Here is a 115343-nt window from a genome sequence, read left to right as displayed (position 1 = left end):
TGTCTTGATGATACAATTCACCACTAGCAACATGATTAGCTGCTTGAACAACAGCTTTTAAAGGACGAGAAATCGTTCGTTGTATATAGATCATGAGGAAAATGCCTAGAATAACACCGATAATAATAGCGATAACTGAAATAATTTGAGAATTGAATACTGCTTGCTTAGATTCTTTTGTGACGGCTTCCAGTTGATCTTTTTGGTAACTAACGATTTTATCGGAAACATCTTGTATTCCTTTGTTAGCTTGTTGCACATCACCATTCACTTTTTGCAAAGCGCCTTCAAGATTGCCTGCTTCAAAAAGTGCTAGTGCTTCTGTTGCTGACTCATTAAAACGATCATTATATGTATTTAAGTCTTTTGCATAAGCTTCCATTTCAGCTGAAGTAGATTTTCCGGTCATTTCCTCCACATGCTTGTCTAGCATATTTGCGTATTGTGTAAAGCTTTCTTTATTTGCAGGTTTGTCTTCGATGATAATGGCACGAATGAAGAGCCCTTGCATAGCCATTTCAAATTGAATATTATCTGCTAGTTCTACTAGGGCAACGTGACCTTCCAATGCATTTTCAATCTTCTTTTCTATGTTTGAAAATAACAGAAACATTATCACCAATGAAATAATTAGTGTCAAAATAATTGTAAAGAAACCAAAGCTTAATTTTTTTCCTACAGACATATAGATACGCCCTTTCCGAAATGCTATACAAGTTTTTATACTTTAATTTAGCTTTTAAGAAAGATAGAAGTCAATAAGCATTGAAGGAAACAGTTCAGATTATTCATATGTTTATTTTAAGTCATTATAATAAGGAAGATTGTCTGTGGAAATTTATCAAAATCTGTTCCTGTTTCTCGTTTTATAGTACGGATTACGTGTGTGTATTATAAAAAAAGAAACCGATACAAATGGTATCGGTTTCTATCTCTTTATGACTGTTTTTTTAATTGTAAAATGACAGCTTCGTCTGGGTCAATATACAGTGTTTTTTGTTCAAAGTAAATCACAAAACCGGGTTTGGCACCATTTGGTTTTTTAACTTGTCGGATTTCTGTGTAATCTACTGGCACTGAGGAGGATTCTCTAGCCTTAGAAAAATAGGCTGCTAGCGTAGCTGCTTCACGCAATGTTGTTTCATCAGGTTCGTTTGAATGGATAACAACATGGGATCCAGGAATATCCTTTGTGTGTAGCCAAATATCTGTACGTTTTGCTATTTTAAATGTTAGCATGTCATTTTGTTTATTGTTTTTTCCAACAGAAATCGTTATACCTGTCGATGATACATAACGCTCTGGCTCAGGTTTCACTTGTTTTTTCTTTTTTTCGCATGACGTAATTTTAAGTAACCTTGTTCTGCCAATTCTTCACGAATTTCCTCAATATCTCCAGGAGAAGCTTGCTGTACTTGCTGAGCAAGCATTTCAAAATAGGCAATTTCTTCTGTCGTTTTTTCAAGCTGCTCTTGAACCATAATCAAAGCATTTTTTGCCTTTGTATATTTCGTATAATAACTTTGAGCATTTTCAATCGGTGTTTTACGTTCACTTACTGGAATCGTAATCTCTTCGCCCGTTTCACTATAGTAATTTGTAACCGTAACTTCTTTAACACCTTTTTCAAAGGCATAAATATTGGCCATTAAAAGTTCACCATATAGTTGGAATTGATCAAGCTTTGATGCACGCTCATAGTCCTTTGTAAGCTTTTTCGTTTTTAAGGATAGTTTATCAATTTCATTTTGTAGCCAGCGCTCTAAGTCTCCTGCTTGTTGTTTGACACGATCTCGCTCTGCACGTGCAAAGAAAACGCGGTCAAGTAGTTCATGAACATTAGGATAAACGGTTACTTCACCTTGCAAATGAGTCAGATCAATAGGTGAGAAGTATGTTTTATTATTGTAGATGGCATACATTGGCTTCGTGCCACCATTCGCAAAGGAACCCATAAAATCTTTGAAGCATGTTAGTGTATCCGATGCTGTAGTCAAATGGAACAATAATTCTTCAGCGTGAAGAGGTGAAAAACCAGCGAACTGTGTTACAACCTCTTGCGTTGTCCTTGCTTCAGCAAAAAACGATGTTAGCTCATCATCTGTAACCGTTAGAGGATTCCATTTATTTTGTGTAGGCGGTGCAATATAAGGTTGACCAGGTAACACAGTACGGAAACTATTTACGGATGGAGGTAAATGTTTTAAGCTATCAATAATTTTTCCTTGCTCTTGATCGATTAACAATAGATTACTATGTCTACCCATAATTTCAGCATGTATTTCCCTTACAATCGGGTCGCCAATTTCATTTTTGCTTTCAATTTCTACTATTATAATACGATCAAAATCACGCTGTTTAATGGAAGAAATAAAACCGCCCTCTAAATGTTTACGCAAAAGCATACAAAACATAGGGGGCTCTGCTGGGTTATCAATCGTATGCTCAGTTAAATGAACACGTGCATAAGAAGAATGGATTGAAAACAATAATTTATGATTCTTTCCATTTGCACGCACATGTAATACAACCTCTTGCGCATTAGGTTGATGTATTTTCGTAATTCGACCAGTGACAAGCTGTTGTAGGTCGGCGGTCATTGAATAAGTAAATAAACCATCAAATGCCATATGAATTCCTCTTTCCAATGATATCAAGCATCTTGGTACTTTCGTATTTTTTCATCATGCATTTGCTTTTGCAGTCTTTAAGCTCCTACAAATACACTGTTTGTATGTTTATCATAGCATTTTTTAGGTGAATATTAAAATATAGCTTCAATTGTGGTAGAATTAGCTTTTACTCTATCCAATTTTTTTTGGAGAGTCGTCATAATCGACAGAGCTTATGTTATAATAATCCCAGTATGCAAAGAAAGGTGTGACGAACCTTGGTGCGTAGTATGACTGGTTTTGGCAGAGGTGTCACAACAACTAGAGACTTTCAATTAACCGTGGAAATGCGCTCGGTCAACCATCGCTTTTTAGAAATCAATGCAAAATTTCCGAAAGAATGGCTTGAAGCAGAAATTTTTGCTAAAAAACTTATTTCTCAAGCTTTGTCACGCGGCAAAATTGATGTGATGGTATATGTGAAGGACTTAGATAACGTAGAGCAATCTATTGAGATTAATTGGTCATTAATTGAAGCGTATCGTAAGGCAAAGGAGCAATTAGCTAGTAAAGTACCACTTGAAGAAAAATGGACGATGCAAGAGCTTTTATCATTGGAACAGGCACTTGTACAACAAAAGCCACAACTTACACCTGAGGATTTACTTAGTGCTGTTGAACAAGCGATTTTACAAGCGATTGAACAGCTCGTACAAATGCGTGAGCGTGAAGGGCAAGAACTGCAAGAAGTTGTTGTACAATATAAAGAACAGTTAATGGAACAGGTGAATCAGATTCGTTTATGTTCTTCACTTGCTGTTGAAAAATATCGTACACGATTAGTAGAACGAATTTCTGAAATTGCAGATGGCACATTGTTAGAAGATCGTTTACTAGCAGAAGTAGCAATTTTTGCAGAACGTGTAGATATCTCCGAAGAATTAGACAGATTAGATAGTCACTTCAACCAGCTTGAAGAAACATTACTCGAAACGATTTCAGTGGGACGAAAATTAGACTTTTTAATGCAAGAAATACATCGTGAGATCAATACGATCGGTTCAAAGAATCAATCGACAGAAGCAGCTGTTGCTGTTGTTCAGGCGAAAACAATTTTAGAAAAGATGCGTGAGCAGGTTCAAAATATCGAATAACTTGCACGTGTCTGTTATAAATTAAGGGAGATATAGAGAATAAATGATAAAAGAACGTGGATTATTAATTGTTCTGTCTGGCCCATCTGGTGTAGGTAAAGGGACAGTGCGAAAAGAATTATTTTCTCAGCCGAATACGAATTATGAGTATTCCATCTCGATGACAACACGAAATCCTCGCGAAGGTGAAGTAGATGGTGTAGACTATTTTTTCAAGACGCGTGTAGAATTTGAAGCGCTAATTGAACAAGGTGGCTTATTAGAGCACGCTGAATTTGTCGGTAACTATTATGGTACACCACTAGCGTATGTGAATGAAACGCTGGATGCAGGTCGTGATGTATTTTTAGAAATCGAAGTGCAGGGTGCAGCACAAATTCGTAAAAAAGCACCAGATGCCTTGTTTATTTTCTTAGCCCCTCCAAGTTTAACGGAATTAAAAGATCGTTTAGTTGGACGTGGGACAGAAACAGAGGATATCATTGCAAAACGCATTGCTACTGCAAGTGAAGAACTTGAAATGATGAGCTTGTATGACTATGTTGTGGAGAATGATGAAGTGACGAATGCCTGTGATCGTATTAATGCGATTATCAAAGCTGAGCATTGTCGTAGAGAACGTGTTGAAAAAAGATATTTGTCAATGTTGAGAGGAGAATAAACCAATGCTATACCCATCAGTAGATGCTTTAAAAAAAGAAATCGATTCAAAATATTCATTAGTGAGCCTTGCTTCTAAACGCGCTCGCCAAATGCAAGAAGAACAAGACACAGAACGCTTACACAAGTATGTTTCTCATAAATACGTGGGTAAAGCACTTGAAGAAGTAGCGGCAGGTGTACTTACGAAAGTATCACAGGATGAGTCTGCTGTGTACGAAGACGAAATCTAACATCCATGTAAAACACTATGTTTACGTGTATGCTAGTTTGCAGTAGATTTTGATTATACAGAATGCCGTGAGCTCCCAGGGAATCCTTCTTTGGGAGCTTATCATTTGAAAGGAAGACACCTAGCATGAATAAAAATATTTTACTATGTGTTTCAGGCGGGATCGCGGTTTATAAGGCTGTGGCGCTCGTTAGTAAGCTGTCACAGGCGGGGGCAAATGTAAAGGTCGTCATGACTGCTTCTGCTAGACAGTTTGTGAATCCGTTAAGTTTTCAAGTGATGTCCAAAAATGATGTTTATTTTGACACCTTTGATGAAAAAGATTCAAGGGTGATTGCGCATATTGATTTAGCGGATTGGGCTGATTTGATTTTAGTAGCACCAGCGACAGCCAATATAATTGGAAAATTAGCCAATGGTATCGCAGATGATATGATCACAACAACTCTTCTTGCTACTACTGCACCTGTCTGGATTGCGCCAGCAATGAATGTGCACATGTACGACCATCCAGCTGTAAAACGTAATTTGGATAGACTATCTGCTGATGGTTATCAATTTATTGAGCCTTCGGAGGGGTTTTTAGCATGTGGTTATGTCGGAAAAGGACGTCTAGAGGAACCAGAAAAAATTACTGCACTTGTGCAAGATTTCTTTTCAGGGAAAACTAAACCATTAGCAGGTCAAACAGTCCTAGTAATAGCAGGTGCCTTACAAGTGCCAGTGGATGAACAGCATATGATTAGCCCACAGGCAAACGGTCAAATCGGACATGCTTTAGCAGATGAGGCAAAAAGGCTAGGCGCCCATGTAATTGGAATAGAAAATAGCAATTTATATGATGTGATTCAACAACTGGAAGCCTATAAAATTCAATATCCACAAGCATTTTTTATTTATGCAGCGAATGTACCAACCATCGAGAAAACGCCTATAGTTTCTGTAGAAGGAATGAAAGCAGTCACTTTTGGACAGCAAGTTCAAGGCAAACCGATGTTTAACATACTTTCTGATAGCTGGATTGATTTTAGTGACCAAGCGCAGCTTAATGGCCAGTTCTTAGCTACTTCGAATCCTCAGTTTTTTGCACAGACACTTTGGTCTCATATTATAAAGGACGAGGCACAATGAGTATTTTAATCGCGGAGGTCATTGTAGATGTCTCTACCTATCATGTAGACCGTCCATTTGATTATCAAGTACCTCCAGAATGGGAAAGTGTCATTGAATTAGGATGCCGTGTTAAAGTGCCATTTGGTCCAAGGAATGTATTAGGATTTATCGTAGGTTTGAAACATGAAACCGATGTTCCATTGAATAAATTAAAGGGAATCACTCAAATTTTAGATATGGAGCCAGCGCTGACAGAAGAAATGCTTCAAATGGCGAAGTGGTTAAAAAATAACACCATTTGTTATGAAATTGATGCATTACAAGTGATGTTACCATCTGCACTGCGAGCTAAATATGAAAAAATAATTAAATTACAAAAAAATCAAACTTTGCCAGAAGAAGTGCAGCCTATATTCGGTAAGCGGCAACAAGTTAATTTTAAAGAATTTGAGCGAGAAGGTTTACTTCCTCTATTGAAGCAACTGGTTGCAGAGAACATTGTTACAATCGAAAATGTTGTGAAGCAACAGGGGAATGTGAAAGAGATACGTATGGTTCAAATTACAGCAGACCAACAACTTGTTGAACGTGCTTTGGGACAATCCTCTAGAGCAGTTAAACAACGGTTATTACTGCAATGGATGTGTCAACACCTAGGCGAAATATTGTCGCCCCAGCAGATTTGTGACGAAGCAGGGGTTTCTTTATCAGTATTAGAGGCAGTAATTGATAAAGGAGCTGCTCAATTTATTCAAGAGGAAGTATTTCGTGATCCATTTACGAAAGAAGTTTCACGTACTCAAGCCTTACAATTAACAGATGAGCAGCAGGTTGCTCTACAAGCTATTAATACAGCTATGGAGCAGCAAACAGCTGAAACATTTTTATTACATGGTATAACAGGGAGCGGCAAAACAGAGGTTTATTTACAGGCTATACAGAAGGTATTAAATGATGGAAAAGAAGCTATTATGCTTGTACCTGAAATTTCTTTAACTCCACAAATGACTGAACGATTCCGTAGTCGCTTTGGTGAGATGGTTGCTGTTATGCATAGTGGGTTATCTGTTGGTGAGAAGTATGATGAATGGCGTAAAATTCAACAAGGCAAAGTGAAAGTTGTGGTTGGTGCTCGTTCAGCTATTTTTGCACCCTTTACCAATATAGGTCTTATTATTTTGGATGAGGAACATGAATCAACTTATAAGCAAGAAGATTCGCCTCGTTATCATGCAAGAGATGTAGCCATCTGGCGAAGCGAATTTTATAAATGTCCTATTATTTTAGGTAGTGCGACACCAGCGTTAGAGTCATTCGCCAGAGCTAAGAAGGGTGTTTATACGCTGCTTTCATTAAAACAACGAGCCCTACATCAAGCCCTGCCCACTGTTTATATTGCAGATATGCGTGAAGAGCTTCGACAAGGGAATCGTTCTATGTTTTCACAATCACTTATTGAAGCAATCCGCGTAAGACTTGAGAAAAAAGAGCAGATGGTGCTGTTTTTAAATCGTCGTGGCTATTCGTCATTTGTACTTTGTCGGGATTGTGGCACGGTTGTACAATGTCCAAATTGCGATATCTCTTTAACCTATCATCGGACAACTGAAAAATTAAAATGTCATTATTGTGGTTATGAGGAGCATGTTCCTCAAATATGTCCGCAATGTCAAAGTGATCATATTCGTTATTTTGGTACAGGTACACAAAAAGTAGAGGAAGAAATTTATAAGTTGTTCCCTGAAGCAAGAGTATTACGAATGGATGTTGATACAACAAAGCATAAAGGGGCACATGAAGAAATATTGGAGACATTTGGAGCAGGACAAGCAGATATTTTATTAGGTACTCAAATGATTGCAAAGGGCTTGGACTTTCCGAATATTACACTAGTAGGTGTACTTAGTGCCGATACATCTCTACATTTACCTGATTACCGGGCAGCAGAACGCACATTTCAGCTACTAACACAGGTAAGCGGTAGGGCTGGACGACATGATAAGCCAGGGGAGGTTATTATTCAGACGTATACACCTGAGCATTATGCCATTGAATTAGCTAAAACTCAGGATTATGAACCTTTTTATGAACGGGAGATGTTTTTAAGAAGACGTTCAAGCTATCCACCCTATTATTTTGTAGCTCTTATACAATTATCTCATGAAGATGTCATGATGGCCGCCGAATATGCAGGCCGAGTGGCAGATTGGCTACGTGAAAATTTATCGAATCAAGTAGCAATTATTGGACCAACAACGGCGAGTATTGCTCGCCTCCAAAATAGATATCGTTATCAATGTTTGATAAAATATAAAATTGAACCAAATCTAATTCCAGTGTTACAGCGCCTGCTTGCCATGTATCGAGCAGAATGGATTAAACAGGGAATATTAATGACGGTAGATTTAGATCCGTCTACTATATAGTGAAAACAGCGGCAATATCCGTTTACAAAAAATACCTTTCAAGGTTTTTGTAAAGGAAGGCTTTAAAGCAGAAATGAGGAAATAAAGATGGCTATTAAAAAAGTAATTGAAAACCCAGCAAAAGTACTATCAACACCATGTGCTGAAGTGACAGAAATTAATGATGAAATTATTACATTACTGGATGATTTATATGACACAATGGTGGAATATGATGGTGTAGGTATCGCAGCACCACAAATAAATGTTGGCTTGCGAGTTGCCATTGTGGAGCTAGGTGAGGAACGTGATATTTTAGAAATGATTAATCCAACTGTCATTGAAACAGATGGAGCAGAAGTAGATATCGAAGGTTGTTTGAGTTTTCCGGGATTATATGGTGAGGTTGAACGACCTACTTATGTAAAAATTGAAGCATGTGACCGTGAAGGGCGTGTTTATGAATTAGAGGCGGGAGACTTTGATGCCCGCGCGATCTTACATGAAATCGATCATTTAGACGGGGTACTTTTCGATTCAAAAATTAAACGTATTGTAACAGCAGAAGAACTTGAAGAAATGTACGCAGAAGAGGAGGAATAAAATGACGTCTATTATTTTTATGGGGACACCTGACTTCTCTGCGCCTATTTTGCGTATGCTACATGATGAAGGGTACGATATTAAAGCAGTTGTGACACAACCAGATCGTCCAGTTGGACGTAAGCGTATATTAACACCACCACCTGTGAAAGCTGCAGCTTTGGAGCTTGGCTTACCAGTTATTCAACCAGAAAAATTACGCGGCTCCGAGGAGTTACAGCAAATTCTTGCCTTACAGCCTGATTTAGTCATAACAGCAGCATTTGGACAAATACTACCAAAGGAATTATTAGATGCTCCAGCTCTTGGCTGTATTAATGTCCATGCTTCTCTACTACCAAAGTATCGTGGAGGTGCTCCTATTCACCAAGCCATTATAGATGGTGAAAAGGAGACAGGAGTCACAATCATGTATATGGCAGAAAAACTGGATGCTGGAGATATTATTTCCCAAAAAGCTATTCCGATTGAAGAAGATGATCATACCGGTAGACTTTTTGAAAAGTTAAGTATGGTTGGCCGTGAATTATTAAAGGATACACTTCCTTCTATTATTAATGGTACAAATAGTCGTACAGTTCAAGATGAAGCACAGGTTACTTTTGCAAGCAATATTTCCAGAGAGCAGGAGCGCATTGATTGGACAAAGGATGCTGCTACTTTATACAATCAAGTACGTGGTCTTCATCCATGGCCAGTAGCGTATACAACTTTTGAGGATGGTAACTTTAAAATTTGGTGGGCGACTATTGGTAATAGTAAGCATGAGGTGAACCCAGGTTCGGTAGTTGCGATTGCAAAAGATCATTTTGAAGTTGCAGCTGGCAATGGAACAACGTTAGCCTTATATGATATCCAACCTGCTGGTAAAAAGCGCATGACGGCAGAGGAATATTTACGTGGCACAGGTTCTAAATTACAGATTGGGGACCAATTTAAATGAGTAAAAAAAGTGTAGTTATTTGGGATGGAAATGTGCGAGATGCTGCATTATCTATTCTGTTAGCAGTTGATAAAAATCAAGCCTATAGCAATTTATTGCTAAATGAAACCATTAAAAGACATAAAATAGAAGCAAAAGATCGCGCATTATTAACTGAAATTACGTATGGAACATTACAGCATAAAATGACGCTCGATTTTTATTTAGAGCCTTTTATTCGCGGATCAGTCGATCATTGGGTTCGTTGGTTATTAAGAATATCCTTATATCAAATTCATTATTTAACGCGCATACCACCGCATGCCGCTGTAAACGAGGCAGTAGAAATTGCCAAGCGTCGAGGACATCGTGGAATTGCTTCGATGGTCAATGGAATTTTAAGATCAATATTACGAAGTGGTGTTCCTTCTACAGATAGTATAGAGGATCCGATCGAGCGTCTTGCTATTGAAACTAGTCATCCAGAATGGTTAGTGCAACGATTTGTAGCAAACTACGGTCTAGAAGTAGCAACAGCCATGTTACAGGAAAATAATGTTCCACCTGTGCAAACAGTGCGTGTAAATACTACAAAAGCATCAGTTGAACAAGCTATTGAGGAACTAGAGAATGAAGGATTAACAGCACAGCAAAGTGATATAATGCCTGAATGTTTACATGTAACCAATGGACAACCAGCACGTACAAAAGCATTCAAAGAAGGTCTTATTACTATACAGGATGAAAGTTCAATGATCCCTGCTAAAGTGTTAAATCCATCTCCAGGTATGCGTGTCTTGGATATGTGTGCAGCTCCGGGTGGAAAGACAACACATTTAGCTGAAATAATGAACAATGAAGGCTCCATTTTAGCAACAGATCTTCATCCACATAAATTAGATTTAATTGACCATAATACAGAACGTCTTGGGCTGGATATTGTAGAAACAGCTCCAATAGATGGACGTAAAGCAGCAGAATTTTTACAAGCAGCGTCTTTTGATGCCATTTTAGTTGATGCACCGTGTAGCGGACTAGGAGTTATGCGACGTAAGCCAGATATTAAATATACAAAACGAGAAGAAGATTTAGAAAATCTTCAAAAGATCCAATTGGCCTTACTTGATGCAGCAACAAAAGTATTGAAAATAGATGGGAAGCTTGTGTACAGTACTTGTACAGTAGATACTCAAGAGAATGAAGGCACAGTTAAAGCCTTTTTAACAGCACATCCAGAAATGGAAGCTATACAACTAGAATCTTTACCAACAAAATTAGCGGAAAAGCAAGCTAATGGCATGCTTCAAGTCTTTCCACAAGACTTTGGTAGTGACGGTTTCTTCGTTGCTGCCTTTCGTAAAAAAGGAGAATCCAACTAATGGTGGATCAAGAAAAATTTAATGAACGTATTAACGATTTAGTTGATGAAGCGGAAGACAAGCCCGTACGTCGAGTGAAAAAGGAAAAACCAAATTTAAAAGAGTCTATTTACTCTTTACAGCCACACCAGTTAGAAGAGTGGTTAAAGGAAAATGGCGAAAAGCCTTTCCGTGCTGCTCAAATTTTTGACTGGCTATATAATAAACGAGTGAAAACTTTTGAAGAGATGTCTAATCTTTCAAAGGGATTGCGTGAAAAGTTAACTGCCAATTTTGCTTTATCCACATTATCAACCATTATTAAGCAAGAGTCTAAAGATGGTACAATTAAATTTTTATTTCAATTGCAGGATGGCTATTCAATAGAAACGGTGTTAATGCGCCATGATTATGGAAACTCTGTTTGTGTAACAACACAGGTGGGCTGTCGAATTGGCTGTACTTTTTGTGCTTCTACTTTAGGCGGCTTGAAGCGCCATTTATTAGCAGGGGAAATCGTGGAGCAAGTTGTCAAAGTCCAGCAGACTTTAGACGAAGTAGGTGAGCGAGTATCACACATTGTTATTATGGGTATCGGCGAACCTTTCGATAACTATGATGCAATGATGAACTTCTTAAAAGTAATTAACCATGAAAAAGGATTAAATATTGGCGCACGTCATATAACCGTTTCAACTTCAGGTATAGTTCCTAAAATTTATCAATTTGCGGATGAACAATTACAAATTAATTTTGCCGTATCTCTACACGCACCAAACCAAGAAGCACGTCAAAAGTTAATGCCTATTGCACGTGCATATAAATTAGATGAATTAATGGAAGCAGTTCGTTATTATACTAAAAAAACAGGTCGACGTGTGAGCTTTGAATACGGATTGATGTCTGGTGAAAATGATTCAGTAGAAATTGCAGAAGAGTTATCTGCATTAATTAAAGGAATTAAATGTCACGTTAACTTAATTCCTGTTAACTACGTGCCAGAACGTGATTATGTACGTACGTCTCGTAGTCAAATTTTTGCTTTTGAAAAAACTTTAAAGAAAAATGGTATTAACGTAACAATCCGCCGAGAGCAAGGTTCAGATATAGCAGCTGCGTGTGGGCAATTACGTGCACAAGAGAGATCTGAAGAAACGAGGTGACCAGTGTTGGAATACACAGTCGAAAGTGATATTGGTTTAAAACGATCAATTAATGAAGACCGTGCTGCATTCTTTAAACGTCCTGACGGGCTTGCATTAGCACTTGTAGCGGACGGCATGGGTGGTCATAATGCTGGTGATGTGGCAAGTGATATGGCAATTAAACAGATGGAATCCTTTTTTTTACAGGCAGACGCGCATCATTTTGTATCAACAACATCAAAAAAAGAATGGTTATTACAAACAGTTAAGCAAATAAATAAAACAATATATGACTATTCTTTATCACATGAAGACTGTAAAGGAATGGGCACGACGTTTATTGCGGTGTTAATAGAAGAGCATCATTGCTTCATTGCACATGTTGGAGATAGTCGTGTGTATTATTTCTTTGAAGATGGTGCACAACAAATAACAAGAGATCATTCATATGTAAATGTACTGGTTGAAAATGGCGAAATAAGTGAAGAAGAGGCTTTGACACATCCGAAGAAAAATTTCATTTTAAAGGCTGTTGGAACAGAAGAAACAATAGAACCAGACTTTTATGAAGTTGATTTAGCATCAGAATCGTATTTACTCATTTGTTCAGATGGATTAAGTAATAAACTTACTGTATATGAAATGGCATCTATTATTACGTATCCAGATTCCATTGGGGAGAAAGGGCGTAAGCTTGTAGAATTAGCAAATGCCAGCGGGGGAGAAGATAATATCTCCCTCGTGCTACTAACAAAAAAGGATGAGGAGGTGTAAGAATGCTTGTAGGTAAAAGAATTAGTGACCGTTATAAAATTTTAGAACTCATTGGCGGCGGTGGTATGTCGAATGTTTATTTAGCACATGACATGATATTAAACCGTGATGTAGCCATTAAAATATTACGTTACGATTTTTCCAATGAGGATGAATTACATCGACGTTTTCAACGTGAGGCACTGTCTGCTACAAGTCTTACACATCCGAATATTGTTAATATTTATGATGTAGGTGATGATGGAGATCTACATTATATTGTGATGGAATATGTTCAAGGAAAAACGTTAAAGCAGTACATACAAGAATTTGCACCTATTTCACCTGCCAGAAGCGTGCACATTATGAAGCAATTAACATCTGCAATTGCCAATGCACATGAAAATCATATCATTCACCGTGATATTAAACCGCAAAATATTTTAATGGATGCAGAGGGCAATGTTAAAATAACTGATTTTGGTATCGCCATGACGTTAAGTGCTACATCGTTTACACAAACAAATTCAGTGTTGGGTACGGTGCATTATTTATCACCAGAGCAAGCCCGTGGTGGTACGGCAACAAACAAATCCGACATTTATGCACTCGGTATTGTTTTATATGAATTATTAACAGGTGAATTACCATTTTCTGGTGAATCAGCGGTTTCAATTGCACTCAAACATTTGCAGAAAGAAACGCCTTCTGTCCGTGCTTTCGATGCAACTATTCCACAAAGTTTGGAAAATGTGGTGCTTAAGGCTACTGCGAAAGAGGCTTCTCATCGTTATAATACAGTCGAAGAAATGTATGATGATTTGGAAACAGTATTATCACCAAATCGAATAAATGAGCCGAAATTTGTCGTGCCAGTTGATAATGATGTGACAAAAGCCATTCCAATTATTAAAGAGCAGGTTCTGAAAAAGGACGAAGATTTAACCAAAACAAGAGTTATTGAACCGATTGTGGAAGTTAAAGCTCCATCTCAACCAAAACCTAAAAAAAATAGTGAAAAACCAACTCCAGTGAAGGCAAAAAAGAAAAATTGGCCAAAGTATATTGCTGGATTACTTTTAGTAGCTATTGTCATCTTCTTATTCTTTTTATTTGCAACAGATGCATTTAGCCCGAAAAAAGTGGCAGTACCTGATGTAACAAATTTAACCGTAGAGGACGCTACAAAGAAATTAGAAGCTGAGGGATTTGTCGTTGGTGATGAGCCTCAGGAGCGGAATCACGAGGAAATTGAAAAGGGTAAGGTTATCGAAACAGATCCAGCTAAAAATTCAATGCGAGCAAAAGGCTCAGAGATTGACTTAATTGTTAGCTTAGGTGTAGAGATGACGACCGTTGATAATTATGTAGGACAAAATTATAGTCAAGTCGAAGCTTTAATAAAAGGAAAATATAAAGAGGTTATAAAAGAGGATGTTCCTTCTCGTGAACCTGAAGGCAGGATTATTGAGCAAAGTATTCCCGCGGATACAGAAGTGGTAGCAAAAGAGGAGACAATCACGTTTAAAGTAAGCCAAGGTGTTAGGATGGTAAGGGTTGAAAACGTTGTAAATTATACGAAAGCTGATATGGATGATTATGTGAATAGAGTGGGTCTTAACTGGCGTATATCTCGTGAAGAATATCATGAGTCGATCCCAGCTGGTAGTGTGATTTCACAATTAACAAATGCAGGTACTATGGTGGAGGAAGGTTCTGTTATATCGGTTGTAATGAGTAAAGGACCAGCTAAAAAGCCAGAGAAAACATTAATTATCCCTGTAAATATTGAGTATAAACCTACAGAAGAGGGAATAGAGCAAAAAATTCGTATTGAAATTCAGGATAAAAATCATACATTTTCAGAACCAGTTAAAGAATTTTCGATTGTAGAGGATACGACTTACAATATACAGCTTGTTATTGAAGAGGGCAAAGATGCAAGTTATAGAATTATTCGTGACTCAGAAATAATTTTAGAAGACAAAGTTAATTATAAAGATGTCAATTAAGGAGGAATTGGATGGCGCAAGGCCAAATAAGAAAAGCATTAAGCGGTTATTACTATGTTTATGATGGTCAGCAACTTATACAATGTCGAGGGCGTGGGGTTTTTCGAAATCGTGGAGAATCTCCGCTTGTCGGCGATATGGTAGAATATACAATGGAAACAGAAGGTTCGGATGGCACGATTCAAAAGATATTAGCGCGTCAAAATGAATTGGTTCGTCCGCCAATTGCCAATATTGATCAAGGTATTTTAGTATTTTCCGTAAAAGAGCCAAATTTCAATACCATTTTACTAGATCGCTTTTTAGTGGTGTTAGAATCATTCCATGTACATCCTATTATTTGTTTAACAAAAATGGATTTACTAAATCCTGAAGAGCGTAAGGAATTACAGCAGTATATTGAAGATTATCAAAGCATGGGCTATACGGTTTTACAAACTTATAAAGATGAAGAAGAGTTAATTGGACGTTTACAGCCTATTTTAAAGGGTAAAACGACTGTATTAGCAGGCCAATCTGGCGTTGGTAAATCAACATTGCTTAATACATTAATTCCTGATCTCAATTTAAAAACAGGCATAATCTCGCAAAGTTTAGGACGAGGAAAACATACCACTCGTCATGTTGAGCTTATTGAGGTATGTGATGGTTTACTGGCAGATACTCCTGGATTTAGTTCTTTTGATTTTGATGAAATTGAAAAAGAAGAACTAGGTGCATGTTTTCCGGAAATGGCTAAAATTGCGGATGATTGTAAATTCAGAGGTTGTTTACACTTGAAAGAGCCAAAATGTGCAGTAAAGGCGGCAGTAGAAACCGGGGATATTCGTGACTACCGCTACAAGCATTACGAACAGTTTATGCAAGAAATTATGGACCGAAAGCCGAGGTATTAATAATGATACAAATAGCACCATCAATTTTAGCAGCGAATTTTGCAAAATTAGGAGAAGAAGTAAAGGAAGTAGAGCAAGCGGGTGCAACACTAATTCATATTGACGTAATGGATGGTCACTTTGTGCCAAATATTTCATTTGGTTCTATCGTATTAGATGCAATCCGTCCTTTAACTGAACTACCTTTAGATGTGCATTTAATGATCGAAAATCCAGATCAATATATTGAACAGTTTGCTAAAGCTGGAGCAGACTATATTACAGTACATGTGGAGGCATGCCGTCATTTACATCGTACTATACAATTAATTCGTTCGTACGGCGTAAAGGCTGGTGTTGTATTAAATCCACATACACCAATAGAATCCATTCAACACATTTTGGAAGATATTGATATGGTATTATTGATGACTGTCAATCCAGGCTTTGGTGGACAAAAATTTATTCATTCTGTTGTGCCTAAAATTGAAGCATTATCGACAATGATTAAAGAGCGAGGTCTTGATATCGCCATTGAAATTGATGGAGGTATTACTGCTGAAACGATTGTTCCATGTGCACAGGCTGGAGCGACTATTTTTGTGGCAGGATCAGCAATTTATAGTAAAGAAGATCGAACAGCTGCACTTCAAGAGATTTTAGCGGCTGGTGAGGCTGCGATTAAAGGATGACGACAGTCGTTGTTTGTGCAGGTGGACCAAAACAAGAACTTTGTTCATTCTCTTCATTTCAACAACAACAGGATGTCGTGTTTATTGGAGCGGATCGTGGAGCTTTATATTTAATTGAGCATGGGATTACCCCTCATGCCATTGTTGGTGACTTTGATTCCTTAACCGACGAGGAGTATCAATTGGTAATGGCACAAACAGATGATCAGCAGCGTTTTCAGGAAGAAAAAAATGAAACAGATACGGATCTAGCTTTGCTGAAAGCCTATACGTATGTGCCTCAAGAAATTATTTTGACGGGTGTTACGGGTGGACGTTTAGATCATTATGAGGCAGCTGTTCGTTCCATTTATAGATTACAAAAAGAGCACCCTCATGTTGAGCTGAAGATTATCAATCATTCAAATATGTTGCAATTTTTACTACCAGGAAACCATACGATTTATGCAGATAGTCGATACCGATACTTGTCCTTTTTTGCTCATGAAGAGCCTATTCAGGATGTGACATTGCGACAAGTAAAATATGAAACAACGAATGAGGAAATTTCTTTAGGAACAACTCGATTCACAAGTAATGAAATAATAGGAACTTCAGGGTCTATATCTTTCTCACGAGGCATATGTTTAATGATAAGAAGCATAGATTAGCGTAAGGGGGAGAGAGTCCTGAAAGTATATACGTTCCAGTTGCCGAAATTTGTGAGTAGTATCACGCGTACTTGTATTAACCTATTTAAAAAAGATAAGAAAGTAAAAAAATCCGACTGATGTTAGTCGGATTTTTTACTTTACTTCTATTTATATACTAATGAAAGAAAAAAATCGATTTACGCTCAATGCGAAATCGATTTTTTAGAAGCTGCGATTAAACGCGCTCAATTTTACCTGATTTTAATGCACGAGCAGAAACCCATACACGTTTTGGTTTACCGTCAACTAAGATACGAACTTTTTGAAGGTTAGCACCCCAAGTACGTTTGTTAGCGTTCATAGCGTGGGAACGGTTGTTACCAGTACGAGTTTTACGTCCAGTGATTACACATTGTTTTGGCATGTTGTATTCCCTCCTTACTGTTGATGCTGAAAGATTATTATTTCAGTTCGGTATTTCACATACCATAATAATTTAACATACGATGGCGTTCAGTGCAACAGTTTTCACATAACCTTTCAAGAAAAAAACCTTTACAGGCAAAAAAACGTAAAAAAAGTGGTCCTCTATCATTTCCCTCGATAACCAAGTTTCATTGACACACGTTTGCCAGTATCAACTAAACGCTCAATTAATGTATTAATATGGTCTTGAGAGACATTAAAATTCACAAAGCCGATGCTAACTGCCCCAATCACTTCCCCAAAACCATCTATAACAGAAACTGCAATGGAGGACGTACCTGCAGATCGTTCCCCATGACTAATCGCATATCCTTGTTGCTTAATTTGGCGAAGCTGTTCCTCTATTTCAGCTATTTCATCTTGCATTACAAGCTGCTCTAAAATTTCTTTGGATTGTGTGTCGGGCAGAGAGGCAAGAATGGCTTTATTTGCCGCACCGATATGCATAGGTATCCGTATACCTAGCTGGTCATAAATTCGAATAGGATTTGCTGCACTGTCTATTCTTTCAATAATAATCGTATCTAAACCGGCAGGCTTACTTAAATAGACGCTTTCTTCAACCTCTCTTGCCAAGCGCTCTAACTCAGGTCTAATTTTACTAATATAGTCCATTGTGTCATACACTTGTAGTCCAAGCTCCATCCATATTGTCCCAAGACGATAGTGCTTCGATTGTTCATCTTGCTCAATCATACCTTGTTTAATCATGGCCTTTAAAATTCTATGTAAAGTACTTAAGGGTAAATCGCATTTTGTAGAAAGCTCTGAAATGGACAAGCTACTGTCATTTGCTTCAGAAGCTAAAACCTTCGCAATCGTCATAGCTCGCTCTAATAATTGCATTTGTCCCACCTCCCTTCATCCTATTTTATTTTTATTCTTCATCTACGTCTAGTTCCAAAATTTCTAAGTGGTTAAAGTTTTTCAGGTCAGGTTCAAATTGATATCTTTCATGATCAGTATAGGTTTTTCTACGAGAATGTAACTACATAACAATAAAAGAAAAATAAAAAGTTTTCTAAATATATTGACAGTATAGCATAAAACGAATATATTCTTCATATAAACTTTCCTCTTAACGGAAACGTTTTCCACTACACGGAAATGAGGTGAAAGGAATGCATTATTGTTCATCAATGTATGCACCTTTGAAACGCGTTATAGTAAAACATCCTAAAGACGCTTTCCGAAGCCAAGCACATCTTGCGGATGAATGGAAAACATTTAACTACTTATCAGAGCCTAACTATGAGGAAGCTCTAAGTGAATATGCTGAATTTGTTGGAATTCTTGAAAAGTATGTTGATACGATTGATTATTTGCCGGAAGCAGATGAAGTAGGATTGGATTCCCTTTATGCGCATGACCCGGTCAAATTCACGCCTAGCGGGGCCATTATACTAAAATCAGGTAAAACATTAAGACAGCCAGAAGCAGCGGTGTATAAAAATTTTTTACAAGATAGAGGTATCCCGATCATTGGAGAACTCTCTGGGGAGGCTGTTTCTGACGGAGGAGATATTGTTTGGCTTGATGATCGAACGCTTGTGGTAGGTAGAGGGTATAGAACAAATGATGAAGCCATTCGTCAGCTAAAAGAAATGACAGCTGACATTGTAGATGAGTTTATTGTGGTACAGCTACCACATGATTTAGGTGAAGCTGAATGTCTACACTTAATGTCTTTCATTAGTATGGTAGATCATGATCTAGCAGTAGTGCATTCACGTTTAATGCCAGTCTTTTTCCGTCAGCTGCTAATTGAACGTGGTATTCAATTAATAGAAGTACCGAAAGAAGAGTATGACGCACTGGGCTGTAATGTCTTAGCGCTTGCACCTAGAGTTTGTGTTATTCCAGAAGGAAATCCGGCAACAAAGCAACAGCTAATTGATGCCGGTGCGACAGTTTATGAATATAAAGGCAATGAAATTACAGTTAAAGGAACAGGTGGACCAACATGTCTAACTTGTCCAGTTATAAGAGGATAAAGGAGAAGAAGAATATGTTTAAAAATGTTATTGTTAAAAATCCAGGAAATAGCTTTATCAACGGTTTAACGACTAGTGATTTAGGAAAACCCATTTTAGAAAAATTGTTTGAGCAGCATGAAAAATATGTAGAAGCTTTAAAAAAATGTGGTGTTGAGGTAACACAATTACCAGCAAATGAAGCTTTTCCAGATTCTACATTTGTAGAAGATACTGCTGTTTTAACACCTGAATTTGCTATTATTTCAAACCCAGGAGCAGAGGCTCGAAACCGGGAAATTGAAGAAATTGAGCCTGCTGTTAAGCAATTCTATGAAAAAATTTACTATATTAAAGGCTCTGGAACACTCGATGGTGGAGATGTATTGCAAGCAGAGAAGAAGTTTTATGTAGGAATCTCCGACCGCACAAATGAAGAAGGTGCACAGCAATTTAAAGAAATAGTTGAGCAAGAGGGTTACGAAGCAACTATCATCCCATTAAAGGAATTCTTCCATTTAAAAACAGGTATTGCCTATGTAGGGGAAAATCGTATGGTGGTAGCTGGAGAATTTGTGGATCATCCTGCATTTGAATCTTACGAAAAAGTTGTCATTCCTAAAGAAGATGAATATTCAGCAAACTGTATTCAAGTAAATGATTATATCATTATCCCAGCTGGTTACCCGGAAACAAATCGAAAATTACTAGACCTAGGTTATCAAACAATTGAACTTGAGATGTCTGAATTCAGAAAACATGATGGTGGCTTGAGCTGTTTATCATTACGTTTTTAAGTAATTATCATATGGCCCAATCAATTTAAAAGGGATAAATTGATTGGGTACTTTCATTCTTTAAATATCAGAATATTTAATATTTTTACATTATATGGGAAGTAGGGATGGATGTTGAATAAAGGGGATCAGCTTCATACTAATCAATTAAATCGTTCGATGAAAAGTCGTCACTTGTTGATGCTTTCACTTGGGGGAGTTATTGGAACGGGTTTATTTTTAAATGTTGGCTATACCATTAATCAAGCTGGGCCGGGTGGCGCTTTAATCGGCTATTTGTTTGGTGGTTTAATTTTGTTTATGGTTATGAATTGTCTTGGGGAATTAGCTGTTTATATGCCTGTTACGGGCTCTTTCCAAACTTATGCAACACGCTTTATTAGTCCCTCAGCAGGTTTTTCATTAGGTTGGATGTATTTTGTCGGTTCTGCTGCCACAGCGGGCGTTGAATTTACAGCAGCAGGCATTTTAATGCAGCATTGGTTTCCGACAGTGCCAATTTGGATATGGTGTGCTGTATTTATGGTTCTTTTATTTGTCTTAAATGCCTTAACAACAAAGGGCTTTGCTGAAGCGGAATTTTGGTTTGCCAGTATAAAAGTAATTGCAGTCATTGCCTTTATTATTATAGGAGGAGCGGCAATATTTGGTGTAATTCCTCTGGCAGATCGTCCAACTCCACATTTGACAAATTTAGCACCGTCTGGTTTATTCCCAGCAGGTATTTCCATTATTTTTGTCACAATGATGAATGTTATTTTCTCTTATCAGGGATCAGAGCTTGTTGGAATTGCGGCAGGTGAAACGGAAAGTCCTGAAAAAAATATCCCAAGAGCAATTCGTACAATCCTGTTTAGAATTATTGTCTTTTATATTGCCTCTATTATTGTATTATCAGCGATATTCCCAGCATCTGAGCTTGGTCTAATGGAAAGTCCATTTGTAACGTTGATGAATTTAGCTGGTGTTCCTTATGCAGCAGGTATTATGAATTTCGTTATATTAACGGCGATTTTATCTGTCGGGAATTCATGTCTGTATGCCTCTACACGTTTATTATTCTCGATGTCACAAGAGGGGATGGCGCCTAAATTATTTGGCAGACTTACTAAAAATAAAGTGCCTTTAAATGCCCTTATTTTTACTATGGTTTTCTCTCTATTATCGTTATTAACAAGTGTAATGGAAGCCGACGCAGTATTTGTTTTACTCATGTCCGTGGCAGGGATATCGGTTACAATTTCTTGGATGGGAATATGTGCTTCACAATTAATGTTCCGTCATCGTTATATAAAGTCTGGTGGAAAGTTGGATGATTTAAAATTTAAAACGCCACTATATCCGTTAATTCCCGTATTTTGCATTGTCTTTTGTTTTTTAATTTTAGTATTTTTAGCGTTTGATCCTACCCAAAGAATTGGTTTGTTGTATGGGATTGGCTTCTTTATTGCCTGTATGATTTTTTATCAATTGAAACTAAAAAAAGCAAAGACTGCAACGACAGAGAGCAAAACGGAAGAGCCAGTAGAAATTCGTTAAAGTATAAATGAACAAATTTGATTTAAAGGAGAAATTTTATGAATACTTTTATGTGGAATACACCTGAAAAACTACGTGCCCTACTTTGTGAAATTGTTAGCTGGGAAAGTCGAACACTAACAAAGGGCGAAAATGAATTTGCCTATAAATTAAAAGATAAATTGTTAACGCTTCCATATTATAAAAATCATCCTGATTATATTGAATTACATGATGCCGGTTTAGGAAGAAATGCTGTAACAGCCTTATATAAGCATCCAGCGGCAACGGAAACAGTCGTGTTAATTAGCCACTTTGATACTGTGCATACGGAGGAATATGGAGAGCTAGAGCCATTAGCTTTTTATCCAGAGGAATTAACTAAAAAGTTAATGGAACCGAAATATAAAAAAGATTTGCCAGAGGCGGCTCGAATTGATTTGGAGTCAGGTAATTATTTATTTGGTCGCGGCACAATGGATATGAAAATGGGTCTCGCGTTACACATGCAGTTGATTGAAAAAGCTAGCTTTGAACAATGGCCGATCAATCTACTATTGACAGCTGTGCCGGATGAGGAAGTGAACTCTGCTGGAATGCGAGCAGCGGTAGTTGAGCTTGTGAGACTACGAGAACAACATGGTTTAACGTATAAATTATTTTTAAATAGTGAACCGTCCTTCTCACAAGGACCATCTGATACGAATGAATATATTTATTCAGGGACCATTGGTAAGATCATGCCTGCTGCCCTGTTTTACGGGAAGGAAACTCATGTTGGTGAGCCATTAAAAGGCATGACTGCTAACTTTATTGCTTCCTATATGACACAGCATATGGAGTGGAATCCACTTTTCCGCGAAAGTGATTTAGGTGAAAGTACACCACTACCCGTCTCGTTACAATTAAAAGATTTAAAAATGGAATATTCTACACAAACGCCCTACCGTGCGGCAGCCCTTTACAATGTCTTTTTGCTAAAACGTACAGCTGCAGAAGTGATGGCTATTTTTGAACAGGTTGCATTAGAAGCTATGGCTGCTTGTAATGACCACTATGAGCAAATTTGTACACGAGAAAATGTACAGGGCGTAGGCAAGGTAAAGGTTTTACGTTACGAAGCTCTATTGGAACATGCCATCGAAAAATTAGGTGCTGAAGAAGTACAAGCAATTAAACAGCAAGTTCTACAGCATAGTGAATGGGATGATCGTGAAAAATCCATTCGCATCGTAGACCAGCTCATGATTCGTTGTCAGGAATTAGCACCAGCGACGGTTCTGTTATATGCACCACCATACTACCCTGCCATTAATTCATCCAATCATCCACTAGTAAAACAGTCGATTGAATTGATGAAAAAGACAGCCCAAACATTTGGTGTTGAAGTAGAACAAATTCATTATTTTAACGGGATTTGTGATTTAAGCTATGTAAACTATTCAGATGCATCCAATGAGTGGCTAGCCTTTGAAAGAAATACACCTGTCTGGGGCGAAACGTATAGCATTCCATTTAAAGAAATGACAGCCCTCCAAGGCCCTGTCTTAAATGTCGGTCCATTTGGCAAAGATGCACACCAAAAAACAGAACGATTACATGTAGATAGTGCTTTTAAAGAAATGCCCGTTATGATCGACACACTTATAAAAAGCCTTTTTAGATAGATAAATTTTTTCACATGAATATGAATACAATGGTAAAAGTTGATGCTGTAACAGTATCAACTTTTTTATTGTATAAAAGCTTCTGTAATTGAATGATGCGTATTAATCTCGCATTTACTAAGGTTCATTCCTTTTGATTAGCTCGTAGCCTCACAACAATATTAGTGTTTAGGGGTGCAAGTAAAGTACTATTCTTTAAATAAACAAAATAATTTCATTTTACTTGTATTTTTCATTATTTAGACGATACATATAGGAAAATATAAATATCTGGACACTAGGAGCGAGCATTATGGGAAATCAAGAAAAGATAGCTTTTTCTATTCGCAAAGAAATGGTTCAGTCAAATTTAAAAGGGATGAGGGCAGTAGCGTGGATTCTTATGTATGTATCATTCATTATCACCCTTATTCATTACGGAGAAATCTTTTTTGATAAAACTGAAAGAGCTATGGTCCCTATTTATATTGCCATTCATACCCTCATGTTTTATATAGATGTAGCAGTATTGCTGTTTGTCAGGGAGAAACGAATGACTATAAATTCTTTCAACATTCAAAAGTATGAACATCTAGTTGTTGTTTATATTTACACGATTATCCTATTGATTACTGTTATTTCAGTGATGGATGTTTACTTTTTCCATCACGCAGCTTTATATGAGGTGATTTTAATCATCGTTTGTACTGTTTTTGCATTACCTTTACGAAAAATTATCTGGATTATCTTGCTGACAGCACCAGCAATTATAGCCAGTACGTATATGAGCGTTGGGGTATCCAGTGAAAATATTAAAATCATATTACCTATGTCACTTTTAATACCTGTTGGTATCATGATTCAATATCAGACTTATAAGGTTCGAAAGCAATTTAATACACAGCATATTTTATTGGATGAAGAAATGACTAAAACAAAACAATTATCAGAGTTGCTAGCTGCCAAAAATAATGAGTTAAAGGAGCAAGCCTTAAGAGATACCTTAACGAATCTACCAAATCGACGTGCATTTAATATTAAATTGACTAAAATAGGCCATCAGCTGCATAAAACTCAATCCTTAACAGTTATGATGATAGATATTGATTGCTTTAAAAAATTTAACGATTATTATGGGCATTTGAAGGGTGACGAAGCCATCGCCAAAGTAGCATCTATTTTAGAAGAAGTTGCAGAGAAGTATAATGCCTTTGTTGCGCGCTGGGGAGGCGAAGAGTTTGTCATGATTAGTCAGCATACGGAAAAGTTTGCTGAGCCTTTATGTGAAGAAATTTTAGAGGAAGTACGTTACTTAAAAATTCCCCACGAACAATCGGATGTTGATGAATATGTAACGGTTAGTATCGGGATGTGTCATGCTAAAATTACAACAAATGAGCATCTACAGACATGTTGTGAATTAGCTGACCAAGCTTTATATAGAGCGAAGAAAAACGGAAGAAATAACTTTTATCGGAAAAAGGCAATTTTTGATGAAAAAGCAAATGCGTCTATTTGAAGTCAGAAAACGTTGCTACCAAGCCATTCAATACCCCCTTAGGTTGCTTAAATTATAACGAAAGTGTTACAATATAGTTTAGTCAAAAAGAGCCAAGGGGGCATTTCTATGTCAATTGAATTAAACAATGAATTCGGCCAAATTGATATTTCAACAGATGTACTTGCACAAATTGCTGGTGGCGCTGCTGTAGAATGCTACGGTATTGTTGGCATGGCATCTAAACATCAAATTCGTGATGGTCTAACTGATATTTTACGTAAAGAAAACTTCGCAAAAGGTGTTGTTATTCGACAACAGGACGACGATTTACATATAGATATGTACATTATTGTTAGTTACGGGACAAAAATTTCGGAAGTGGCTTACCAAGTACAATCGAAAGTGAAATATACAGTAGATAAAACATTAGGTATGAGCGTAAAATCTGTCAATATCTTTGTACAGGGCGTTCGTGTAGCGAATTAAGAGGAGGAACTAAATCGAATGCAGTCTTTAGACGGTATAAAGTTTGCTGAAATGGTACAAATGGGTGCGCATCACCTTTACCAAAATGCAAATTATGTAGATTCATTAAATGTTTTCCCAGTACCAGATGGTGACACAGGGACAAATATGAACTTATCGATGACATCTGGCGCAAAAGAAACAGAACATGCAGCTTCAGAGCATATTGGTAAAACAGCACAGGCGCTATCAAAAGGGTTATTAATGGGTGCCCGTGGAAATTCAGGTGTTATTCTATCTCAATTATTCCGTGGATTTGGGAAATTTATTGAAAAAGAAGCAACTATAGACGCAAAGGGTTTTGCTGGAGCTTTTCAAGCAGGAGTAGACACAGCATATAAAGCTGTTATGAAACCTGTAGAAGGAACTATTTTAACTGTTGCACGTGAAGCGGCAAAAAAAGGTGTTGAAGTGGCAGAAACTGAAACCGATATCATTGCCGTAATGGAAGCTTTTACAGCAGAAGCAAAGGCATCATTAGATCGCACACCTGAATTACTACCTGTTTTAAAAGAGGTCGGTGTAGTGGATAGCGGTGGCCAAGGCTTGCTATTTGTCTATGAAGGGTTTTTAGCTTCCTTGAAGGGTGAGCCTCTTCCGGAGAAGAACGATGCAACGCTAGATGATTTAATCAACGCCGAGCATCATAGAGCTCAAGATTTCATGAACACCGAAGATATTGAATTTGGCTATTGTACAGAAATCATGGTGCGTTTAGAAGATGGGAAAGAACCTTTTAATGAAGAGCAATTCCGTAATGAATTAAATCCTTTAGGTGACTCATTACTCGTTATTTCTGATGAAGAAATTGCGAAGGTCCATATCCATTCTGAGCAACCGGGTTCAGTTCTATCAATTGGACAAAAATACGGTAGTCTTATAAAAATAAAAGTTGATAATATGCGCGAGCAGCATTCAGCTATTGTTGGTGAGGAGCATAAAGCACCAACGACTGCAAAAAAAGTAGATAAACATCCATATGCCATTGTAACGATTGCTATGGGTGAGGGTGTTGCGGATTTATTGCGCTCTATCGGTGCTTCCTATGTCATCGAAGGTGGTCAAACAATGAATCCTTCAACTGAAGATATCGTCAAAGCTGTACAAGAAATCGGTGCAGAAAAAGTATTAATCTTACCTAATAATAAAAATATAGTGATGGCAGCAGAGCAAGCAGTTGAGCTATTAGATATAGATGCTGCAGTTGTTCCTACGAAGACAATTCCTCAAGGGATGGCGGCTATTTTAGCATTTAACCCAGAAGCGGCTGTTGATGCAAATAAAAAGACAATGACGGAAGCTTTTGCGAACGTTAAGACTGGCCAAGTAACTTATGCAGTTCGTGATACGTCTATCGATGGTGTTGAAATCCACAAAGATGATTTCATGGCATTAGCAGAAGGGAAAATTGTCCTTTCTACACCAGCATTAAAGGATGCGGCTGAAAAAGTAATCACTGATTTAGTCGATGAGGATGCTGAAATTGTCACGGTAATCTATGGTGAGGATACAACCGAAGAAGCTGCTTCTGAGCTAGTATCTTTCATCGAAGAGAACTATCCAGATGTAGAAGTTGAATTATTTGATGGAAAACAAGGATTATATCCATATATTATTTCAGTAGAATAATTACACGCTACTTTGCTAAATCGTAAAGAAAGCAGTGCACAAAACGTGTACTGCTTTTGTTTATGCTACAAAGAGAATGGTGTATAAAATTAATTAAAAACGTACTAACTATGGATAGTTCACTGTACGTATCCACAGGATATAAAATATGGAAATGTTGGGATACCAACTGTTTGATTGATGTGTATCTATGGTACGGACAAAAAAGTGGCCTAATAATTGGCTATAAATTATAGTAGTGGTAATTTTCTGATAGTTGATAAATTAAATGCTTTACTTTTATAGTAATTATCAAGCATGATATAAGTAAAAATAAATATTATTATATAAATAGAATAGAGGGGTGTTTGTATGAAGTTTACTTCAGTATTTGATATTATTGGACCAGTAATGATTGGGCCTTCCTCCTCTCATACGGCAGGTGCAGCTCGCATCGGGCGTGTTGCAAGAGATTTATTTGGTAGACAACCGAAATGGGCGAAAATTCATTTATATGGATCATTTGCAGAAACGTATAGAGGGCACGGTACAGATGTTGCAATAGTGGGAGGCTTGTTAAATTACGATACATTTGATGATCGTATTAAAACGGCGTTTGCAGATGCGAAAAAAGCAGGTTTAGAATATGAATTTATTCCAGAAACGGCTAATACAGAACATCCGAATACGGCACGACTTGTCATTGGAGACGATGATGGAGAAATGTCTGTTGTCGGAATTTCTATTGGTGGCGGTAAAATAGAAGTTAGTGAAGTTAATGGCTTTAAGCTTCGTTTGACAGGTGGTATGCCTGCTATTCTTGTTGTACATGATGACCGTGCTGGCTGTATCGCCAATGTAGCAAATTGTTTAGCTATGCATGAAGTCAATATTGGGCATATGGAGGTTTCACGAATAGAGCGTGGTTTAACGGCTCTAATGGTGATAGAAGTTGACCAAAACATTGAGGATAAAGTGCTACAGCAAATATCCCTAATTCCATATATTACAAAAGTATCTAAGATTAATAACTAAGGAGGTGTCCCATAATGGACGTTTTATTTCATAATGTTCGTGAGCTTGTGGAACGAGCAGAGCAAGAAGGAAAATTAATATCAGAAATTATGATTGAACAGGAAATTTTAATAACTGGTAGAACTCGAGAAGAAATCATCCAACAGATGGATCGAAATCTAACAGTTATGGAAGAAGCAATTGAACGCGGATTACAAGGTGTGCAATCAGTAACAGGTTTAACTGGTGGGGACGCCGTATTGCTGCAAAATTATATTGCGGAAGGGAAATCACTATCAGGTGATTTATTATTAGACGCAGTAAGTAAAGCGGTTGCAACAAATGAAGTGAATGCCGCAATGGGAACAATATGTGCTACACCGACTGCAGGATCTGCTGGTGTGGTGCCAGGGACACTTTTTGCAGTAAAAAATAAACTCAATCCTACTCGTGAGCAAATGATTCGTTATTTATTTACGTCTGGAGCTTTTGGTTTTGTTGTGGCGAACAATGCTTCCATTTCAGGTGCTGCTGGAGGCTGCCAAGCTGAGGTGGGTTCAGCTGCTGGTATGGCTGCTGCTGCCATTGTTGAAATGGCTGGAGGTACACCGCAACAATGTGCGGAAGCGTTTGCTATTACGTTAAAAAATATGTTGGGACTTGTTTGTGATCCAGTAGCAGGTCTAGTTGAAGTACCGTGTGTAAAACGAAATGCTATGGGTGCCTCTAATTCACTTGTAGCAGCAGATATGGCGCTTGCAGGAGTAACAAGCCGCATCCCATGTGATGAAGTAATTGGTGCTATGTATCGTATTGGACAATCGATGAGTCCAAACCTTAAAGAGACGGCACGAGGCGGTCTTGCAGCAACACCAACAGGTAAGGCGATAAGTAAAGCTATTCTTGAAAATGGTGGTTTACAAAGTATTAAAGCTCTTCAATAAACTAGAGAAACATGCTATCTAAAAAGATAGCATGTTTTTATGTTGCCTTTATTATGAATGATTTTAGTATAATTAAATAACGTAATTTGGATGTGTCATAGGGTACACATGATGTTAAATATTTTCCTACCAGCTGAATTCCTTAGTAGGGACTCTTAAGGTAATTTAAAGGAGTTTTTTTAGTGGAAATAACTAATTTACAATCTTTAACAGAGCAAGCAATTGAAGATCGACGTTATCTTCATCAAAATCCAGAGCTTTCTGGTCAGGAATTTGAAACAAGTCAATTTATACGTAAAAGATTAGAGCATCTTCAAATAGAAATAGTAGAATTTGCTCCTCCTAGTGTAGTGGCTATGATTAAAGGGACAAAAGGTACGAAGACAATTGCCTTGCGAGCAGATATCGATGCATTGCCAATAGTTGAAGAGGGTGAAAAGCCATATATCTCTCAAAAGCCGGGTGTGGCACATATGTGTGGACATGATGGCCATACCGCTATTTTATTAGCAGTTGCAGAATGGATCGCCATGAATAAGGAAAAATGTGAGCCGAACATTATGCTTATTTTTCAATCGGCAGAGGAAATTACACCAAGTGGAGCAGATCAGTTAATTCAAAATGGTGTTCTTGATGGTGTCGATGCTATTTATGGTCTACATTTATGGCAAGGCCTAGAGAAGGGGAAAATAGGACTAACACATGGACCTATGATGGCCTCCGTCGATGATTTTGAAATTGAAATTCAAGGTCGTGGTGGACATGGATCAATGCCACATGAAACGATTGATCCGATATACATTGCAAGCCATTTAATGCAATCCTTTCAAAGTATTATTAGTCGAAATTTAAATCCTGTTGAGGCAGGCGTTATTACTGTAGGTAGTATTCAAGCGGGAACAACGTATAATATTATTCCAGATACTGCGAAATTAATAGGGACGATTAGGGCATTAACACCGGAAACAGTAAATACTATTCAATTGAAGATGGCAAGTGTAACAAAAGGTATTTGCCAGGCATTTGGAGCGGAAGGACACATTAATTTTATTATAGGTACCCCACCACTTATTAATGATCAACACCATTCTCAAATTGTAGAATCTGTCGTTCGTGAACAATTTGGTGAGGATGTATTTGAGCTAGTAGAACCTGTAATGGGTGGAGAAGATTTTTCTTATTATTTAAAACATAAGCCTGGTGCATTCGTTTTTGTAGGGATGGGTGGTGAAAAAAGCCAATATCCACATCATCATCCAAGATTCGACTTAGATGAAGATGTATTCCCTGACGCCATTAAACTTTTTATTGGTATCATTATGCAATACAAATGTTTATGAACATATCCATGCATAACCCTATCATCCTTTGGTAGGGTTTTTGCTTCTCATGTTTACGATAAGGAGTAAACAATGAAATTATGGTAAATTAGATATAGACATGTTTGGTTACATACACAAAAGGATGAAGAATCAAAGAAGGGAGTTGTGGGATAGGATGACTGAATTATCTAGTTCCGTCACAGAATTAAAAGGCATCGGGAAAGAAACGGCAGCACATCTTGAATCATTAGGCATTGATACAATTGCTGATTTATTATGGACGTTCCCACATCGACATGAGGATTTTCGTCTAAAAGATTTAGCGCAAACACCACATAACGAACGTGTTACAGTGGAATGTAAGGTAGAACGAGAGCCTACGATTCTATTTTTAGGTCGCAATAAATCAAGACTTCAGGTCACGGTTTTAGCAGGCCGTCACTTAGTGAAAGTCGTATTTTTTAATCAGGGCTATTTAAAGCAAAAACTAGTACCGGGCTCCATTATTACAGTGACTGGCAAATGGGATCGTGGTAGACAAGTAATCAATGGGACATCTGTCACATTTGGCCCTAAAACAGATCAAGTTGACTTTGAACCTGTCTATAGTCTTAAAGGTTTAATACCACAAAAAAGATTTAGAAAATATATGAGACAAGTGTTAGATGACTTTGGTGCAGAGCTACCAGATGCAATTCCGCATTATTTACAAGAATCCTATAAGCTTGTTCCAATACGCGAGGGCTTAGAAGGTATTCATTTTCCACTTGATGCTGATCATGCCAAGCAAGCAAGAAGACGCTTTGCCTATGAAGAACTATTAAACTTCCAATTGCGTATTCAAGCATTACGTAAAATACGGAAAGAAAGCGAACATGGTACAGTCATTCAATTCGATGTACACAGGCTACGCGAATTTATTGCCTCTTTACCATATGAATTAACAAATGCTCAAAAACGTGTTGTCAATGAAATTTGTAAAGATTTGAAAGAACCGCATCGAATGAATCGCTTGCTGCAAGGGGACGTAGGTTCAGGAAAAACAGTTGTTGCAGCAATAGGATTGTATGCAGCCGTAACAGCAGGCTTTCAAGGAGCATTAATGGCACCGACAGAAATTTTAGCAGAACAACACTTGGAGAACCTGAAAGTATGGTTTGAACCTTTTGGGGTTCGTGTTGCCTTATTATCTGGATCGACTAAAGCAAAGGAGCGACGTAGCATTTTAGAGGATTTGGCAAATGGCAATCTTGACATTGTCATTGGTACACATGCATTGATCCAACCGGATGTTGTTTTTCAAAAGTTAGGCTTTGTTATCACGGATGAACAGCATCGCTTTGGTGTAGAGCAACGTCGTATTTTACGTGATAAGGGGGAAAATCCAGATGTCCTTTTTATGACAGCGACACCGATACCAAGAACGCTTGCCATTACCGCATTTGGGGAAATGGATGTATCTATGATCGATGAAATGCCAGCAGGACGAAAGCAAATTGAAACCCATTGGATGAAGAAAGAGCAATTTGGCTCTGTTATGTCAAAGCTAGAACTGGAGCTAGCGGCTGGAAGACAAGCCTATGCTATTTGTCCACTTATTGAAGAATCCGATAAACTCGATGTTCAAAATGCTGTGGAAATTTACGAGCAGCTGGCGACATATTTTAAAGATCGTTTCCAGGTTGGTTTAATGCACGGACGCTTATCAGCAGATGAGAAAGATGCTGTTATGCGTGCTTTTAGTGAAGGGTCTATTCAGGTTTTAGTTTCGACAACAGTTGTTGAAGTAGGGGTTAATGTACCAAATGCTACCTTTATGATTGTCTATGATGCTGAACGCTTTGGATTGGCACAGCTGCATCAGCTCCGCGGCCGTGTCGGACGAGGAGAGCATCAATCATACTGTATTTTACTGGCTGATCCAAAGTCTGATGAGGGGAAAGAGAGAATGCAATCAATGACGGAAACGAATGATGGTTTCCGATTAGCAGAAAAAGATTTAGAATTGAGGGGACCAGGAGATTTCTTTGGACGTAAGCAAAGTGGTTTACCAGATTTTAAAGTAGCGGATTTAGTACATGATTATCGTATTCTTGAGACGGCTAGAAAGGATGCAACAGAGATGCTTGACACAGAAGCGTTTTGGCATGATGACATTTATCAAAATTTACGTAAAATGTTAGAAGAATCTGGTGTTCTACAAGGTGAGCGCTTCGATTAAGTTAAAAGCTTGTTTGAGCGGGGAGAATGCAAGACTTGAATGCAAAACAAGTCTTGCATTCTTTTTTTATACTCTATATACTGATATTAGTACCAAGTGCTAATAACAACTCAAAAGGTGGCGAATGATGTTGAGACGAACGAAAAAAGAGCGACAGCGACTACTATCTGAAACGATAGCTGAAAATCCATTCGTCACAGATGAACAGCTAGCAACACAGTTTCAGGTAAGTGTCCAAACAATTCGTTTAGATCGTATGGAATTATCCATACCAGAATTACGAGAACGAATTAAAGACGTTGCTGCAAAAAACTATGAAAACGAAGTAAAATCTCTACCGATTGATGAGGTCATCGGAGAAATTGTAGATATTGAATTGGATAATCGAGCACTATCGATTTTTGATGTGCAAGAAGAGCATGTTTTTCAGCGTAATGGCATCGCGCGTGGCCATCATTTGTTTGCACAAGCAAACTCATTAGCGGTTGCAGTAATTGATGACGAACTAGCATTAACCGTACATTCCAATATTACGTTTGTGAAACCTGTACGAGCTGGAAATCGTGTTATTACAAAGGCGATTGTTATCGGTCGAGATAATCAAAATAATCGGACAAAAGTCGAGGTAACATCTACCGTTAATGGTGAAACCGTTTTTGTTGGTGAATTTGATATGTACCGCACGAAAGGTAAAGGTGAGTAACAATGAAATTAGCGCTTGATGGAATGGGTGGAGACAACGCACCAAAATCAGTTGTGGAAGGTGCACTCTTAGCTTTAGAACAAATTCCGAACTTAGAAATTCAATTGTATGGTCAACAAGATAAGCTGGAACCATTTTTAAAGCAACATGATCGCTTGACGATTGTGCATTGTGAGGAAGTAGTGGAAGGAACTGACGATCCTGCACGCGCTGTTCGTAGAAAAAAGGATTCTTCAATGGCTCGTATGATGGACGCAGTAGAAGAAGGTAGGGCAGATGCTTGCCTTTCTGCAGGGAATACAGGTGCCCTTATGGCAGGAGGCCTATTTAAAGTAGGTCGTATTGAAGGGATTGCCCGACCAGCCTTAGCTACAACACTACCAACATTGGATGGCAAAGGCTTTTTAATGCTTGACTTAGGGGCAAATGCCGATGCGCGCCCAGAGCATTTAGTGCAATATGCTATTATGGGTGATATTTATGCTAAAAAGGTTGGAGGCTTACAAAAACCACGAATTGGCTTATTAAATATCGGTACCGAGGATAAAAAAGGAAATGAGCTAACAAAAGCAGCCTTCGAATTATTGAAGGAAGCTGATTTGAATTTTATTGGTAATGTTGAAGCACGTGATTTACTTGAAGGAGTAGCAGATGTTGTTGTAACAGATGGCTTTACAGGCAATATGGTGCTGAAGTCGATTGAAGGGACAGCAGGCGCTTTATTTTCTATGTTAAAAGAAGCTTTTATGTCTTCAACAAAAACGAAAATTTCAGCAGCACTCATGAAAAATAATTTACGTGACTTGAAAAATAAAATGGACTATACAGAATATGGTGGTGCAGGATTGTTTGGTTTACAAGCGCCTGTTATCAAAGCACATGGTTCATCTAACGCAAAAGCGATTTTCAGTGCAATCCGTCAAGCTAATACGATGGTAGAGCATACTGTTATTTCGACGATTACTGAGACAGTACGTCACTTAGAAATTGATTAAATAAAGGGGATCATTCAAATGACGAAAATAGCATTTATTTTTCCAGGACAAGGTTCACAAGTAGTAGGAATGGGTCAAGAGTTTGTTGAAAACGCAGCAGAGAGTAAAGCGTTTTACGATCGTGCCGATCAAGCTCTTGAATTTGAATTATCTAAGTTAATGTTAGAAGGTCCAGCAGAAGAATTAACACTAACATATCATGCGCAGCCAGCTCTTCTTACTACAGGTGTAATGGTAGCTGAAAAATTGCGTACAGCAGGCATTCATCCTCACTACGCTGCGGGTCATTCATTAGGTGAATATGGTGCATTGGTTTTAGCAGGCGTTATGTCATTTGATGATGCCGTGTCAATCGTGCACAAACGAGGTCTGTATATGAATGAAGCGGTCCCTGCAGGGCAGGGTGCAATGGCGGCGATTCTAGGGATGGAACTAGAGGCATTAAACGCAGTAACAGAACAGGTTTCAGCTTCAGGTGATGCTGTTCAGGTTGCCAATGTGAATTGTCCAGGACAAATTGTTATTTCGGGTACAAAAGAGGGTGTCGATAAAGCGATTATTGCTGCGAAAGAAGCAGGGGCAAAGAGAGCGATACCATTAGTTGTAAGTGGTCCTTTCCATTCAGAATTAATGCGACCATCCTCAGAGAAACTAAAAGCTGCATTGGCTGAGATTACTTTATCAGCGCCTGAAATTCCTGTCATTGGCAACGTTATGGCGAAGGAATTAAAGGATGTATCAGCTATCCAACAAGAGTTGGTTGAGCAGGTCTATAGTGCTGTTCAATGGGAAGCATCTATGCGTGAGATGATTGCACAAGGAGTGGATGTCTTTATCGAATGCGGACCTGGTAAGGTGTTAAGCGGTCTCTTGAAAAAAATCGACCGCTCTGTTGCAGCATATTGTGTTTATGATGAGGCATCATTAGAAGCAGTTATTGAAGCGTCGAAGGAGTGGTCAATCAATGCGTAAATTAGAAGGAAAAGTAGCTGTTGTAACAGGAGCTTCAAGAGGAATTGGGCGTGCTATTGCTTTAAAGCTTGCTGACGAAGGAGCTAAGGTTGTTGTAAACTATAGTGGCTCACAGGCAAAAGCGGAAGAAGTCGTTGGGATAATCCAAGAAAACGGTGGAGAAGCAATTGCTGTACAAGCAAGCGTTTCAAAGACAGAAGAAGTAACAGCTTTAATGGATGCAGCAGTGAAAACTTTCGGTTCTCTCGATATCTTAGTGAATAATGCTGGTATTACAAGAGATAATTTATTAATGCGTATGAAAGAAGACGAATGGGACGATGTATTAGATACGAACCTTAAAGGTGTTTTCCTTTGTACGAAAGCTGTAACACGTCAAATGATGAAGCAACGTGCAGGTCGCATTATTAATATTTCTTCGATCGTTGGTGTAGCGGGTAATGCTGGTCAAGCGAACTATGTTGCGGCTAAAGCGGGTGTTATTGGATTAACAAAAACGACTGCTAAGGAATTAGCTTCTCGTAATATTTTAGTGAATGCCATTGCACCAGGCTTTATCGAAACAGAAATGACGGAACAACTACCAGAGGATATTAAACAAGGTATGCTGACACAGATTCCACTTGCAAAACTTGGTCAGCCAGAGGATATTGCTAAGGCAGTAGCTTTCCTTGCTTCAGAGGATGCAAACTATATGACAGGGCAAACACTTCACATCGATGGTGGAATGGTCATGTAATTTCAATTAGGCATAAACGCTGATTTTTTGTATAATCATTTGAGGGGAGGTGAATCATTTGTCTACAGTATTAGAACGTGTAACAAAAGTAATCGTGGACCGTTTAGGTGTTGAAGAAAGCGAAGTAACACTTGAAGCTTCTTTCCGTGATGATTTAGGTGCTGACTCATTAGACGTAGTTGAGCTTGTAATGGAGCTTGAAGACGAATTCGATATGGAAATTTCTGATGAAGATGCTGAAAAAATCTCAACAGTAGGTTCTGCAATTTCATACATCGAAAGTAAAATTGGCTAATTTCGTTAGTACTTTATTTAGCGGTGATGTATCCCCTCCAATGGTGTGATGATTATCGAATGATATAAAGTAGAAATTGTTTTTCTGCTATTACTTGATAAGAAGCAGATTCAATTAACGAAGATGTATTTAAAGGGGACAAGATAGATCATTTTTCGATCTATTGATGTCCCTTTTTGCATTTAGAAAATGAATTCCGCCAAAGGTTTGCATCAATTTTCGGAAAAATTTCCAAAACATTGTGTTTAAGCCGAAATACTTTTGCATAAATGCCTTGAAAAAGGTACACTAAAACGGTAGAAACTATTAGGAAGGCAGATTTGTTCAATGGCTATGAAAAGAAAAGGAACTATGCAGAAATCTGGCGTACTTCCTGAAAAAGTACGCAACCAATTCGAGCTGTTACAGCATGAATTAAATATCACATTTATTAATAAAAATTTATTGTATCAAGCATTCACGCATTCATCTTATGTGAATGAGCATCGCCGTAAACTATTTACGGATAATGAGCGTCTTGAATTTTTAGGAGACGCAGTACTTGAACTGTCTGTTTCTAAATATCTTTTTGAGAAATACCCAAATATGAGCGAGGGTGAGTTAACAAAGTTAAGAGCATCCATTGTTTGTGAGCCATCACTAGTTATTTTTGCTAATGAGTTAGGCTTTGGACGCTTTGTTTTACTAGGAAAAGGTGAGGAATTAACAGGTGGTCGGGAACGCCCAGCGCTACTTGCAGATGTGTTTGAGTCATTTGTAGGTGCCTTATATTTAGATCAAGATTTACAAACGGTCGTATCATTTTTAGAACGTATCGTGTTCCCAAAAGTAGAAGTCGGTGCTTTTTCGCATGTGATGGATTTTAAAAGTCAATTGCAAGAAATGGTACAGCAAACCAATAATGGACTTCTTCATTATGAGATTATAGATGAAAAAGGGCCGGCACATAATCGTACCTTTGTATCAAGCGTATTATTGAACGGACAAGAGCTTGGTATTGGTCGTGGAAAATCAAAAAAAGAAGCCGAGCAGCAAGCTGCACAATGTGCAATGCGAGTGATGCGTGAAGAAGCTGCAAATGAGGAGGCTTAATAGATGTTCCTTAAACGACTAGAAGTGATTGGCTTTAAATCTTTTGCGGAACGCATTGGAATTGATTTTGTTCCCGGTGTTACAGCGGTTGTTGGACCAAATGGCAGCGGAAAAAGTAATGTCACGGATGCGATTCGTTGGGTTCTTGGGGAGCAATCTGCAAAGTCGTTACGTGGGGCAAAGATGGAAGATGTTATTTTTGCGGGAAGTGACTCTCGTAAGCCACTCAATTTTGCAGAGGTAACTCTTATATTAGATAATACTGACGAGCAACTTGCTTTTTCCTATACAGAAGTCAGTGTAACAAGACGCGTATACCGTTCAGGTGATAGTGAATATTTATTAAATAACCAACAGTGTCGCCTGAAGGATATTACGGACTTGTTTATGGATTCAGGTCTTGGAAAAGAAGCATTTTCAATCATTTCTCAAGGCCGTGTTGATGAAATTTTAAATAGCCGACCCGATGACCGACGTTCCATTTTTGAAGAGGCAGCTGGCGTATTAAAGTATAAAATAAGAAAGAAAAAAGCGGAGCATAAGCTTGTTGAGACAGATGAAAATTTGTATCGGGTATTAGATATTCTCCATGAATTAGACAACCGATTAGAGCCGTTAGAAATGCAGGCATCTAGTGCAAGAGACTATGTACAAATGTCTACTGAGCTAAAAGATTTTGATATTGCCATTCTTGTGCATGATTTTAAAAATTGTGCACAATCTTTGCATGCGCTAAAAGCTGAATTTACCGATTTGACTGCAACAGAGCAAAAACAAGCTCAAGATATTGCTACTATTGATAAACAGACAACCAATATTCGTAAGTTATTAAAAGAACTCGATGATTATTTGGATGCTTCACAGGCTGATCTTGTCAATGCCACAATGGAAGTAGAACGTTGGGATGGTCGTAAAGCACTGATGGCTGAAAAGCGACAAAATGCTTCTAATCAACTGCAGCAGCTGAATACGACATTACAAGAGGCTAAAGAAGAAGTAGAGATATTGCTTGTTCAAGAACAGGAGAAAAAAGAAGTTTTCTCCGACAAACAGCGAGCAGTCACAGTGCTGAAACAAAGCATCAAGCAGTTAGAACAATCTTTAAATCGATCAGTTACGGAAATAGAGCAAGAAATTGAAGAGCAAAAAAATAGATATATTGATTCATTGAATGAAGAAGCAACGATTAAGAACGAATTAAAAAATATCGATCAACAATTAGCTCAGCAAAAGGCAATGGCAGCAAGAATGTCCGATCAAACGGATGAATTTGGACAGGAACTTATGCAAATTGTTGCTGAAAAAAATAAGCTAGTAGCGGAACATACTGCTACAACGAATGACTTGCAAGATAAGCTTGAACAATACGAAACATTACAAATACAGTTAAAAAACGTAAACACAACCTTTACTGAAAAGCAGGACATGCTATATAAAGCTTACCAGCACCAACAGCAATTAAAGGCTAGAAAAGATACTTTAGCAGAGCTTGAAGCGGATTTTTCTGGATTCTTCCAAGGTGTTAAAGAAGTTTTACTTGCTCGAGATAAAGGTGAATTACAAGGTATTGAGGGAGCTGTAGCTGAGTTAATTCAAGTTGATGGTAAATATTCACAAGCTATAGAAACAGCTTTAGGTGCTGCTTCCCAACATATTGTTACGGTCAATGAACGCCATGCACAACAAGCTATCCACTGGCTAAAGCAAAAGAGAGCTGGACGTGCTACCTTCTTACCGAAAACTGTCATGAAATCACGCAAAATTAATCTAGCAACGATCCAACTTGCTATAGAGCACCCAGCATTTATTCAAATGGCGGATGCGCTCGTTACTTTTAGTGATGATAATCGAACAATTGTTGAAAACCTTTTAGGGAATGTTATTGTAGCGGCCAATCTTGAAGGTGCGAGTCAAATAGCTCGATTATGTGGTTTCCGCTATCGCGTTGTTACACTTGATGGAGATATTGTCAATGCAGGGGGATCGTTAACGGGTGGTGCTCTAAAACAACAATCTTCATTGTTTTCAAGAAAAGCCGAGTTAGAGGGCTTAATCCTCAAGTTAGAGTCTTTACAAGCTTCTATTTACAGTGCCGAACAGGCAGTTTCAGAAGAAAAAGAGAAGCTTGCCACTCTTCGCGAGCAAGTGGAACAGTTAAAGCTTGACGGAGAGCAGCTACGAAACGATGAAATGCAATTGGCTAGCCGTATTCGTGAGCTAGAGGTTGTTGAAAAAAGCTTATCGGCTAGAGTATCTTTTGCATCAACCGAGACACAGGATGTAAAAACACGAGAAGAAGCTTTATTAACTCAAAAACAAGTAGCTGTGGAGAGGTTAAATGCGTTAGCTCTAGAGCTTGTTGAAATCAATGAAACTGTAGAACAATTGAGTAAAGTTAAATTACAAAGTGAGACAGAGAAAGATGTATTACGAGAGCAACTAGCAGAAAAACGCTCCGAATTAGCGGTAATGCAGGAACAAATGTCTCAAGTGCAAATTACAACTGCTGAACTCGCCCTACAATTAAACAAAGCTCAACAAAAAGTCATAAATATTTCTCAGGAAATAATGTGGCTTCAATCTGATGAATCGACAAATCATTTAAGTGATGAAGAGGTTGAAGAACAGGTTGCTACATGGAAAGCAAGAAGAGATGCCTTACAAGAGACTATTTCTCAAAAGAAAGAAGAGAAAGTAGGGCAACAACAAGAACTCTCTGCTTTAGAAGAACAACTGAAGGAAATGCAACGTATACATAAAGGATACCTTGAGGCGATACGTGCAAACGAGTTGAAACGAAATCGTTTAGAATATGAGATGGACAATTTTACAGAACAACTTGAAGAAAACTATCAGTTGACATTCGAAGAGGCAGAAGATGAAGCTCTTGCAATTGAAGATGAAGAGTTTGTGCGACGACGTGTGAAACTGTTAAAAAAATCAATAGAAGAGCTTGGACCTGTTAATATAGGTGCGATTGAGGAATATGAGCGAGTGCTTGAGCGTCATACTTTCTTAACTGAACAAAGAGAAGATTTGCTTGCTGCACAGGAAACATTGCATGAAGCTATCAAAGAAATGGATGAAGAAATGACATTGCGTTTTAGCGAAACGTTCTATGCAATCCGAGAGCAATTCAAACGTGTTTTCCGTGAATTATTTGGTGGCGGGCAAGCAGATTTAGTATTAATTGACCCACAAAATTTATTGGAAACAGGTATTGATATTGTGGCACAGCCTCCAGGTAAAAAACTTCAAAATCTAAGCTTGCTATCTGGTGGTGAACGAGCACTAACAGCAATCGCTCTATTATTCTCTATCTTGAATATACGACCTGTACCGTTTTGTATTCTCGATGAAGTAGAGGCTGCTTTAGACGAGGCAAATGTTGTGCGCTATAGCCAATATTTGAAGAAATTTAGTAACGATACGCAATTCATTGTCATTACCCATCGTAAAGGTACGATGGAGGGAGCCGATGTCCTGTATGGTATTACGATGCAAGAATCGGGTGTGTCGAAACTTGTTTCAGTAAAATTAGAAGATGAACCCGTACTTGCGGAGCAAAGGAGCGAACAAGCATGAGTTTTTTTAAACGATTAAAAGATAAATTAATGGGCAATCCAGCAGAGGAAGAAAAATTAGAAGCAGTTGACAAAGAGCAAGAATCTGTTGAATCAGAGCTAGAGGAGTCAAATGAACCTGCTGCCATTGAGACTGTTGATGTAGAAGTGCCTGAACAAGTAGAAGAGTCTCCAGCAATGGAAATGGTGAAAGAAGCAGAAGTAGAGCCCTCATTCGAAATAGAGGAAGAACAGGCAGAAATACGGGAGCTAGCGGTAATTGAGGACACACCGGTAGAGGAAAAAAAGCCATCTGCTTGGTCTATTACACAAAAATTCAAGGCTGGTCTTGAAAAAACGCGTAATTCCTTTACTTCCAAAGTGAATGACCTTGTTGCTCGTTACCGTAAAGTAGATGAGGATTTCTTTGAAGAATTAGAGGATTTACTTTTACAAGCTGATGTCGGTTTTGAAACGGTTATGGAACTTATGGATAAACTACGTTTCGAAGTTCAACGTAAAAATATTAAAGATACGAATGGCATCCAGTCAGTTATTTCAGAGAAGCTTGTAGAAATTTATGAGCAAGGCGAACAAGATTTAATTGAGCTTAATTTGCAGCCAGAGGGTGAATTGACAGTTATCCTATTTGTTGGGGTAAATGGTGTGGGGAAAACGACTACGATTGGTAAACTAGCGCACCGTTTAAAATCTCAAGGGAAAACGGTTGTTTTAGCTGCAGGTGATACGTTCCGTGCTGGTGCTATTGATCAATTACAAGTGTGGGGCGATCGTGTTGGTTGTGAAGTTATTAAACAATCTGAGGGCTCTGACCCAGCGGCAGTGATGTATGACGCCATTCGTGCAGCAAAGAATAGAAAAGCCGATGTGTTAATTTGTGATACGGCAGGACGTTTGCAAAATAAAGTGAACTTAATGAATGAGCTAGAAAAGGTACATCGTGTTATTTCACGTGAAATTCCAAACGCTCCACATGAAGTATTATTAGCATTAGATGCTACAACAGGTCAAAATGCGCTTGTTCAAGCACAGACTTTTAAAGAAGCAACAAATGTAACCGGTATTGTCTTAACAAAGCTTGATGGAACTGCAAAGGGCGGTATTGTCCTTGCTATTCGTAACAAGTTACACATTCCTGTGAAATTTGTTGGCCTTGGTGAGAAAATGGATGATCTACAGCCATTCGATGCAGAACGCTATGTTTATGGTTTATTTGCAGATGGTTTAGATAAAGAATTACAAAATAGTGATGATGAATAGCGATATGGCTGAGTAATTTTTATAAAACGCTCGACTGTGTATAGGTAAGTTAACTTGTTTAAAAGAGAAATACTAGCTAAAGGCGAAGAAGCCTGAACGCGGCAATTTAGGCTTTTAGACAAGGAGATTACCTTGACACAGACGGGCGCTTTTCGTTATGATACAAATGACTAATAGCGGGAGGAGAAACATTCGATGCTACTTGAAAAAACAACACGCATGAACTTTCTCTTCGACTTTTATCAAGCATTATTAACAGATAAGCAAAGAAGTTATATGGAACTATACTATTTGGATGATAACTCTCTAGGAGAAATCGCTGAATCGTATGGTGTTTCACGCCAAGCTGTTTACGATAATATTCGTCGAACAGAAGCGATGCTTGAGGAATATGAAGAAAAATTATGTTTACTTGAAAAATTTCAACAACGTACCCAAATGCTGTCGCAATTAACAGCAGGAATAACAGAAAAAACCATGACAGTTGAAGAACAGTTAGCGCTTATAGAACAGCTGAAAGAATGGGATTAGGAGGCGAAAGCAATGGCTTTTGAAGGATTAGCGGAACGACTCCAAGGAACGATCCAAAAGATTAAAGGCAAAGGGAAAGTATCAGAGCAAGATGTCAAAGAAATGATGCGAGAAGTCCGATTTGCTTTAATTGAGGCGGATGTTAACTTAAAAGTAGTCAAAGAATTCGTAAAAAAGGTAAGTGAACGTGCTGTTGGTGTTGATGTTATGCAAAGCTTAACACCAGGTCAGCAAGTTATTAAAATTGTACAAGATGAATTAACAGAATTAATGGGTGGCGAACAAAGCCCCATTAAGTTTAATACAAAGCCACCAACTGTCATTATGATGGTCGGTCTACAAGGTGCAGGGAAAACGACAACTACAGGTAAATTGGCAAATGTATTACGTAAAAAATATAATCGTAAGCCATTGCTAGTTGCCGCTGACGTGTATCGTCCGGCAGCCGTTCAACAATTAGAGACATTAGGTAAACAGTTATCGATACCTGTTTTTGCATTAGGTACTGACATTTCTCCAGTAGAAATTGCACGTCAGGCTATTGAAAAGGCGAAAGAAGAGCATCATGATGTCGTGATCATCGATACGGCAGGTCGTTTGCATATAGATGAGGACTTAATGCAGGAATTAAAGGATATTCGTGCGTTAAAAGAGCCAGATGAAGTATTTCTTGTTGTTGATGCCATGACAGGTCAGGATGCAGTCAATGTAGCAGAAAGCTTTAATGAAGCAATCGGCATTACTGGGGTAGTTTTAACAAAGCTTGATGGTGATACACGTGGTGGTGCGGCACTATCTATCCGTTCTGTGACTCAAAAGCCAATTAAATTTGTTGGGATGGGCGAAAAGATGGATGCGCTGGAGCCATTCCACCCAGAACGTATGGCATCACGTATTTTAGGTATGGGTGATGTGCTGTCATTAATCGAGAAAGCCCAAGCAACGGTTGATGAGGCAAAGGCAAAAGAACTTGAAGAAAAGTTCAAGTCTCAAACCTTTACATTTGATGATTTTGTTGAACAATTACAGCAAGTCAAGAAAATGGGACCTCTTGATGAAATATTAAAAATGCTTCCTGGTGCAAATAAAATTAAAGGCTTAGACAATGTAAAAGTCGATGATAAGCAAATGGGACGGGTGGAGGCTATTATTTATTCCATGACGCCTGCTGAAAAGACCAACCCCGAGATTATTAATGGTAGCCGTAAAAAACGTATTGCTAAAGGCTCAGGGACGTCTATTCAAGAGGTTAATCGTCTGATCAAGCAATTTGATGAAATGAAAAAAATGATGAAGCAAATGACTGGAATGGCAAGTGGTAAAGGGAAGAAAAAAATGAAATTACCAGGCTTTGATTCATTGTTTAAATAATAATTTTTAGGTGTTAAGAAAAAACACTTTACAAACAACCTAAACATTGATAATATACTATCTTGTGTGAAACTTATTCGGAGGTGCTATTAAAATGGCAGTTAAAATTCGCTTAAAACGTATGGGAGCTAAAAAATCTCCTTTCTATCGTATCGTAGTTGCAGACGCTCGTTCACCACGTGACGGTCGTTCAATTGAAACAGTTGGTACTTACAACCCACTAACTCAACCAGCTACTGTAAACATTGATGAAGAGAAAGCTCTTAAATGGTTAGCTGACGGTGCAAAACCATCAGATACAGTACGTAACCTGTTCTCAGAACAAGGAATCATGGAAAAATTCCATAACCAAAAATTCAGTAAATAATCGGGGGCGACGTCTTTGAAGCAGCTGATTGAAGCAATCGTTTTACCGTTAGTCGATTATCCAGAAGAAGTTCGTATTGAGACGGATGAAAATGCAAATCGAATTGTTTATAAACTTTTTGTTCATCCAGAGGATCGAGGGAAAGTCATAGGCAAGCAAGGGCGAGTAGCGAAAGCGATTCGTACAATTGTTTATTCAGCGGCAGGTAGTCACCATCAAAAGAAGACCTACGTCGATATATTGGATTAATAGAAAAGATGTTTACGCTCTTGCACTAAGTACTTTTGGATCCTGATAGATGTGGTTACATGTCGCTTAGGAGTTCGAAGTGGCCTTTTAGCATGAAGCGTAAAATCTGGACGAAGAAGGAGGGAGCTTGTAGGTTCCTTCCTTTTTTTATCTTTTTTCGCAATAGAAGCGCTTTATTCCGCATGAACAAGCTGTAATGCCAACTGTATACTGAAACCAAAGTTAGGTGGTAGATGAGCTACTGTAAATGTTTGATTAGTGAAAGCTAACAACCTGTAGCTCTAAGGACAAGCACAAAATAAAGCATAATTAAAGATTATAGCTAATGGTAATTGCTTATATTGATAATACAAGACAAATTAGTCTTAGCTAAAACTACGTTCTTCCAAAGCAATTCTGCTAACAGTGATAGAAGTGAAAATGCTACGCAAGATGCTTTGTGAAGACAAGTATGTTTTTTACGAGGTGAAAGTTGAATGGAATGGTTTAATGTAGGTCGTATAGTCAATACACATGGTATTCGTGGTGAAATACGTGTGCTATCGACAACAGACTTTGAAGAAGAACGTTTTGCAGTAGGGAATAAGCTTGCTGCCTTTAAAAAAGACGATAAAAAGCCAACATGGGTGACTATTGAATCTGTACGTCGTCATAAAAACTTTATTTTGTTAACCTTTGAAGGTATGAACAATATTAATTTAGTCGAGCCATTTAAAGAAGGCATGCTAAAAGTGACAAAAGATCAAATGACTGATGATCTACTTGAAGAAAATGAATTCTTTTTCCATGAAATAATAGGTTGTACTGTTATTTCTGAAGACGGCCAAACAATTGGTATTGTGGCAGATATCCTGCAAACAGGGGCAAATGATGTGTGGGTAGTCAAAGGTTCGAAAAAAGAGCATTATATCCCTTATATAGAAGATATCGTAAAAGATATAGATGTTGAAGAAAAGAAAATAGTAATTCATGTAATGGAAGGTCTATTATGATGAATATTCATGTACTAAGTCTATTCCCAGATATGTTTTCTGGCGTTTTTGGAGCGTCGATATTAAAGAAAGCACAAGAAAAAGGCGCTGTAAAACTAGAGGTAACGGATATTCGTACATTTTCGGGGAACAAGCACAATCAAGTTGATGACTATCCATATGGTGGTGGAGCAGGCATGGTATTAAAGCCTGAACCTATGTTTAGTGCAGTAGAGGCAATAACTGCAGGAAAACAGCCACGTATCATTTTAATGTGTCCACAGGGTGAAAGATTTACTCAGAAAAAGGCAGAGGAGCTAGCACAGGAAACGGAATTAGTTTTCTTATGCGGGCATTATGAGGGCTATGATGAACGTATACGTCAGCATCTTGTGACAGATGAAATCTCCATTGGTGATTTTGTGTTAACAGGTGGCGAGTTAGGAGCTATGACCGTTATTGATAGTGTAGTTAGACTGTTACCTGGTGTATTAGGGCAAGAGGATTCACATATTCAAGATTCTTTTTCAACAGGTTTATTGGAGCATCCCCATTATACACGACCTGCGGAGTTTCGTGGAATGAAGGTACCTGATGTTTTACTTTCGGGAAATCATGCTAAAATCGAGCAATGGCGAGAGGAACAATCGCTGAAAAGAACTTTTGAGCGTCGACCAGACTTACTCGAGCATTATCCATTAACAGACAAGCAAAAATTGTATCTAGAAAAACTAAAAAACAATCATCAAGATGCTTGATTACGTGCTTTATTTATGATAACATCTATTCTGTACTTCTATGTGAAGTACTGAATTACGGTGTTCCGCTGTGGCATAGATTGCGTGCAAGAGCATCTGTCTAAGGAGAGAAAAACAATGTCAAACATTATTGCAGAAATTACAAAAGCTCAGCTTCGCACTGATCTACCAGCTTTCCGTCCTGGTGATACTGTTAAGGTACACGTGAAAGTAGTAGAGGGTACTCGTGAACGTATCCAAATCTTCGAAGGTGTAGTAATTAAACGTCGTGGTGGCGGTATTAGCGAAACTTTCACAGTTCGTAAAATTTCTTACGGTGTAGGTGTTGAACGTACATTCCCTGTACACACACCAAAAATCGCTAACCTAGAAGTTGTACGTCGTGGTAAAGTACGTCGTGCTAAACTTTACTACCTACGTAACCTACGTGGTAAAGCTGCTCGTATTAAAGAAATTCGATAATTATGACTTAAAAGTGAGGGGCTTGAGTTCAAGCCCCTTTTCTTTTTGCTTGTCATCTTAATTCACTATCATCTAAAATGGTGATAGACAAGGGGGCAATTCTCGATGGAAAAACAGGTGAAAGAAAAGAATGAATTATGGGAATGGACAAAAGCACTATTAATTGCATTTGCGATTGCTGCAATTATTCGATATTTTTTATTTACACCCATAGCAGTTGATGGAGAGTCCATGATGCCAACCCTTGAAGATGGCGATCGAATGATTGTGAATAAAATTGGTTATAAAATAGGTGAACCGAAACGTTTTGATATCGTTGTATTTCATGCACCTGAACAAAAAAATTATATTAAGCGTGTAATTGGATTGCCGGGGGATACACTGGAGTATAAGGACGATCAATTGTATATCAATGGTGAGCCAATAGATGAGCCCTATTTAGATGCTTATAAAGCGCAAATCACCGGAGGAACCTTAACAGAAGACTTTACCCTAAAAGACATCGATGTTTCTTTGGACACCATTCCTGAAGGATATGTTTTTGTCATGGGGGACAATCGTCGAAATAGTAAAGATAGCCGACATATCGGGCTAGTTGAACAAAAGGAAATTATCGGTAACACCAGTTTGATTTTCTGGCCGTTTAGTGACATAAAAATTGTAAAGTAATGCAAGAAAGGGAGCGCTGAATCACTCCCTTTTTCTTTTAGTTTAGGAGGTATAGGTGTGACAATACAATGGTTTCCTGGGCATATGGCAAAAGCCCGACGTGAAGTAACTGAAAAATTAAAGCTTGTTGATATTATATTTGAATTAATAGATGCTCGTTTACCCCTATCCTCGCGTAATCCGATGATCGACGAAGTAATTAATCAAAAACCTCGTCTGTTAATTTTAAATAAAGCGGATATGACAGATGAGCAAGAAACACGTAAATGGGTAGAATATTTTGCTCAACGTGGTCATAGAGCAGTAGCCATTAATTCACTTGAGGGCAAGGGCTTACAGCAAGTAACAAAAGCCGCACAAGAAATTTTAAAAGAAAAATTTGACCGTATGAAAGCAAAAGGAATGAAACCTAGAGCTATTCGTGCCATGATTGTTGGAATTCCGAACGTTGGAAAATCAACGCTCATCAATCGCTTAGCGAAAAAAAATATCGCTAAAACGGGCAATACACCAGGTGTGACTAAAGCACAGCAGTGGATTAAAGTCGGTAAAGAACTGGAGCTTTTGGATACGCCAGGTATTTTATGGCCGAAGTTTGAGGATCAAGAAGTAGGATTTAAATTAGCTTTAACAGGTGCCATTAAGGATACCATTACAAATATGGAAGACTTAGCTGTCTATGGTTTGCGATTCTTATCTGTTCATTATCCAAAGCGTATGGAAGAGCGATATGGTATCGAATTTATTCATGAAGAGTTAGTGGATACATTCGACCATATTGGAAAACTACGTCGTGTATTCGGTCCTGGTGGAGAAATTGACTATGATCAAGTAGCTCAACTAATTGTTCGAGATATACGCGGATTACAATTAGGTAAACTTACCTTTGATTTTGTTGAAGAACAGCTAGAAAAAGAAGCTGAGCAATTATAAGTTTTGAAACTGTCACATGTTCTTGTGGCAGTTTTTCTTTTAGGAATGACTTTTCTTACCGATAATGACTATAGAGAGGTAAATAGTTTTCAAGTTAAAGAGACTACATAAACATGTTATAGTTTTAATGAGTAGTAGCAAGAAGGAGTACAAAATGAAAACCATTAAAGAAATTACAACTGCATTGAAAGATGCGGAGGAATGGCAAGATTGGATGATAGAAATTGAGGCGGATGAAAGAGCTGGCGTACAGAAGGCTTGGCTTACATGGCAAAAAAGACAAGATAAAAAACGTCAATTACAAAAAGAACATCAAGCAAAAGTCGCATTCGATTTAAGCTACGGGGGCATAGATACATTGATTGCTGGTGTAGATGAGGCGGGACGTGGACCGTTAGCGGGGCCAGTCGTGACTGCAGCTGTGATATTACCGACTAATTGCGAGGCGCTTGTTGGATTGAATGATTCGAAACAATTATCAAAGGAAAAAAGAAACGCCTTTGCCACTTTAATTAAAGAGCATGCCATTAGTTATTTTATCCATTTTCAATCGGCCCAGCAAATCGATGCGTTAAATATTTTTGAGGCAACCAAACAATCTATGAAAGCAAGTGTAGAATCACTAACAAAAAAGCCGGATGTTGTTCTTGTAGATGCTATGACATTGCCTATTTCAATCCCACAGGATTCGATTATTAAAGGTGATGCTAAAAGCTTAGCAATAGCGGCAGCCTCTATTTTAGCTAAAACAGCCCGAGATGATTATATGGAACAATTAGATAAGGACTTTCCGATGTATGGCTTTGGACAACATGCCGGCTATGGTACAAAGCAGCATTTAAAAGCATTAGAGGAATACGGACCAACTATTCATCATCGTAAATCATTCGAACCGATTAAATCCATGTTTCAATAACGTTCAAAAAGGAAACACAATTACACGAAGGAGTAATTGATGAAAGGAGTTTGTATATGACAGCCACATCATTTAATCCGATTCAACCGCAACAAAATGCTATCACATCAACAAATCAACCCCTTGCCTTAAAGCAAGGACAAGTATTCCATGGCACAATTAAGCAATTATATCCAGACCAGATGGCAGAAATACAAGTAGGCAATCAAAAGTTCATAGCTAAACTTGAAGTACCATTAAAAGCTGGGGATGCCCATTTCTTTCAGGTAACAGGAACAAATCCACAAACAGAATTGAAAGTGGTGACTGGACCGATGATGCAAGCATCTACGCCCAATCAACAAATTAATCAGCTTTTAGAATCTATGAATTTACCTAAATCTACAGAGATGCAGCAATTGTTGGGACATTTTATGAAGGCGCAGCTACCTATTTCGAAAGATCAACTGCTCCAAGCAGAAATATGGTTAAAGGCATTGCCAGAAGGGATGTCGAAAGTGGATGCACTGCAAACCATCCAAAAAATGATAGAGCTTAAAATGCCGATGACAAATGATGTGTTTTATGCGCTCATGAATGGTCAAAAAACGTCGGGTATGACCACGCTCATGGACAACTTTGCTCAGCTTTTAGCAAAGGATGTAACTTTATCTGCCCAATTGAGGCAAAATCTAATGCAACAAGTACAAGCGATTGCCAAGCCTTTTGAAGTAGAAACGGGTGGTGTCATCCTTGCTAGAGTTCTTCAGAGTTTAACAAATAGTGCTGCAATGATGAGTGAAAAAATGCAAGCATTATCGATTCTCAAGGAATCAGGCATTCTTCCACAGCAGGCTACATTACAAAACTGGTCAAACATTAAAGAAGCAAAAGCTTTTCAACCAATGCAGCAAGCTGGACAAGTTATTCAAACCATCGTTGCTACAAAGCCTGAAAATGCCAGTCAACTTGTGGAACAGCTTAAAACATGGCTAGGAAATCAACAATTATTAACGAATGAGCAAAAACAGCAAATCAATCAGCTAATGGACCGTTTTAATCAGATACCGGTAACCAAACAAACGCTAGATGTTTTTGCTAAACAAATGCAGGATCAACTATTAAAAGCGTTTGCCCAAAATACAGCTGATCGTCTATTTACACAGGATGCCCATGCACTTTCTGTGAAGGATCATCTGCTCTCTCTTTTTAGGCAAGAATCAAATTCTCCTTTCCAGAATGAAGTTCTAATGCGCAACCTTGTGAAAAATAGCATTGATTCTACACAACCATTTATTCAGCAAACTTTAACCCAAGCAGATGCACTAGTACAAAATTCGATGGATAGCAAAGCGATGGAGCATGCCCTAAAAACAGTGTTAAAAAATTTAGGGATTAGCTATGAGGCTACCTTAGGCAATAAATCAGCGGATCTGCAAATGATTGCTCATCAGCTAAAGCCACAGCTCCATACATTATTGCAGGAAACTAATACGACACCTCAAATGAAGGAAGCGGCAGAAATGCTCATGACACGTATGAATGGCATGCAGCTATCTTCAGGAGAGAATGGTCATCAACATCAGCTTATTATGCAAGTCCCGCTTGAGTTTTTCGGCAAAAAGATGGATGCAACATTACAATGGAATGGTCGTATGAAGGATGATGGCAAAATCAATGCCAACTATGCACGTGTATTATTTTATTTACAGATGGCATCAATGCAAGAAACGGTGATTGATATGCAGGTTCAAAATAGAGTGGTCACAGTAACAGTCTTTAATGAGCATTCAGATATTCAGCCACTTGCGGAGCCACTAAAGGCAGCCTTGAAAATGGGCTTGGCAGAAAAAAATTATCAACTTTCAGGAGTGTTTATTAAACAATTTGACAAGGGGCAAACGGCAAAAGTAAGTCCTGTAGTAGAACAGCAAGAGGAGCATAGTGGGGTGGATATCCGCGTATGAGCGAAGAAAAATTTACACGAAAAGAGGCAATTGCGCTTACTTATAAACTTGGACAATTTGATAGTCCAACTGTTGTAGCAAAGGGAAAAGGGAAAATTGCTGAAAATATTTTAGCTCGTGCCACTGAGCACAATGTGCCAATTTATGAGGATCCTAACCTCGTGCAATTGCTTGGTCAACTAGATTTAAATGAGTCCATTCCAGAAGAATTATATCAGGCCGTAGCTGAGGTTTTTGCATTTATATATCGTTTAGATCAGCAACATGCGCGAAAATATAGAAAAAATGAAGTATTCTGACTATTCTCGCAAGCTGTTTTAGTACACAAAATAGAAAAAAGCGGCATAATAAGAGAGAAAATTCGAACTAAAGACAAAGTGTAGACTTTATCAGAATCTTTCGTTAGAATAGTCTATGTTAGTAAAACAATTCTACGCAAATGTTTGATGGGAGGATGTATTATGAATATCCATGAATATCAAGGGAAAGAGATTCTGAGAAAATATGGTGTAGCTGTACCGAACGGAAAAGTTGCTTTTTCCCCTGATGAAGCAGTGAAAGTAGCGAAGGAACTTGGCTCAAATGTAACAGTAGTCAAGGCGCAAATTCATGCAGGTGGACGCGGTAAAGCAGGTGGTGTAAAAATCGCTAAAAACCTAGACGAGGTACGTACGTACGCAAAAGAATTATTAGGGAAAATTTTAGTGACTCATCAAACAGGTCCAGAAGGTAAAGAAGTAAAACGCTTGTATATTGAAGAGGGTTCTGATATCCAAAAAGAATATTATTTAAGTCTAGTATTAGATCGTGCAACATCTCGTGTTACTATGATGGGATCTGAAGAAGGCGGTATGGATATTGAAGAGGTTGCAGAAACAAATCCAGAAAAAATCTTCAAAGAAGTAGTAGATCCTGTTGTGGGCTTAACAAGCTTCCAAGCACGTCGTATGGCGTTTAATATGAATATTCCAGCAAACCTAGTAGGGAAAGCTGTTAAATTAATGTTAGGTTTATATCAAGCATTTATCGACAAAGATGCTTCGATTGTAGAAATTAATCCACTTGTTGTAACTGGACAAGGTGAAGTTGTGGCATTAGATGCAAAGTTCAATTTTGATGCGAATGCACTATATCGACATAAAGATATTGTCGAATTACGCGATTTTGACGAAGAAGATGCAAAAGAAATCGAAGCATCCAAATATGATTTAAGCTATATTTCATTAGATGGTAACATTGGTTGTATGGTTAATGGTGCCGGTCTTGCAATGGCCACTATGGATACAATTAGTTATTATGGCGGAAGCCCTGCTAACTTCCTAGATGTAGGGGGCGGTGCAACAGCTGAAAAAGTAACAGAGGCTTTCAAAATTATCCTTTCTGATCCAAACGTAAAAGGCATTTTCGTAAACATTTTTGGCGGAATTATGAAGTGTAACATTATTGCTGAAGGTGTTGTGACAGCTGCTAAAGAAATTGGTTTAGCTGTGCCGTTAGTTGTACGTTTAGAAGGTACAAATGTAGAACTTGGAAAAGAAATTTTAAATGCATCTGGTTTAAACATCGTTGCAGCGGATTCAATGGCTGACGGTGCACAAAAAATTGTGGGACTAGTAGGCTAAGGAAGGCAGGGAGAACAATGGCTGTATTTATTAACAAAGATACGAAGGTAATTGTACAAGGGATTACGGGCGAAACAGCTCTTTTCCATACGAAGCAAATGCTAGAGTATGGTACTAAAATCGTAGCAGGTGTAACACCAGGTAAAGGTGGACTTGAAATCGAGGGAGTTCCTGTTTTCAATACAGTAGCAGAAGCTGTAGCTGCAACAGGTGCTACAACTTCAGTTATCTATGTACCTGCACCATTTGCGGCAGATGCAATTTTAGAAGCTGTTGATGCTGAATTAGAATTAACAATCTGTATCACAGAGCATATTCCTGTCCTTGATATGGTTAAAGTTAAACGTTATATGGAAGGTAAAAAGACTCGCTTAGTAGGTCCAAACTGTCCGGGTGTAATTACTGCTGACGAATGTAAGATTGGGATCATGCCTGGTTACATTCATACAAAAGGCCATGTAGGAGTTGTTTCTCGTTCTGGTACTTTAACATATGAAGCGGTGCACCAACTAACACAAGCTGGCATTGGTCAAACAACTGCTGTAGGTATCGGTGGAGACCCTGTTAACGGTACAAACTTCATTGATGTTCTAGAAGCATTTAATAATGATCCAGAAACATACGCAGTAGTTATGATTGGAGAAATCGGTGGTACAGCTGAGGAAGAGGCAGCTGCATGGATTAAGGCAAATATGACGAAACCTGTCGTAGGCTTTATCGGTGGACAAACAGCACCTCCAGGCAAACGTATGGGTCACGCTGGTGCTATCATTTCTGGTGGTAAAGGAACAGCAGCAGAAAAAATTAAAGCGATGAACGCTGCTGGTATTGAAGTAGCGGAAACACCGTCTGTTATTGGTGAAACGTTGATTAAAGTAATTAAAGAAAAAGGGCTATACGAAAAGTGTAAAACCCATTAAAATGGAAGATGTAGCACATTGCGGCTACATCTTTTTCATTATTTATACACTGTATACCATCTTCTCTTTTTCCTACTTGCGGTGAAGAAAACGACAATTCTGTGGCAGGTGTCATAAATAATGATGAAAAAGTTGTGTTGAAATTATCTTGCGGTCATTTAATTTCTTCTATTATAAAAGGAGGTTTGTTAAATGATCCTTGCAATGGATACCCAGAGATTACTAGCTTTACATTATGTTTACCCATTACCACTTCAGAAACTTCAGCGTTTATTGACCCCGGTGAATATTTTAAACGAGTTTGAAAATATTCAATATGATGAAATAGCAAAGGTTTTACAAATATCGGCACATAAAGCATATCAACTCTCGTACAGTTTTCGACAAATTATGACAACTTCATTTGAAGAGGTTTATGCACAAGAAAATATAGTCCCCATACCGTTTTATCATCCTTACTTCCCAGCGCAATTATTTGAAATATCCAACCCACCTACTGTATTGTATGTGAAAGGTCAGTATTCCCTGTTATCAAATAATAAACAGATAGCTATTATAGGTTCTAGGAAGGCTACAGCGTATTCAAAGAGGGCGATAGATGTCATAGTCCCACCTCTTGTTCAACGTGGGTATACGGTCGTCAGTGGGCTTGCTAGAGGTGCTGATACGATAGCACATAGGGCGACAATTGATGTGGGAGGCCACACAATTGCGGTGCTTGGACATGGTTTTAATTATCTCTATCCAGCAGAAAATCGCGTTCTTGCTAAACAATTGGCAGAACACCAACTATTAGTGACAGAATACCCCCCTTACATGAAGCCTGAAAAATGGCATTTTCCAATGCGTAATCGAATTATTAGTGGATTATCGCAGGCCTTAGTTGTCACAGAAGCTGCGTTGAAAAGTGGCACGCTTATTACAACTGAGCTTGCATTGGAGCAAGGGAAAGATGTATTTGTTGTGCCAGGACCTATCGATGCAATGCAGTCTAGGGGAACAAATCAATTACTTTTAGAAGGGGCCATTCCAGTAATAAATGGTCATCAAATTATTGAAACATTGGACCTCTTTTCTAACAAAAATTGAAAAAAAGTTGCATTATCTTAAAATCTGTTATACATTTTGCAACAGGTAACTTAAAAAATTTAGTAATAGACCTCGCTAAGGGGGAGACATAGATGGCGGATTATTTAGTGATTGTAGAATCACCGGCAAAAGCAAAAACAATTGAACGATATTTAGGTAAGAAATATAAAGTAAAAGCATCGGTTGGACATGTTAGGGATCTTCCACGTAGCCAAATGGGTGTTAGTGCTGAGAATAACTTTGAACCTAAATATATTACGATACGTGGTAAAGGACCTGTATTACAGGAATTAAAATCTGCGGCAAAAAAAGTGAAGAAAGTTTATCTAGCGGCCGATCCAGACCGCGAGGGAGAAGCAATTGCTTGGCACCTTGCGACTGCGTTAAACATTGATATTCACTCAGATTGTCGTGTTGTATTTAATGAAATCACCAAGGATGCAATTATAGAGTCCTTTAAAAATCCACGTCCAATTAACATGGATTTAGTAGATGCACAACAAACAAGACGTATATTGGATAGACTCGTAGGCTATAACATTAGCCCAATTCTGTGGAAAAAGGTGAAAAAGGGTCTATCAGCAGGTCGTGTACAATCGGTAGCTCTACGCATGATTATTGATCGTGAAAATGAAATTAAAAACTTCCAACCAGAAGAATATTGGACAATTGAAGGAACATTTGAAAAAGGTAAAAAAACCTTTGATGCTCTTTACTATGGAAATGGTAAAGACAAAATTAAATTAACAAATGAAGAACAAGTAAAGGCAATATTAAAAGATGTAAAAGGAACAAACTTTAATGTTGTCAATGTAACGAAAAAGGAACGCAAACGTAATGCTGCGCCAGCCTTTACAACATCTTCTTTACAACAAGAGGCAGCACGAAAGTTGAATTTCCGAGCTAAGAAAACCATGATGCTAGCTCAACAGTTATATGAAGGTATTGATATTGGAAAAAAAGAAGGAACAGTCGGGTTAATCACATATATGCGTACCGATTCAACACGTATTTCAGATACGGCTAAAGCGGAAGCGGTTACTTATATTGAAGGAAAGTATGGTAAAGAATATATTGCTACTGAGATAAAGCAAACGAAGAAGGCTTCGAATGCGCAGGATGCTCATGAAGCAATACGCCCAACAAGCACAATGCGTACACCAGATGAATTGAAGACTGTTCTTAGCCGTGATCAGTTACGTTTATATCGCTTAATTTGGGAGCGCTTTATCGCCAGCCAAATGGCTCCAGCAATATTAGATACGGTAGCAGTTGATCTTCAAAACGGTGATGTTTTATTCCGAGCGAATGGCTCACAAGTCAAATTTGCTGGCTTTATGAAACTGTATATCGAAGGTACTGATGATCAGACAGAAGAGACGACAAAACTTTTGCCTGAAATGGAAATTGGTGATCAAGTAAAATCGCTTGAAATCGAGCCTAAGCAACATTTTACACAGCCACCACCACGTTATTCAGAGGCGCGACTTGTTAAAACAATGGAAGAACTAGGTATTGGGCGCCCATCCACATATGCACCGACCCTCGATACAATTCAGCGCCGTGGCTATGTTGTATTAGATGCTAAACGCTTTATGCCAACAGAGCTAGGTGAAATTGTACACCAACTCGTACTAGAATTTTTCCCGGATATCATAAACATCGAATTCACAGCACAAATGGAACAAGATCTAGATGATATTGAAGAAGGCAATCGTCAATGGAAAAATGTTGTGGAAGAGTTTTATAAAGACTTTGAAGTTCATGTAAAACATGCAGATGAGGCTATGGAAAAAGTAGTGATTAAAGATGAACCTGCTGGAGAGGATTGCGAGCTTTGTGGATCCCCGATGGTTTATAAGCTTGGACGATATGGCAAATTTATGGCTTGCTCGAACTTCCCGGACTGTAGAAATACAAAAGCTATTATGAAACCTATTGGTGTGAAATGTCCTTCCTGTGAAACGGGCGAAATTGTAGAGCGAAAAAGTAAAACAAAACGACTGTTCTATGGTTGTAACCAATACCCTGAATGTGAATTTGTATCATGGGACAAGCCGATTAGTAGACCATGCCCGAAATGTAGTGCATTATTAGTAGAGAAAAAGATAAAAAAAGGTGTCCAAATTCAATGTACAAAGTGTGACTATGAAGAGACACCAACTCAATGATAGATAGGAAGATGGTAAGAAACATGGCTGAACAAGTAGTAAATGTAATTGGAGCGGGACTTGCAGGTAGTGAAGCAGCTTGGCAAATTGCTAAGCGTGGTGTAAAAGTTAAACTTTATGAGATGCGTCCAGTAAAGCAAACGCCAGCGCACCATACGGATAAGTTTGCAGAACTTGTTTGTTCTAACTCATTGCGTGCAAATGGTTTAACAAATGCCGTAGGCGTTATTAAAGAAGAAATGCGTTTGTTAGATTCTGTTATCTTAAAAGCTGCAGATCAGTGCTCAGTACCTGCTGGCGGCGCATTAGCAGTAGATCGTCATGAATTTGCGGGATATGTAACTGAGGCTGTAAAAAACCACCCACTAGTGGAGGTTATTCATGAAGAAGTTACTGAAATTCCTGAAGGTATTACAGTTATTGCAACAGGTCCATTGACTTCAAAAGCTTTAGCTGAGAAAATTCAAGGCTTAACTGGCTTAGATTATTTATACTTTTACGATGCAGCAGCACCCATTATTGAAAAAGATAGTATAGACATGGATAAAGTTTATTTGAAGTCTCGTTATGATAAAGGTGAAGCAGCATATTTAAACTGTCCTATGACAAAAGAAGAATTTGATCGTTTCCGTCAAGCATTAATAGAAGCGGAAGTTGTTCCATTGAAAGAATTTGAAAAAGAAATATATTTTGAGGGATGTATGCCGATCGAAGTTATGGCTGCGCGCGGCGAGAAAACGATGTTATTTGGTCCTATGAAACCAGTAGGTCTTGAAGATCCAAAAACAGGGAAACGTCCTTATGCTGTTGTGCAACTTCGTCAAGATGATGCAGCTGGCACCCTTTATAACATTGTTGGTTTCCAAACGCATCTTAAATGGGGGCCGCAAAAGGAAGTACTACAGCTAATCCCTGGATTAGAGAATGTGGAAATTGTACGCTATGGTGTTATGCACCGTAATACATTCATCAACTCTCCAAAAGTTTTAGAAAAGACATATCAACTTCGTGAACGCAAAAACATTTTCTTTGCAGGTCAGATGACAGGCGTAGAAGGATATGTTGAATCAGCAGGAAGTGGGTTAATTGCAGGAATTAATGCTGCTCGTTTAGCATTAGGGCAAGACCCGATTATTTTCCCATTTGAAACGGCATTAGGAAGTATGGCCCGTTATATAACAGAAGCTCAATCGAAAAACTTCCAGCCGATGAATGTTAACTTCGGTATATTCCCTGAGTTACCACCAGGACGCCGTTCTAAACCGGAACGTGCTGAAATGCATGCAACACGTGCTTTGAGCACAATTCGAAATTTTGTGAATTCACAAACAATTTGATTGCCAAAAGCCTCTAAAAGTTGATATACTCTTAGAGGCTTTTTCTTTTTGTAGACAAAATGCTTAATTAGACGTATTTTATTATTTTGTATGGACATTTTCTCAAAATATAACTATTTACACTTGCTATATTACGAAGATAGGTTTAGTGTCAATATGTATGTTTATTAATGATGAGCAAAACGATGCAAACTTGTAAGAGATGACAAAGATATATATATCCGTTATATTACAAGTGTCAGTCATTTGAGAAAATTATTAATAAATCATTGGTGGTGAATCTTTCCATGTTAGTTTCGTCCCAAGATGCACTCGAACAGTTCATGCTTTACATCCAAGTTGAAAAGAACTTCTCTGTTCATACAGTGCGAGAATATGAATCAGACCTGCTAGATTTTTTAACCTTTTTACAAACGGAGGGAATCAATGATTTAGCGAGTGTTGAATATATACATGCACGTCTTTATGTAACAAAGTTGTATGAAGAAAAAAGGGCAAGGGCTTCTATTTCTAGAAAGATTTCCTCGATCCGTTCCTTTTTTCGCTTTCTAAATAGACAATACGGATTAGATGACGGAGCATTCCGTTCGCTCTATCACCCTAAAAAAGAATCTCGTTTACCAAATTTTTTCTACGAAGAAGAATTGAAGCAGCTATTTGATGCGAATACTGGTGATGATTTGAAATCATTGAGAAATATAGCTATATTAGAGCTGTTATATGCTACAGGTATACGTGTAAGTGAACTGACTTCTATTCAAGTAGAGGATGTAGATTTTCATTATTCAATCATACGAGTAATGGGTAAAGGTCGAAAAGAACGAATTATTCCATTTGGTCAATTTGCGAGTTTAGCAATGCAGGACTACATAGAGCAAGCTCGTCCTCGATTGATGAAAAAGACCAGTCATCAGCAGTTGTTTGTCAATATGCGCGGTGGGGAACTTACGCCTCGAGGGGTACGTCATATTTTAAACGAAATGATTGACAAGGCCTCACTCCATACGAAAATTTACCCACACATGCTTCGCCATACTTTTGCCACTCATTTATTGAATAATGGCGCTGATTTGCGAACGGTGCAGGAGTTATTAGGTCACTCTCATTTATCTTCTACACAAGTTTACACACATGTAACAAAAGAGCATCTTCGTCAAACATATATGAATGCTCATCCAAGGGCATAATAGAGCTAAGGAGGAAGGCATATGGGACAAATTCATGCGACAACGATATTTGCGGTTCATCATAACGGAGGATGTGCCATGGCTGGTGATGGCCAAGTAACATTGGGAAATGCAGTTGTGATGAAGGGTACAGCAAGGAAGGTCAGACGTCTGTTTAATGGGCAGGTCCTTGCGGGTTTTGCAGGTTCCGTTGCTGATGCTTTTACACTGTTTGAAATGTTTGAAGGCAAACTAAATGAATATAACGGTAATTTACAACGTGCTGCAGTAGAAGTGGCAAAGCAGTGGCGTGGTGATAAAATGCTTCGTCAGCTGGAAGCAATGTTATTAGTAATGGATAAAACGACATTACTACTTGTTTCAGGTACAGGAGAAGTAATTGAACCAGATGATGGTATTTTGGCAATTGGCTCTGGTGGAAACTATGCATTATCTGCGGGCAGAGCTTTGAAAAAATATGCAGGTGAAACGATGACTGCTCGTGAAATTGCAGAAGCGGCATTAGAAACAGCTGCTGAAATATGTGTATTTACGAATCATAATATTATCGTGGAGGCGCTGAACTAATGACGCAAAAAAATTTAACGCCAAGACAAATTACTGAGCATTTAGATCGCTATATTGTTGGGCAGAATGAAGCTAAGCGAGCAGTAGCCATTGCGTTGCGCAATCGCTATCGTCGTTCGTTGTTAAATGATGATATGAAGGCTGAAGTTATTCCGAAAAATATTTTAATGATTGGTCCAACTGGTGTCGGAAAAACGGAAATTGCCAGAAGAATTGCGAAGCTTACAAATGCTCCTTTTGTAAAAGTTGAAGCGACAAAGTTTACAGAGGTAGGCTATGTAGGTCGAGATGTTGAATCAATGGTTCGTGACTTAGTAGAAGCCTCACATCGTTTAGTTAAGGAAGAAATGATGGAGTCTGTTAAGGAACAAGCTGAGGAATTAGCAAATGAAGCAATCGTCAAACTTTTAGTGCCTTCTTTAAGGAAAAAACAGGCGATGCAAAATCCATTTGAAATGTTATTCGGTGGGAAAGAACAATCATCAACTGACGATTCATCAAATGATGAAGCTGAGGTACGCTCTAAGCGCGCGCAAATTGCCATTGATTTACGCAATGGTAAATTAGAAAATGAATGGGTTACTGTAGAAGTTACAGAACAAAATCCATCAATTTTTGATGCGCTTCAAGGAACTGGAATGGATATGTCTGCGAATAGCGGCATGCAGGATATGTTATCTAGTTTAATGCCGAAAAAACAGAAAAAACGCCGTGTGCAAGTGAAAGATGCACGCCGTATTTTAACTATAGAAGAAGCCAATAAACTGATAGATGCTGACGAAGTGGCACAAGAAGCTATTACTAGAGCAGAACAATCGGGTATCATTTTTATTGATGAAATCGATAAAATTGCTAGTAAAGAAGGAAACACTTCAGCAAATGTCTCACGTGAAGGTGTTCAACGAGATATTCTACCAATTGTAGAAGGATCTACTGTCACTACGAAATATGGAGCAGTGAAAACCGATTATATGCTGTTTGTAGCAGCAGGTGCATTCCATATGTCGAAGCCATCGGATTTAATTCCTGAATTACAAGGCCGTTTCCCAATTCGTGTAGAGCTAGAAAAATTAACAAAACAAGACTTTGTAAGAATTTTGCAAGAGCCAGATCAATCGCTTATTTTGCAATACAAAGCATTATTAGAAACAGAAGGCGTGGAAATTCATTTCACAACAGATGCAATTGAGCGAATTGCTGAAATAGCAACAGAGGTTAATCAGGAAACAGATAATATCGGAGCCCGTCGTTTACACACGATTTTAGAACGTTTACTTGAAGAGCTATCGTTTGAAGCATCTGAAATTGCACCAGCAAGTATCCCAATCAATGCTGCGTATGTTGATCAAAAACTTGCGGGTATAGTAAAAAACAAAGATTTATCACAATTTATACTGTAGGGTAAAGTGAATTAGTATCATTCAGTATTAAAAACCTTTAGAATATTTAGTAAATACTCTTCGGATTATTTATAGGAGGAACATATAATGAATTTATTAGAAAAAACACGTAAAATTAACTCGATGCTTCAAGCTTCTGCTGGTAAGCCGGTAAACTTTAAAGAAATGGCTGATACTTTAGGAGATATTATTGATAGTAATGTCTATATTTTAAGCCGTAAAGGTAAATTATTAGGTATTTCAATTCACCAACAAATTGAAAACGAACGTATGAAGAAAATGTTCGAAGAGCGACAATTCCCAGAAGAATACACTCATAGCTTATTTACGATTTCTGAAACATCATCGAATTTAGATATCAATAACGAACATACTGCTTTTCCTGTAGAAAATAAAGATTTATTCCAAAATGCTTTAACAACTATCGTACCAATCGTTGGTGGTGGAGAGCGTTTAGGAACACTGATCCTTGCTCGTTTATCTTCTCAATTTGAAGATGATGATTTAATTTTAGCGGAGTACGGCGCAACAGTAGTTGGTATGGAAATTTTACGTGAGAAATCTGAAGAAATTGAAGAAGAGGCTCGTAGCAAAGCTGTCGTACAAATGGCTATCAATTCCCTGTCATACAGTGAGTTAGAAGCAATTGAACATATTTTTGAAGAACTTGATGGCAATGAAGGTTTATTAGTTGCATCAAAAATTGCTGACCGAGTGGGTATTACACGATCAGTAATTGTAAATGCATTACGTAAACTTGAATCTGCTGGTGTAATTGAATCTCGTTCTTTAGGTATGAAAGGTACTTATATTAAAGTACTAAATGATAAATTCTTAAATGCTTTAGCAGAAATTAAAATGAAATAATAATACAGATGAAAGCGTCTAGAGTAACTCTAGGCGCTTTCGAACTGTTGGTAAAAGGAATCGGGACTTCATTTTCGATTCCTTTTATCATATAATACCTTGTAGCATTAGTAGTTCATTAAAGGACCAGCCACGACCGGATGATTAGCTTCTTTAAATTTTAGAAAAATAAGCTCACTATCTTAACCATCTTATAGATATTTATCTTGTCCATGCTTTTCATCTAGCACAAAAATTCTTTCAAGGTTTCTTTTCACTTTGTGTAGTGTTATTTAATATCAGTAGATAAAAGAAAAGAGAGGCAGCCAGCACGACTCGCCGATTGAAAGCGTCTGGCCTTTGAGTTTATCAAAATAAAAACTTTCAAACTTCTTGAGATTGTCTACTGTTCGAAGCTCTAGAGTAAATCTAGGCGCTTTTTTTATGCAAAAGTATCTTCAGTTTTTGTATTTGCACTATATGCTCTTTTAGAAATTATACAAAAATATTGAAACATGATACTTTTTGTTTCTTTCTTCCTAATATTGTTCAACAATTTGTCACTACCATTAGCACATATAATTTTCTAGTATGTTACTTTAGAATATAGTGAACAAATTGTGAAATGTTCATTTGTAAAATACTTTCGTAATGAATGAACTAGTAAAAAGGGACCTTTATTTATAAGTTAATAAAAAGGCGATAAAGCTCAAAAAAAGGCGTATTTAATACTAAAAGCGTAAACACTGTCGAAATAGTGTAAAATAACTAGATGTATACTATCCTTCCGTGAAGCCTAGAGACGAAAGGGTTCCGGAAGTTTTGTCACGGTTTAGTGGGATAAAAAATAGGGCATATAGACTATCAAAAAGTGACAAAAGACAATAGACACTAGGTATCATCTTAATTACAATTGTATTATTGGATAAATTAACAAGTACATAAATTGGAATAAAATGAGGTGAACAGTTTTGAATTTATTTGGAGGAACTATTAGTAGCCTGGAAAAAGGACTTTCCTATGCAACTTTGAATCATAAAACAATCGCAAATAATATTGCGAATGTCGATACGCCTAATTATAAGGCGAAAAATGTTAGTTTTAAGGGTATGTTGGAAGAACAAAAAAGTATAGCTATCTCTGCTTATCGTACTGATAGTAGACATTATGATTTCACGATTCGACAATCTACACCTGGTGTCAATAATGTTGAGAATCTGCGATATAGGAATAACGGAAATGCTGTAGACATGGATGCTGAGCAGGCGAAATTAGCTGAGAATCAAATTTATTACAATGCTTTAATTGATCGTGTAAATGGAAAATTAAATACATTAAATACTGTAATTAAAGGAGGTAAGTAATAGATGTCTATATTTCACGGGATGAATACCACTGCCTCTGCTTTAACAGCGCAACGATTACGCATGGATGTCATTTCTTCTAATATGGCTAATATGGATACAACTCGCGCTCGTCAAGTGAATGGGGAATGGGAACCATATCGACGTAAGTCTGTTACGTTCAGTGCACAAGAAGGACAATTTTCAAAATTTTTGAATGTTGCACTTGGTAAAAACGCCAAAAGTGGTGTTGGTAATGGTGTCAAAGTTACTCGTATTTCTGAAGATCAAGAAACACCTTTTAAACTTGTTTATGACCCAACTCATCCAGATGCAAATGCAGATGGTTATGTCAATATGCCGAACGTTGATCCATTAAAAGAAATGGTTGACTTAATGTCAGCTACGCGCTCCTATGAAGCGAATATAACTGTGTTTAATGCAAATAAATCAATGCTTACTAAGGCTTTAGAGATTGGTAAATAAACTAAGTAGAAAGGAAGATACATAATGGCTATTTCGTCCGTTTCGCTAATGACACCTACTCAGGTTGTAAATGAAACAAATAAACTTAATACAACACCTTATGAAGCCCAACAAAGCTTCGCGAACTCGTTAAAAGAAGCGATTTCTAAAGTGAATGATCAGCAAATAACTTCTGATACATATACTCAAAAACTGATTAAAGGTGAAGACGTAGAGTTGCACGAAGTGATGATTGCATCACAAAAGGCAAGCATTACATTAAACGCAACAATTGAAGTTCGCAATAAGGTGATTGAAGCTTACCAAGAAATAATGCGCATGAGTGTTTAATTTTATTATTAGATAAGGAGACTCCTTTTCAAAATAGATTAATAACCACTATATAGTGGGCTCATTATGTTTGCAAATTATTGATGGCTAGGTTATTCACTATAACCGGAGGATTCATAATGAATGAACGATTGACGAAAATAAAGAACGACACTAGTCAATTTTGGACGAGTCGAAGTAAAAAGCAAAAAATAGTTATGATTGGATCCCTAGTAGGAGTAATCGCACTAGCTGCCATTGTGACATTTTTTGCTTCAAAAACTACATATGTTCCACTTTATAAAGATTTATCGACAAGGGAGATTGGACAAGTAAAAGAAGCGTTAGATTCTCAAGGTGTAACCTATCAAATTGCTCCAGGTGGAACATCTATTTTGGTGCCAGAAGAGCAAGTTGACGCCTTATTAGTTCAATTAGCTTCAGAGGGGTATCCACAGACAGGTACAATTGATTACTCATTTGCTAATAGTTCAGGATTTGGTATGACAGATAATGAATTTAACCTACTTAAAAAAGCAGCTACTGAAACAGAAATTGCAAAGCTTTTTAAAAATTTAGAAGGTGTTAAAGATGCAAAAGTAATGATTACTGTCCCAGAAGAAGGGGTATTCGTTACGGATGTTCAAGAAGAGGCAACAGCATCTATTGTATTAAATACAGACCCCGGCTATAAATTCACAGAACAGCAAATTACTACTATGTACAATTTGGTGTCCAAAAGTATTCCAAATTTAAAAACTGATAATATTGTGATCTCTAACCAATTCTCAGAGTACTTTGATTTGAATGCCGCCACAGCAGATGGAACTTCTACAACAACTGCTGAAGGTCAATTACAAATGAAGAAATTAGTTGAACGTGATCTACAGCGTCAAGTACAAAATATGCTTGGCACATTAATGGGACAAGATAAAGTGATGGTTTCTGTCACAACAGATATTGATTTCAAAAAAGAAAATCGAGAAGAAAATCTTGTGACACCTGTTGATGAGGAAAATATGGAAGGTATTGCGATTAGTGCTCAACGAATTACAGAGCAATATTCTGGTACTGGAGCAGCAGCAGCTGGAACACCTGAAGCTGAAACAACTACTGATAACTTTACTACTTATAACGAAGGTGCTATGGGGAACGGGGATTATGAACGTACAGAAGAGACGATTAATAATGATGTAAACCGTATCCGTAAAGACATCCAAGAAGCTCCTTATAAAATTCAAGATATTGGGATTCAAGTCATTGTTGAACCACCGACAGCGGCTGACGCAGCATCGTTACCAGATGGTGTCCGTGAAGATATTGAGAAAATTTTAAGTACGATTGTTCGTACAACGATCTCCAAAGACGTTGCAGCAGAACTTACACAAGAGCAAATTGATGAAAAAGTAGCCGTATCTGTACAACCACTATACGGTAAGGCAACAGAGATTGCTGACGAAAAGCCTGTTATTCCATGGTGGGTTTGGGTTATTGGCGGTATCTTATTAGCCGTTATTTTACTACTTGCGTTCTTTATTATCCGTTCACGTAAACGTGCGAAGGAAGAAGAAGAGCTAAGTATCCTAGAAGAACAAGAAGAATTAATGATTGATGATATTAATGAAGAAATTGAAACGGAAGCTACAATGCGTCGTAAGCAGCTTGAAAAAATGGCTAAAGAAAAGCCAGATGATTTTGCGAAATTACTGCGTAGTTGGATTGCTGAAGACTAACTAGGAGGTTCGGCTGTGTCCAAGAAAGAAAAGGAATTAACCGGAAAACAAAAGGCCGCACTCTTGTTAATATCATTAGGGCCTGAGGTTTCAGCTTCTGTTTATAAACATTTAACAGAGGAAGAGATTGAACGTTTAACTTTAGAAATTTCGAGTGTTAAAAAAGTAGAAGCAAATGTTAAAGAAGAGATTATCGAAGAATTTCACAATATCGCACTAGCACAAGACTATATCACACAAGGTGGTATTGGCTATGCGAAAACTGTTTTAGAAAAAGCGCTCGGAGTTGAACAAGCACAAACGATTATTAATCGTTTAACTTCTTCTTTGCAAGTGCGTCCGTTTGATTTTGCACGAAGAGCTGATCCAGCACAAATTTTCAACTTTATCCAAAATGAACATCCACAAACAATTGCCCTGATTCTCTCCTATTTAGAGGCGGGGCAAGCGGGTGTTATTTTATCTTCATTACCACAGGAAGTACAAGCTGATATTGCTAAACGTATTGCGGTTATGGAGTCGACTTCCCCAGAAGTGATTAGTGAAATTGAATCTGTGTTAGAACGTAAATTATCATCAACCGTGACACAGGATTACACGGAAACGGGTGGTATTGATGCAGTCGTTGAAGTTTTAAATGGTGTAGATCGACAAACAGAAAAAACAATCCTCGATGCACTCGAAATACAAGATCCAGAGCTTGCAGAGGAAATCAAGAAACGTATGTTTGTGTTCGAAGATATCGTTACACTCGACAATCGTTCTATACAGCGTGTTATTCGCGATTGTGAAAACGAAGACTTACTGCTTTCAATGAAGGTATCAAGTGAAGAAGTGAAAGATATTATTTTCCGCAATATGTCACAACGTATGGCGGAAACGTTTAAAGAAGAAATGGAGATTATGGGACCTGTACGATTACGTGATGTAGAGGAAGCACAATCTCGAATTGTTGCTGTTATTCGTCGTCTAGAGGATGCTGGAGAGATTATCATTGCTCGTGGTGGAGGAGATGACGTCATTGTCTAGAATCATCCGTTCTATTTACACACAATCCGATAGCGATAATGTTAAGGAAATACAAATCCGTGATATGTTTGAGCCGATTGAGCCTGAACAAGTTGACATGCCGCGACAGCATGAATTATCAATGGATGACATATTGGCAGAGCGAGATCAGTTACTTGCAGAAGCTAGATCTATGCTGCAAACAGAGCGTGAGAAGTTTGAACAAGAAAAGCAAATGCACTTTCAAGAGATTGAACACTTGAAACTCAGTTGGGAAGAAGAGAGACCAAATCGAGTTCAAGAAGCTTATGATGAAGGATTTGGGCAAGGTTATGAAGATGGTATGAACAAAGCTACTGAAGCGATGGCCCAGTCTCTTCAAACAGCAAATGAAATTATTATTCAAGCTAAAGAAAATGCTCAAAAATATATTGATGATCAAGAAGCAGTTATTTTAGAGCTTGGTCTAACTGCTGCTGAACGAATTATTGGCACGTCATTAGAACAGAATAGCGAACTGTTTGTGTCGATTGTACGCAGAGGATTAAAAGAAGCAAGAGAAATGAAAGAAATTAAAATTTATGTTTCTCCAGCTTATTATGCTTTAATTACAGCCAACCGTGATGAATTAGCAGAAATGTTCCCAATTGACGTACCGTTTATGATTTTTGTAAATGAAGATTTGGAGAATGAAACAGATTGCTATATTGAAACAAATCATGGTCGTATTATGGTTAGTATTGATGAGCAATTGAATGAGCTTAGGTTAAAGCTACATGAAATATTAGAAAGTAAGGAATGATCTTGATGAAAACGGCTCAATTAATCGAACATATTCCTCATATACCTACGTTTAAAAAGTTTGGTAGAGTAACTAGAGTTGTCGGCTTGATGATTGAGTCGCAAGGTCCAGATAGTTCCATTGGTGATGTTTGTAAAATTCATGTGGATACAATAAATAACGGTCACCAGATTATTTTAGCAGAGGTTGTGGGTTTTAAAGATGAAATTGTGATCTTAATGCCTTTCACCTCTTTACGTGAAATATCGATAGGCTGCCTTGTTGAAGGGACGGGAGCTCCATTAGAGGTAAAGGTGGGACCTGAATTAATTGGTAAAGTATTGGATTCTATGGGGAATCCAATCGATGGTACCTTATTACCGAAGGGGCTAATGACAGTTCCGACTGAGCAAGATCCACCAAATCCACTGACACGTCCACCAATCAATGAAAGACTCGAAGTAGGGGTTAAAGCTATTGACGGCATGTTAACAGTTGGGAATGGTCAACGTGTTGGGATATTCGCTGGTTCTGGTGTTGGGAAAAGTACGTTACTTGGTATGATTGCGAGAAATACCCAAGCTGATTTAAATGTCATTGCACTAATTGGAGAGCGTGGTCGAGAGGTCCGTGAATTTATAGAACGTGATTTAGGGTCTGAAGGTTTAAGTCGCTCTATTGTTGTAGCAGCCACTTCAGATCAACCAGCACTCATGCGAATTAAAGGGGCATTTACTGCTACAGCGATTGCCGAATATTTTAGAAATCGTGGCTTAAATGTCATGCTTATGATGGACTCCGTTACTCGTGTTGCTATGGCACAACGAGAAATAGGACTAGCCACGGGGGAACCCCCTGCACAAAAAGGTTACACGCCTTCTGTATTTGCGATATTACCAAAATTATTAGAACGTACAGGTACGAATGAAAAAGGTTCAATTACAGCATTCTATACAGTTTTAGTAGATGGTGATGATATGAATGAACCAATTGCGGATACGGTCCGAGGGATATTAGATGGACATATTGTATTGGATCGAAACCTTGCCAATAAAGGTCAATATCCAGCGATAAATGTCTTAAAAAGCGTGAGCCGTCTAATGAATCATGTTGCAGAGCCAGAACATAAAAAAGCTGCTGAGCGATTAAGAGAGCTCTATTATACATATGACAAATCAGAGGATTTGATCAATATTGGTGCTTACAAAAGAGGAACATCTAAAGAAATTGATGAAGCAATTTATTATGAACCTCTCATTACAACTTATCTTAAACAAGGTTACTTAGACAAAGTAACATTAGAAGAGAGTGTAAACGAATTAATAACATTATCGAACGGTGGTGGAAAATAGATGGTCAGTTATGTGTATCGTTTTGAAAAAGTATTAACTATTCGTGAGCAAGAAAAAAACGAAACCGAAATGGCTTATAAGGAAGCTGTCCGTTCTTTTGAAGAAATAGCAACAAAATTATATGAATTACTGAAAAAGAAAGAGGATTTAATTGCGTTTCAGCAGGAGCGGTTAACGATCGGCTCATCTATTGATGAAATTCATCACTATAGTCGTTTTATTGATAGTCTTGAGAAAACAATTGCAGATGTGCAACAGAAAGTGATACAAGCTCGAGCAAAGATGAATTGGCACGAAGAAAAATTATTAGAAAAAAACTTGGAAGTACGTAAATTTGAAAAAATGAGAGAAAAGGATTTTAAGCTATTCCGACAAGAGCAAGATCGTATAGAGAGCCTTTTTTTAGACGAAATTTCATTACAAACGTATAACAAGAGAGAAATCAGGTGATTTCATGGCGAAAAAAGACAATCGATTAACAGCAGATTTAATAGAAGAGCAACCAAAGAAAAAAAGGGGGCTTTTTAAAGTTTTTTACTTGGATTGTACTGCCAATTATGTTTGTAGTAGCAGTTTTACTTGTTGTGGCAACGTTAATGAATACGAATGTATTTGATTTAGGAAAAAAAGCGATAGGTAGTTTACCTTTTATGCCAACAGAAGAGCAACAAGCAAAAGATGCTGTCGTTAATAACGACTCTAAAATAGTCAATTTACAGGCAGAGATACAAGAAAAAGAAGCAGAAATTACACAGCTACAAAAGAAGCTAGATACAACAACAACCGAAAAAGAGAAGCTAATGACAGAAAAAGAACAGCTTCAGTTTGAAATAGAAAAATTGAATCGAGAGCAAGATGAAGTAAAGCGTGATTTCAACGATATTTTATCGACGTTTGATAAGATGTCTCCTAAAGCAGCGGCACCTGTGTTGATCAATATGAGTGATACAGAAGCACTACGAATTTTAACGAATTTAAAGCCTGATAAATTAGCAGCTATATTAGAGAAAATGGATGCTAAAGATGCAGCAAAATATACTGAACTGATGGCTAAACAATAGGATTCGTGAAAGGGGGTGAAAGAACAATGGATGTAGCAATGATGCAAATGATGACTAAAGCAGCGCCTACTAAAACAACAAAACCAACAACAGTTAGTAGTACGGAAGGCAAGATCAATGGAACATCGTCTAAAGATAATATATCAAAATTCGGGACGGTTTTTGGCCAAATGATGTCGTCTTCAACGCAAACAAACCAATCCTCGCAGACAACTGTAACAAATGAGCTAGATGATTTACAATCTATTTTAAATGCTGAGTCAATGGAGGAAGTACTAGATTTACTAGGGATCCCCCATGATGATGGTTTATTAATGCTTCAGCTTGGTGAAGACGGAAAAGCAGTGGCGATGGATGAAATGCTTAATTTAGACAATATATTAAACGCCTTAGGTATTGATGAAGAGCAACTGCAAAAAGTAGTTCAACAGCTGCTAGGAGAGGAAAAGGAAGCTAGTGATGTTTGGGAGCTATTATCATTAGTGGATGCACAAGCCCCGATCCTACAAGCACAAATAGGTGCTGCATTACAGGGGGAAGGTCAAGTAACACCGAAAGAGGCAACACAGCTTCTTCAAGTGCTGAAGCTAGCCCAATTGGTAGGACAGAAAACGGACTTAACGTCAAACCAAGAAAACTTGTTATCTTCGGTTAAAGATATTTTAACGTCATTGCAAACGCAAGTAGGAACACAAGTATCACCAAAAACAACAATAACTTTCCCACTACAAGGTTTTCAGCAAGTCCAAGTAACGAAGCAGAGTGAGACAAGTACGAATGATATGGTGACACCACAAACCGTTCAAACAAAACCAGATACATTCCAGGTAACATTACCAACTGCCAAACCTGCTCAGTCAGAAGCTTTATTAAAAGAAATGCAAGCCATAATTAATAGAGCACAAATTTCTAATGCACAAGGGATCACTCGTTTAACGATTAAACTGTATCCGGAAAACCTAGGGACCGTTCGTATTGAACTTGTCCAAAATGATGGTGTACTGACAGCTCGTCTACTAGCTTCTACAGCTCATGGACGTGAGTTACTTGACAGTCAAGCACACCAGTTAAAGCAAGCGTTTGTTCAGCAAAACATTCAAGTGGATCGTCTGGATATCGCACAATCACTGCAGGATGCAGATCGTCAACAACGGGATCAAAGCTTCTTCAATAATTTCTTTAAGCAGCAGCAAGATGATGAGCAAGAACAAAACAATAATGATGACGATGAAGGATTATCCTTTAGTGACTATTTAATCAATGAGGAGGTGTAACAATGGCAGATGCAACTACGACGAAAGCGACCAATCAGGCTATAACAGACGACCTTTATTACTCTAATTATAGAAAACCTACGAAGCAAACAGGTAATAGTGAACTTGGCAAGGATGCCTTTCTACAATTGTTAATAACACAATTACAGCATCAGGATCCTACGAATCCGATGGATGACCGAGAATTTATTTCTCAGATGGCACAGTTTTCTTCTTTAGAGCAAATGCAAAACATGACAAAGGCCATGGAATCTTTACTAGCATCACAGCAACAAACACAAATGATGAGTTATTCGACATTTGTTGGCAAAGAAGTTAAATGGCATGAAATTACAGAAGAGAAAGATGAAAAAGGGAATCCTGTTGTTAATGAAGGAACAGGTGTTATCGAGTCCCTTAAATTTGTTGATGGAAGTGTTGTATTCGTTTTAGCTGATGGGAAAGAAATAACTCCGGGCAATATTTCAGGAATCTTAGGTGGCTCTGGAACAAATACCACTGGTGATAACACAGCTACAGAATCTCCACTCGTGCAGGCAAGTAAATTGATTGGTAAAAATGTGACGTATAAAGATGGAGAACAAGAATTACAAGGGCGAATCGTTTCTGTTTCAAATAAAGATGGCGTCATTTATTACGTTTTAGATAATGATAAAAAACTAACAGATAAAGATTTTACTGTAATTAGCGAATAAAGGTGGAGAAAAGTGATGGATAAGTTTTCAATTCATCGTGTACCCTTGCATCCATCTATTCGCACAACACAGCCTACATCACTCAATACACAGCATTCTTCGTTTAAAGCGCATTTACAAGAAGCGGCAAAGCAAGAGCTAAAGGTGAGCAAGCATGCGCATGAACGAATGATGGAGCGCAAAATCGATATCTCTGAACAAGAATGGCAGGTTGTATCGGATAAGGTATTTGAAGCACGCTCAAAAGGTGTCAAACAACCATTAGTTTTGATGGATCAAGCAGCTTTAATTATCAGTGCTAAAAACGCGACTGTCATTACAGCAATGGATCGCACGGAAGCAAAGCAACAGCTATTTACAAATATTGATGGCACGATTGTACTATAAAGGCCGGACCTTCTTACGTAAGGAAGCCTTAGTGATGCTGATTGATAGAGGCTCACACATAAAAAATGAAGGGAGAACGACAACTTATGTTACGTTCTATGTATTCAGGTATTTCAGGTCTTAAAAACTTCCAAACAAAGCTAGATGTTATTGGTAATAACATCGCGAATGTTAATACTGTGGGCTTTAAAAAAGGCCGAGTTCTTTTTAAAGATTTAATGTCTCAGACACAAGCTGGTGCATCTGCAGCAACTGCTACTCGAGGTGGGGTTAACCCGCAACAAGTTGGTTTGGGCGCTCAATTAGCAGCTATTGATACAATACATGGCGGCGGCTCATTACAAAGTACCGGACGTGGACTTGACTTAGGGATTGAAGGAGATGGCTTCTTTATGGTAGCCGATGCAAATGGAGCTCCAGACCCAGATAGTGGTTTTATTGATGATGAAGGATTTAATAATACTTTATTTACCCGCAATGGTGTCTTCTATATGGATAGTAATGGCTATATAGTAAATGCAGATGGGAAATATTTAGTGGGTGTAACTGCTGGAGAAGATATCGTTATGGAAACTGATGATGATGGTATTAATCCAGATGATGCACCAGTTGCTTCTGGAGATGAAGGTGCAAACTTATTTGATGATGAAGGTGTACTAACACCTGATGATGGAACTGTGGGACCAATACGTATCCCAACGACTGCTAAAGAGATTAGCATCGGGGCTAATGGTACGATTGAATATGTAGACCTAAACGGTGATCGTAAATGGGCAGGCCAGCTAGTTATGGCTAAATTCCCAAATGCTGGAGGTCTTTCTAAGGTTGGTGGGAACTATTATCAACAAACTGCTAACTCTGGTGCTGCTTATGCACAAGTAGCCACTGTTGCAGGGATGGGTAAAGTAGTGCCAGGGACAGTAGAAATGTCCAATGTTGACCTTTCAGAAGAATTTACAGAGATGATTGTAGCGCAACGTGGTTTCCAAGCAAATACTCGTATTATTACTACTTCGGATGAAGTGTTACAAGAGCTAGTAAACTTAAAACGATAATCTTATAGTGTAGTCCTTTCAAAGTGGACTTTTAATAAAACATATTTTCATATGAGGGAGGGTCGGGCCGGCTCTCATGCTAGACCCGGCCCTATTTCAATGATAGAGCTAACACGTCTTAGTGGCAAAGCATTTACATTAAACGCTTTATACATAGAAACAGTCGAATCTTTCCCAGATACGACTATTACTTTAACAACTGGAACAAAAGTAATTGTTTTAGAGAGTGAAGATGAGGTGCGACAAAAGGTAACTGCCTTTTATAACAATATACAAATTTTATCCAACCCGCATCTACGAGGTGAAAAAGATGAAGAATAATAAAATGTTAACAATGATTATTATTTTGCTAGTGGCAGTCATACTGATTGGGGTTATTTTGTTTGTATTGCTTACACAATTTAATAAACCAACAGGAGCTGTTGAGCCATCCATTGACGAGATTGTAGAGTCCACAGTGGAGGTACCAGAAATCACAACAAATCTTGCTGATAAAAGAGTTGTGCGCTTGTCATTAAAAATTCAAACAACAAGTAAAGATGCTGCTGCAGAATTAACAAAGCGTGTTTTCCAAGTGCAAAACATTGCCATTCAAGAGCTTTCTGAAATGGAGCAAAAGGATTTAGAAGGTAAGCAAGGCAAACAAATTTTCCAAAAATCATTAAAAACAAGGTTAAATGAATTGATGCAAGAGGGAGAAGTTCAGGAAGTATATTTTACCTCCTTCATCACTCAATAAAACAGAAACTGCTTGAAATGGAGGTGGGCAAATGGCAGGAGATGTGTTATCTCAATCCGAGATAGATGCGCTGCTTTCCGCTATATCAACTGGCGAAATGTCAGCAGATGACATAAAAAAAGAGGATGAGGTTCGCAAAGTTAAAGTATATGACTTTAAACGTGCACTTAGATTCTCAAAAGATCAAATCCGAAGTTTGACCCGAATACATGAAAATTTTGCACGATTATTGACAACCTTCTTCTCTGCACAACTTAGAAGCTATGTGCAGATTACGGTTGCATCAGTAGACCAAATACCATTTGAAGAGTTTGTTCGTTCGATTCCGAATATGACACTCATTAATGTGTTTGAAGTGCCACCATTAGATGGTAATATATTGATGGAAATAAATCCGAACATTGCCTATTCCATGTTAGATCGTTTAATGGGCGGTAGTGGGGCGAGTCATAGTAATGTAGATAATCTAACTGAAATTGAAACTAAAATTATGACAAACCTTTTTGAACGTTCATTCGATAATTTACGCGAGGCATGGGAAAATGTAGCGGAAATCGATCCGATTTTAGTGGAGCTTGAAGTAAATCCACAATTTTTACAAATGATTTCACCAAATGAAACAGTTGTTGTTATTTCGTTAAATACAATCATTGGTGAGACAAGCGGCATGATTAATATTTGTATTCCTCATGTTGTATTAGAGCCTATTGTTCCAAATCTTTCTGTTCGCTATTGGATGCAAACCAATACAAAAGAAATGTCTCCAGAACAAACAAAAATGCTGGAAACGCGTGTGAAACAAGCTCAATTACCACTTTCAGTTGAATTAGGTTTAACAGACATCACAATCGAAGATTTCCTTACAATGCAAGTTGGCGATGTTATTCAGTTAGATCAAAAAATTGAAGACCCATTACTATTGAAAGTAGGAACATTGCCGAAGTTTACTGTTCAACCAGGTAAGCAAGGTAAAAAATTAGCAATCCAGATTATCGACCCTTTGAAAGGAGGAGACGAAGATGAGTGATGAAATGCTCTCCCAAGAAGAAATTGAAGCGTTATTAAGGGGCGAGACGTTGGAAGATAAAAACAGCGACACTGCAGCTTCTTCAAATGATGAAACAAATGAAATTAGAGTAGAGGATTACCTAGATTCGTTTGCACAAGATGCATTAGGTGAGGTAGGTAATATTTCTTTTGGAAGCTCTGCTACAGCTCTTTCTGCGTTATTAGGTCAAAAAGTTGATATTACTACACCAAGTATTTCAATGATCAATCGCAATAAATTAGAAGAGGAATTTCCTCATCCTTATGTGGCTGTTCAAGTGGAATACACGATTGGTTTAACGGGTATGAATTTACTTGTTATTAAACAATCGGATGCAGCCATTATTGCTGATTTAATGTTAGGTGGCGATGGATTAAATCCAAAGCCAGACTTAGGTGAAATTCAGTTAAGTGCTGTTCAAGAGGCAATGAACCAAATGATGGGTTCAGCGGCAACATCAATGTCAACAGTATTCAACAAAAAAGTGGATATCTCTCCACCGACAATAGATTTAATGAATATTTCACAAGACGAAGGTCGAGAGAATATACCAGAAGATGATTTACTCGTTAAAGTTTCATTTAGACTGCGAATTGGTAATTTAATTGATTCAAATTTAATGCAGCTCTTACCGCTTAAATTTAGTCAAAACATCGTAAAATCTCTATTAGGTGAAACAGAGTCAATTGAAGAACCAGTGGCTGCTACTATTGCTCCTGAAGCACCTCCAGTTGCACCAACGCCTGTTCAACAATCGGCGCCTGCAACACCGCCACCTGCCCAACCAATTTATGAGCAGCCGGCAGCACCAATGCAGCAACCTATATATCAGGAGCAACCACAGTTTACGCAACCATCAAGGCCTGCCCAACCTGTGAATGTGCAACAAGCACAGTTTGCTAGCTTCGATACAAATGTAATCTCTCAATCTGAAGCTAGAAATTTAAATATGCTACTTGATATTCCATTGCAAGTTACTGTAGAGTTAGGACGTACGAAGCGTTCTGTAAAAGAGATTTTAGAACTATCAAGTGGTTCGATTATTGAACTAGATAAATTAGCCGGGGAACCGGTTGATATTTTAGTGAATAGTCGTTTAATCGCTAAGGGTGAAGTTGTTGTTATTGATGAGAACTTTGGTGTTCGTATTACAGATGTTTTAAGTCAAGCAGAACGTTTAAATAATTTAAGATAGTTTCAATTGGAGGAGTTAACCATGTCTAAAAGAATTTTGATTGTAGACGATGCTGCATTTATGCGCATGATGATCAAGGATATTTTATCAAAAAATGGATTTGAAGTTGTTGGAGAGGCAGCAGATGGTTTACAGGCTGTTGAAAAGTACAATGAATTAAAACCAGATTTAGTAACAATGGATATTACAATGCCAGAGATGGATGGTATTGCTGCTCTTAAAGCAATTAAGGGTTCTGATCCAAGTGCAACTGTAATTATGTGCTCAGCAATGGGACAACAAGCAATGGTAATCGATGCAATTCAAGCTGGTGCAAAGGACTTTATCGTTAAGCCTTTCCAAGCAGATCGAGTAATTGAAGCGATTCAAAAAGCACTAGGATGATTGCATGAAAATGTTAAAATCATTTCGTTTAACGATGATTTTCGCATTTCTTGTAACCTTCCTGTTTTTATACCCGACACCAGCTTCTGTCTATGCAGACGCTGATACGAATAGTGTCACGGATTGCATTCAAAACCCAGAAGCTTGTAATGGAGATACTACTGATCCAGCTGCTAAACAAGAGACAAATGTATCAGCAGCTGGAGATATATCTGCATGGGAATACATAAAAATGGTTTTGGCGCTTATTTTTGTTGTAGCTTTATTTTATGGTTTGATGAAGTTTTTAAACAAGCGAAATTTAAACTTCCAACGTAATCAAATGGTACAAAATTTAGGCGGTTTATCGTTAGGTGCTCAAAAATCGGTTCAGCTTTTACAAGTAGGTAAGACATTGTATCTAGTTGGTGTTGGAGAAGACGTTCAACTGTTACGTGAAATTACTGATCCAGAAGAAGTTGAAGCATTGTTAGCACTATATAACGAAAGGCAAGAACTTGCAGCAACATCACCGTATATTGCAGAAGTATTATCTAAATTTAAGAAAAAAGATCAAGTAAGCGTGCGCAATGAACAAAAGCAAGACTCATTTGGCACATTATTTGAAAAAAAGATATCCGAAATAAAACAGGAGCGTAGTGACGAGATAGAGAGATGGAAGCAAAAGGAGAAGGATGATAAATGAATGATTTAATCAATGTTTTTTCCAATAGCGATCCTACCAACGTCTCTACATCTGTTAAGCTCTTACTTTTACTAACTGTTTTATCACTTGCACCGAGTATATTAATTTTGATGACATCCTTTGCTCGTATTGTCATTGTCCTATCCTTTGTGCGTACGGCATTAGCTACACAGCAAATGCCACCCAATCAAGTGATTATCGGTCTGGCACTATTTTTAACGTTCTTTATTATGGCACCAACTTTTCAGGAGGTTAATAAAGAGGCATTACAGCCGTTATTTGCTGAAGAAATCGGACTGGAAGAAGCATATGATCGTGCAAGTGTGCCATTTAAAGAGTTTATGAGTAAGCATACAAGGCAAAAAGATCTTGATTTGTTTTTATCGTATAATCAAGCAGAAAAACCAGCATCAGTCGAAGAAATACCTCTGACAATGCTCGTTCCTGCATTTGCTTTGAGTGAAATAAAAACAGCATTTCAAATTGGATTTATGATTTTTATACCATTCCTCGTAATCGATATGATTGTTGCAAGTACATTAATGTCGATGGGGATGATGATGTTACCACCAGTAATGATTTCTTTGCCATTTAAGATTTTATTATTTGTTCTCGTCGATGGCTGGTATCTCGTTATGAAATCGTTACTACAAAGTTTTTAGGGGATGATACAGTATGACAGGTGAATTGGTTATTTCCATTGCAGAGCGTGCCATTATGATTATCCTTCTAACAAGCGGTCCGCTACTTTTAGTTGCCTTAGTTACTGGATTAGCGGTCAGTGTTTTTCAAGCAACAACTTCCATTCAAGAGCAAACATTAGCATTCGTACCAAAAATCATTGCTGTCTTTGTGGCCATTGTGTTTTTTGGCCCATGGATGTTATCTCAAGTAATTAGCTATGCGAGAGACATTTTTGAGAATTTAACGCGTTATATAGGGTGAGTCCATGAATGAATTAATTCCGCATTTAACGGTTTTCTTATTAGTACTTGTGCGAGTTTCAGCATTTTTTGTTACAGTACCATTTTTTTCGTATAGGACCATCCCGCCACAAGTCAAAATTACTCTCGCATTAGTATTAGCTTGGATGATGTATTATACACTGGATGTTGAGCCATTTGCTTTTAATGATGAATACATATTATTAGTGATGAAAGAGGCACTTGTTGGACTGTTATTTGGTCTTATTGGCTATATCATCATGTCCGCAATACAAATTGCCGGAAGCTTTATAGATTTTCAAATGGGATTTGCCATCGCCAATATCATTGACCCACAAACGGGTGCACAAAGCCCATTAATTGGTCAGTTTTTTAATATGCTAGCACTTCTTTTATTGCTAGCTATTGATGGGCATCATATGATTTTAAACGGCATTTACTATAGCTATCAATTTTTACCGATGGATCAATTTCCTAGTTTTACGAATGAAAACTTTCCGCAGTTCATCATCACAACTTTCACAGCCGTTTTCGCGATAGCATTCCAAATGGCTGCTCCTGTGGTGGCAACCTTATTTTTAGTCGATTTAGCTTTGGGTATTACTGCGAAAACAGTGCCCCAATTAAATATATTTGTTGTAGGTTTCCCTATTAAAATTGGTGTTAGTTTTTTAGTGTTGTTTACAATGATGGCTGTAATGATTCAAGTTATTCAAAAGCTCATTACAATTATGATCTATGGTATGCGTGATTTAATGGCCATTTTAGGTGGTGGATAATATGAAACTACTACTGAATTTAGATATACAGTTTTTTTCAGGGGAAAAAACAGAAAAGGCGACACCTAAAAAACGTCAGGATGCTCGAAAAAAAGGACAGGTCGTAAAGAGTCAGGATATTACTAGTGCCATTGTCATGCTTATGGTATTTATCTTTTTATTTTTTTTCGCAGGAACTTTACGGGACGAGCTACTAGCTTTTTTTAGGCAAACTTTTATTCATAACATACGCATCGAAACATTGACTATTGACAGTGTGATGCACTTATTTACAGAAACATTGATACAAATGGCTTTTATAGTTGTACCGATTATGGCAATTGCAGTGGTTGGAGCACTGGCAGGTAACTTTCTGCAGTTTGGCTTTCTCTTTACATTAGAGCCAATGAAATTTGATTTGAAAAAGATGGACCCTATTAAAGGGTTAAAAAAGATATTTTCTGTTAAAGCCATTGTTGAGTTACTGAAGTCTGTCTTAAAGATAGGCTTTATCGGAAGTGTGACAACGATCATTATTTGGACAAACTTACCGGAAGTTTTAGCACTATCTTTTAAAAGCCCGTGGATGACGCTCATAACAGTAGGGAAGCTTGTTGGCATTATGGGTATAGCGGCTTCTTTAGTTTTACTTTGTGTATCCCTCTTAGACTGGATTTATCAAAAATATGAATATGAAAAAAATCTTAAAATGTCTAAGCAAGATATTAAAGATGAATATAAAAATAGTGAGGGTGACCCTCTGATTAAATCAAAAATCAAACAACGACAACGTGAAATGGCCATGCGGCGTATGATGTCAGAGGTGCCAAGTGCAGATGTTGTCATCACTAACCCTACTCACTATGCGATTGCCCTCAAATATGATGAGGATAGCATGGATGCCCCACGTATAATTGCTAAGGGGACAGACTTTATCGCTCAAAAAATTAAACTGATTGCCAAAGAACATGACGTCATTATGGTTGAAAATAGACCATTAGCACGTGCTATGTATGATCAAGTTGAAATTGGTGATCAAGTACCAGAGGAATTTTTTAAAGCAGTAGCAGAAATACTTGCTTATGTTTACCGCATTAAGCGAAAAATTTAAAGCTTTTTAGTAGGAGGGACACAAATGAAAGTTCGCGATATTGGGGTTTTAGGTGCGGTTATTTTAATCGTTGCGATGCTCATCATCCCTCTTCCTCCGTGGATGTTAAGTTTCTTAATTGTCATTAATATTACATTAGGATTAATTGTACTGCTAACAGCAATGAGCATGAAGGAAGCATTAGATTTTTCAATTTTTCCTTCAGTAATATTACTGTTAACTTTGTTCCGGTTAGGATTAAGTGTATCCACAACTCGTGCCATTCTAGCGAATGGTGATGCAGGATCTGTCGTTGAAACATTCGGTGATTTCGTAGTTGGAGGAAATATTCTTGTTGGTTTAGTTGTCTTTTTAATTCTAGTGTTAATTCAGTTTATTGTTATTACAAAAGGTGCAGAGCGGGTAGCTGAAGTTGCAGCACGTTTCACACTTGATGCAATGCCTGGTAAACAAATGAGTATTGATGCTGACTTAAATGCAGGGATTATTTCCGAAAAGGAAGCACGTGAACGTCGTGAAAAAGTATCAGGAGAAGCCGACTTCTATGGAGCGATGGACGGTGCTACAAAATTCGTAAAAGGGGATGCCATTGCCTCGATGGTAATGGTTATTATCAACCTATTATTCGGTATCATCATTGGGGTTGTCCAAATGGGGCTTCCATTTGCGGAAGCAGCAACTCATTTTTCTAAGCTAACTGTTGGTGATGGTATTGTCTCCCAAATTCCGGCCTTGCTTATTTCAACAGCCACAGGGATAGTTGTAACACGTGCATCTTCTAAAGGGAGTCTTGGCCAGGACATTACAGGACAATTATTTGCCCAAGCTAAGCTTCTTTATGTAGCTGGTGGTACAATTGTATTACTTGGTTTATTTACGCCAATTCCGGATTGGATCACACTTCCAATCGGAATAGCTCTAATAGCAGGAGCTTATATGATGGGGCGTAAGAAGCCAGAGGACGAAGAGGAATTACTTGAAATTGAGGAAGAAGTGGCAACAGATGGCATGAAGAGCCCTGAAAATGTTGTGAATTTATTAAATGTGGACCCTATCGAATTTGAATTTGGTTATGGATTAATTCCTTTAGTAGATGCTGCACAAGGTGGAGATTTATTAGATCGTGTCATCATGATTCGTCGACAGCTAGCATTAGAATTAGGAATTGTCATTCCAGTTGTTCGTATTCGTGATAATATTCAACTTCAACCAAATGAATATCGAATCAAAATAAAAGGGAACGAAATGGCACGTGGTGAGCTTTTATTAGATCATTACTTAGCGATGAGTCCAGGCGATGATGATTCTATTGAAGGTATTGATACGGTTGAGCCATCATTTGGACTACCAGCTAAATGGATTACAGAGCAAGTAAAAGAAGATGCAGAAATGTATGGTTATACTGTTGTGGATCCACCAAGTGTGGTGTCAACACACTTAACAGAAATCATACGAGCAAATGCTCATGAGTTACTAGGACGTCAAGAGACAAAGCAGCTAATCGATCATTTGCGCGAAACGCATCCAATTTTAGTAGAGGAATTGACGCCAACTCCTTTATCTACTGGAGAAATTCAAAAGGTACTTGGCAAGCTACTTCGGGAAAATGTGTCTGTCCGTAACTTACCAATTATTTTTGAAACACTTGCTGACTATGCAAAGTTAACGAGTGATACAGATATTTTAACAGAGTATGTTCGTCAAGCATTGGCTCGCCAAATTACGGCGCAGTATGTTGGAGATAGCTCAGCATTAAAGGTTATTACGGTGTCAGGTAAGGTAGAAAAAATGATTGCTGATAGTATTCAGCAAACGGATCATGGGAATTATTTAGCAATGGATCCTCAAGATTCTCAAACAGTTTTAGAGACTATTGCAGCAGAGGTAGAGCGTGTTTCCTTTATGGAGCAATCCGCTATTATTTTATGCTCTCCAGCTGTTCGTATGTACTTACGTCAACTCACGGAGCGTTATTTCCCACAAATTCCGGTTTTATCCTATAATGAGCTGGATGCTTCGGTCGAAATTCAAAGTGTTGGAGTGGTGAATGTTCAATGAAAATGAAAAAGTATTATGCATCATCCATACCAGAAGCGATGAAGCAGGTGCGGGCAGAATTAGGTGAGGACGCAGTCATTTTGAATTCAAAAGTAGTCATTAAAAAGAAATTTTTCGGTATGATTAAACAGAAAAGTTTTGAAGTGGTTGCAGGAGTGGATGCAATGGAGCCAAATCAAGTAGCTCCAGCACCCTCACCTGCTGTATTACCTGTAGCTCCGAAAAACAATGCAAGGCTACAAGAGATTACTGATGCTATTCAAGCAAAAATTCATCAAGATCAAATACCGCAGGATGCAGCTGTACTAGAAGACACTAGCATGTCTGAAGAATTGAGGAAGGAAATTGCTGATTTAAAATCTTTAATGCAATCCATGCATAAAAAGACTACCCAAGCTCAATATCCCGATGAACTCTTACCCTTCATTGAATACTTAAGACAGCAAGAGCTAAGTGAAGAGCTCATCACAACGATAGGTGATGAGCTTTTTATGCATTTTAAAGAAGCGTCAGAAATAAATTTCTCACAATGTAAAATGATTACGAAAAATTTACTACGTAAAAAGTTAGAAGTTCTTCAAGTAGGGGGATTATCCTACGAAAGAAAATATATCAATGTTTTAGGACCAACAGGTGTTGGAAAGACAACAACCATTGCCAAAATGGCAGCTAGAGCTGTGTTAGAAAAAAAGAAAAAGGTTGGCTTTATCACGACTGACACATATCGAATTGCTGCAATAGAGCAGCTAAAAACATATGCTGGGCTTTTACAGGCACCTGTCGAAATAGCCTATAATGCCACAGATTTTGAGCAAGCCGTGCAAAAGTTATCTCATTTAGATTTAGTTTTTATTGATACAGCTGGCCGAAATTATAAAGAAGTTAAATATGTGGAAGATCTCCAGCGTCTCATAAAATTTGATGATCAAGCAGAATCTTACTTAGTCCTTGCCATGACAACGAAAGAAAAGGATATGGAAAACATTGTTGACCAATTTAAACAAGTACCGATTGAAAAATTTATTTTCACTAAGATTGATGAAACAAATTCTATTGGCACTATGATCAATTTAATGATTAAATATAATAAAGGACTTGCTTACTATACGAATGGTCAAGAAGTACCAGAAGATATTGAGGAAGCTGATTTAGAAGCAGTGCTTAATTTGTTTTTTCAAGGTGAAGAAAAAATGAGAGACCAAGCTGAAGCATTACGCTTGAAAATGATGAAACAGCAAGGCGAACTAGGTAGAGCAATTGCAATTGTTAGTGGGAAAGGTGGGGTAGGTAAAAGTAACTTCACAATGAATTTTGCTATGACTTTAGTCCAAAAAGGTAAAAAAGTTGCCGTTGTTGATATGGATATTGGGATGGGGAATATCCATATTCTAATTGGAAGAAATGTTTCTAATAGTTTAAAAGATTACCTAGAAGGAAATAAGCAACTTGATGAGGTCATATTTGAAGGACCCTATGGTTTAAAATATATTTCAGGTGGATCAGGTATGACAAGCGTACTTGAATGGTCACATAGTATGTTTGAGCGACTTATTCTTGCATTTGAACAGCTTCAAAAAAACTATGATTATATTTTATTTGATATGGGGGCTGGTGCGACAAATTGGTCGCTAGACTTACTAACATCCATTGATGAAATTATTGTTATTTCAACTGCGGAACCTACCTCTATAACAGATGCATATTCCATGATGAAATATATACATGTTCGAGATCCAGAAAAGCAGTTTTATACTCTCTGTAACCGTGCTTTTAGCAAAGAAGAAGGAATAGAAACGAATGAACGATTAAAGGTAACGATGAAACGTTTTTTAGACAAAGATATAGAAACTCTTGGTTCTTTACCTGAGGATCCAATTGTGCGTAAGGCCGTGCGTGAGCAAGTACCATTCTCTCTTGCTTACCCAGACGCACTCATTTCAAAGACATTACAGCTCATTGTTGTACGATTTATAGAGCATCGTGTGGAGGAAATACATGCACATGATCAAGCAGCAAAAAAATTTATAACAAAACTCAGAAGTATTTTCTCGAAAGGGCGTGATTAATTGGACTTTTTACATAAAAGCAAGCTATTAGTTGTGGATGATTCTGCTTTTATGAGAAAGCTAATTAGTGACTTTTTTGTTGGCAACTCGAAGGTAGAAGTTGTTGGAACAGCACGGAATGGAAAAGATGCGATCAAAAAGATACAATCGTTGAAGCCTACAGTTGTGACAATGGATATTGAAATGCCCGAATTGAATGGGCTCGATGCTTTAAAAGAAATTATGAAACAATGTCCAGTTCCCGTAGTAATGCTCTCGAGTACCACACAGCGTGGGACAGAAAATGCGATAGCAGCAATTGAGAGTGGTGCAGTAGATTTTGTCGCAAAGCCAAGCGGAACTATTTCTCTTGATTTACATAAAATCCAAAATGAGCTTGTTCGTAAAGTGGAGCAAGCTGCTATGGTGCCAATTTCCAAATTGAAAAAACCTTCTGGTAGTAAAAGACAACAAGAACCAGTGACAAATGCGAGTACCGTAATAAATGAATCACAACAGGTTGGACGAGCACATACTCCTGCAAATGCTACTGCTACTAAGGTAGCGGTAACAAGGCCACAGGTAGAATGGAGTAAAGTTGGGAAAAAAATTGTGCTAATTGGTACGTCCACCGGAGGACCTCGTGCACTTCAGGAGGTTGTAACTAAAATCCCTAAATCCATCCAAGCACCTATATTAATTGTTCAGCATATGCCTGCTGGATTTACTAAATCACTTGCTACTCGTCTCGATCAGCTGAGTGAAATTACTGTAAAGGAAGCTGAACAGGGAGATATTTTGCAAAATGGAGTGGCCTATATTGCACCAGGTGGTTATCATATAAAACTCAGAAAAGTAGGGACGACTTTTGGTATTGTTCTAGATAACCAAGAACCACCAAGATCAGGCCATCGACCTTCTGTTGATGTGATGTTTGAAGATGTTAGTCTGTTTAACGATTTTGATAAAGTAGCAGTGATTATGACAGGTATGGGTCATGACGGTTCTAACGGATTAAAGGTATTAAAAAGTACTGGTAACGTTATTGCAATTGCAGAGTCATCAGAAACATGCATTGTATATGGTATGCCAAAAGCAGCGGTTGAAACGCAACTTGTAGATGAAGTTGCAGATGTAGATGATATTGCACAAACAATAATGAAATATTTGCCTTAAAAGGGGTGTCCTCTTATGGAAGTCAATCAATATTTAGAGATGTTTATTGAAGAAAGTAAAGAGCATTTACAAGCGTGTAGTGAACATTTATTAGAATTAGAAAAAAATCCAGAAGACTTAGCAATTGTTGGGGAAATCTTCCGTTCAGCCCATACGTTAAAAGGTATGTCTGCCACAATGGGATTTGAAGATTTAGCTGATTTAACCCATAAAATGGAAAATGTTTTAGATGCTATTCGAAATGAAAAGATTCATGTAACACCTGAAATTTTAGACGTTGTCTTTGAATCTGTTGATCATTTAGAAGAAATGGTGATGGATATTGCGAACGGCGGTGATGGAAAACGTGATGTTTCATCAACGGTTGCGCAGCTTAAACGGATTGAATTAGGTGAGGAAGCAGTAGCTGAGGTGGTAGCAACAGCCGTAGCACCAGCTGTAGAAAGTGTTTTAGAATATGATAGTTTTGAACAAACAGTTATTACACAATCATCAGAACAAGGCTTTAATGCTTATGAAATTTCAGTTACGTTACGTGAGGATTGCCTTCTAAAGGCTGCACGTGTATTTATGGTATTTGAGATTTTAGAAAAAGATGGGGATGTCATTAAATCAAGTCCATCGGTTGAAAAACTTGAAGATGAACAGTTTGATCAACAATTTTATGTTGCATTTGTCACAAAAGAATCAGCAGAAGATATGCAAAAAAAGCTGATGAAAGTTTCAGAGGTTGAGGAAGTTGTTGTGACAACTATTGACCAAAAGAAATTTAGTGAAAAAGAATATGAAGCTCAACAAGAAATAGCTGCAACGGCCACTGCGGTAGTTGAGATGGAGGCTACACCTGCTAAAGCCGAACCAGTTGCAAAGCCAGCTAAATCAGCAGCACCTAACAAGGCTGATAAAACACATGCCCCAGTTGGGAATAAAACAATTCGTGTAAATATTGAACGACTTGATATTTTAATGAACTTATTTGAGGAGCTAGTTATTGATCGTGGTCGCCTTCAATCTATCGCTACAGAAGTGAATCATGGAGAACTCAATGAAACAGTTGAGCGAATGAGTCGTGTAATGGGTGATTTACAAACAATCATTTTAACGATGCGCATGGTTCCAGTCGAAACTGTTTTCAACCGTTTCCCAAAAATGATTCGTCAACTATCGCGTGACTTAAATAAGAAAATTAACCTTGAAATTATTGGTGCTGAAACTGAATTAGATCGTACGGTTATCGATGAAATTGGTGATCCGCTAGTCCATTTAATCCGTAATTCCGTAGACCATGGAATTGAGAATCCCACGGCTCGTCGTGCAAAAGGCAAGCCAGAGGAAGGAACGGTGGTATTACGTGCATACCATAGTGGTAACTACGTCTTTATCGAGATTGAAGATGATGGTGCAGGCATCAATCGTGAAAAAGTACTAGCGAAAGCTATTTCAAAAGGCATTGTGACACAAGAACAATCTTATTCAATGTCTGATCAACAAATCAATGAGCTTATTTTAGCTTCAGGCTTCTCGACTGCAGATGTTATTTCAGATGTGTCTGGTCGTGGGGTAGGATTAGATGTTGTGAAAACAACGATTGAATCATTAGGTGGCAATATTTCAATTGAATCTACACAAGACGTTGGATCTATCTTTTCAATTCAATTACCACTGACATTATCTATTATTTCAGTAATGCTTGTGGAAATTGAAAAGGAAATTTATGCAATTCCGCTGTCGTCTATTATTGAAACATCTATTATCCGTTCATCAGAGATTATGAATGCACATAATCAAAAAGTAATCGACTTCCGTGGCAAGGTTGTTCCTTTGGTATTTTTAGAGGAAATCTTTGAAGTTCCACGTAAAGCACCGCAAGAGGAAGAATTCCATTCAGTAGTAATTGTCCGCAAAGGTGAAAAACTTGCTGGTTTAGTAGTGGATTCTTTCATTGGCCAACAAGAAATTGTCTTGAAGTCATTAGGAAATTACTTAACAAATATCTTTGCGATTTCCGGTGCAACTATTTTAGGTAATGGTAAGGTAGCCTTGATTGTAGATTGCAACGCACTAATTAAGTAAGGTGAATGAATAAGAGAGGTGTAAAGTATGACAAACGCAGTGGAACAAGAAAGTATAAAAGTTATTGTTTTTCAACTAGCTGATAAAGAATATGCAATTCCTGTATCCCATGTCCAAGGAATAGAAAAATTAATGCATATCACACGTGTGCCGAAAACAGCGAAATATGTCAAAGGTGTAATCAATCTACGTGGGGTTGTAACGCCGATAGTGGATTTACGAGAACGTTTTGAATTACCGATTTCTGATCATGAGGAAACAACACGCATTATTATTATTTCATTAGAGGATATGGAAGTAGGCTTTGTCGTAGACTCAGCTAACGATGTGATTGATATTCCTGCAAGTGCTATTGAACCACAACCAGAGGTTGTTGGATCACTTGAAGAGGAATTTATTTCAGGAGTAGCTAAAGTAGAAAAACGATTATTAATTTTATTGCATTTAGAAAAAGTATTAAATCCACTAAAGTAGGGATCGATAATGACATTTAATCAAAAGATTACATCACTACATTTAGATGTATTAAAGGAAATTGGAAACATTGGTGCTGCGCATGCCGCGACAGCACTTTCCAATTTACTTGGGAAAAAAATTGATATGCGGGTACCAAAGGTAGAAATGGTGTCCTTTAACGATATGATGGAGTTGGCTGGCGGATCAGAAAACGTCGTTGTTGGTATTTATCTTCGCATTGAAGGTGATGCAGAGGGCAGTATGTTCTTTATTTTACCTATCGAACAAGCTAACCGCTTTATTCGTCGTCTTATTTTCGATGACTCATTTGACTTTAAAAAACGCCCTGTTTCAGATTTAGGTTTATCTGCTATGCAAGAGATGGGGAATATTTTATCTGGCTCCTATTTATCTGCTCTATCGGACTTTACTAATTTAAAAATTTACCCGACTGTGCCCGGTCTAAGCGTTGATATGTTTGGAGCTATTATAAGCATTGGTTTAATTGAATTATCACATGTGAGTGATAATGTTATTGTTATAAATACATCCATTTTTGAAGAAGGTGTGGAAGACCACGAAACAGTGAGAGGTCATTTCTTCCTACTACCTGATCCTGACTCTTTCGATGCAATTTTTAAATCATTAGGGGTTTCATGATGATGTTAAGCAGTAGTAGTGGACAAGTGATTAAAGTGGGAATTGCACAAATGGATGTAGTAAAACTTCCTAACACAATTCGAACTTCTGGTCTTGGTTCTTGTGTTGGCGTTATTTTATATGATGAGTCAAAAAAAATTGCTGGTTTAATCCATGTGATGTTACCAGATTCAAATTTAGGCAGAGCAGAGTCAATCAATGTAGCAAAATTTGCTGATACGGGTATTGCTGCAATGATTGATTTATTGAAGTTAGAAGGCGTTCAAAAATTTAAACTAAAGGCAAAAATTGCAGGGGGCGCGCAAATGTTTCAATTTACGTCTGATAAAGATACAATGCGCATTGGTCCCCGTAATGTAGAAGCTGTCAAACAGGAATTAAAGAAGCACAGCATTCCTTTAGTGGCCGAGGATACTGGTGGAAATAGTGGTAGAACGATTGAATTTAATCCTGCAACGTCAATATTACATATTCGAACAGTTAACCAAGGAGTGAGCGAAATCTAATGTTTGGTTCTATATTTTATAATCTCTGGGGAGCTTTAATTGCCTTTTCTCTTTATTTTTTTAGCACTTTTCTAAAACCGTATACTCCTCTGCGAATTATTATCGGCTCATTTATTGTAGCAATAATTGTATTTTTATTGATGTATATAGTGCGTTTTTTAATTGCTTACATCATGTTTACCCCAGAGGTAAATGAGGAAGTAGATGAAAGTGATTTAGGGGAAAATGGACTTGATTCAGCGAAAGAAGCAGAAACTCCAGCAGCTAATTCAACGGTAGAATTTCAAGATGAGAATTCTGAAGAAATTGCACAAGTAGTACGAACAATGATGAATCGAGAAGAACAACAAGTGAATGCATAAAAGAGAGTCGCGAATAGCGGCTTTTTTTTATTGGTCTAAGGCTTTATTATATGAAAAACTTAAGTAAAACTAATTTTTTTTATATTATTCATATATGCAGTCTTCGTGTTAGCATATTGTACAAAGGAAACAGCTTTTAATCATAAAACTTCAAATTATAAAAAGATTTGACGTTTATCATAGAATGAGTCCTTGTAATCACTTCTTAAAAAGGGCAATGAAAAGGACAAGGATGCCATTGTTTGTACCGTAAAAAGACGGAATGTTCTGACTAGAAATTTTTCAGGGCATCTTTTTTGATCATCATTTGGAATGAAGAGGCAGTGGAATAGTGAATTTCGCATTTCTAGGAGGGAAAGATATGAAACGGCAAGACTTTATGAAACAAGTGCTTGACTTAGCGCGGGAAAATGAAAGTACGAAACATGGTGCTCCTTTTGGCGCCATTGTAGTAAAAGATGGCCAAGTGATAGGGTCTGGCGTGAATGAAGTGACAGTTACCAATGATCTAACGAATCATGCAGAGATTCAAGCAATAAGACAAGCTTGTCATACATTGAAAACGACTAGTTTAGAAGGTTGCGAAATGTATGCGAGTACTGAACCGTGTCCTATGTGTTTAAGTGCCGTCTATTTTTCTAAAATCTCAACTGTTTATTTTTATAATGCTAGTAACCCTAGTCAAGATTATGTCTACAATCAACTATCTTTACCCCCAAAAGAGAGAGCCATTCAAATGGTTCAACTAGTTAATCTTCAATAAATTTTAGGAGGTTCAATGAATGACACCAACAGCATATTGGTTAATAAATGTACGATTAGAAACGGCTTATCATTACGATAAGGGGACTGTTACAGGAACCAAAACAGCTCTTTTTAATGTTCTCATTGAAAATGGGGAAATAAAGCAGATAATTAGTGGAGATCAGCCGTTAGAAACGGATTTACCTAAACGAGATGCACGAAGTTATTTAATGCTTCCTGCTTTTAGAGATATGCATATTCATATTGATAAAACATATTTTGGCGGGCCGTGGAAGGCTCCTTCGATACCAACTGAAGGTCTTATCACAAGGTTAAAAGAAGAAGAGGTACTACTTCCAAGCTTATTGCCTGTTGCAGAGGAACGAGCGAAAAAGTTATTAGATTTACTTTTACACGCTGGTTCAACACATATTCGGACGCATTGTAATATCGATCCGTTTATTGGTTTGAAAAATCTAGAAGCTGTGTTACGAGCAAAAGAGGCCTTTCGAAATAAGGTAGCTTTAGAGATTGTGGCTTTCCCACAGCATGGGTTATTGCGTAGTGACTCCGTTTCTTTAGTAAGAGAAGCATTACGTAGTGGAGCGTCACTAGTAGGTGGCGTAGATCCAGCGACAATCGATGAAAACATTGAGAAATCATTACAAACGGTAATGGAGCTAGCAGTGGAAGCAAATGCAAATGTTGATTTACATATCCATGATCCAGGTCATTTAGGCATCTTTACCTTTAAACGATTAGCAGCCTTAACCGAGGAAGCAGGGTGGCAGGGAAGGGTGACAATTAGTCATGCGATGGCTCTTGCGGATGTTTCTAGGGAAGAGGCAACTGAAGTAGCAGCGTTGCTAGCGTACCATAGTATTGATATTACCTCATCAGTTCCAATAGGTCAGACAATTCCTATTCCATTATTAGATCAAAAAGGAGTACAAATCTCTTTAGGAGATGATAGTATTACGGATCACTGGTCGCCATTCGGTATGGGTGACAGCTTAGAAAAAGCAGGAACACTAGCTGAACGCTTTGGTTTAAGTGATGAACATTCACTTGCTCAAAGTCTAAAGTATATTACTGGAGGCGTGACACCTTTAAACAGTGAGGGACAACTTGTTTGGCCGAATATTGGAGATGAAGCGGATGTTGTTTTTGTTGAAGCAACTTGTTCAGCAGAAGCAATAGCAAGAAGAGCAAGACGAGTGGCAGTACTCTTTAAAGGAAATGTCGTTTCAGGAGAACTTTAATTTTTGAAAAAGAAGGGATCGTTATAGAATGAATTCTACTTTCTGGTTAACTAATGTACGTCTTGAAACGGGTTATCAAATTGAAAATGGAATGGTTTGCAAGACAAATACGGCTTGTTCTCATCTCTTAATCAAAGATGGAAAAATCGCAGAAATAGTTTCTGCTGATAGTCGATTACATGATGATTTCCCGAAAAACGATATGAAACAATTATTAGCACTACCTTCATTTATAGAAAAACATTGTCATCTGGACAAAACACTCTTAAGCGATCAATGGCGCGCAGTCACACCTGCTAACAATATTTTTGAACGCTTTGAGATTGAAAAAGAGGTGCTGCCAACATTGCGCACAACCACACAACAACGTGCAGAGGAGCTACTGGCTCGTTATGTGCAAGCCGGCGTGACACATGTCCGTACGCATGTGGATTTATATCCTGAGGTAGGCTTGAAAAATTTAGAGGAAGTTCAAAAAGCTTTAAATACATTTGAAGGAAAGCTGTCCTATGAAATCGTTGCCTTTCCACAACATGGGCTCTTACGAACGAAGGCAGCAAATTTAGTAAGAGAGGCCCTTCATATGGGTGTCGACCTTGTAGGAGGGGTTGATCCTGCTACAGTTGATGGTGATATTGAAGCCTCTCTACAACAAATGGTGGAACTAGCTGTTGAAGGAAATGTAGGGATTGATTTGCATTTACATGATCCAGATCAACTGGGGACATTTACAATGAAACGATTAGCCCAATTGACTAAAGAAGCTGGTTTACAAGGCAAGGTAGCGATTAGTCATGCATTTGGATTAGGAGATGTTTCTAAAGCCGAGGCAGAAGAAATGGCAGATATTTTATGTGATGCGGGCATCACGATTGTGACAAGTGTTCCTTTACGTAGAAAATTCCCACCTGTTGGTTTATTACACAGTAAAGGAGTACCTGTTGCGATTGGTTGTGACAATATCTTTGATGTTTGGTCACCATTTGGTAATGGGGATTTATTAGAACGAGCAGGCCGTTTGGCAAAAAGTTCAGGATGGGGAAATGAGCGCTCATTAGCACAAACGCTCCATTTTATTACAGGAGGAAAAACACCGCTTAATCAAGCTGGCGAACAAGTATGGCCAAAAGTAGGAGATAGCGCGAACATGGTATTAGTTGAGGCTTCTTGCTCTGCTGAAGCAATAGCCCGCAGATCTCGCCGCATGGCCACTATTTTCAATGGTAATATTGTTTCCAATACAATTTAACATTTGATGATGGGATGGCACACCTAAATTCCAGTAAAATAGCCATCCCTTACTTATTTGTTCTTAATATTTTAATAGTTTGTAGGACAAGGTGGAAAAACATGTAGGGCTCTACATTTTGGATAAATGCTCTATTAGAAAGGGCTCTCACTATGAGAATAGCTTAGCAATCGAGACTATTACAGAAAAGGTACATCTATTAATTGACAATGGCTTAATTACTTCTATTGTTCCTGTTACTACGCCATATTGTAATATTTAGAGAATATACGTTGAAACTTATCAAACTTTTAGCAATCATACCGTTTATTGGACTTCTTGTTGTCGTACCATTTGTTAATAGAGTAGAGCCATTTATTTTAGGACTGCCTTTCTAAAATTAAAGTTTAATCATTTCATCAGAATAAGAACTGTATCCAACACGTTCATCATAACGAGGATACAGTTTTTCTATGTAAATAAAAACTAAAGGAATATATTAGAGACTAAGAGAAACAAATGAAATTATAGTCGATTCTTGTTATAATATAGGAAAGATGGCAACAGCTTATTGATTTTTTTGCTTTTCGGGGTTCACGTCTAGATTAACTTTAATGTGGATTTAAAAACCGAGAAATCCTGTTGAATGAAAAATTTTAGGAGCGCATGTAGTCAGTGGCAAACGGGCGTGTAAAAGCGTTTTTTAGAGAGGTGGATTTCATGACACAACCAATTCTGAACGATGAGCAAAAACTATGGAATCGATGGATACATGAGCGTGATCCAGATGCTGGTGATTTACTTATAAAAAAATATATTTCTTTAGTGTCTTATCATGTCCAACGTATTGGTGCTGGTTTACCAAAGAGCGTTTCACGAGATGATTTAACGAGTTTAGGTATGGTAGGACTTTTTGATGCTTTAAATAAGTTTGATATCAACAGAGATTTAAAATTTGATACATATGCTTCGTTTCGAGTGAGAGGAGCAATCATAGATGGTCTACGTAAGGAAGACTGGTTACCGCGTTCTGCGCGTGAAAAGGCCAAAAAATTAGATGCTCAAATTGAGCGATTAGAACAAAAATATATGCGTCATGTAACACCTGAGGAACTTGCGGAGCATATGAATGTACCAATTGAAGATGTTTATCAGACGGTGCAGGAGCACTTTTTTTCCAATGTTCTTTCCATTAATGAACAACAAGATCAGGAAGAAGTAGAAGGTAAGTCATTTGTTATTCGGGATGATACGACAAAAACACCCGAACAAACTGTTATTAAAGCAGAGTTGCTAGAAGATTTGGCTGAAAATATTCAAAAGCTCAATGAAAAAGAACAACTTGTACTTAGTCTATTTTACACAGAGGAATTAACATTGACTGAAATTGGTGAAATGCTTGAGCTATCAACATCACGTATTTCTCAAATTCATTCAAAAGCGCTATTAAAGCTAAGAAAGCTATTATCTAGTGAAATGATTAATGCGTAAATATCCTTAGGGGAGAGATTCCAATGAGTTTAAAAGGTGTCGAATTGCAAATTGCTATTCCAAAAACATTTGAAGCTGGAAAAATCGCAGATCAGGCTCAGCAACAAGTATCAGCCCAACAAGCACATGCAAATGAAGCATTAAAAAAGGAAGTAGAACGCAAGCAGAAAATTGTCAATACATCAGAAGGTATGGACGAAATTAGTGAGGATGAAGATGCAGGTGGGGAATATTTAAAGGGTATTAATAAAAAGAAGAAAAAGAAACGGGATCAACAAGAAAAACAGGCAAAGCATCCGTTTAAAGGCAATTTCGTGGATTTCAGTGGATAGGAGTTTACAATGACAACCATACTAATAGCGGTACTATTCTTTTTACAGTTACTTTCATTTTACTTCCTTATTATTTTAAATACAAAGCTAGCAAAGTTTAAAGATTTGGAAAAGAAACAAGAACGCCTAATGCGGGAAATGGACGATACGATTAGTGTCTATTTAACTGAAATGAAAGATGAAAATGATCGTCTTATTAAAGAATTACAAAATGTTTCTCAACCAGAAGTAGCAGCGGGTACCATGCTGCAAGAAGAACATATTAGAGCACCAAAGGAAAGGGCATCTTCACCAGCAGTACAAGAGAATCATAGTGATAGTTCTCTAAATTTAGATAAAGAATCTCGTAGCTATGTGCCTAAAAATGTTGTAGCGAATGCTTATTCCCGTCAGCAGCATACAAGTTCAAAAAGGATGCAATCAGCCTCGCCACCAAAAGTAGAGGAGCATAAGAAACTTGAAAAAGTACTGACAGTGGAACAACAAGCTTTAGAATTAGCAAAGCAGGGTAAATCAACAGAGGAAATAGCGAAACAACTACAAAAGGGCAAAACAGAAATCGAGCTTTTACTGAAATTTCACTACTAAATTGTTGCGAATCAGTTAAAGCTATGATATAGTTGCAAATGGTGTTATTACTACACACGCATTTTGATGTAGTAAGTGGTGCTCTAAGCTTAGGGTAGCTTGTTGCAGATGATAAATGCGGAGGATAAAAACCAAACATACTAGGAGGAAATTCACATGTCAGTAATTTCTATGAAACAATTACTTGAAGCTGGTGTACATTTCGGTCACCAAACTCGTCGTTGGAACCCAAAAATGAAGAAATATATCTTCGTTGAACGTAACGGGATCTACATCATCGACTTACAAAAAACTGTTAAAAAATTAGAGGAAGCTTATGACTTCATGCGTCAAGTTGGTCAAGACGGTGGTAAAGTTCTTTTCGTTGGTACGAAAAAACAAGCACAAGAAGCGATCAAAGACGAAGCTGAACGTTCAGGCAACTACTACATCAACCAACGTTGGTTAGGTGGTACTCTTACAAACTTCGGTACAATTCAAAAACGTGTTGCACGTATGAAAGAAATCGAAAAAATGGAAGAAGAAGGAACTTTCGAAGTTCTTCCTAAAAAAGAAGTAATCCAACTTAAAAAAGAACACGAACGTCTAATCAAATTCTTAGGCGGTATCCGTGATATGCACGATCTTCCAGACGTAATGTTCGTGGTTGACCCACGTAAAGAACGTATTGCGGTTGCTGAAGCTCGTAAATTAAACATCCCTCTAGTAGGTATTGTTGATACTAACTGTGATCCAGATGAAATCGACTACGTAATCCCTGCTAACGATGATGCTATTCGCGCTGTTAAACTTTTAACTGCAAAAATGGCTGACGCTTTAATCGAGTCAAAACAAGGTGAAGAAGAAGCTCCAGCTGTAGAAGCTGCTGCTGAGTAATTCACGTTTACAAAAAGGTGATAAGTGGCTCAAAACCCTTATCACCTTTTTTAGAACCTATCATTAATAGTTCAACCAATTTGAGGAGGAAACACTAAATGGCAAACATTACTGCACAATTAGTAAAAGAATTACGCGAAAAAACTGGCGCTGGTATGATGGATTGTAAAAAAGCGTTAGTACAAACTGATGGCGACTTAGAAGCTGCAATCGACTTCCTACGTGAAAAAGGTCTTTCTTCAGCTGCTAAGAAAGCTGACCGTATCGCTGCTGAGGGTACAACTTACATTTTAGAACAAGGTAATGAAGCAATTATCCTAGAAGTAAATGCTGAAACTGACTTTGTTGCTAAAAACGAAAAATTCCAAGTATTAGTTGCTTCTTTAGCAGAGCAATTACTTGCTGCTAAACCAGCATCAGTAGAAGCTGCATTAGAACTTGTAAATGCTGAAGGTGTAAAAATTGAAGATCAAATTTCTACAGCTGTTGCAACAATTGGTGAAAAAATTACACTTCGTCGTTTCGAAATCAAAACTAAATCTGATGCAGATGCATTCGGTTCTTACTTACACATGGGCGGCCGTATTGGTGTATTAGTAACTTTAGAAGGTTCTACTGATGCAGCAGCTGCTAAAGATGTTGCTATGCACATCGCAGCAATCAACCCAACTTATGTTTCTCGTGATGAAGTTTCAGCTGAAGAAGTTGAACGTGAGCGTAAAGTATTAACTGAACAAGCTCTTAACGAAGGTAAACCAGAAAACATCGTTGCTAAAATGGTTGAAGGTCGTCTTGGTAAATATTTCGAAGATGTTTGCTTACTTGATCAAACATTCGTTAAAAACTCAGATCAAAAAGTACGTGACTTCGTAGCTTCTACTGGTGGTTCTGTAAACGGCTTCGTACGTTACGCTGTAGGTGAAGGTATCGAAAAACGTGAAGATAACTTCGCAGAAGAAGTAATGAGCCAAGTTAAAGGTAACTAATTTAGCTTGCATTTGATACTAATCAAATAATATCTAGATTTTCTAGACAAAAAATGGGGAACACAACATAGCGTGTTCCCTATTTTTCCGAAATGCAAGAAAAAAATGCATATAATTTTCTATTCTGCCTTATTCACAACTAGCAATTATTGTTAGATATACTATAATGGAAAAGAGAATAGAGAGGTTTTAAATAAAGTCTTACGGAGGTTTACAATGAGTGTGCCGCAATATAAACGAGTAGTTATTAAATTAAGTGGTGAAGCGTTAGCTGGAGAAGCGGGCTTCGGTTTATCACCAAAAATAATCAAGGCTGTTGCAGAAGAAGTAAAAGAAGTAGTAGATCTTGATGTAGAAGTTGCTGTTGTTGTTGGTGGCGGTAATATATGGCGTGGGAAAATTGGTAGTGAAATGGGAATGGATCGTGCAGCAGCCGACTATATGGGGATGTTAGCAACAGTCATGAACTCTCTTGCTCTACAAGATGCTCTTGAAAAATTAGGCATTGAAACACGTGTTCAATCTTCTATCGTGATGACACAAGTAGCAGAGCCATACATTCGTCGTAAAGCAGTTAGACATTTAGAGAAAAAACGTGTTGTAATCTTTGCAGCAGGGACAGGTAATCCGTTCTTCTCTACTGATACGACGGCCGCATTACGCGCAGCAGAAATTGATGCAGATGCGATTTTAATGGCTAAAAACAATGTCGATGGCGTTTATTCGGCAGATCCAAAAGTGGATGAGACAGCCATTAAATATGATACACTCACATACTTAGACGTTATCCAACAAGGCTTACAAGTAATGGATTCAACGGCTTCAACTTTATGTATGGATAACGATATCCCGCTAATTGTTTTCTCAATTACGGAGCCAGGTAACATTAAACGTGCTGTACAAGGTGAAAAAATCGGAACAGTTGTTAGGAGGAATGCATAATGACTAAACAAGTATTAGAACAAGCAAAAGAAAAAATGAATAAAACAATCGCAGCTTTCACACGTGAACTAGCATCTATTCGTGCAGGCCGTGCAAACGCATCTTTATTAGATCGTATTATGGTTGACTATTATGGTGCACCAACACCAATTAATCAACTTGGTGGTGTATCAATACCGGAAGCTCGTTTATTAGTAATTACACCTTACGATAAAACAATTCTAGGTGATATTGAAAAAGCAATTATGAAATCAGATATCGGTATCACACCAACAAATGATGGTTCTGTTATTCGTTTAATGATTCCAGCTCTAACGGAAGAACGTCGTAAGGAGCTAGTAAAGCAAGTGAAAAAAGAAGCGGAAGATGCAAAAATCGCTGTACGTAATGTTCGACGTGATGCAAATGATGATTTGAAAAAACTTGAAAAAGCTGGCGAAATCACAGAAGATGATCTACGAGGCTACGGTGATGATATCCAAAAGTTAACAGATGAATTCATTGTGAAAGTAGATCAAGTAGCGAAAGATAAAGAAAAAGAAATTTTAGAGGTGTAAACGACACGATTTACATGTCTTGATGGAACTTTTTGAGGAGATGAAGGCGTCCTATACATAACAGGACGTCTTTTCTCTTTATTGTTCATAGCGATGTGCTGATAAAGAAATTTAGAAAAGATCATTTATGACACAATCATCAAATTTTTAACAAACTCATTCTTTAATATGTGTATAGTTCTAAAATAAGCTAGTACATACATAGTCAATTTAGAGGGGAAAAAAAAGACAAAAAGCGCTTTTGTTTGTTATGATAGGTTAGTATACGTCCGATTAGTTGTAGTGGGGGAGTTAGCATGTTTAAAAAGCTATTAGGTAAACAAATAAATATGGATACACTATCATTGGAGGAGCGTGTGGACCTTGCTAAAAGCGAGCCGATTCCTGCCCATGTAGCGATTATTATGGACGGAAATGGACGTTGGGCGAAAAAACGAGCGATGCCACGTGTTGCTGGTCATCATGAAGGAATGAAGACAGTACGTAAGGTAACAAGATTTGCGTCAGACCTAGGTATTAAAGTCTTAACCGTATATGCATTTTCTACGGAGAATTGGAAGCGACCAAAGCCAGAGGTGGATTTTCTTATGCGACTACCAGTTGAGTTTTTAGGTTCCTTTCTACCAGAAATGATGGAGCGTAATGTACGTGTCGAAATGATTGGAGACCCATCTTTATTGCCTGCCCATACGCAAAAAGCATTGTATGAGGCAATGGAAGAAACGAAACATAATACAGGGCTTATCTTAAATTTTGCGCTAAATTATGGCAGTCGTTCTGAAATGGTCAATGCCATGAAAATGATGCTTCAAAAAGTGCAGGACGGTCATTTAACGATGCAAGACATAACAGAAGATTGCTTAACCTCTCATTTGATGACGGCTCATCTGCCTGAACCAGATCTATTAATTCGTACAAGTGGTGAAGTACGATTAAGTAACTTTATGTTATGGCAGCTCGCCTATACAGAATTTTGGTTTACAGATACATTGTGGCCAGATTTTAGCGAGGAAAACTTACTGGAAGCGGTCGAAAACTATCAGAAACGTAATCGCCGTTACGGTGGGTTGAAGGGAGAAGAAACAACTTGAAACAACGAATTATCACGGCAATAATTGCAGCAGCACTTTTCATACCATTCGTTATTTATGGTAAAGTACCGTTCACAATTCTTGTGCTTGCAATGGCTATTGTTGGTTTTTATGAAATATTAAAAATGAAAGGTATCTCCATTTTTTCTGTACCAGGTTTCTTAGGTTTAGTAACCTTAATTTTGCTTGTCATTCCGGGGAACTGGAGTGACAAGCTTGTAGAGACTATTGGCTATTCGTCTAATTTAATGGTAGTCTATGGCTTAATGATGCTACTACTTATTTACGTGGTCCTTGTAAAAAATAAAATCACTTTCGACGAAGTTGGCTTTATTTTATTAGGTGCATTTTATGTAGGGTTAGGATTCCATTATTTAATTGAAACAAGAAATGTTGGATTAGAGTATGTTGTCTATTGTTTATTAGTTGTATGGACAACAGATTCAGGTGCCTATTTTGTAGGACGAAAACTAGGTAAAAATAAGTTATGGCCAGAAATCTCACCAAAGAAAACAATTGAAGGTTTTATAGGTGGCATTGTTATTGCAGTCATATTTGCAATTGGTATGCAACTTATCTATCCATTTGCAAATGGTTATATCTCACTTGTCTTTGTCACGATTTTTGCCTCCATTATTGGTCAAATGGGCGATCTGGTAGAATCGGCTATCAAGCGTCATTTTGATGTAAAGGATTCAGGTAATATTTTACCAGGGCATGGTGGAATTTTAGATCGCTTTGATAGTCTACTATTTGTCGTGCCTCTGCTCCATTTTTTACATTTGTTCAATAATTAATCATTACGTCGAGACATCTTGTGAAATCATTTGCTTAGATAGAAAAAGGGGACAACTTGTTGTGAAAAAAATTAGTTTATTGGGTGCAACTGGTTCAATCGGTTGGCAAACCTACGATATTTTAAAAGATCAACGTGATGCCTTTCAATTAGTGGCATTTTCATCAGGAAGAAACATTGAAAAAACTAGAGAAATGATTGAAACATTAAAGCCTGAGCTAGTGTCTGTGCAGCTTGAAGAAGACGCATGTTCACTTGCAAAGGAGTATCCTCAAATCCAGTTTACATTTGGGGCAAAAGGACTTGTTGAAGTTGCGACACATCCGGAGTCCACAGTTCTAGTCAATGCAGTGCTTGGAAGTGTGGGACTAGAATCAACATTAGCAGCTATTCGTATGGGAAAAACAATTGCTATTGCTAATAAAGAAACACTTGTAACGGCTGGTCATTTAGTGATGGCAGAAGCTAAAAAACACAAAGCAACTATTTTACCTGTTGATAGTGAGCACTCTGCAATTTTCCAATCAATGAATGGAGAAAACCCTAAAAATATTGAACGTCTAATTATTACGGCTTCAGGTGGTAGCTTCCGTGATAAGACTCGAGATCAATTAAAGCATGTTACGGTTGCTGATGCACTAAATCATCCGAATTGGTCTATGGGTGCAAAGATTACCATTGATTCCGCAACAATGATGAATAAAGGGTTAGAAGTCATCGAAGCACATGTATTATTTGATATGCCGTATGATAAAATCGATGTACTTTTGCATAGAGAAAGTATTATTCACTCTCTAGTTGAGTATCATGATACTAGTGTCATTGCTCAGTTAGGCACACCAGATATGCGAGTACCAATCCAATATGCTTTAAGCTACCCAGATCGTATACCGTTACATAATGGTCAGCGGCTAAATTTAGCACAAATTGGTCAGCTCCATTTTCAAGAGATGGACTTTGAGCGTTACCCAGCTTTGCGTTTAGCGTATGAGGCTGGACGTATGGGTGGTACTATTTTAACAGCAATGAATGCAGCAAACGAAGCAGCAGTTGCAGCCTTTTTACAAGGAAAAATCACATTCCTTGAAATTGATGAGACGATTGAACGTGTGATGCAAGCGCATCAAAACATTGCAGTACCAGATCTACAAACAATTTTACATGTGGACAGTGAGACAAGAAAAATAGTGTTAGACATGGTAAAATAACGAGAGCAATGTATCGTTAACTAATCGCTATTAAAGGTGGGGTATTATGCAAACAGCCATTGCATTTATATTAATATTTGGTATGCTCGTCTTCTTCCATGAACTTGGACATTTCTTATTCGCTAAACGTGCAGGTATCTTAGTACGTGAATTTGCCATCGGAATGGGTCCCAAAATTTATGGGAAAACGCATGGAGAAACAATGTATACTATTCGTTTATTGCCTATCGGAGGATACGTACGTATGGCCGGCGAGGATATGGATGGTACTGAATTACAGCCAGGCTACCGAATAGGACTCATTGTAAATGAGGATAATATTGTTAAAAAAATTATTTTCAATCAAAATAATAAGCAGCTACCAGATTTATTATTTTTAGAAGTTGAGCGTGCTGATTTAGAGAAGGACTTGTTTGTAGAGGGCTATGATGAAGAAGAGCGCCTAGTTCGCTATCAAGTAGCAAGAGATTGTGTTCTCGTGGAAAATGGTCGTGAACTGGTCATTGCACCGCATGATCGTCAGTTTAATGCAAAAACAGTTGGTCAACGAGCGATGACAATCTTTGCTGGTCCATTGTTTAACTTTATTTTGGCATTTGTTATTTACTTAGTGATTGGATTAATCCATGGTGTCCCAACATACGAGCCTATCATCACTGAAGTAGTTGAAAATGATCCTGCTGCACAGGCAGGAATGCTTGCAGGGGATAAAGTAACGGCCATTAATGGACAAGTTGTTGAAAAATGGCAGGATTTAGCTGCCATCGTTCAAGACCATCCGAACGAAGATATTAAGGTGACTGTTGATCGAAATGGACAATCTGTTAACTTGAATATGACAGTAAAAGAAGTCCAACAACAAGATGGCGAAAAATATGGACAAATTGGTGTTCGTTATGAAAGCCCAAGAGAATTTAATCCATTAAAAGCTGTTGTATATGGAGCTCAAGAAACTTATAATATGACCGTTAAAATTTTTGAACTGCTAGGTATGCTGATTACAGGTAAGTTTACCATTGATGCACTTTCAGGTCCGGTAGGTATTTATAAAGCAACTGAGCAAGTAGCCCAGTATGGTATTATGAACTTAATGAATTGGGCAGCCATGCTAAGTATTAACTTAGGGATTATGAACCTACTCCCATTACCTGCACTTGACGGTGGTCGTTTATTATTCTTTGGCTTTGAAGCTTTACGTGGAAAACCAATTGACCGTCAAAAAGAGGGAATTGTTCATTTTGTAGGAATCGTGCTACTAATGATCTTAATGGTGGTCGTTACATGGAACGATATACAAAGATTCTTCTTTTAATATTGATTAGCTATTCCGATAAATTACAGTTAAATGAAGTTTGATTTTCTAGCTTTGAGCGCATTTTCTATGAAACATTGCGCTCAAAGCTAAATTTGTTTATGCTATTGAGAGTATAAACTTATCTATTGAAAAAGGTGGAACACTGAATGAAGCAAAGTAAAACATTTATCCCAACGTTACGTGAAGTACCTGCTGATGCTGAGGTAAAGTCACATAAGCAATTACTACGTGCAGGGTTTATTCGTCAAAATACAAGTGGGGTATACTCGTATTTACCGCTTGCAAAACGTGTCTTAACAAAAATTGAAACAATTATTCGTGAAGAAATGGAAGCGATCAATTCAATTGAGCTTTTAATGCCATCACTACAATCTGCAGAGCTTTGGCAGGAGTCAGGTCGCTGGGAAAAGTACGGTCCAGAATTAATGCGCTTAAAAGATCGTCATGATCGTGATTTCGCCTTAGGACCAACACATGAAGAAGTGATTACCACTTTAGTGCGTGATGAAATTAAATCCTATAAAAAATTACCGTTAACATTGTATCAAATTCAAACAAAGTTCCGTGATGAAAAACGTCCTCGCTTTGGCTTACTACGAGGAAGAGAGTTTATTATGAAAGATGCTTATTCTTTCCATGCATCACGAGAAAGCTTAGATGAAACGTATGAAGATATGTATCGTGCATATTCTAATATTTTCTCTCGTTTAGGCTTAAACTACCGTGCTGTTATTGCAGATGCGGGATCTATCGGTGGGAAAGGCACACATGAATTTATGGTGCTTTCTGAAATTGGAGAAGATACGATTGCCTATTCAGATTCATCTGATTATGCGGCTAATATCGAAATGGCTGAAGTAATTGTCAACTATCAACCTTCTGATGAGGCTTTAAAAGAAGTTGAAAAAGTAGCTACCCCAGATCAAAAAACAATTGAAGAAGTATCAGCATTCTTAAAAGTAGAGCCTGCCAATGTCATTAAATCTTTAGTTTTTGACGTGGATGGAGAGCTTGTTGTGGTCCTAGCGCGTGGGGATCATGAAATCAATGATATTAAATTGAAAAATGCACTTGAAGCAGGCTCTGTGGAACTAGCAAGTGAAGCAGCAATTCGTGACTTATTAGGCTGTGGCGTGGGTTCAATTGGACCTGTGAAATTACCTGTCGATGTAAAAGTAGTTGCAGATCATGCGATTAAATCAATTCGTAATGGTATTGCAGGTGCAAATGAGGATGGATTCCATTTAGTAAATGTCAACCCAGAGCGCGATTTTGCTGTGAATGATTACTTAGATATTCGCTTTATTCAAGAGGGAGACCCTTCTCCAGACGGACAAGGTATTATCAAATTTGCGGAAGGTATTGAAGTTGGTCATATTTTCAAATTAGGTACTACATACTCTGCTAAAATGAATGGTACTTTCTTAGACGAGCAAGGGAAGGCCCAACCATTTATTATGGGTTGCTATGGTATTGGTGTTTCTCGTATTTTAGCTGCTGTAGCTGAGCACTTCCAAGATGAAAATGGCTTTACATGGCCAGCACAATTAGCACCATACGATATTCATGTTGTTCCTGTTAATACGAAAGATGAGGCACAGGTTGCTTTAGCAGATGAGCTATACGGCTTATTAAAATCATATCGTTATGATGTTCTTTTAGATGATCGTGCTGAGCGTGCGGGTGTAAAATTTGCTGATGCTGATTTAATTGGTTTACCTGTTCGTGTAACAGTTGGTAAAAAAGCAACTGAAGGTATTGTAGAAGTGAAATTCCGTCAAACAGGTGAAACGTTTGAATGGAAAAAAGAAGAAGTAATTGATCACTTAAACGAATTTTTCCGTAAAAATTAATGGTTTATTACTGGGCGGTTATAATTGGAAGTCAATGCTTTTGATAGAGGCTTTCGTATAATTTTGATAAGATAGATATAAATAAATTCGCGACACTTCTGCGGGACAGTGAGCCAAGCAAAATAGAACAGATGGTACAAACTCTGTTAAGCTTGAAGAGCGCCCGCAGTGAGGGAGCGAATTTTTTTCTTGAATTCTCGTCATGTGTTAAGGCGAAATAGAAGATGAGGCTTTATGGACTGCCTCTTTCTGAAAGTAGGTGTCGATAGATTGGAACAGCAACAAGAGGCAAGAATGAGATTTCGAATGCTCTTGCAGCAACTTGAGTTAACAGATGATGTATACATGTCATTTTTTGAAGAAGGTGAATTATCACGTCTTACTGTCCATAAAAAGGACAGACTGTGGCATTTTACTATTAGATTAAGAGATATTCTTCCGTTTCCACTTTACCAGCTTTTCCGCACTCATTTAACAGAGAAATTTGCAGCAATAGCGCAAATATATACAACGTTTGAGACGCTAGAAAAAAGTGTAACAGAGGAACTTGTGCAGGCTTACTGGTTAAGTGTTGTTGAGCAAATTGATGAGATGGCGCCAACACTAAAAAGCTGTCTTATTTCCCAAATGCCAATGTGGAATGGTCAAAAAATAACGTTATCCTGTATGCAGGAAATGGAATATATGATGTTAAAAACAAAGTATGCAGACAAACTGGCAGAAAGCTATAGTCAGTTTGGTTTCCCGCATATGGCAATAGATTTTGTACTACAGGAAGAAACCGAGGAAATGATTGCTGCTCAGGAAGCATTTATGGAGCAGAAGCGTATAGAGGAAGCGGCATTGGCTCAGCAAGCAATGCAAGATTTCCAAAAACGAGAGCAGGAGAAAAAGGACAATCCAGCAGCAGCGAGCCTAGGAGATCGTCCATTCCAACTTGGGATGCATATTAAAGATGATGAAACGATGGAAATTAAACGAATTGTCGAAGAAGAGCGTCGTGTCATTATAGAAGGTTTTGTCTTTGATACCGAAATTAGAGAACTGAAAAGTGGGCGTTCCTTATTACAAATTAAAATTACCGACTATACAGATTCTATCGTAGTCAAAATGTTCTCTCGAGATAATGATGATGCAGAATTGATGCAGCATTTGAAAAAGGGTATGTGGGTAAAAGTTCGAGGCTCCGTACAAACAGATACGTTCATCCGTGATTTAATTGTCATGGCCAACGACATTAATGAAATCAAAAAAGAAACACGACAGGATCTCGCACCTGAGGGTGAAAAACGTGTTGAATTGCATTTGCATACACCAATGAGTCAAATGGACGCTGTTACGCCTGTTGATCGACTAGTAGCACAGGCTGCAAAGTGGGGTCACCCAGCTATAGCTATTACAGATCATGCGGTTGTACAATCTTTCCCAGAAGCATATGCAGCAGGGAAAAAACATGGGATTAAAATAATTTATGGTCTAGAGGCTAATTTAGTTGATGACGGGGTTCCGATTGCCTATGCTCCAGAGCATCGTTTATTAGCAGATGCAACGTATGTTGTCTTTGACGTGGAAACGACAGGATTATCTACAGCTTACGATACAATTATTGAACTTGCCGCAGTAAAAATTAAAGATGGCCAAGTCATCGATAAATACGAAAGCTTTGCGAACCCTCATCATCCACTTTCAGCTACTACAATTGAATTAACAGGGATTACAGATGATATGGTTCGAAACGCACCAGAAGTAGAGCAGGTTATTAAGGAGTTTCATGCATTTATTGGTGATGCGATTGTCGTCGCTCATAACGCATCATTTGATATTGGTTTCTTGTATACTGGCTATAAAAAATTTGGTCTTGAAGAAACGGTACATCCAGTAATTGATACGTTAGAGCTTGCCAGATTACTTTATCCTACGATGAAAAACCATCGCTTAAATACATTGTGTAAAAAATTCAATATTGAATTAACACAACATCACCGAGCGATTTATGATACTGAGGCGACTGGATATCTACTGCTGCAACTTTTAAAAGATGCAGATGAATTAGCCATCAAATACCATGATGACTTTAATAAGCACATAGGTGGGGGTGACGCCTATAAAAAGGGGCGACCAATGCATTGTACAATTTTAGCAGTCGACAATGCAGGTTTAAAAAATTTATTTAAACTGGTCTCACACTCCCATACCAAAACATTCTATCGTGTTCCTCGTGTGACACGAGCTGTCCTCGAGCAATATAGAGAAGGTTTGTTGGTCGGTTCAGGATGTAATAACGGCGAATTATTCGAAACAATGATGAATAAATCACCTGAGGAAGCAGAGCAAGTCGCTCGTTTCTATGACTATATTGAGGTACAACCGAAGGCGGTCTATGCTCCTTTAATTGAACGCAATGTCGTGCGTGATGAATGGACATTAGAGGATATTATCCGTAAGCTTGTGAAATTAGGGAAGAAGCTAGATAAACCTGTTGTGGCCACTGGTAACGTCCATTATTTAGATCCGACAGATGCTATGTTTAGACAAATACTTATAGGGTCTCAAGGTGGGGCGAATATTTTAAATCGTTCCAAGCTACCAGAAGTTCATTTTAGAACAACAGATGAAATGCTGAAGGAATTTGACTTTTTAGGACCTGACCTTGCAAAAGAAGTCGTGGTGACAAATGCTCAAAAAATTGCTGCAAGCATTGGGGATGTTAAACCGATTAAAGATGACCTTTATACACCAAAAATTGAAGGCTCAGATGATGAAGTAACGAATTTAACCTATGAAATGGCTCATCGTATTTATGGTGAAGAGTTACCTGAAATTGTAAAGGCTCGAATTGAAAAGGAATTAAAATCAATTTTAGGTCACGGGTTTGGCGTAATTTACTTAATTTCGGCCAAGCTAGTGAAAAAATCATTAGCTGATGGCTATTTAGTAGGTTCACGTGGTTCGGTTGGTTCCTCATTAGTTGCAACCTTTATGGAAATAACAGAGGTAAACCCACTACCTCCTCATTATGTTTGTCCCAATTGTAAGCATTCCGAGTTTTTTGATGATGGTTCGGTTAGCTCTGGCTTCGACTTGCCAAATAAGGACTGTACAGAATGTGGCACGCCATATAAAAAAGATGGCCAAGATATTCCATTTGAAACCTTCCTTGGCTTTAAAGGGGATAAGGTACCAGATATCGATTTGAACTTTTCAGGTGAATATCAGCCACAAGCTCATAACTATACAAAGGTGCTATTTGGAGAGGATTACGTGTACCGTGCTGGAACTATTGGTACCGTTGCGGAAAAAACTGCATATGGCTATGTAAAAGGTTATGCGAGTGATCATAATCTACATTTCCGAGGAGCAGAAGTAGATCGTTTAGTTCAAGGCTGTACAGGTGTAAAACGTACAACGGGACAACACCCTGGAGGGATAATTGTAGTACCTGATTATATGGATATATATGATTTCTCTCCTGTACAGTACCCAGCGGATGCACAGGATTCGGAATGGCGGACAACTCATTTTGATTTCCACTCTATCCATGACAATATTTTAAAGCTGGATATACTAGGACACGATGATCCGACTGTTATTAGGATGCTCCAGGATTTATCAGGAATTGATCCAAAAACAATTCCAACCGATGATCCTGTCGTAATGAAAATTTTTAGTTCTCCAGAAACTTTAGGGGTAACAGAAAAACAAATTGGCTGTAAAACCGGAACTTTAGGTATTCCAGAGTTTGGTACCCGCTTCGTGCGTCAAATGCTAGAGGATACAAAGCCCTCAACATTCTCGGAGCTTGTGCAAATTTCTGGACTATCCCATGGAACAGACGTATGGCTCGGCAATGCACAGGAACTAATTCAAAATGGCACATGTGTGCTAAAGGAAGTAATTGGTTGTCGTGACGATATTATGGTGTATTTAATTTACCAAGGTTTAGAACCATCGCTAGCATTTAAAATCATGGAGTCTGTACGTAAAGGGAAAGGTTTATCGGAGGAATTTGAAGCCGAGATGCTTGCTAATAAAGTACCTGGCTGGTATATCGAATCATGTAAAAAGATCAAATACATGTTCCCGAAAGCCCATGCGGCAGCTTACGTTTTAATGGCTGTACGTATAGCATGGTTTAAGGTACATTTCCCAATCCTGTATTATGCAGCGTATTTCACTGTCCGTGCAGATGACTTTGATTTAATTGCAATGGTTCAGGGTTCACAAATGATTCGTGCACGTATCGATGAAATCAATATGAAGGGCTTAGATGCATCAACAAAAGAGAAAAACTTATTAACGGTGCTGGAGCTTGCACTAGAAATGTGCGAACGAGGCATGAGCTTCCAAAAAGTTGACTTATACCGTTCACAGGCAAGTGAATTTGTCATAGATGGGAATTCGCTTATTCCGCCATTTGATGCAATTCCAGGGCTTGGAACCAACGTTGCCAAAACGATTGTAGCTGCCCGTGAAGAGGGAGAGTTTTTATCGAAGGAAGATTTACAGCAACGTGGTCGTGTATCGAAAACACTTATTGAATACATGGATCAACTTGGTTGTCTAGAAGGCATGCCTGATGCCAATCAGTTATCACTATTTTAGTATGGAATTTAATTTGTCAGGTTACGTTACAGAGATTTTCAAATTCCTGACACAATATGGTTATCTTCAATGAAGGAAATTTGCATTGTGTCGAGAACTGTGCTATCCTTATGGTAATAATTTGTTGATATTTTTCCAGCAAAAGAGTGGGTCCTTCCCGCTCTTTTCTGTTGTTATACCGTAGCAAAACAAATTTTGACTAACAGCAGGTAAGACCGTAAAATTTCACCAAAGCAACTGGTGGAATTTCTGTTTTATTTAGGTTCATTACTGAATCAATGGCAGTGATGAACAGTTCATACGCTAGAATTTGATAGATACAGGAGGAAACAATGAGCAAAGTACCATCTTTAATTGAAGAGCTCGCTAAACCAATTGTGGATGAGTTAAATCTTGAGCTAGTGGATATTGAGTTCGTCAAAGAAGGACGTAACTGGTTTTTACGTGTCTACGTTGATACGCCTGAGGGTGGAATTGACATTGACCAATGTGCTCAAGTTAGTGAACGACTAAGTTTGCTATTGGATGAAAAAGATCCAATTACACAAAACTATTATTTAGAAGTTTCTTCACCTGGAGCAGAGCGTCCATTAAAAAAAGATACTGATTTTCAAAAAGCAATTGGCAAATTTATTTATGTAAAAACCTATGAGCCCATCAAGGACATGAAGGAATTCCAAGGCTACTTAACGTCATACGATGAACATACATTAGTGATGGAAGTGCGTATTAAAACGCGTAAAATAACAGTAACAATTGAACAAGAAAAAATCGCATTGGCACGACTTGCCATCGATTTTTCAGCATAATGCATATTTAGGAGTGAAAATAAAATGAGTAGTGATTTGTTAGATGCGCTGAATGCGCTAGAAGAACAAAAAGGAATTTCAAGAGATGTGTTAATTGAAGCCATTGAAGCGGCATTAGTTACAGCTTACAAACGCAACTTTAACCAAGCACAAAATGTTCGTGTGGACTTAAATTTAGATAAGGGCTCTATTCGCGTATTTTCACGTAAAGATGTTGTGGAAGAGGTAGAGGATGATCGTTTGCAAATTGCTTTAGAAGATGCAAAAGCAATTAATCCAGCTTACCAGCTAGAGGATATCGTGGAGCAGGAAGTAACGCCACGTAATTTTGGACGCATTGCTGCTCAGACGGCTAAACAAGTGGTGACACAACGTGTACGTGAGGCGGAACGCGGTTTAATTTATGAACAATATGTGGACCGTGAAGATGATATCGTAACAGGTGTTGTTGAACGTTTAGATGCTCGAAATATCTATGTAGGTTTAGGTAAAGTAGAAGCAGCTCTGCCAATTAACGAACAAATCCAAGGTGAATCTTACCATCCTCATGATCGTATTAAAGTGTATATCACAAAAGTTGAACGTACAACACGTGGTCCACAAGTGATTGTGTCACGTACACATCCAGGTTTATTACGCCGATTATTTGAGATGGAAGTACCTGAAATTTATGAAGGCATTGTTGAGATTAAATCAATCGCTCGAGAAGCGGGAGATCGCTCTAAAATTTCTGTCTATGCCCATAATGAAGAAGTTGACCCAGTAGGTTCATGTGTTGGGGCAAAAGGCGCTCGTGTACAAACAATTGTCAATGAACTAAATGGTGAAAAAATTGATATCGTAGAATGGTCTGAAGATCCAGTAGTATTCGTTGCGAATGCTTTAAGCCCATCAAAGGTATTAGACGTTCAAGTGAATGAGGAAGAAAAATCGACAACAGTTGTTGTTCCAGACTATCAATTATCACTTGCGATTGGTAAACGTGGGCAAAATGCACGTTTAGCTGCGAAGCTTACTGGTTGGAAAATTGATATTAAGAGTGAGACAGATGCTCGTGAGCTAGGTATTTATCCTTCTGCTACAAGCACTTTCATCCCTGCTGACGATGAAGAAAGTGATTTTGATGATGTGGCAGTAGACTTATATCAAGACGACGAAGAATAAGTAAGAAAGCCCGTGTGACAAGTCAGCTGACAGTATTCAGTGGGCCCCCTACGCCGACTGAATACTGTCAGAGCGTCAAGTAGAGCATGACTTGTCCACCTCTTACGACAAGCTTCAGAGAGGAATGGTGATTCTTATGGCTGTAAACAAAAAAGTACCTCTTCGTAAATGTGTAGCAACTGGAGAAATGCTACCGAAGAAAGAGATGATACGTGTTGTTCGCTCCAAAGAGGGCGAAGTAAGTGTAGATGTCTCTGGAAAAAAACCAGGACGTGGTGCGTATGTCTCGAAATCAGAGAAGGCAGTTGACATCGCACGTAAGAAAAATGTATTAGGGCACCAACTTGATGTGAAAATTCCTGAAGAAATATACGAAGAACTGATTTTGCTGATTCGTAGGGAGTCAATTTTATGATGAATCAAGCAATATTTAATTTGCTTGGGATTGCGGCAAGAGCACGTAAAGTGATTTCAGGAGAAGAGTTAGTAGTAAAGGAAGTCCGCAATGGCAATGCTAAGTTAGTACTGCTTGCAAACGATGCTTCTAAAAACTCTAGCAAGAAAATTCAAGATAAGTGCACGTACTACAACGTTGAGTATCATGTAATTGGAGATCGTTATGATCTAGGACATGCTACAGGTAAGGAGGCCCGAGTGGCTTTAGCTATTACCGATAAAGGTTTTGCAAGTAAATTGTCTAGTCTACTCAACGAAAACTAATCGGGGGTGAGCAGATGACCAAAATCAGAGTTCATGAATATGCAAAGCAAGTGAATAAAACGAGTAAAGAGGTTATTGAAGCACTAAGTAAATTAAATGTGAGTGTAACAAACCACATGTCTATGTTGGAGAAAGATATTGTGGCTAAGTTAAACCAATCATTTAAAGCAACACCTGAGAAAAATGTAGCAAAACAATCAACTCAAAACATGGCACAAAGACCTCAATCGAATGGCCAGCAAAAACCACAGCATTCGGTGAAGAAGCAAGAGGGACAAAGGCAGCAATCTGCTACTTCTAAACCTAAAGCAAACAATCAGCAACACGCACAGCAAAACTCAAATTCGTCTAACGAAAAATCTAAGAATACAAAAGGTAATCAAAATAGAAATATGACACAAAATAATAATAATAACAATAATAATCGTAGAGGTGGCGGTGGTTATAACCAACGTCCAAAACCAGGGATTCATGGAGGCAAACGTCGCCATCCAAAAACGCATCAACCATCAATACCAGTAAAACAAAAGGAACTTCCAGAAAAAATTACTTTTGTTGAATCATTATCAGTTGCAGAATTAGCAAAAAAATTACACCGTGAGCCATCGGAAATCATTAAAAAACTATTTATGCTTGGTGTAATGGCAACAATTAACCAAGAATTAGATAAGGATGCAATTGAATTAATTTGCGCAGACTATGGTGTAGAAGTTGAAGAAGAAATCCGTGTAGATATTACGGATTTAGAAACTCACTTCGAGCAAACTGAAGAAGTAAACGAGGCAGATCTATCAGAACGTCCGCCAGTAGTAACAATTATGGGACACGTTGACCATGGTAAAACAACATTATTAGATTCTATCCGCCACACGAAAGTGACAGCTGGAGAAGCTGGTGGTATTACACAACATATTGGTGCATACCAAGTGACAGAAGGCGACAAGAAAATTACATTCCTTGATACACCAGGGCATGCTGCTTTCACTACAATGCGAGCACGTGGAGCGAAAGTTACAGATTTAACAATTTTAGTAGTTGCTGCTGACGATGGTGTTATGCCACAAACAGTAGAAGCGATTAATCATGCTAAAGCAGCTGAAGTACCAATTATCGTTGCTGTGAATAAAATGGATAAACCATCAGCAAATCCAGATCGTGTAATGCAAGAATTAACAGAGCACGGCCTAGTTCCTGAAGCATGGGGTGGCGATACAATTTTCGTACCAATTTCAGCATTAAAAGGTGAAGGCATTGATACATTACTAGAAATGATTTTACTTGTTGCGGAAGTTGGCGAACTTAAAGCAAATTCAGATCGTTTAGCGCTTGGTACGGTTATTGAGGCGCAGCTTGATAAAGGACGCGGTTCTGTTGCTACACTTTTAGTACAAGATGGAACGTTAAAAGTAGGTGACCCAATCGTTGTTGGTCATACGTATGGCCGAGTTCGTGCGATGGTGAATGACAAAGGTCGTCGTGTAAAAGAAGCTGGACCATCAACACCAGTGGAAATTACAGGTTTAAATGATGTACCTCAAGCAGGTGACCGCTTCGTTGTTTTTGAAGATGAAAAAACAGCACGCCAAGTTGGGGAAACTCGTGCGATGTCAGCAATCCAAGCGCAACGTTCAGAAAAACAACGTGTAACACTTGATAACTTATTTGAACAAATGAGTCAGGGTGAAATGAAAGAGCTTAACCTAATTGTGAAGGCTGATGTTCAAGGTACTGTTGAAGCAATGGCTGCCTCATTAATGAAAATTGATGTGGAAGGCGTAAATGTGAAAATCATTCACACAGGTGCTGGTGCTATTACGGAATCAGATATTTCTTTGGCAGCGGCTTCAAATGCAATTGTTATTGGATTCAACGTACGTCCAGATGCAAACGCAAAGCGTGCAGCTGAAGAAGAAGGCGTAGATATCCGTTTACACCGTATTATTTATAAAGTAATTGAAGAGATTGAACAAGCAATGAAAGGTATGCTTGATCCTGAGTTCGAAGAGAAAATTATTGGTCAAGCAGAAGTTCGTCAAACAATTAAAGTATCTAAAGTTGGTACGATTGCTGGTTCATACGTAACTGAAGGAAAAGTAACACGTGATTCAGGTGTTCGTGTAATTCGTGATAACGTAGTTATTTTTGAAGGTGAGCTAGATACACTTAAACGCTTCAAGGATGAAGTAAAAGAAGTTGCAAAAGGATACGAATGTGGTATTACCATTACAAACTTCAACGATATTAAAGAAGGCGATATTATTGAAGCCTATATTATGGAAGAAGTTAAACGCGTCTAATGATCGTGTATGCAGAAGTTGAATTCATTATTCAAACTGCCCATTCGTTAAAGGAAAAACGTGCTGTCCTACAGCGTATGATTACCCGCACCAAGCAGAAATTTAATGTATCTATTGCGGAAA

111 protein-coding genes and 2 pseudogenes (2 of these 113 only partly in view) are annotated in these 115343 nt (G+C 38.0%); 109 read left to right on the top strand and 4 right to left on the bottom strand.

From position 1 onward, the window contains the following. Together SJW71_RS19090 and SJW71_RS19085 are read right to left on the bottom strand one after the other, a co-directional pair. Window positions 1-685: the start of a methyl-accepting chemotaxis protein gene (locus tag SJW71_RS19090; protein ID WP_274795905.1), read on the bottom strand. The gene continues 1001 nt to the left of window position 1, outside the view; only the first 685 of its 1686 coding nucleotides appear in the window; its start codon is at window positions 683-685; its stop codon lies off the left edge, out of view. A 251-nt stretch (window positions 686-936) separates the two neighbouring features. Then, a pseudogene (locus SJW71_RS19085) lies at window positions 937-2630 on the bottom strand (Rqc2 family fibronectin-binding protein). Window positions 2631-2890: 260 nt separating this feature from the next. On the opposite strand from SJW71_RS19085, the gene SJW71_RS19080 reads away from it, so the two are divergent. The 15 genes from SJW71_RS19080 to spoVM all read left to right on the top strand — a co-directional run bounded on the left by SJW71_RS19080 (window position 2891) and on the right by spoVM (window position 17306). After that, window positions 2891-3766 (top strand): YicC/YloC family endoribonuclease, encoded by an 876-nt coding sequence (locus SJW71_RS19080; protein WP_274795907.1) that lies wholly within the window; start codon window positions 2891-2893, stop codon window positions 3764-3766. A 43-nt stretch (window positions 3767-3809) separates the two neighbouring features. Beyond that, entirely contained in the window at window positions 3810-4427 is a 618-nt protein-coding gene (gmk, locus tag SJW71_RS19075) for a guanylate kinase (protein ID WP_274795908.1), read from the top strand. A 4-nt stretch (window positions 4428-4431) separates the two neighbouring features. Then, a complete protein-coding gene (rpoZ, locus tag SJW71_RS19070; protein ID WP_274795909.1) occupies window positions 4432-4659 on the top strand; it encodes a DNA-directed RNA polymerase subunit omega in 228 nt (75 codons plus the stop codon). Between the two features lie 125 nt (window positions 4660-4784). Beyond that, entirely contained in the window at window positions 4785-5789 is a 1005-nt protein-coding gene (gene coaBC, locus SJW71_RS19065) for a bifunctional phosphopantothenoylcysteine decarboxylase/phosphopantothenate--cysteine ligase CoaBC (protein WP_312506792.1), read from the top strand. Beyond that, window positions 5786-8197, top strand: coding sequence for a primosomal protein N' (gene priA / locus SJW71_RS19060; RefSeq protein WP_274795912.1), 2412 nt, complete (start codon window positions 5786-5788; stop codon window positions 8195-8197). The genes coaBC and priA overlap by 4 nt, the downstream gene beginning before the upstream one ends. A gap of 87 nt (window positions 8198-8284) precedes the next feature. Continuing rightward, the gene (gene def / locus SJW71_RS19055; RefSeq protein ID WP_274795913.1) at window positions 8285-8779 is read left to right on the top strand and encodes a peptide deformylase; all 495 of its coding nucleotides are present in this window, start codon (window positions 8285-8287) and stop codon (window positions 8777-8779) included. 1 nt (window position 8780) lies between these two features. After that, window positions 8781-9722, top strand: coding sequence for a methionyl-tRNA formyltransferase (gene fmt / locus SJW71_RS19050; protein ID WP_274795914.1), 942 nt, complete (start codon window positions 8781-8783; stop codon window positions 9720-9722). Beyond that, a complete protein-coding gene (rsmB, locus tag SJW71_RS19045) occupies window positions 9719-11080 on the top strand; it encodes a 16S rRNA (cytosine(967)-C(5))-methyltransferase RsmB (protein ID WP_312506791.1) in 1362 nt (453 codons plus the stop codon). Before fmt ends, rsmB begins: the two co-directional genes overlap by 4 nt. Beyond that, window positions 11080-12222, top strand: coding sequence for a 23S rRNA (adenine(2503)-C(2))-methyltransferase RlmN (gene rlmN / locus SJW71_RS19040; protein WP_274795916.1), 1143 nt, complete (start codon window positions 11080-11082; stop codon window positions 12220-12222). The genes rsmB and rlmN overlap by 1 nt, the downstream gene beginning before the upstream one ends. A gap of 6 nt (window positions 12223-12228) precedes the next feature. Further along, the gene (locus SJW71_RS19035) at window positions 12229-12978 is read left to right on the top strand and encodes a Stp1/IreP family PP2C-type Ser/Thr phosphatase (RefSeq protein WP_274797276.1); all 750 of its coding nucleotides are present in this window, start codon (window positions 12229-12231) and stop codon (window positions 12976-12978) included. A 2-nt stretch (window positions 12979-12980) separates the two neighbouring features. Continuing rightward, the gene (pknB, locus tag SJW71_RS19030) at window positions 12981-14969 is read left to right on the top strand and encodes a Stk1 family PASTA domain-containing Ser/Thr kinase (RefSeq protein ID WP_274795917.1); all 1989 of its coding nucleotides are present in this window, start codon (window positions 12981-12983) and stop codon (window positions 14967-14969) included. Between the two features lie 11 nt (window positions 14970-14980). Next, window positions 14981-15865 carry a ribosome small subunit-dependent GTPase A gene (gene rsgA, locus SJW71_RS19025; RefSeq protein WP_341385704.1) on the top strand — a complete coding sequence of 295 codons (885 nt, stop codon included), beginning with the start codon at window positions 14981-14983 and terminating at the stop codon, window positions 15863-15865. Window positions 15866-15867: 2 nt separating this feature from the next. Further along, the gene (gene rpe, locus SJW71_RS19020; RefSeq protein WP_274795920.1) at window positions 15868-16536 is read left to right on the top strand and encodes a ribulose-phosphate 3-epimerase; all 669 of its coding nucleotides are present in this window, start codon (window positions 15868-15870) and stop codon (window positions 16534-16536) included. Further along, window positions 16533-17186, top strand: coding sequence for a thiamine diphosphokinase (locus SJW71_RS19015; RefSeq protein ID WP_431811343.1), 654 nt, complete (start codon window positions 16533-16535; stop codon window positions 17184-17186). Before rpe ends, SJW71_RS19015 begins: the two co-directional genes overlap by 4 nt. 18 nt (window positions 17187-17204) lie before the next feature. After that, window positions 17205-17306 (top strand): stage V sporulation protein SpoVM, encoded by a 102-nt coding sequence (gene spoVM, locus SJW71_RS19010; protein ID WP_099805045.1) that lies wholly within the window; start codon window positions 17205-17207, stop codon window positions 17304-17306. A gap of 97 nt (window positions 17307-17403) precedes the next feature. On the opposite strand, the gene rpmB is transcribed toward spoVM, so the two are convergent. After that, window positions 17404-17592: a 50S ribosomal protein L28 gene (gene rpmB, locus SJW71_RS19005; RefSeq protein WP_274795922.1), complete on the bottom strand. Its 189-nt coding sequence runs from the start codon at window positions 17590-17592 to the stop codon at window positions 17404-17406. Window positions 17593-17759: 167 nt separating this feature from the next. Further along, complete coding sequence (locus SJW71_RS19000; protein ID WP_322604650.1) at window positions 17760-18500, bottom strand: IclR family transcriptional regulator; 741 nt, start codon at window positions 18498-18500, stop codon at window positions 17760-17762. Window positions 18501-18775: 275 nt separating this feature from the next. Between SJW71_RS19000 and SJW71_RS18995 the strand changes: the two genes are divergently transcribed. From SJW71_RS18995 to SJW71_RS18530, 94 genes and pseudogenes are all read left to right on the top strand, one after another. Next, a complete protein-coding gene (locus SJW71_RS18995) occupies window positions 18776-19648 on the top strand; it encodes a dimethylarginine dimethylaminohydrolase family protein (protein ID WP_322611397.1) in 873 nt (290 codons plus the stop codon). A gap of 14 nt (window positions 19649-19662) precedes the next feature. Next, on the top strand, window positions 19663-20424 hold the full coding sequence (locus SJW71_RS18990) for a dimethylarginine dimethylaminohydrolase family protein (RefSeq protein ID WP_274795925.1): 762 nt from the start codon (window positions 19663-19665) through the stop codon (window positions 20422-20424). 111 nt (window positions 20425-20535) lie between these two features. Further along, window positions 20536-21963 carry an amino acid permease gene (locus SJW71_RS18985; RefSeq protein ID WP_322611398.1) on the top strand — a complete coding sequence of 476 codons (1428 nt, stop codon included), beginning with the start codon at window positions 20536-20538 and terminating at the stop codon, window positions 21961-21963. Between the two features lie 38 nt (window positions 21964-22001). Next, entirely contained in the window at window positions 22002-23609 is a 1608-nt protein-coding gene (locus SJW71_RS18980; RefSeq protein WP_431811342.1) for a M20/M25/M40 family metallo-hydrolase, read from the top strand. A gap of 292 nt (window positions 23610-23901) precedes the next feature. After that, on the top strand, window positions 23902-25107 hold the full coding sequence (locus SJW71_RS18975; RefSeq protein WP_274795928.1) for a diguanylate cyclase: 1206 nt from the start codon (window positions 23902-23904) through the stop codon (window positions 25105-25107). A gap of 108 nt (window positions 25108-25215) precedes the next feature. Beyond that, entirely contained in the window at window positions 25216-25575 is a 360-nt protein-coding gene (locus SJW71_RS18970; protein WP_004269431.1) for an Asp23/Gls24 family envelope stress response protein, read from the top strand. Window positions 25576-25593: 18 nt separating this feature from the next. Further along, complete coding sequence (locus SJW71_RS18965; protein ID WP_274795929.1) at window positions 25594-27243, top strand: DAK2 domain-containing protein; 1650 nt, start codon at window positions 25594-25596, stop codon at window positions 27241-27243. A 351-nt stretch (window positions 27244-27594) separates the two neighbouring features. Then, entirely contained in the window at window positions 27595-28257 is a 663-nt protein-coding gene (gene sdaAB / locus SJW71_RS18960; RefSeq protein WP_274795930.1) for an L-serine ammonia-lyase, iron-sulfur-dependent subunit beta, read from the top strand. Window positions 28258-28271: 14 nt separating this feature from the next. Beyond that, entirely contained in the window at window positions 28272-29180 is a 909-nt protein-coding gene (gene sdaAA, locus SJW71_RS18955) for an L-serine ammonia-lyase, iron-sulfur-dependent, subunit alpha (protein ID WP_274795931.1), read from the top strand. 182 nt (window positions 29181-29362) lie between these two features. Continuing rightward, window positions 29363-30520 (top strand): M20 metallopeptidase family protein, encoded by a 1158-nt coding sequence (locus SJW71_RS18950; RefSeq protein ID WP_274795932.1) that lies wholly within the window; start codon window positions 29363-29365, stop codon window positions 30518-30520. 124 nt (window positions 30521-30644) lie between these two features. Continuing rightward, a complete protein-coding gene (recG, locus tag SJW71_RS18945; protein WP_322611406.1) occupies window positions 30645-32723 on the top strand; it encodes an ATP-dependent DNA helicase RecG in 2079 nt (692 codons plus the stop codon). A 130-nt stretch (window positions 32724-32853) separates the two neighbouring features. Continuing rightward, window positions 32854-33426, top strand: coding sequence for a transcription factor FapR (fapR, locus tag SJW71_RS18940; protein ID WP_274797277.1), 573 nt, complete (start codon window positions 32854-32856; stop codon window positions 33424-33426). Window positions 33427-33428: 2 nt separating this feature from the next. Then, window positions 33429-34421 (top strand): phosphate acyltransferase PlsX, encoded by a 993-nt coding sequence (gene plsX / locus SJW71_RS18935; RefSeq protein ID WP_274795934.1) that lies wholly within the window; start codon window positions 33429-33431, stop codon window positions 34419-34421. 18 nt (window positions 34422-34439) lie between these two features. After that, complete coding sequence (fabD, locus tag SJW71_RS18930; RefSeq protein WP_313471106.1) at window positions 34440-35393, top strand: ACP S-malonyltransferase; 954 nt, start codon at window positions 34440-34442, stop codon at window positions 35391-35393. Beyond that, window positions 35386-36132: a 3-oxoacyl-[acyl-carrier-protein] reductase gene (gene fabG, locus SJW71_RS18925; protein ID WP_312505156.1), complete on the top strand. Its 747-nt coding sequence runs from the start codon at window positions 35386-35388 to the stop codon at window positions 36130-36132. The genes fabD and fabG overlap by 8 nt, the downstream gene beginning before the upstream one ends. A gap of 58 nt (window positions 36133-36190) precedes the next feature. Next, on the top strand, window positions 36191-36427 hold the full coding sequence (gene acpP / locus SJW71_RS18920; protein ID WP_274795937.1) for an acyl carrier protein: 237 nt from the start codon (window positions 36191-36193) through the stop codon (window positions 36425-36427). 327 nt (window positions 36428-36754) lie between these two features. Next, window positions 36755-37519 carry a ribonuclease III gene (gene rnc, locus SJW71_RS18915; RefSeq protein WP_274795938.1) on the top strand — a complete coding sequence of 255 codons (765 nt, stop codon included), beginning with the start codon at window positions 36755-36757 and terminating at the stop codon, window positions 37517-37519. Window positions 37520-37522: 3 nt separating this feature from the next. After that, window positions 37523-41104: a chromosome segregation protein SMC gene (smc, locus tag SJW71_RS18910; protein ID WP_322611407.1), complete on the top strand. Its 3582-nt coding sequence runs from the start codon at window positions 37523-37525 to the stop codon at window positions 41102-41104. Beyond that, on the top strand, window positions 41101-42363 hold the full coding sequence (ftsY, locus tag SJW71_RS18905; RefSeq protein WP_431811341.1) for a signal recognition particle-docking protein FtsY: 1263 nt from the start codon (window positions 41101-41103) through the stop codon (window positions 42361-42363). Before smc ends, ftsY begins: the two co-directional genes overlap by 4 nt. A 195-nt stretch (window positions 42364-42558) precedes the next feature. Then, window positions 42559-42894, top strand: a complete 336-nt coding sequence (locus tag SJW71_RS18900) for a putative DNA-binding protein (RefSeq protein WP_274795941.1) — start codon at window positions 42559-42561, stop codon at window positions 42892-42894. A gap of 12 nt (window positions 42895-42906) precedes the next feature. After that, window positions 42907-44265: a signal recognition particle protein gene (gene ffh / locus SJW71_RS18895; protein WP_274795942.1), complete on the top strand. Its 1359-nt coding sequence runs from the start codon at window positions 42907-42909 to the stop codon at window positions 44263-44265. Between the two features lie 94 nt (window positions 44266-44359). Continuing rightward, window positions 44360-44632 (top strand): 30S ribosomal protein S16, encoded by a 273-nt coding sequence (gene rpsP / locus SJW71_RS18890; protein WP_024362057.1) that lies wholly within the window; start codon window positions 44360-44362, stop codon window positions 44630-44632. 15 nt (window positions 44633-44647) lie between these two features. Next, window positions 44648-44881 (top strand): KH domain-containing protein, encoded by a 234-nt coding sequence (locus SJW71_RS18885; protein WP_004269410.1) that lies wholly within the window; start codon window positions 44648-44650, stop codon window positions 44879-44881. Window positions 44882-45357: 476 nt separating this feature from the next. Continuing rightward, window positions 45358-45873 carry a ribosome maturation factor RimM gene (rimM, locus tag SJW71_RS18880; protein ID WP_274795943.1) on the top strand — a complete coding sequence of 172 codons (516 nt, stop codon included), beginning with the start codon at window positions 45358-45360 and terminating at the stop codon, window positions 45871-45873. Then, the gene (gene trmD / locus SJW71_RS18875) at window positions 45873-46610 is read left to right on the top strand and encodes a tRNA (guanosine(37)-N1)-methyltransferase TrmD (protein WP_312505489.1); all 738 of its coding nucleotides are present in this window, start codon (window positions 45873-45875) and stop codon (window positions 46608-46610) included. Before rimM ends, trmD begins: the two co-directional genes overlap by 1 nt. Before the next feature lie 117 nt (window positions 46611-46727). Then, window positions 46728-47072 carry a 50S ribosomal protein L19 gene (rplS, locus tag SJW71_RS18870; protein ID WP_274795944.1) on the top strand — a complete coding sequence of 115 codons (345 nt, stop codon included), beginning with the start codon at window positions 46728-46730 and terminating at the stop codon, window positions 47070-47072. 105 nt (window positions 47073-47177) lie between these two features. Beyond that, complete coding sequence (lepB, locus tag SJW71_RS18865; protein ID WP_274795945.1) at window positions 47178-47741, top strand: signal peptidase I; 564 nt, start codon at window positions 47178-47180, stop codon at window positions 47739-47741. 57 nt (window positions 47742-47798) lie between these two features. Continuing rightward, entirely contained in the window at window positions 47799-48674 is an 876-nt protein-coding gene (gene ylqF, locus SJW71_RS18860; protein WP_431811340.1) for a ribosome biogenesis GTPase YlqF, read from the top strand. 154 nt (window positions 48675-48828) lie between these two features. Beyond that, complete coding sequence (locus SJW71_RS18855; RefSeq protein ID WP_322605977.1) at window positions 48829-49590, top strand: ribonuclease HII; 762 nt, start codon at window positions 48829-48831, stop codon at window positions 49588-49590. A 56-nt stretch (window positions 49591-49646) separates the two neighbouring features. After that, complete coding sequence (locus SJW71_RS18850; protein ID WP_431811339.1) at window positions 49647-51536, top strand: hypothetical protein; 1890 nt, start codon at window positions 49647-49649, stop codon at window positions 51534-51536. Further along, window positions 51533-51835, top strand: coding sequence for an EscU/YscU/HrcU family type III secretion system export apparatus switch protein (locus SJW71_RS18845; RefSeq protein ID WP_274795949.1), 303 nt, complete (start codon window positions 51533-51535; stop codon window positions 51833-51835). Before SJW71_RS18850 ends, SJW71_RS18845 begins: the two co-directional genes overlap by 4 nt. A gap of 162 nt (window positions 51836-51997) precedes the next feature. Further along, on the top strand, window positions 51998-53158 hold the full coding sequence (gene sucC, locus SJW71_RS18840; RefSeq protein WP_274795950.1) for an ADP-forming succinate--CoA ligase subunit beta: 1161 nt from the start codon (window positions 51998-52000) through the stop codon (window positions 53156-53158). A gap of 17 nt (window positions 53159-53175) precedes the next feature. Continuing rightward, window positions 53176-54078 carry a succinate--CoA ligase subunit alpha gene (gene sucD, locus SJW71_RS18835; RefSeq protein WP_274795951.1) on the top strand — a complete coding sequence of 301 codons (903 nt, stop codon included), beginning with the start codon at window positions 53176-53178 and terminating at the stop codon, window positions 54076-54078. Between the two features lie 192 nt (window positions 54079-54270). Next, a complete protein-coding gene (gene dprA, locus SJW71_RS18830) occupies window positions 54271-55167 on the top strand; it encodes a DNA-processing protein DprA (protein ID WP_431811338.1) in 897 nt (298 codons plus the stop codon). 92 nt (window positions 55168-55259) lie between these two features. After that, entirely contained in the window at window positions 55260-57338 is a 2079-nt protein-coding gene (topA, locus tag SJW71_RS18825) for a type I DNA topoisomerase (RefSeq protein WP_274795953.1), read from the top strand. Window positions 57339-57361: 23 nt separating this feature from the next. After that, entirely contained in the window at window positions 57362-58675 is a 1314-nt protein-coding gene (gene trmFO, locus SJW71_RS18820) for an FADH(2)-oxidizing methylenetetrahydrofolate--tRNA-(uracil(54)-C(5))-methyltransferase TrmFO (RefSeq protein ID WP_312505168.1), read from the top strand. A 287-nt stretch (window positions 58676-58962) separates the two neighbouring features. Next, on the top strand, window positions 58963-59862 hold the full coding sequence (gene xerC / locus SJW71_RS18815) for a tyrosine recombinase XerC (RefSeq protein ID WP_274795955.1): 900 nt from the start codon (window positions 58963-58965) through the stop codon (window positions 59860-59862). Window positions 59863-59883: 21 nt separating this feature from the next. Next, complete coding sequence (gene hslV, locus SJW71_RS18810) at window positions 59884-60429, top strand: ATP-dependent protease subunit HslV (RefSeq protein ID WP_004229270.1); 546 nt, start codon at window positions 59884-59886, stop codon at window positions 60427-60429. Then, the gene (hslU, locus tag SJW71_RS18805) at window positions 60429-61829 is read left to right on the top strand and encodes an ATP-dependent protease ATPase subunit HslU (RefSeq protein WP_322605973.1); all 1401 of its coding nucleotides are present in this window, start codon (window positions 60429-60431) and stop codon (window positions 61827-61829) included. The genes hslV and hslU overlap by 1 nt, the downstream gene beginning before the upstream one ends. An 87-nt stretch (window positions 61830-61916) precedes the next feature. Next, window positions 61917-62696 carry a GTP-sensing pleiotropic transcriptional regulator CodY gene (codY, locus tag SJW71_RS18800; protein ID WP_004229266.1) on the top strand — a complete coding sequence of 260 codons (780 nt, stop codon included), beginning with the start codon at window positions 61917-61919 and terminating at the stop codon, window positions 62694-62696. 950 nt (window positions 62697-63646) lie between these two features. Beyond that, on the top strand, window positions 63647-64039 hold the full coding sequence (gene flgB / locus SJW71_RS18795; protein WP_274795957.1) for a flagellar basal body rod protein FlgB: 393 nt from the start codon (window positions 63647-63649) through the stop codon (window positions 64037-64039). Window positions 64040-64042: 3 nt separating this feature from the next. Then, on the top strand, window positions 64043-64504 hold the full coding sequence (gene flgC / locus SJW71_RS18790; protein ID WP_274795958.1) for a flagellar basal body rod protein FlgC: 462 nt from the start codon (window positions 64043-64045) through the stop codon (window positions 64502-64504). A gap of 24 nt (window positions 64505-64528) precedes the next feature. Further along, window positions 64529-64834 (top strand): flagellar hook-basal body complex protein FliE, encoded by a 306-nt coding sequence (gene fliE / locus SJW71_RS18785; RefSeq protein ID WP_274795959.1) that lies wholly within the window; start codon window positions 64529-64531, stop codon window positions 64832-64834. 119 nt (window positions 64835-64953) lie between these two features. Beyond that, a complete protein-coding gene (fliF, locus tag SJW71_RS18780) occupies window positions 64954-66546 on the top strand; it encodes a flagellar basal-body MS-ring/collar protein FliF (protein WP_322605971.1) in 1593 nt (530 codons plus the stop codon). Window positions 66547-66561: 15 nt separating this feature from the next. Continuing rightward, entirely contained in the window at window positions 66562-67575 is a 1014-nt protein-coding gene (gene fliG / locus SJW71_RS18775) for a flagellar motor switch protein FliG (RefSeq protein WP_248718157.1), read from the top strand. Further along, a complete protein-coding gene (gene fliH / locus SJW71_RS18770) occupies window positions 67568-68356 on the top strand; it encodes a flagellar assembly protein FliH (RefSeq protein ID WP_322611412.1) in 789 nt (262 codons plus the stop codon). Before fliG ends, fliH begins: the two co-directional genes overlap by 8 nt. A gap of 5 nt (window positions 68357-68361) precedes the next feature. Then, window positions 68362-69687 (top strand): flagellar protein export ATPase FliI, encoded by a 1326-nt coding sequence (gene fliI, locus SJW71_RS18765; protein ID WP_274795962.1) that lies wholly within the window; start codon window positions 68362-68364, stop codon window positions 69685-69687. Then, window positions 69688-70137 carry a flagellar export protein FliJ gene (gene fliJ / locus SJW71_RS18760; protein WP_274795963.1) on the top strand — a complete coding sequence of 150 codons (450 nt, stop codon included), beginning with the start codon at window positions 69688-69690 and terminating at the stop codon, window positions 70135-70137. A 107-nt stretch (window positions 70138-70244) separates the two neighbouring features. Then, window positions 70245-70748: a MotE family protein gene (locus tag SJW71_RS18755; RefSeq protein WP_431811337.1), complete on the top strand. Its 504-nt coding sequence runs from the start codon at window positions 70245-70247 to the stop codon at window positions 70746-70748. Between the two features lie 26 nt (window positions 70749-70774). Beyond that, entirely contained in the window at window positions 70775-72022 is a 1248-nt protein-coding gene (locus tag SJW71_RS18750) for a flagellar hook-length control protein FliK (protein ID WP_431811336.1), read from the top strand. Window positions 72023-72024: 2 nt separating this feature from the next. Beyond that, window positions 72025-72717, top strand: coding sequence for a flagellar hook assembly protein FlgD (gene flgD, locus SJW71_RS18745; protein ID WP_274795966.1), 693 nt, complete (start codon window positions 72025-72027; stop codon window positions 72715-72717). Window positions 72718-72732: 15 nt separating this feature from the next. Next, window positions 72733-73104 (top strand): TIGR02530 family flagellar biosynthesis protein, encoded by a 372-nt coding sequence (locus SJW71_RS18740; protein WP_322605967.1) that lies wholly within the window; start codon window positions 72733-72735, stop codon window positions 73102-73104. A gap of 86 nt (window positions 73105-73190) precedes the next feature. Further along, complete coding sequence (locus SJW71_RS18735) at window positions 73191-74159, top strand: flagellar hook-basal body complex protein (RefSeq protein WP_274795968.1); 969 nt, start codon at window positions 73191-73193, stop codon at window positions 74157-74159. Between the two features lie 99 nt (window positions 74160-74258). Continuing rightward, window positions 74259-74480: a flagellar FlbD family protein gene (locus SJW71_RS18730; protein WP_274795969.1), complete on the top strand. Its 222-nt coding sequence runs from the start codon at window positions 74259-74261 to the stop codon at window positions 74478-74480. Next, window positions 74470-74898 carry a flagellar basal body-associated protein FliL gene (gene fliL / locus SJW71_RS18725; RefSeq protein WP_274795971.1) on the top strand — a complete coding sequence of 143 codons (429 nt, stop codon included), beginning with the start codon at window positions 74470-74472 and terminating at the stop codon, window positions 74896-74898. Before SJW71_RS18730 ends, fliL begins: the two co-directional genes overlap by 11 nt. A 31-nt stretch (window positions 74899-74929) precedes the next feature. After that, window positions 74930-75925 carry a flagellar motor switch protein FliM gene (gene fliM, locus SJW71_RS18720; RefSeq protein ID WP_274795973.1) on the top strand — a complete coding sequence of 332 codons (996 nt, stop codon included), beginning with the start codon at window positions 74930-74932 and terminating at the stop codon, window positions 75923-75925. After that, window positions 75918-77141 (top strand): flagellar motor switch phosphatase FliY, encoded by a 1224-nt coding sequence (fliY, locus tag SJW71_RS18715; RefSeq protein ID WP_312505180.1) that lies wholly within the window; start codon window positions 75918-75920, stop codon window positions 77139-77141. The genes fliM and fliY overlap by 8 nt, the downstream gene beginning before the upstream one ends. Before the next feature lie 21 nt (window positions 77142-77162). Continuing rightward, window positions 77163-77525 carry a response regulator gene (locus SJW71_RS18710; RefSeq protein ID WP_008180756.1) on the top strand — a complete coding sequence of 121 codons (363 nt, stop codon included), beginning with the start codon at window positions 77163-77165 and terminating at the stop codon, window positions 77523-77525. 4 nt (window positions 77526-77529) lie between these two features. After that, complete coding sequence (locus SJW71_RS18705) at window positions 77530-78210, top strand: flagellar biosynthetic protein FliO (RefSeq protein ID WP_274795975.1); 681 nt, start codon at window positions 77530-77532, stop codon at window positions 78208-78210. Then, window positions 78207-78872, top strand: a complete 666-nt coding sequence (fliP, locus tag SJW71_RS18700; protein WP_155590241.1) for a flagellar type III secretion system pore protein FliP — start codon at window positions 78207-78209, stop codon at window positions 78870-78872. The genes SJW71_RS18705 and fliP overlap by 4 nt, the downstream gene beginning before the upstream one ends. Window positions 78873-78885: 13 nt before the next feature. Continuing rightward, window positions 78886-79155: a flagellar biosynthesis protein FliQ gene (gene fliQ / locus SJW71_RS18695; RefSeq protein WP_274795976.1), complete on the top strand. Its 270-nt coding sequence runs from the start codon at window positions 78886-78888 to the stop codon at window positions 79153-79155. Window positions 79156-79159: 4 nt separating this feature from the next. Beyond that, window positions 79160-79933: a flagellar biosynthetic protein FliR gene (fliR, locus tag SJW71_RS18690; RefSeq protein ID WP_322605965.1), complete on the top strand. Its 774-nt coding sequence runs from the start codon at window positions 79160-79162 to the stop codon at window positions 79931-79933. Between the two features lies 1 nt (window position 79934). After that, a complete protein-coding gene (gene flhB / locus SJW71_RS18685) occupies window positions 79935-81023 on the top strand; it encodes a flagellar biosynthesis protein FlhB (RefSeq protein WP_274795978.1) in 1089 nt (362 codons plus the stop codon). A 24-nt stretch (window positions 81024-81047) separates the two neighbouring features. Further along, window positions 81048-83081, top strand: coding sequence for a flagellar biosynthesis protein FlhA (gene flhA / locus SJW71_RS18680; protein WP_274795979.1), 2034 nt, complete (start codon window positions 81048-81050; stop codon window positions 83079-83081). Continuing rightward, window positions 83078-84271: pseudogene (flhF, locus tag SJW71_RS18675) on the top strand (flagellar biosynthesis protein FlhF); the annotation flags it as partial. The gene flhA and the pseudogene flhF, both read left to right, overlap by 4 nt. Next, on the top strand, window positions 84272-85147 hold the full coding sequence (locus tag SJW71_RS18670) for a MinD/ParA family protein (RefSeq protein ID WP_431812224.1): 876 nt from the start codon (window positions 84272-84274) through the stop codon (window positions 85145-85147). Next, window positions 85148-86302 carry a protein-glutamate methylesterase/protein-glutamine glutaminase gene (locus SJW71_RS18665; protein ID WP_431811335.1) on the top strand — a complete coding sequence of 385 codons (1155 nt, stop codon included), beginning with the start codon at window positions 85148-85150 and terminating at the stop codon, window positions 86300-86302. It begins immediately after the preceding gene. Between the two features lie 15 nt (window positions 86303-86317). Beyond that, window positions 86318-88375 (top strand): chemotaxis protein CheA, encoded by a 2058-nt coding sequence (locus SJW71_RS18660; protein ID WP_313470074.1) that lies wholly within the window; start codon window positions 86318-86320, stop codon window positions 88373-88375. Between the two features lie 27 nt (window positions 88376-88402). After that, entirely contained in the window at window positions 88403-88849 is a 447-nt protein-coding gene (locus SJW71_RS18655) for a chemotaxis protein CheW (protein ID WP_274795984.1), read from the top strand. 9 nt (window positions 88850-88858) lie between these two features. Then, a complete protein-coding gene (locus SJW71_RS18650) occupies window positions 88859-89491 on the top strand; it encodes a chemotaxis protein CheC (RefSeq protein WP_274795985.1) in 633 nt (210 codons plus the stop codon). Continuing rightward, window positions 89491-89997, top strand: coding sequence for a chemotaxis protein CheD (locus tag SJW71_RS18645; protein WP_396631730.1), 507 nt, complete (start codon window positions 89491-89493; stop codon window positions 89995-89997). The genes SJW71_RS18650 and SJW71_RS18645 overlap by 1 nt, the downstream gene beginning before the upstream one ends. Next, the gene (locus tag SJW71_RS18640; protein ID WP_274795986.1) at window positions 89997-90359 is read left to right on the top strand and encodes a hypothetical protein; all 363 of its coding nucleotides are present in this window, start codon (window positions 89997-89999) and stop codon (window positions 90357-90359) included. The genes SJW71_RS18645 and SJW71_RS18640 overlap by 1 nt, the downstream gene beginning before the upstream one ends. Window positions 90360-90720: 361 nt before the next feature. Further along, window positions 90721-91122: a nucleoside deaminase gene (locus SJW71_RS18635; protein ID WP_274795987.1), complete on the top strand. Its 402-nt coding sequence runs from the start codon at window positions 90721-90723 to the stop codon at window positions 91120-91122. A gap of 19 nt (window positions 91123-91141) precedes the next feature. Next, window positions 91142-92365: an amidohydrolase gene (locus SJW71_RS18630; protein WP_274795988.1), complete on the top strand. Its 1224-nt coding sequence runs from the start codon at window positions 91142-91144 to the stop codon at window positions 92363-92365. A gap of 28 nt (window positions 92366-92393) precedes the next feature. Beyond that, on the top strand, window positions 92394-93614 hold the full coding sequence (locus SJW71_RS18625) for an amidohydrolase (protein ID WP_431811334.1): 1221 nt from the start codon (window positions 92394-92396) through the stop codon (window positions 93612-93614). Between the two features lie 699 nt (window positions 93615-94313). After that, window positions 94314-95084, top strand: a complete 771-nt coding sequence (locus SJW71_RS18620) for a FliA/WhiG family RNA polymerase sigma factor (protein ID WP_274795990.1) — start codon at window positions 94314-94316, stop codon at window positions 95082-95084. A 23-nt stretch (window positions 95085-95107) separates the two neighbouring features. Continuing rightward, window positions 95108-95416, top strand: coding sequence for an RNA polymerase subunit sigma (locus SJW71_RS18615; RefSeq protein ID WP_431811333.1), 309 nt, complete (start codon window positions 95108-95110; stop codon window positions 95414-95416). Between the two features lie 9 nt (window positions 95417-95425). Further along, window positions 95426-96004 (top strand): hypothetical protein, encoded by a 579-nt coding sequence (locus SJW71_RS18610; RefSeq protein WP_431811332.1) that lies wholly within the window; start codon window positions 95426-95428, stop codon window positions 96002-96004. 156 nt (window positions 96005-96160) lie between these two features. Beyond that, entirely contained in the window at window positions 96161-96880 is a 720-nt protein-coding gene (rpsB, locus tag SJW71_RS18605; RefSeq protein ID WP_274795993.1) for a 30S ribosomal protein S2, read from the top strand. Window positions 96881-96978: 98 nt separating this feature from the next. Further along, on the top strand, window positions 96979-97866 hold the full coding sequence (tsf, locus tag SJW71_RS18600; RefSeq protein ID WP_274795994.1) for a translation elongation factor Ts: 888 nt from the start codon (window positions 96979-96981) through the stop codon (window positions 97864-97866). A 216-nt stretch (window positions 97867-98082) separates the two neighbouring features. Beyond that, window positions 98083-98808: a UMP kinase gene (gene pyrH, locus SJW71_RS18595; protein ID WP_274795995.1), complete on the top strand. Its 726-nt coding sequence runs from the start codon at window positions 98083-98085 to the stop codon at window positions 98806-98808. After that, on the top strand, window positions 98808-99365 hold the full coding sequence (gene frr / locus SJW71_RS18590; protein ID WP_274795996.1) for a ribosome recycling factor: 558 nt from the start codon (window positions 98808-98810) through the stop codon (window positions 99363-99365). The genes pyrH and frr overlap by 1 nt, the downstream gene beginning before the upstream one ends. 296 nt (window positions 99366-99661) lie before the next feature. After that, the gene (locus SJW71_RS18585) at window positions 99662-100456 is read left to right on the top strand and encodes an isoprenyl transferase (RefSeq protein ID WP_274795997.1); all 795 of its coding nucleotides are present in this window, start codon (window positions 99662-99664) and stop codon (window positions 100454-100456) included. After that, window positions 100453-101253: a phosphatidate cytidylyltransferase gene (locus SJW71_RS18580; RefSeq protein WP_274795998.1), complete on the top strand. Its 801-nt coding sequence runs from the start codon at window positions 100453-100455 to the stop codon at window positions 101251-101253. The genes SJW71_RS18585 and SJW71_RS18580 overlap by 4 nt, the downstream gene beginning before the upstream one ends. 61 nt (window positions 101254-101314) lie before the next feature. Then, a complete protein-coding gene (dxr, locus tag SJW71_RS18575; protein WP_274795999.1) occupies window positions 101315-102460 on the top strand; it encodes a 1-deoxy-D-xylulose-5-phosphate reductoisomerase in 1146 nt (381 codons plus the stop codon). Window positions 102461-102506: 46 nt separating this feature from the next. Beyond that, complete coding sequence (rseP, locus tag SJW71_RS18570; RefSeq protein WP_274796001.1) at window positions 102507-103772, top strand: RIP metalloprotease RseP; 1266 nt, start codon at window positions 102507-102509, stop codon at window positions 103770-103772. Window positions 103773-103921: 149 nt separating this feature from the next. Continuing rightward, entirely contained in the window at window positions 103922-105628 is a 1707-nt protein-coding gene (locus SJW71_RS18565) for a proline--tRNA ligase (protein WP_274796003.1), read from the top strand. Between the two features lie 270 nt (window positions 105629-105898). Next, complete coding sequence (locus SJW71_RS18560; protein WP_274796004.1) at window positions 105899-110230, top strand: PolC-type DNA polymerase III; 4332 nt, start codon at window positions 105899-105901, stop codon at window positions 110228-110230. 332 nt (window positions 110231-110562) lie between these two features. Then, window positions 110563-111039 (top strand): ribosome maturation factor RimP, encoded by a 477-nt coding sequence (gene rimP / locus SJW71_RS18555; RefSeq protein ID WP_274796005.1) that lies wholly within the window; start codon window positions 110563-110565, stop codon window positions 111037-111039. A 24-nt stretch (window positions 111040-111063) separates the two neighbouring features. Beyond that, the gene (nusA, locus tag SJW71_RS18550; RefSeq protein ID WP_274796006.1) at window positions 111064-112203 is read left to right on the top strand and encodes a transcription termination factor NusA; all 1140 of its coding nucleotides are present in this window, start codon (window positions 111064-111066) and stop codon (window positions 112201-112203) included. Between the two features lie 136 nt (window positions 112204-112339). Next, window positions 112340-112618 (top strand): RNase P modulator RnpM, encoded by a 279-nt coding sequence (gene rnpM / locus SJW71_RS18545; protein WP_274796007.1) that lies wholly within the window; start codon window positions 112340-112342, stop codon window positions 112616-112618. Continuing rightward, complete coding sequence (locus tag SJW71_RS18540; protein WP_016994544.1) at window positions 112615-112923, top strand: YlxQ family RNA-binding protein; 309 nt, start codon at window positions 112615-112617, stop codon at window positions 112921-112923. The genes rnpM and SJW71_RS18540 overlap by 4 nt, the downstream gene beginning before the upstream one ends. 14 nt (window positions 112924-112937) lie before the next feature. Beyond that, complete coding sequence (gene infB / locus SJW71_RS18535; RefSeq protein ID WP_274796008.1) at window positions 112938-115220, top strand: translation initiation factor IF-2; 2283 nt, start codon at window positions 112938-112940, stop codon at window positions 115218-115220. Continuing rightward, window positions 115220-115343: the 5' portion of a DUF503 domain-containing protein gene (locus tag SJW71_RS18530; protein WP_008178987.1), read on the top strand. Its footprint extends 155 nt past the window's final position; the window shows 124 of its 279 coding nt (coding positions 1-124); it begins with the start codon at window positions 115220-115222; the stop codon falls past the right edge of the window. Before infB ends, SJW71_RS18530 begins: the two co-directional genes overlap by 1 nt.

It is taken from the genome of Lysinibacillus sp. FW12 (assembly GCF_050817245.1).
Lineage (GTDB): Bacteria > Bacillota > Bacilli > Bacillales_A > Planococcaceae > Lysinibacillus > Lysinibacillus irui.
The sequence above is the reverse complement of the archived record's forward strand: the minus strand, read 5'-3'. Positions and strand labels throughout refer to the sequence as shown.

What these genes read in the sequence shown, in the direction of transcription:
- gmk (WP_274795908.1), top strand. Translation starts at nt 3,810, where the DNA reads ATGATAAAAGAACGTGGATTATTAATTGTTCTGTCTGGCCCATCTGGT.
- rpoZ (WP_274795909.1), top strand. Translation starts at nt 4,432, where the DNA reads ATGCTATACCCATCAGTAGATGCTTTAAAAAAAGAAATCGATTCAAAA.
- coaBC (WP_312506792.1), top strand. Translation starts at nt 4,785, where the DNA reads ATGAATAAAAATATTTTACTATGTGTTTCAGGCGGGATCGCGGTTTAT.
- priA (WP_274795912.1), top strand. Translation starts at nt 5,786, where the DNA reads ATGAGTATTTTAATCGCGGAGGTCATTGTAGATGTCTCTACCTATCAT.
- def (WP_274795913.1), top strand. Translation starts at nt 8,285, where the DNA reads ATGGCTATTAAAAAAGTAATTGAAAACCCAGCAAAAGTACTATCAACA.
- fmt (WP_274795914.1), top strand. Translation starts at nt 8,781, where the DNA reads ATGACGTCTATTATTTTTATGGGGACACCTGACTTCTCTGCGCCTATT.
- rsmB (WP_312506791.1), top strand. Translation starts at nt 9,719, where the DNA reads ATGAGTAAAAAAAGTGTAGTTATTTGGGATGGAAATGTGCGAGATGCT.
- rlmN (WP_274795916.1), top strand. Translation starts at nt 11,080, where the DNA reads ATGGTGGATCAAGAAAAATTTAATGAACGTATTAACGATTTAGTTGAT.
- pknB (WP_274795917.1), top strand. Translation starts at nt 12,981, where the DNA reads ATGCTTGTAGGTAAAAGAATTAGTGACCGTTATAAAATTTTAGAACTC.
- rsgA (WP_341385704.1), top strand. Translation starts at nt 14,981, where the DNA reads ATGGCGCAAGGCCAAATAAGAAAAGCATTAAGCGGTTATTACTATGTT.
- rpe (WP_274795920.1), top strand. Translation starts at nt 15,868, where the DNA reads ATGATACAAATAGCACCATCAATTTTAGCAGCGAATTTTGCAAAATTA.
- SJW71_RS19015 (WP_431811343.1), top strand. Translation starts at nt 16,533, where the DNA reads ATGACGACAGTCGTTGTTTGTGCAGGTGGACCAAAACAAGAACTTTGT.
- rpmB (WP_274795922.1), bottom strand. Translation starts at nt 17,592, where the DNA reads ATGCCAAAACAATGTGTAATCACTGGACGTAAAACTCGTACTGGTAAC.
- SJW71_RS19000 (WP_322604650.1), bottom strand. Translation starts at nt 18,500, where the DNA reads ATGCAATTATTAGAGCGAGCTATGACGATTGCGAAGGTTTTAGCTTCT.
- SJW71_RS18995 (WP_322611397.1), top strand. Translation starts at nt 18,776, where the DNA reads ATGCATTATTGTTCATCAATGTATGCACCTTTGAAACGCGTTATAGTA.
- SJW71_RS18990 (WP_274795925.1), top strand. Translation starts at nt 19,663, where the DNA reads ATGTTTAAAAATGTTATTGTTAAAAATCCAGGAAATAGCTTTATCAAC.
- SJW71_RS18985 (WP_322611398.1), top strand. Translation starts at nt 20,536, where the DNA reads ATGTTGAATAAAGGGGATCAGCTTCATACTAATCAATTAAATCGTTCG.
- SJW71_RS18980 (WP_431811342.1), top strand. Translation starts at nt 22,002, where the DNA reads ATGAATACTTTTATGTGGAATACACCTGAAAAACTACGTGCCCTACTT.
- SJW71_RS18975 (WP_274795928.1), top strand. Translation starts at nt 23,902, where the DNA reads ATGGGAAATCAAGAAAAGATAGCTTTTTCTATTCGCAAAGAAATGGTT.
- SJW71_RS18970 (WP_004269431.1), top strand. Translation starts at nt 25,216, where the DNA reads ATGTCAATTGAATTAAACAATGAATTCGGCCAAATTGATATTTCAACA.
- SJW71_RS18965 (WP_274795929.1), top strand. Translation starts at nt 25,594, where the DNA reads ATGCAGTCTTTAGACGGTATAAAGTTTGCTGAAATGGTACAAATGGGT.
- sdaAB (WP_274795930.1), top strand. Translation starts at nt 27,595, where the DNA reads ATGAAGTTTACTTCAGTATTTGATATTATTGGACCAGTAATGATTGGG.
- sdaAA (WP_274795931.1), top strand. Translation starts at nt 28,272, where the DNA reads ATGGACGTTTTATTTCATAATGTTCGTGAGCTTGTGGAACGAGCAGAG.
- recG (WP_322611406.1), top strand. Translation starts at nt 30,645, where the DNA reads ATGAAGAATCAAAGAAGGGAGTTGTGGGATAGGATGACTGAATTATCT.
- plsX (WP_274795934.1), top strand. Translation starts at nt 33,429, where the DNA reads ATGAAATTAGCGCTTGATGGAATGGGTGGAGACAACGCACCAAAATCA.
- fabD (WP_313471106.1), top strand. Translation starts at nt 34,440, where the DNA reads ATGACGAAAATAGCATTTATTTTTCCAGGACAAGGTTCACAAGTAGTA.
- fabG (WP_312505156.1), top strand. Translation starts at nt 35,386, where the DNA reads ATGCGTAAATTAGAAGGAAAAGTAGCTGTTGTAACAGGAGCTTCAAGA.
- rnc (WP_274795938.1), top strand. Translation starts at nt 36,755, where the DNA reads ATGGCTATGAAAAGAAAAGGAACTATGCAGAAATCTGGCGTACTTCCT.
- smc (WP_322611407.1), top strand. Translation starts at nt 37,523, where the DNA reads ATGTTCCTTAAACGACTAGAAGTGATTGGCTTTAAATCTTTTGCGGAA.
- ftsY (WP_431811341.1), top strand. Translation starts at nt 41,101, where the DNA reads ATGAGTTTTTTTAAACGATTAAAAGATAAATTAATGGGCAATCCAGCA.
- SJW71_RS18900 (WP_274795941.1), top strand. Translation starts at nt 42,559, where the DNA reads ATGCTACTTGAAAAAACAACACGCATGAACTTTCTCTTCGACTTTTAT.
- ffh (WP_274795942.1), top strand. Translation starts at nt 42,907, where the DNA reads ATGGCTTTTGAAGGATTAGCGGAACGACTCCAAGGAACGATCCAAAAG.
- rpsP (WP_024362057.1), top strand. Translation starts at nt 44,360, where the DNA reads ATGGCAGTTAAAATTCGCTTAAAACGTATGGGAGCTAAAAAATCTCCT.
- rimM (WP_274795943.1), top strand. Translation starts at nt 45,358, where the DNA reads ATGGAATGGTTTAATGTAGGTCGTATAGTCAATACACATGGTATTCGT.
- trmD (WP_312505489.1), top strand. Translation starts at nt 45,873, where the DNA reads ATGAATATTCATGTACTAAGTCTATTCCCAGATATGTTTTCTGGCGTT.
- rplS (WP_274795944.1), top strand. Translation starts at nt 46,728, where the DNA reads ATGTCAAACATTATTGCAGAAATTACAAAAGCTCAGCTTCGCACTGAT.
- lepB (WP_274795945.1), top strand. Translation starts at nt 47,178, where the DNA reads ATGGAAAAACAGGTGAAAGAAAAGAATGAATTATGGGAATGGACAAAA.
- SJW71_RS18855 (WP_322605977.1), top strand. Translation starts at nt 48,829, where the DNA reads ATGAAAACCATTAAAGAAATTACAACTGCATTGAAAGATGCGGAGGAA.
- SJW71_RS18850 (WP_431811339.1), top strand. Translation starts at nt 49,647, where the DNA reads ATGACAGCCACATCATTTAATCCGATTCAACCGCAACAAAATGCTATC.
- SJW71_RS18845 (WP_274795949.1), top strand. Translation starts at nt 51,533, where the DNA reads ATGAGCGAAGAAAAATTTACACGAAAAGAGGCAATTGCGCTTACTTAT.
- sucC (WP_274795950.1), top strand. Translation starts at nt 51,998, where the DNA reads ATGAATATCCATGAATATCAAGGGAAAGAGATTCTGAGAAAATATGGT.
- sucD (WP_274795951.1), top strand. Translation starts at nt 53,176, where the DNA reads ATGGCTGTATTTATTAACAAAGATACGAAGGTAATTGTACAAGGGATT.
- dprA (WP_431811338.1), top strand. Translation starts at nt 54,271, where the DNA reads ATGATCCTTGCAATGGATACCCAGAGATTACTAGCTTTACATTATGTT.
- topA (WP_274795953.1), top strand. Translation starts at nt 55,260, where the DNA reads ATGGCGGATTATTTAGTGATTGTAGAATCACCGGCAAAAGCAAAAACA.
- trmFO (WP_312505168.1), top strand. Translation starts at nt 57,362, where the DNA reads ATGGCTGAACAAGTAGTAAATGTAATTGGAGCGGGACTTGCAGGTAGT.
- xerC (WP_274795955.1), top strand. Translation starts at nt 58,963, where the DNA reads ATGTTAGTTTCGTCCCAAGATGCACTCGAACAGTTCATGCTTTACATC.
- hslV (WP_004229270.1), top strand. Translation starts at nt 59,884, where the DNA reads ATGGGACAAATTCATGCGACAACGATATTTGCGGTTCATCATAACGGA.
- hslU (WP_322605973.1), top strand. Translation starts at nt 60,429, where the DNA reads ATGACGCAAAAAAATTTAACGCCAAGACAAATTACTGAGCATTTAGAT.
- codY (WP_004229266.1), top strand. Translation starts at nt 61,917, where the DNA reads ATGAATTTATTAGAAAAAACACGTAAAATTAACTCGATGCTTCAAGCT.
- flgC (WP_274795958.1), top strand. Translation starts at nt 64,043, where the DNA reads ATGTCTATATTTCACGGGATGAATACCACTGCCTCTGCTTTAACAGCG.
- fliE (WP_274795959.1), top strand. Translation starts at nt 64,529, where the DNA reads ATGGCTATTTCGTCCGTTTCGCTAATGACACCTACTCAGGTTGTAAAT.
- fliF (WP_322605971.1), top strand. Translation starts at nt 64,954, where the DNA reads ATGAATGAACGATTGACGAAAATAAAGAACGACACTAGTCAATTTTGG.
- fliI (WP_274795962.1), top strand. Translation starts at nt 68,362, where the DNA reads ATGAAAACGGCTCAATTAATCGAACATATTCCTCATATACCTACGTTT.
- fliJ (WP_274795963.1), top strand. Translation starts at nt 69,688, where the DNA reads ATGGTCAGTTATGTGTATCGTTTTGAAAAAGTATTAACTATTCGTGAG.
- SJW71_RS18755 (WP_431811337.1), top strand. Translation starts at nt 70,245, where the DNA reads ATGTTTGTAGTAGCAGTTTTACTTGTTGTGGCAACGTTAATGAATACG.
- SJW71_RS18750 (WP_431811336.1), top strand. Translation starts at nt 70,775, where the DNA reads ATGGATGTAGCAATGATGCAAATGATGACTAAAGCAGCGCCTACTAAA.
- flgD (WP_274795966.1), top strand. Translation starts at nt 72,025, where the DNA reads ATGGCAGATGCAACTACGACGAAAGCGACCAATCAGGCTATAACAGAC.
- SJW71_RS18740 (WP_322605967.1), top strand. Translation starts at nt 72,733, where the DNA reads ATGGATAAGTTTTCAATTCATCGTGTACCCTTGCATCCATCTATTCGC.
- SJW71_RS18735 (WP_274795968.1), top strand. Translation starts at nt 73,191, where the DNA reads ATGTTACGTTCTATGTATTCAGGTATTTCAGGTCTTAAAAACTTCCAA.
- SJW71_RS18730 (WP_274795969.1), top strand. Translation starts at nt 74,259, where the DNA reads ATGATAGAGCTAACACGTCTTAGTGGCAAAGCATTTACATTAAACGCT.
- fliL (WP_274795971.1), top strand. Translation starts at nt 74,470, where the DNA reads ATGAAGAATAATAAAATGTTAACAATGATTATTATTTTGCTAGTGGCA.
- fliM (WP_274795973.1), top strand. Translation starts at nt 74,930, where the DNA reads ATGGCAGGAGATGTGTTATCTCAATCCGAGATAGATGCGCTGCTTTCC.
- fliY (WP_312505180.1), top strand. Translation starts at nt 75,918, where the DNA reads ATGAGTGATGAAATGCTCTCCCAAGAAGAAATTGAAGCGTTATTAAGG.
- SJW71_RS18710 (WP_008180756.1), top strand. Translation starts at nt 77,163, where the DNA reads ATGTCTAAAAGAATTTTGATTGTAGACGATGCTGCATTTATGCGCATG.
- SJW71_RS18705 (WP_274795975.1), top strand. Translation starts at nt 77,530, where the DNA reads ATGAAAATGTTAAAATCATTTCGTTTAACGATGATTTTCGCATTTCTT.
- fliP (WP_155590241.1), top strand. Translation starts at nt 78,207, where the DNA reads ATGAATGATTTAATCAATGTTTTTTCCAATAGCGATCCTACCAACGTC.
- fliQ (WP_274795976.1), top strand. Translation starts at nt 78,886, where the DNA reads ATGACAGGTGAATTGGTTATTTCCATTGCAGAGCGTGCCATTATGATT.
- fliR (WP_322605965.1), top strand. Translation starts at nt 79,160, where the DNA reads ATGAATGAATTAATTCCGCATTTAACGGTTTTCTTATTAGTACTTGTG.
- flhB (WP_274795978.1), top strand. Translation starts at nt 79,935, where the DNA reads ATGAAACTACTACTGAATTTAGATATACAGTTTTTTTCAGGGGAAAAA.
- flhA (WP_274795979.1), top strand. Translation starts at nt 81,048, where the DNA reads ATGAAAGTTCGCGATATTGGGGTTTTAGGTGCGGTTATTTTAATCGTT.
- SJW71_RS18670 (WP_431812224.1), top strand. Translation starts at nt 84,272, where the DNA reads ATGAGAGACCAAGCTGAAGCATTACGCTTGAAAATGATGAAACAGCAA.
- SJW71_RS18660 (WP_313470074.1), top strand. Translation starts at nt 86,318, where the DNA reads ATGGAAGTCAATCAATATTTAGAGATGTTTATTGAAGAAAGTAAAGAG.
- SJW71_RS18655 (WP_274795984.1), top strand. Translation starts at nt 88,403, where the DNA reads ATGACAAACGCAGTGGAACAAGAAAGTATAAAAGTTATTGTTTTTCAA.
- SJW71_RS18650 (WP_274795985.1), top strand. Translation starts at nt 88,859, where the DNA reads ATGACATTTAATCAAAAGATTACATCACTACATTTAGATGTATTAAAG.
- SJW71_RS18645 (WP_396631730.1), top strand. Translation starts at nt 89,491, where the DNA reads ATGATGTTAAGCAGTAGTAGTGGACAAGTGATTAAAGTGGGAATTGCA.
- SJW71_RS18640 (WP_274795986.1), top strand. Translation starts at nt 89,997, where the DNA reads ATGTTTGGTTCTATATTTTATAATCTCTGGGGAGCTTTAATTGCCTTT.
- SJW71_RS18635 (WP_274795987.1), top strand. Translation starts at nt 90,721, where the DNA reads ATGAAACGGCAAGACTTTATGAAACAAGTGCTTGACTTAGCGCGGGAA.
- SJW71_RS18630 (WP_274795988.1), top strand. Translation starts at nt 91,142, where the DNA reads ATGACACCAACAGCATATTGGTTAATAAATGTACGATTAGAAACGGCT.
- SJW71_RS18625 (WP_431811334.1), top strand. Translation starts at nt 92,394, where the DNA reads ATGAATTCTACTTTCTGGTTAACTAATGTACGTCTTGAAACGGGTTAT.
- SJW71_RS18620 (WP_274795990.1), top strand. Translation starts at nt 94,314, where the DNA reads ATGACACAACCAATTCTGAACGATGAGCAAAAACTATGGAATCGATGG.
- SJW71_RS18615 (WP_431811333.1), top strand. Translation starts at nt 95,108, where the DNA reads ATGAGTTTAAAAGGTGTCGAATTGCAAATTGCTATTCCAAAAACATTT.
- SJW71_RS18610 (WP_431811332.1), top strand. Translation starts at nt 95,426, where the DNA reads ATGACAACCATACTAATAGCGGTACTATTCTTTTTACAGTTACTTTCA.
- rpsB (WP_274795993.1), top strand. Translation starts at nt 96,161, where the DNA reads ATGTCAGTAATTTCTATGAAACAATTACTTGAAGCTGGTGTACATTTC.
- tsf (WP_274795994.1), top strand. Translation starts at nt 96,979, where the DNA reads ATGGCAAACATTACTGCACAATTAGTAAAAGAATTACGCGAAAAAACT.
- pyrH (WP_274795995.1), top strand. Translation starts at nt 98,083, where the DNA reads ATGAGTGTGCCGCAATATAAACGAGTAGTTATTAAATTAAGTGGTGAA.
- frr (WP_274795996.1), top strand. Translation starts at nt 98,808, where the DNA reads ATGACTAAACAAGTATTAGAACAAGCAAAAGAAAAAATGAATAAAACA.
- SJW71_RS18585 (WP_274795997.1), top strand. Translation starts at nt 99,662, where the DNA reads ATGTTTAAAAAGCTATTAGGTAAACAAATAAATATGGATACACTATCA.
- rseP (WP_274796001.1), top strand. Translation starts at nt 102,507, where the DNA reads ATGCAAACAGCCATTGCATTTATATTAATATTTGGTATGCTCGTCTTC.
- SJW71_RS18565 (WP_274796003.1), top strand. Translation starts at nt 103,922, where the DNA reads ATGAAGCAAAGTAAAACATTTATCCCAACGTTACGTGAAGTACCTGCT.
- rimP (WP_274796005.1), top strand. Translation starts at nt 110,563, where the DNA reads ATGAGCAAAGTACCATCTTTAATTGAAGAGCTCGCTAAACCAATTGTG.
- nusA (WP_274796006.1), top strand. Translation starts at nt 111,064, where the DNA reads ATGAGTAGTGATTTGTTAGATGCGCTGAATGCGCTAGAAGAACAAAAA.
- rnpM (WP_274796007.1), top strand. Translation starts at nt 112,340, where the DNA reads ATGGCTGTAAACAAAAAAGTACCTCTTCGTAAATGTGTAGCAACTGGA.
- SJW71_RS18540 (WP_016994544.1), top strand. Translation starts at nt 112,615, where the DNA reads ATGATGAATCAAGCAATATTTAATTTGCTTGGGATTGCGGCAAGAGCA.
- infB (WP_274796008.1), top strand. Translation starts at nt 112,938, where the DNA reads ATGACCAAAATCAGAGTTCATGAATATGCAAAGCAAGTGAATAAAACG.